At 68.8% G+C, this 113,950-nt stretch carries 105 protein-coding genes, 2 tRNA genes and 1 other RNA gene (1 of these 108 running past the window's edge); 72 read left to right on the top strand and 36 right to left on the bottom strand.

Annotated elements, in window-relative coordinates; translation table 11 throughout:
* Positions 1–213 precede the first annotated feature (213 nt).
* Positions 214–390: a hypothetical protein gene (locus AP234_RS37660; protein WP_162842202.1), complete on the top strand. Its 177-nt coding sequence runs from the start codon at positions 214–216 to the stop codon at positions 388–390.
* Positions 391–433: 43 nt separating this feature from the next.
* Here AP234_RS37660 and AP234_RS15460 read toward each other — a convergent pair whose 3' ends face one another.
* Entirely contained in the window at positions 434–751 is a 318-nt protein-coding gene (locus tag AP234_RS15460) for a hypothetical protein (RefSeq protein ID WP_055480341.1), read from the bottom strand.
* 202 nt (positions 752–953) lie between these two features.
* On the opposite strand from AP234_RS15460, the gene rpsF reads away from it, so the two are divergent.
* The 7 genes from rpsF to AP234_RS15425 all read left to right on the top strand — a co-directional run bounded on the left by rpsF (position 954) and on the right by AP234_RS15425 (position 5,560).
* Positions 954–1,244 (top strand): 30S ribosomal protein S6, encoded by a 291-nt coding sequence (gene rpsF, locus AP234_RS15455; RefSeq protein WP_055480340.1) that lies wholly within the window; start codon positions 954–956, stop codon positions 1,242–1,244.
* Positions 1,245–1,338: 94 nt separating this feature from the next.
* Positions 1,339–1,881, top strand: coding sequence for a single-stranded DNA-binding protein (locus AP234_RS15450; protein WP_055480339.1), 543 nt, complete (start codon positions 1,339–1,341; stop codon positions 1,879–1,881).
* 84 nt (positions 1,882–1,965) lie between these two features.
* Positions 1,966–2,202, top strand: a complete 237-nt coding sequence (gene rpsR / locus AP234_RS15445) for a 30S ribosomal protein S18 (protein WP_055480338.1) — start codon at positions 1,966–1,968, stop codon at positions 2,200–2,202.
* Positions 2,203–2,219: 17 nt separating this feature from the next.
* Positions 2,220–2,666: a 50S ribosomal protein L9 gene (gene rplI / locus AP234_RS15440; RefSeq protein ID WP_055480337.1), complete on the top strand. Its 447-nt coding sequence runs from the start codon at positions 2,220–2,222 to the stop codon at positions 2,664–2,666.
* A 328-nt stretch (positions 2,667–2,994) separates the two neighbouring features.
* A complete protein-coding gene (locus AP234_RS15435; protein WP_083502132.1) occupies positions 2,995–3,942 on the top strand; it encodes an ABC transporter substrate-binding protein in 948 nt (315 codons plus the stop codon).
* Positions 3,939–4,826 carry an amino acid ABC transporter permease gene (locus AP234_RS15430; RefSeq protein WP_235558186.1) on the top strand — a complete coding sequence of 296 codons (888 nt, stop codon included), beginning with the start codon at positions 3,939–3,941 and terminating at the stop codon, positions 4,824–4,826. The genes AP234_RS15435 and AP234_RS15430 overlap by 4 nt, the downstream gene beginning before the upstream one ends.
* The gene (locus tag AP234_RS15425; protein ID WP_055480336.1) at positions 4,823–5,560 is read left to right on the top strand and encodes an amino acid ABC transporter ATP-binding protein; all 738 of its coding nucleotides are present in this window, start codon (positions 4,823–4,825) and stop codon (positions 5,558–5,560) included. Before AP234_RS15430 ends, AP234_RS15425 begins: the two co-directional genes overlap by 4 nt.
* 49 nt (positions 5,561–5,609) lie before the next feature.
* Here AP234_RS15425 and AP234_RS15420 read toward each other — a convergent pair whose 3' ends face one another.
* Entirely contained in the window at positions 5,610–6,959 is a 1,350-nt protein-coding gene (locus AP234_RS15420) for an MATE family efflux transporter (protein ID WP_055480335.1), read from the bottom strand.
* A 305-nt stretch (positions 6,960–7,264) separates the two neighbouring features.
* On the opposite strand from AP234_RS15420, the gene dnaB reads away from it, so the two are divergent.
* Positions 7,265–8,632, top strand: coding sequence for a replicative DNA helicase (gene dnaB / locus AP234_RS15415; RefSeq protein ID WP_235558185.1), 1,368 nt, complete (start codon positions 7,265–7,267; stop codon positions 8,630–8,632).
* 503 nt (positions 8,633–9,135) lie between these two features.
* Positions 9,136–10,287 (top strand): RNA-guided endonuclease InsQ/TnpB family protein, encoded by a 1,152-nt coding sequence (locus AP234_RS15410; protein WP_055480334.1) that lies wholly within the window; start codon positions 9,136–9,138, stop codon positions 10,285–10,287.
* Positions 10,288–10,741: 454 nt separating this feature from the next.
* Here AP234_RS15410 and AP234_RS15405 read toward each other — a convergent pair whose 3' ends face one another.
* Positions 10,742–11,497: an ABC transporter permease gene (locus AP234_RS15405; protein WP_055480333.1), complete on the bottom strand. Its 756-nt coding sequence runs from the start codon at positions 11,495–11,497 to the stop codon at positions 10,742–10,744.
* 13 nt (positions 11,498–11,510) lie between these two features.
* Positions 11,511–12,413, bottom strand: coding sequence for an ABC transporter ATP-binding protein (locus tag AP234_RS15400; protein ID WP_055480443.1), 903 nt, complete (start codon positions 12,411–12,413; stop codon positions 11,511–11,513).
* A 147-nt stretch (positions 12,414–12,560) separates the two neighbouring features.
* Here AP234_RS15400 and AP234_RS15395 point away from each other — a divergent pair, with 147 nt between their 5' ends.
* The 3 genes from AP234_RS15395 to dnaN all read left to right on the top strand — a co-directional run bounded on the left by AP234_RS15395 (position 12,561) and on the right by dnaN (position 15,940).
* The gene (locus AP234_RS15395; protein ID WP_063842932.1) at positions 12,561–14,111 is read left to right on the top strand and encodes a sensor histidine kinase; all 1,551 of its coding nucleotides are present in this window, start codon (positions 12,561–12,563) and stop codon (positions 14,109–14,111) included.
* The gene (locus AP234_RS15390; RefSeq protein WP_055480332.1) at positions 14,102–14,749 is read left to right on the top strand and encodes a response regulator; all 648 of its coding nucleotides are present in this window, start codon (positions 14,102–14,104) and stop codon (positions 14,747–14,749) included. The genes AP234_RS15395 and AP234_RS15390 overlap by 10 nt, the downstream gene beginning before the upstream one ends.
* A 102-nt stretch (positions 14,750–14,851) precedes the next feature.
* Positions 14,852–15,940 (top strand): DNA polymerase III subunit beta, encoded by a 1,089-nt coding sequence (dnaN, locus tag AP234_RS15385; RefSeq protein ID WP_055480331.1) that lies wholly within the window; start codon positions 14,852–14,854, stop codon positions 15,938–15,940.
* Between the two features lie 634 nt (positions 15,941–16,574).
* Here the strand turns inward: dnaN and AP234_RS15380 are convergent.
* The 5 genes from AP234_RS15380 to upp form a co-directional block, all read right to left on the bottom strand.
* On the bottom strand, positions 16,575–17,270 hold the full coding sequence (locus AP234_RS15380) for a FadR/GntR family transcriptional regulator (RefSeq protein ID WP_055480330.1): 696 nt from the start codon (positions 17,268–17,270) through the stop codon (positions 16,575–16,577).
* A 99-nt stretch (positions 17,271–17,369) separates the two neighbouring features.
* Positions 17,370–18,656, bottom strand: a complete 1,287-nt coding sequence (locus tag AP234_RS15375; RefSeq protein ID WP_235558184.1) for a helix-turn-helix domain-containing protein — start codon at positions 18,654–18,656, stop codon at positions 17,370–17,372.
* A gap of 181 nt (positions 18,657–18,837) precedes the next feature.
* Positions 18,838–19,368, bottom strand: a complete 531-nt coding sequence (locus AP234_RS15370; protein WP_055480328.1) for a PH domain-containing protein — start codon at positions 19,366–19,368, stop codon at positions 18,838–18,840.
* Positions 19,365–19,541, bottom strand: a complete 177-nt coding sequence (locus AP234_RS37240; protein WP_160330451.1) for a hypothetical protein — start codon at positions 19,539–19,541, stop codon at positions 19,365–19,367. Before AP234_RS37240 ends, AP234_RS15370 begins: the two co-directional genes overlap by 4 nt.
* A 393-nt stretch (positions 19,542–19,934) precedes the next feature.
* A complete protein-coding gene (gene upp, locus AP234_RS15365; RefSeq protein ID WP_055480327.1) occupies positions 19,935–20,573 on the bottom strand; it encodes a uracil phosphoribosyltransferase in 639 nt (212 codons plus the stop codon).
* Positions 20,574–20,708: 135 nt separating this feature from the next.
* Here upp and AP234_RS15360 point away from each other — a divergent pair, with 135 nt between their 5' ends.
* From AP234_RS15360 to AP234_RS15345, 4 genes are all read left to right on the top strand, one after another.
* A complete protein-coding gene (locus tag AP234_RS15360) occupies positions 20,709–21,206 on the top strand; it encodes a tRNA adenosine deaminase-associated protein (protein WP_055480442.1) in 498 nt (165 codons plus the stop codon).
* Positions 21,207–21,221: 15 nt separating this feature from the next.
* Positions 21,222–21,704 (top strand): tRNA adenosine deaminase-associated protein, encoded by a 483-nt coding sequence (locus tag AP234_RS15355; protein WP_055480326.1) that lies wholly within the window; start codon positions 21,222–21,224, stop codon positions 21,702–21,704.
* Positions 21,705–21,736: 32 nt separating this feature from the next.
* The gene (gene tadA / locus AP234_RS15350) at positions 21,737–22,171 is read left to right on the top strand and encodes a tRNA adenosine(34) deaminase TadA (RefSeq protein ID WP_055480441.1); all 435 of its coding nucleotides are present in this window, start codon (positions 21,737–21,739) and stop codon (positions 22,169–22,171) included.
* Between the two features lie 82 nt (positions 22,172–22,253).
* Positions 22,254–22,341 (top strand) — tRNA-Ser (locus AP234_RS15345).
* A gap of 210 nt (positions 22,342–22,551) precedes the next feature.
* On the opposite strand, the gene AP234_RS15340 is transcribed toward AP234_RS15345, so the two are convergent.
* Positions 22,552–22,848 carry a type II toxin-antitoxin system VapB family antitoxin gene (locus AP234_RS15340; RefSeq protein WP_055480325.1) on the bottom strand — a complete coding sequence of 99 codons (297 nt, stop codon included), beginning with the start codon at positions 22,846–22,848 and terminating at the stop codon, positions 22,552–22,554.
* A gap of 72 nt (positions 22,849–22,920) precedes the next feature.
* The gene (ypfJ, locus tag AP234_RS15335; protein ID WP_055480324.1) at positions 22,921–23,778 is read right to left on the bottom strand and encodes a KPN_02809 family neutral zinc metallopeptidase; all 858 of its coding nucleotides are present in this window, start codon (positions 23,776–23,778) and stop codon (positions 22,921–22,923) included.
* Positions 23,779–23,974: 196 nt separating this feature from the next.
* Here ypfJ and AP234_RS15330 point away from each other — a divergent pair, with 196 nt between their 5' ends.
* Genes AP234_RS15330 through AP234_RS15320 form a run of 3 tightly spaced genes read left to right on the top strand, consistent with a single transcriptional unit; the run spans position 23,975 to position 26,232 of the window.
* Positions 23,975–25,498: a phospholipid carrier-dependent glycosyltransferase gene (locus tag AP234_RS15330; RefSeq protein WP_055480323.1), complete on the top strand. Its 1,524-nt coding sequence runs from the start codon at positions 23,975–23,977 to the stop codon at positions 25,496–25,498.
* Positions 25,499–25,555: 57 nt separating this feature from the next.
* Positions 25,556–25,837, top strand: coding sequence for a hypothetical protein (locus AP234_RS15325; RefSeq protein WP_055480440.1), 282 nt, complete (start codon positions 25,556–25,558; stop codon positions 25,835–25,837).
* Positions 25,819–26,232, top strand: coding sequence for a hypothetical protein (locus AP234_RS15320; protein ID WP_055480322.1), 414 nt, complete (start codon positions 25,819–25,821; stop codon positions 26,230–26,232). The genes AP234_RS15325 and AP234_RS15320 overlap by 19 nt, the downstream gene beginning before the upstream one ends.
* A 104-nt stretch (positions 26,233–26,336) precedes the next feature.
* Here the strand turns inward: AP234_RS15320 and AP234_RS15315 are convergent.
* Positions 26,337–26,422 (bottom strand) — tRNA-Ser (locus AP234_RS15315).
* 94 nt (positions 26,423–26,516) lie between these two features.
* Here AP234_RS15315 and ffs point away from each other — a divergent pair.
* From ffs to AP234_RS15285, 7 genes are all read left to right on the top strand, one after another.
* Positions 26,517–26,614: signal recognition particle sRNA small type (gene ffs, locus AP234_RS34285), an RNA gene on the top strand.
* 42 nt (positions 26,615–26,656) lie between these two features.
* On the top strand, positions 26,657–28,906 hold the full coding sequence (locus AP234_RS15310) for a DNA polymerase III subunit gamma and tau (protein ID WP_055480321.1): 2,250 nt from the start codon (positions 26,657–26,659) through the stop codon (positions 28,904–28,906).
* 204 nt (positions 28,907–29,110) lie between these two features.
* Complete coding sequence (locus AP234_RS15305) at positions 29,111–29,458, top strand: YbaB/EbfC family nucleoid-associated protein (RefSeq protein ID WP_200926527.1); 348 nt, start codon at positions 29,111–29,113, stop codon at positions 29,456–29,458.
* A gap of 3 nt (positions 29,459–29,461) precedes the next feature.
* Positions 29,462–30,061 carry a recombination mediator RecR gene (gene recR, locus AP234_RS15300; RefSeq protein WP_055480319.1) on the top strand — a complete coding sequence of 200 codons (600 nt, stop codon included), beginning with the start codon at positions 29,462–29,464 and terminating at the stop codon, positions 30,059–30,061.
* Positions 30,054–30,584: a DUF5063 domain-containing protein gene (locus AP234_RS15295; protein ID WP_055480318.1), complete on the top strand. Its 531-nt coding sequence runs from the start codon at positions 30,054–30,056 to the stop codon at positions 30,582–30,584. Before recR ends, AP234_RS15295 begins: the two co-directional genes overlap by 8 nt.
* A gap of 140 nt (positions 30,585–30,724) precedes the next feature.
* The gene (locus AP234_RS15290; RefSeq protein WP_055480317.1) at positions 30,725–31,999 is read left to right on the top strand and encodes an aspartate kinase; all 1,275 of its coding nucleotides are present in this window, start codon (positions 30,725–30,727) and stop codon (positions 31,997–31,999) included.
* Positions 31,996–33,063, top strand: a complete 1,068-nt coding sequence (locus AP234_RS15285; protein ID WP_055480316.1) for an aspartate-semialdehyde dehydrogenase — start codon at positions 31,996–31,998, stop codon at positions 33,061–33,063. Before AP234_RS15290 ends, AP234_RS15285 begins: the two co-directional genes overlap by 4 nt.
* 349 nt (positions 33,064–33,412) lie before the next feature.
* Here the strand turns inward: AP234_RS15285 and AP234_RS34990 are convergent, their stop codons facing one another.
* On the bottom strand, positions 33,413–34,315 hold the full coding sequence (locus AP234_RS34990) for a hypothetical protein (RefSeq protein WP_055480315.1): 903 nt from the start codon (positions 34,313–34,315) through the stop codon (positions 33,413–33,415).
* A 375-nt stretch (positions 34,316–34,690) separates the two neighbouring features.
* Here AP234_RS34990 and AP234_RS15275 point away from each other — a divergent pair, with 375 nt between their 5' ends.
* Both AP234_RS15275 and AP234_RS15270 read left to right on the top strand, forming a co-directional pair.
* Complete coding sequence (locus AP234_RS15275) at positions 34,691–36,184, top strand: amidase (RefSeq protein ID WP_055480314.1); 1,494 nt, start codon at positions 34,691–34,693, stop codon at positions 36,182–36,184.
* Between the two features lie 216 nt (positions 36,185–36,400).
* A complete protein-coding gene (locus AP234_RS15270; protein ID WP_055480313.1) occupies positions 36,401–36,751 on the top strand; it encodes a DUF1232 domain-containing protein in 351 nt (116 codons plus the stop codon).
* On the opposite strand, the gene AP234_RS15265 is transcribed toward AP234_RS15270, so the two are convergent.
* Positions 36,748–37,944, bottom strand: a complete 1,197-nt coding sequence (locus tag AP234_RS15265; protein ID WP_055480312.1) for an amidohydrolase family protein — start codon at positions 37,942–37,944, stop codon at positions 36,748–36,750. The genes AP234_RS15270 and AP234_RS15265 overlap by 4 nt on opposite strands.
* A 100-nt stretch (positions 37,945–38,044) precedes the next feature.
* Positions 38,045–38,824 (bottom strand): SURF1 family cytochrome oxidase biogenesis protein, encoded by a 780-nt coding sequence (locus tag AP234_RS15260; RefSeq protein ID WP_055480311.1) that lies wholly within the window; start codon positions 38,822–38,824, stop codon positions 38,045–38,047.
* Positions 38,825–39,039: 215 nt separating this feature from the next.
* Here AP234_RS15260 and AP234_RS15255 point away from each other — a divergent pair, with 215 nt between their 5' ends.
* Together AP234_RS15255 and AP234_RS15250 are read left to right on the top strand one after the other, a co-directional pair.
* Positions 39,040–39,654 carry a TetR/AcrR family transcriptional regulator gene (locus AP234_RS15255; protein ID WP_235558183.1) on the top strand — a complete coding sequence of 205 codons (615 nt, stop codon included), beginning with the start codon at positions 39,040–39,042 and terminating at the stop codon, positions 39,652–39,654.
* Between the two features lie 48 nt (positions 39,655–39,702).
* Complete coding sequence (locus tag AP234_RS15250; protein ID WP_055480310.1) at positions 39,703–41,202, top strand: DUF7059 domain-containing protein; 1,500 nt, start codon at positions 39,703–39,705, stop codon at positions 41,200–41,202.
* Positions 41,203–41,598: 396 nt separating this feature from the next.
* Here the strand turns inward: AP234_RS15250 and AP234_RS15245 are convergent, their stop codons facing one another.
* Positions 41,599–44,679, bottom strand: a complete 3,081-nt coding sequence (locus AP234_RS15245) for a BTAD domain-containing putative transcriptional regulator (RefSeq protein ID WP_055480309.1) — start codon at positions 44,677–44,679, stop codon at positions 41,599–41,601.
* Positions 44,680–44,870: 191 nt separating this feature from the next.
* On the opposite strand from AP234_RS15245, the gene AP234_RS15240 reads away from it, so the two are divergent.
* Complete coding sequence (locus tag AP234_RS15240) at positions 44,871–45,422, top strand: hypothetical protein (protein WP_055480308.1); 552 nt, start codon at positions 44,871–44,873, stop codon at positions 45,420–45,422.
* A gap of 98 nt (positions 45,423–45,520) precedes the next feature.
* On the opposite strand, the gene AP234_RS15235 is transcribed toward AP234_RS15240, so the two are convergent.
* Positions 45,521–46,165, bottom strand: coding sequence for a GNAT family N-acetyltransferase (locus tag AP234_RS15235; RefSeq protein WP_055480438.1), 645 nt, complete (start codon positions 46,163–46,165; stop codon positions 45,521–45,523).
* 172 nt (positions 46,166–46,337) lie between these two features.
* Positions 46,338–47,579 (bottom strand): pyridoxal phosphate-dependent aminotransferase, encoded by a 1,242-nt coding sequence (locus AP234_RS15230; RefSeq protein ID WP_083502130.1) that lies wholly within the window; start codon positions 47,577–47,579, stop codon positions 46,338–46,340.
* Between the two features lie 100 nt (positions 47,580–47,679).
* On the opposite strand from AP234_RS15230, the gene AP234_RS15225 reads away from it, so the two are divergent.
* Entirely contained in the window at positions 47,680–48,660 is a 981-nt protein-coding gene (locus tag AP234_RS15225) for a LysR family transcriptional regulator (protein ID WP_055480307.1), read from the top strand.
* Between the two features lie 36 nt (positions 48,661–48,696).
* Here AP234_RS15225 and AP234_RS15220 read toward each other — a convergent pair whose 3' ends face one another.
* Positions 48,697–50,226 carry a serine/threonine-protein kinase gene (locus tag AP234_RS15220; RefSeq protein ID WP_083502129.1) on the bottom strand — a complete coding sequence of 510 codons (1,530 nt, stop codon included), beginning with the start codon at positions 50,224–50,226 and terminating at the stop codon, positions 48,697–48,699.
* Positions 50,227–50,630: 404 nt separating this feature from the next.
* Between AP234_RS15220 and AP234_RS15215 the strand changes: the two genes are divergently transcribed.
* A complete protein-coding gene (locus tag AP234_RS15215) occupies positions 50,631–51,524 on the top strand; it encodes a hypothetical protein (protein WP_055480305.1) in 894 nt (297 codons plus the stop codon).
* Positions 51,525–51,604: 80 nt separating this feature from the next.
* On the opposite strand, the gene AP234_RS15210 is transcribed toward AP234_RS15215, so the two are convergent.
* The 3 genes from AP234_RS15210 to AP234_RS15200 form a co-directional block, all read right to left on the bottom strand.
* A complete protein-coding gene (locus AP234_RS15210) occupies positions 51,605–52,132 on the bottom strand; it encodes a hypothetical protein (RefSeq protein WP_055480436.1) in 528 nt (175 codons plus the stop codon).
* A 225-nt stretch (positions 52,133–52,357) separates the two neighbouring features.
* Positions 52,358–53,755, bottom strand: a complete 1,398-nt coding sequence (locus tag AP234_RS15205; RefSeq protein WP_055480304.1) for an LCP family protein — start codon at positions 53,753–53,755, stop codon at positions 52,358–52,360.
* A gap of 151 nt (positions 53,756–53,906) precedes the next feature.
* Complete coding sequence (locus AP234_RS15200; RefSeq protein ID WP_055480303.1) at positions 53,907–54,920, bottom strand: LacI family DNA-binding transcriptional regulator; 1,014 nt, start codon at positions 54,918–54,920, stop codon at positions 53,907–53,909.
* Between the two features lie 289 nt (positions 54,921–55,209).
* Between AP234_RS15200 and AP234_RS15195 the strand changes: the two genes are divergently transcribed.
* The 10 genes from AP234_RS15195 (at position 55,210) to AP234_RS36255 (ending at position 67,663) form a co-directional block, all read left to right on the top strand.
* Entirely contained in the window at positions 55,210–56,970 is a 1,761-nt protein-coding gene (locus tag AP234_RS15195) for an ABC transporter substrate-binding protein (protein ID WP_055480302.1), read from the top strand.
* A 337-nt stretch (positions 56,971–57,307) separates the two neighbouring features.
* Positions 57,308–58,300 carry an ABC transporter permease gene (locus AP234_RS15190; protein WP_055480301.1) on the top strand — a complete coding sequence of 331 codons (993 nt, stop codon included), beginning with the start codon at positions 57,308–57,310 and terminating at the stop codon, positions 58,298–58,300.
* Entirely contained in the window at positions 58,297–59,277 is a 981-nt protein-coding gene (locus AP234_RS15185; protein WP_055480300.1) for an ABC transporter permease, read from the top strand. The genes AP234_RS15190 and AP234_RS15185 overlap by 4 nt, the downstream gene beginning before the upstream one ends.
* A gap of 1 nt (position 59,278) precedes the next feature.
* Positions 59,279–60,229: an ABC transporter ATP-binding protein gene (locus tag AP234_RS15180; protein ID WP_055480299.1), complete on the top strand. Its 951-nt coding sequence runs from the start codon at positions 59,279–59,281 to the stop codon at positions 60,227–60,229.
* 3 nt (positions 60,230–60,232) lie between these two features.
* Positions 60,233–61,189, top strand: coding sequence for an ABC transporter ATP-binding protein (locus tag AP234_RS15175; RefSeq protein ID WP_055480298.1), 957 nt, complete (start codon positions 60,233–60,235; stop codon positions 61,187–61,189).
* Positions 61,186–63,615, top strand: coding sequence for a glycoside hydrolase family 2 protein (locus AP234_RS15170; protein WP_055480297.1), 2,430 nt, complete (start codon positions 61,186–61,188; stop codon positions 63,613–63,615). The genes AP234_RS15175 and AP234_RS15170 overlap by 4 nt, the downstream gene beginning before the upstream one ends.
* Positions 63,616–63,716: 101 nt before the next feature.
* On the top strand, positions 63,717–64,844 hold the full coding sequence (gene manA, locus AP234_RS15165; protein ID WP_055480296.1) for a mannose-6-phosphate isomerase, class I: 1,128 nt from the start codon (positions 63,717–63,719) through the stop codon (positions 64,842–64,844).
* 203 nt (positions 64,845–65,047) lie between these two features.
* Positions 65,048–66,076, top strand: coding sequence for a polysaccharide deacetylase family protein (locus AP234_RS15160; RefSeq protein WP_235558182.1), 1,029 nt, complete (start codon positions 65,048–65,050; stop codon positions 66,074–66,076).
* A 68-nt stretch (positions 66,077–66,144) separates the two neighbouring features.
* Positions 66,145–66,948: a CPBP family intramembrane glutamic endopeptidase gene (locus AP234_RS15155; RefSeq protein ID WP_063842930.1), complete on the top strand. Its 804-nt coding sequence runs from the start codon at positions 66,145–66,147 to the stop codon at positions 66,946–66,948.
* Positions 66,949–67,204: 256 nt separating this feature from the next.
* Entirely contained in the window at positions 67,205–67,663 is a 459-nt protein-coding gene (locus tag AP234_RS36255) for a hypothetical protein (RefSeq protein WP_152990425.1), read from the top strand.
* A gap of 13 nt (positions 67,664–67,676) precedes the next feature.
* Here AP234_RS36255 and AP234_RS15150 read toward each other — a convergent pair whose 3' ends face one another.
* Positions 67,677–68,393: a maleylpyruvate isomerase family mycothiol-dependent enzyme gene (locus tag AP234_RS15150; RefSeq protein ID WP_431998622.1), complete on the bottom strand. Its 717-nt coding sequence runs from the start codon at positions 68,391–68,393 to the stop codon at positions 67,677–67,679.
* A 99-nt stretch (positions 68,394–68,492) separates the two neighbouring features.
* On the opposite strand from AP234_RS15150, the gene AP234_RS15145 reads away from it, so the two are divergent.
* Positions 68,493–69,311, top strand: coding sequence for an aldo/keto reductase (locus AP234_RS15145; protein WP_055480294.1), 819 nt, complete (start codon positions 68,493–68,495; stop codon positions 69,309–69,311).
* A 765-nt stretch (positions 69,312–70,076) separates the two neighbouring features.
* A complete protein-coding gene (locus tag AP234_RS34985) occupies positions 70,077–70,877 on the top strand; it encodes a DivIVA domain-containing protein (RefSeq protein WP_160330450.1) in 801 nt (266 codons plus the stop codon).
* Here the strand turns inward: AP234_RS34985 and AP234_RS15130 are convergent.
* The 6 genes from AP234_RS15130 to AP234_RS15105 are packed head-to-tail and all read right to left on the bottom strand — an operon-like array spanning position 70,871 to position 75,985.
* On the bottom strand, positions 70,871–72,061 hold the full coding sequence (locus AP234_RS15130) for an ABC transporter permease (protein ID WP_055480291.1): 1,191 nt from the start codon (positions 72,059–72,061) through the stop codon (positions 70,871–70,873). The two genes, AP234_RS34985 and AP234_RS15130, sit on opposite strands and share 7 nt — an antisense overlap.
* Positions 72,058–72,660 (bottom strand): ABC transporter ATP-binding protein, encoded by a 603-nt coding sequence (locus tag AP234_RS15125; RefSeq protein WP_431998620.1) that lies wholly within the window; start codon positions 72,658–72,660, stop codon positions 72,058–72,060. Before AP234_RS15125 ends, AP234_RS15130 begins: the two co-directional genes overlap by 4 nt.
* Positions 72,661–72,719: 59 nt before the next feature.
* Positions 72,720–73,814 (bottom strand): peptidoglycan-binding protein, encoded by a 1,095-nt coding sequence (locus tag AP234_RS15120; protein WP_055480289.1) that lies wholly within the window; start codon positions 73,812–73,814, stop codon positions 72,720–72,722.
* Positions 73,811–74,335, bottom strand: coding sequence for a hypothetical protein (locus AP234_RS15115; protein WP_152990424.1), 525 nt, complete (start codon positions 74,333–74,335; stop codon positions 73,811–73,813). Before AP234_RS15115 ends, AP234_RS15120 begins: the two co-directional genes overlap by 4 nt.
* Positions 74,332–75,105 carry an ABC transporter permease gene (locus AP234_RS15110; protein ID WP_055480287.1) on the bottom strand — a complete coding sequence of 258 codons (774 nt, stop codon included), beginning with the start codon at positions 75,103–75,105 and terminating at the stop codon, positions 74,332–74,334. Before AP234_RS15110 ends, AP234_RS15115 begins: the two co-directional genes overlap by 4 nt.
* Position 75,106: 1 nt before the next feature.
* Positions 75,107–75,985: an ATP-binding cassette domain-containing protein gene (locus AP234_RS15105; protein WP_062414889.1), complete on the bottom strand. Its 879-nt coding sequence runs from the start codon at positions 75,983–75,985 to the stop codon at positions 75,107–75,109.
* Between the two features lie 1,097 nt (positions 75,986–77,082).
* On the opposite strand from AP234_RS15105, the gene AP234_RS15100 reads away from it, so the two are divergent.
* The 13 genes from AP234_RS15100 (at position 77,083) to AP234_RS15035 (ending at position 90,137) form a co-directional block, all read left to right on the top strand.
* Complete coding sequence (locus tag AP234_RS15100; protein ID WP_055480285.1) at positions 77,083–77,988, top strand: ATP-binding cassette domain-containing protein; 906 nt, start codon at positions 77,083–77,085, stop codon at positions 77,986–77,988.
* 5 nt (positions 77,989–77,993) lie between these two features.
* Positions 77,994–78,761, top strand: a complete 768-nt coding sequence (locus AP234_RS15095) for a hypothetical protein (protein WP_055480284.1) — start codon at positions 77,994–77,996, stop codon at positions 78,759–78,761.
* A gap of 97 nt (positions 78,762–78,858) precedes the next feature.
* The gene (locus tag AP234_RS15090; protein WP_160330449.1) at positions 78,859–79,047 is read left to right on the top strand and encodes a thiocillin family RiPP; all 189 of its coding nucleotides are present in this window, start codon (positions 78,859–78,861) and stop codon (positions 79,045–79,047) included.
* Between the two features lie 233 nt (positions 79,048–79,280).
* Positions 79,281–79,463, top strand: coding sequence for a thiocillin family RiPP (locus AP234_RS15080; protein ID WP_055480281.1), 183 nt, complete (start codon positions 79,281–79,283; stop codon positions 79,461–79,463).
* Positions 79,464–79,656: 193 nt separating this feature from the next.
* Positions 79,657–80,718, top strand: a complete 1,062-nt coding sequence (locus AP234_RS15075) for a PqqD family peptide modification chaperone (protein WP_152990423.1) — start codon at positions 79,657–79,659, stop codon at positions 80,716–80,718.
* Positions 80,719–80,729: 11 nt separating this feature from the next.
* Positions 80,730–83,186 carry a lantibiotic dehydratase gene (locus AP234_RS15070; RefSeq protein WP_055480279.1) on the top strand — a complete coding sequence of 819 codons (2,457 nt, stop codon included), beginning with the start codon at positions 80,730–80,732 and terminating at the stop codon, positions 83,184–83,186.
* Positions 83,183–84,079, top strand: coding sequence for a thiopeptide-type bacteriocin biosynthesis protein (locus tag AP234_RS15065; RefSeq protein ID WP_055480278.1), 897 nt, complete (start codon positions 83,183–83,185; stop codon positions 84,077–84,079). The genes AP234_RS15070 and AP234_RS15065 overlap by 4 nt, the downstream gene beginning before the upstream one ends.
* Positions 84,080–84,087: 8 nt before the next feature.
* The gene (locus AP234_RS15060) at positions 84,088–85,002 is read left to right on the top strand and encodes an ABC transporter ATP-binding protein (RefSeq protein ID WP_160330448.1); all 915 of its coding nucleotides are present in this window, start codon (positions 84,088–84,090) and stop codon (positions 85,000–85,002) included.
* Positions 84,999–85,766, top strand: coding sequence for an ABC transporter permease (locus AP234_RS15055; protein WP_055480276.1), 768 nt, complete (start codon positions 84,999–85,001; stop codon positions 85,764–85,766). Before AP234_RS15060 ends, AP234_RS15055 begins: the two co-directional genes overlap by 4 nt.
* Positions 85,767–85,828: 62 nt before the next feature.
* Positions 85,829–87,088, top strand: a complete 1,260-nt coding sequence (locus AP234_RS15050) for a YcaO-like family protein (protein ID WP_200926526.1) — start codon at positions 85,829–85,831, stop codon at positions 87,086–87,088.
* Positions 87,089–87,103: 15 nt separating this feature from the next.
* The gene (locus tag AP234_RS15045; RefSeq protein ID WP_055480274.1) at positions 87,104–87,757 is read left to right on the top strand and encodes a hypothetical protein; all 654 of its coding nucleotides are present in this window, start codon (positions 87,104–87,106) and stop codon (positions 87,755–87,757) included.
* On the top strand, positions 87,754–89,451 hold the full coding sequence (locus AP234_RS15040) for a nitroreductase family protein (protein WP_152990422.1): 1,698 nt from the start codon (positions 87,754–87,756) through the stop codon (positions 89,449–89,451). The genes AP234_RS15045 and AP234_RS15040 overlap by 4 nt, the downstream gene beginning before the upstream one ends.
* Positions 89,448–90,137 carry a nitroreductase family protein gene (locus AP234_RS15035; protein ID WP_055480272.1) on the top strand — a complete coding sequence of 230 codons (690 nt, stop codon included), beginning with the start codon at positions 89,448–89,450 and terminating at the stop codon, positions 90,135–90,137. Before AP234_RS15040 ends, AP234_RS15035 begins: the two co-directional genes overlap by 4 nt.
* Positions 90,138–90,225: 88 nt before the next feature.
* Here the strand turns inward: AP234_RS15035 and AP234_RS15030 are convergent, their stop codons facing one another.
* A complete protein-coding gene (locus AP234_RS15030) occupies positions 90,226–92,733 on the bottom strand; it encodes a BTAD domain-containing putative transcriptional regulator (RefSeq protein ID WP_160330447.1) in 2,508 nt (835 codons plus the stop codon).
* A 764-nt stretch (positions 92,734–93,497) separates the two neighbouring features.
* Here AP234_RS15030 and AP234_RS15025 point away from each other — a divergent pair.
* The 4 genes from AP234_RS15025 to AP234_RS15010 all read left to right on the top strand — a co-directional run bounded on the left by AP234_RS15025 (position 93,498) and on the right by AP234_RS15010 (position 96,375).
* Positions 93,498–94,439 (top strand): LLM class flavin-dependent oxidoreductase, encoded by a 942-nt coding sequence (locus tag AP234_RS15025; RefSeq protein WP_235558181.1) that lies wholly within the window; start codon positions 93,498–93,500, stop codon positions 94,437–94,439.
* A 195-nt stretch (positions 94,440–94,634) separates the two neighbouring features.
* Complete coding sequence (locus tag AP234_RS15020) at positions 94,635–95,099, top strand: hypothetical protein (RefSeq protein WP_055480269.1); 465 nt, start codon at positions 94,635–94,637, stop codon at positions 95,097–95,099.
* Entirely contained in the window at positions 95,096–95,443 is a 348-nt protein-coding gene (locus AP234_RS15015) for a winged helix-turn-helix domain-containing protein (protein WP_431998613.1), read from the top strand. Before AP234_RS15020 ends, AP234_RS15015 begins: the two co-directional genes overlap by 4 nt.
* An 89-nt stretch (positions 95,444–95,532) precedes the next feature.
* The gene (locus AP234_RS15010) at positions 95,533–96,375 is read left to right on the top strand and encodes an SAM-dependent methyltransferase (RefSeq protein WP_055480267.1); all 843 of its coding nucleotides are present in this window, start codon (positions 95,533–95,535) and stop codon (positions 96,373–96,375) included.
* An 84-nt stretch (positions 96,376–96,459) separates the two neighbouring features.
* On the opposite strand, the gene AP234_RS15005 is transcribed toward AP234_RS15010, so the two are convergent.
* Positions 96,460–97,242 (bottom strand): ABC transporter permease subunit, encoded by a 783-nt coding sequence (locus tag AP234_RS15005; protein WP_055480266.1) that lies wholly within the window; start codon positions 97,240–97,242, stop codon positions 96,460–96,462.
* The gene (locus tag AP234_RS15000) at positions 97,239–98,156 is read right to left on the bottom strand and encodes an ATP-binding cassette domain-containing protein (protein ID WP_055480433.1); all 918 of its coding nucleotides are present in this window, start codon (positions 98,154–98,156) and stop codon (positions 97,239–97,241) included. The genes AP234_RS15005 and AP234_RS15000 overlap by 4 nt, the downstream gene beginning before the upstream one ends.
* Before the next feature lie 145 nt (positions 98,157–98,301).
* Here AP234_RS15000 and AP234_RS14995 point away from each other — a divergent pair, with 145 nt between their 5' ends.
* Positions 98,302–99,480, top strand: a complete 1,179-nt coding sequence (locus AP234_RS14995) for a sensor histidine kinase (RefSeq protein ID WP_200926525.1) — start codon at positions 98,302–98,304, stop codon at positions 99,478–99,480.
* A gap of 1 nt (position 99,481) precedes the next feature.
* On the top strand, positions 99,482–100,153 hold the full coding sequence (locus tag AP234_RS14990; RefSeq protein ID WP_055480431.1) for a response regulator: 672 nt from the start codon (positions 99,482–99,484) through the stop codon (positions 100,151–100,153).
* A 61-nt stretch (positions 100,154–100,214) separates the two neighbouring features.
* On the opposite strand, the gene AP234_RS14985 is transcribed toward AP234_RS14990, so the two are convergent.
* Entirely contained in the window at positions 100,215–100,676 is a 462-nt protein-coding gene (locus AP234_RS14985) for a pyridoxamine 5'-phosphate oxidase family protein (RefSeq protein ID WP_055480265.1), read from the bottom strand.
* Between the two features lie 139 nt (positions 100,677–100,815).
* Between AP234_RS14985 and AP234_RS14980 the strand changes: the two genes are divergently transcribed.
* The gene (locus AP234_RS14980) at positions 100,816–101,616 is read left to right on the top strand and encodes an IclR family transcriptional regulator (protein WP_063842926.1); all 801 of its coding nucleotides are present in this window, start codon (positions 100,816–100,818) and stop codon (positions 101,614–101,616) included.
* A 58-nt stretch (positions 101,617–101,674) separates the two neighbouring features.
* On the opposite strand, the gene AP234_RS14975 is transcribed toward AP234_RS14980, so the two are convergent.
* Together AP234_RS14975 and AP234_RS14970 are read right to left on the bottom strand one after the other, a co-directional pair.
* Positions 101,675–103,366 (bottom strand): amidohydrolase family protein, encoded by a 1,692-nt coding sequence (locus AP234_RS14975; RefSeq protein ID WP_055480264.1) that lies wholly within the window; start codon positions 103,364–103,366, stop codon positions 101,675–101,677.
* A 7-nt stretch (positions 103,367–103,373) separates the two neighbouring features.
* A complete protein-coding gene (locus AP234_RS14970; protein ID WP_055480263.1) occupies positions 103,374–104,621 on the bottom strand; it encodes an Nramp family divalent metal transporter in 1,248 nt (415 codons plus the stop codon).
* 264 nt (positions 104,622–104,885) lie between these two features.
* On the opposite strand from AP234_RS14970, the gene AP234_RS14965 reads away from it, so the two are divergent.
* The 4 genes from AP234_RS14965 to AP234_RS14950 are packed head-to-tail and all read left to right on the top strand — an operon-like array spanning position 104,886 to position 108,989.
* Positions 104,886–105,953 (top strand): pyridoxal phosphate-dependent aminotransferase, encoded by a 1,068-nt coding sequence (locus AP234_RS14965; protein ID WP_055480262.1) that lies wholly within the window; start codon positions 104,886–104,888, stop codon positions 105,951–105,953.
* On the top strand, positions 105,950–107,740 hold the full coding sequence (locus AP234_RS14960; RefSeq protein ID WP_431998609.1) for a gamma-glutamyltransferase family protein: 1,791 nt from the start codon (positions 105,950–105,952) through the stop codon (positions 107,738–107,740). Before AP234_RS14965 ends, AP234_RS14960 begins: the two co-directional genes overlap by 4 nt.
* Positions 107,737–108,225 carry a RidA family protein gene (locus AP234_RS14955; protein WP_063842925.1) on the top strand — a complete coding sequence of 163 codons (489 nt, stop codon included), beginning with the start codon at positions 107,737–107,739 and terminating at the stop codon, positions 108,223–108,225. Before AP234_RS14960 ends, AP234_RS14955 begins: the two co-directional genes overlap by 4 nt.
* On the top strand, positions 108,222–108,989 hold the full coding sequence (locus AP234_RS14950; RefSeq protein ID WP_083502124.1) for a YoaK family protein: 768 nt from the start codon (positions 108,222–108,224) through the stop codon (positions 108,987–108,989). Before AP234_RS14955 ends, AP234_RS14950 begins: the two co-directional genes overlap by 4 nt.
* Before the next feature lie 14 nt (positions 108,990–109,003).
* Here AP234_RS14950 and hutH read toward each other — a convergent pair whose 3' ends face one another.
* Positions 109,004–110,545, bottom strand: a complete 1,542-nt coding sequence (hutH, locus tag AP234_RS14945; RefSeq protein WP_055480259.1) for a histidine ammonia-lyase — start codon at positions 110,543–110,545, stop codon at positions 109,004–109,006.
* 91 nt (positions 110,546–110,636) lie between these two features.
* Here hutH and AP234_RS14940 point away from each other — a divergent pair, with 91 nt between their 5' ends.
* Both AP234_RS14940 and AP234_RS14935 read left to right on the top strand, forming a co-directional pair.
* Positions 110,637–111,467: an IclR family transcriptional regulator gene (locus AP234_RS14940; protein ID WP_055480258.1), complete on the top strand. Its 831-nt coding sequence runs from the start codon at positions 110,637–110,639 to the stop codon at positions 111,465–111,467.
* Positions 111,468–111,642: 175 nt separating this feature from the next.
* Positions 111,643–113,950: the 5' portion of a phosphoketolase family protein gene (locus tag AP234_RS14935; RefSeq protein WP_055480257.1), read on the top strand. 26 nt of this gene lie beyond the right edge of the window; the window shows 2,308 of its 2,334 coding nt (coding positions 1–2,308); the start codon lies at positions 111,643–111,645; the stop codon falls past the right edge of the window.

Genomic DNA, 113,950 nt, shown 5'->3' with positions numbered 1-113,950 from the left:
GTGTCCGACCGGTGGCGCTCGACCGAAGGTATCGAAGGTGTTGGACTCGTGGTTCTCGACTGGAGGCGCGCCGCTGCCCTGACCGGTCCGCCGGATCGGATTCCCTTCGGACGCCGGGCGGTCTCGCGAACGTTTCACTAAGGCACATGAGGGCAGTCGCCTGCTCACCCGCTCCGTGCCGGCGGATACGCCGATGATACTAAGGAGACGAGCGTGAGATATCGGCTGAGCAGCTTTCTGTTACTCATCTACCTCGTGGTCGGCGTCTACGTCGCGTGGGTCCATCACTACCTCACTCCGACCCTGCTCAAGCAGGTCGCACAGGCCCTGCTGGCGATCTTCCTGTGGTTCCTGATCCTTCTCGGCGTGGATCTGCACGTCGGCGGCTGACGGGTCGTCGGCGGCTGACGGGCCCGGCGGTCCCGTTCCCGAGTCAGATGCCCGGAACGAAACCGCCGTGCGCGATCCCCAGTGCCATCCCCACGAACGACATCACGATGCCCGCGATGATGAGGCATCGCTGGGCCGTGGTCACCGAGATGTACTGCGCGTAGAAGCCGCCCCAGAACCCGATCACGCCCGCCCAGGACGCGAAGACGTGGCTGTCCACGATGAATCCGGTGACGAAGGCCGCGATGCCCAGGATGAGCGTGGCGACCGCCAGGAAGTTCGTCAGCGGATGCCGCGCGCCGTCCGTGTTGAGAGTCAAACGCGGGTACGGCCGCCGGGCAGGGCGGGTGACCTGTCTCATTTGAGACACCCCCTCTTACCTTTCGGTACGGCTCACCTACCAGTGTGGGCGCAGGACGGCGTACGGCCAAGGGGCTGGTAGCCTTGACCGACTGCGCGTGGTATGGGCGACGGGAAACACGAGCCGCCCGCCCCGCGCGACGGATCCTCCTGTCACGGCAAGGCGTCGTGACCGCAAGAGTCCAGAGGAGGTTGGATTCAGCATGCGTCGTTACGAGATGATGGTCATCCTCGACCCGTCCCTCGATGAGCGCACCGTGCAGCCCTCGCTCGACCAGTTCCTGGCCGTCGTACGCAACGACGGCGGCACCGTGGAGAAGGTCGACGTGTGGGGACGCCGCCGGCTGGCCTACGACATCGCCAAGAAGTCCGAGGGCATCTACGCAGTCGTCGACCTGACCGCCGAGCCCGCCACCGTGAAGGAGCTGGACCGCCAGCTGAACCTGAACGAGGGCATCCTCCGCACGAAGGTCATGCGGCCCGAGCTCCACTGACCGGCGCCGCCGAGCCCGGCACGTTTGTCGGGCGGTGGCCGTACGCTGGGCCCTTGACGGCTCAGCGCACGGGATAGGAAGGCTATAGCGACCGATGGCAGCAGGCGATACCCAGATCACCATCGTCGGCAACCTTGTCGACGACCCCGAGCTGCGCTTCACCCCGACGGGGCAAGCCGTGGCCCGGTTCCGCATCGCATCCACTCCGCGGTACCTCGACAGGCAGACCAACGAGTGGAAGGACGGCGAGGGGCTGTTCCTCACCTGCAACGTGTGGCGGCAGGCGGCGGAGAACGTCGCCGAGACGCTGCAGCGCGGCATGCGGGTCATCGTGCAGGGACGGCTGCGTCAACGGTCGTACGAGACCAAGGAAGGCGAGAAGCGCACGGTCTACGAGGTCGAGGTCGACGAGGTCGGCCCGTCGCTGCGCAACGCCACGGCGAAGGTCAACAAGACCTCCCGCCAGGGCGGCGGCTTCGGTGGCGGCCCGGCGAACGACCCCTGGGCCACCGCGACCCCCGCTCCGCAGGGCTACGGCCAGGGCGGTGGCGGTGGCGGCGGTGGTGGCTTCGGCGCTCCTCAGGGCGGCGGCGGTGGCGGCTTCGGCGGCGACTTCAGCGACGAACCACCCTTCTGATCCCCGCCCTTCTCGCCTCCAGTACATCCAGATAATCCGAGCGACCATTCCCGCGTGATGCGGGGCTCTGAAAGGAGCACCACGATGGCCAAGCCGGCAGTGCGCAAGCCGAAGAAGAAGGTTTGCCTCTTCTGCCATGACAAGATCTCCCACGTCGACTACAAGGACACGGCGCTGCTTCGGAAGTTCATCTCCGACCGCGGCAAGATCCGTGCCCGCCGGGTGACGGGCAACTGCACCCAGCACCAGCGCGACGTGGCCACCGCCATCAAGAACGCCCGTGAGATGGCCCTGTTGCCGTACACGAGCACGGCGCGCTGAGAAGGGAGACCCAGGAAATGAAGCTGATTCTCACCACTGAGGTCTCCGGCCTCGGGGCTCCCGGCGACGTGGTCGAGGTTAAGGACGGCTACGGCCGCAACTACCTGGTCCCCCGTGGATTCGCCATCCGCTGGACCCGGGGCGCCGAGTCGCAGATCGCCTCGATGAAGAAGGCGCGTGCCGCTCGCGAGATCCGTGACCTGGGCTCGGCCAAGGAGGTCGCCGGCCAGCTCGGCGGGCTCAAGGTCAGGCTCAGGACGCGCGCGGGCGAGGCGGGCCGGCTGTTCGGCTCGGTCACCACGGGTGACATCGCCGATGCGGTCAAGGCCGCCGGCGGCCCGCAGCTCGACCGGCGCCGCATCGTGATCGACAACGCGATCAAGAGCGTTGGCACCCACCGCGTCAGCGTCCGGCTGCACCCGGAGGTCGTCGCCAACCTCGACGTCGAGGTCCTCGCCGGCTGATCTTCTCTCGGACGTGTTCGTGAACACGATCTGATCGCCACCGGGCCCCTCACCGATCTTCGGTGAGGGGCTTTCGGTATTTCCGGTCGACCGAGTGCAAGATCACGGATGGTGTCCTGCCAGGTGAGGAGAGTCCTGTGCGAGTTTCTGCAAGATCACGAATGGTCGCGCTCCAGGTCAGGGCTGCCAGGTGTGAGCTTTCGCAAGATCACCACCATGGAGGTTTGGGGGGGTTTGCCCCTAATGGAGGTGGATATTGCTGAAACGGCTACTATCTTCCCAGCCGAATTTACGGATTCCGTGGAAGACAGTGCTGATGGAGGCTGTAATGCGCCGTTCCCCCGTGCGCCGTTCTCTCGCGCGCCGCACCTCCGCGCGCCGCACCTCCGTGCGCCGCTCCTCGCTGCGCTGCTCCCCCGTGTGCCTGGCGCTCGGCGTCATCACGCTGGCCGCCGTCGCCTGCGCGCCGGCCTCCGAATCCACCGGCGTGCGATCCTCCGGTGACGGCGCGAGCGCGGCGGCGAGCTGCGCCAAGGACGCCCTCACGCTCGTCACTCCCGGCAAGCTGACCATCGGCACCGACAAGCCGGCCTATGAGCCGTGGTTCAAGGACGACGACCCCGCCAACGGCCAGGGCTTCGAGAGCGCGGTGGCGTACGCGATCGCCCAGAAGATGGGCTTCACCAAGGACGAGGTCGTCTGGACCGTCGTCCCCTTCGACTCCTCGTTCGCACCCGGACCCAAGAAGTTCGACTTCGACATCAACCAGATCTCCATCACCCCCGAACGCGAGAAGGCCGTCGACTTCAGCCAGGGCTATTACACGGTCAAGCAGGGTGTGGTCGCCCTGGGCGACTCCCAGTTCGCCGGCGCCTCCGGCCTGGCCGACCTCAAGGGCGCCAAGATCGGAGTCCAGGCGGGCACCACCGCGCTGCGGGCGGTCCAGCAGGTGATCGAGCCAGGCATCGAGCCCAGCGTCTACAACCAGCAGATCGACGCGATCAACGCGCTGAAGAACAAGCAGATCGACGCCATCGTCGTGGACCTGCCCACCGCCTTCTACGTCACCGCCGCCCAGGTGGAGGGTTCGAAGATCGTGGGACAGTTCGCGGCGCAGTCGGACGCCCCCGAGGAGTTCGGCCTGCTCTTCCAGAAGGGCAACGGCCTCGTCGGCTGCGTGGACGAGGCGATCGGCGAGCTCAAGGCGTCCGGCGAGCTGGCCGAAATCGAGAGCCGGTGGCTGACCGCGGCCGCCGGCGCGCCGGAGCTGAGTTGACCGACGGAACCCGGCCAGGGGTGAGTTCCGCCGCGCCGTGGGTGAAGAGCGAGCGGCAGATCCGCCGTGAGGCCGAGCTGCGCCGCAGGTCCAGGCGGTCGATCTCGGTCGCCACGGCCTCCACCCTGCTCGTCGCCGTCACGGTGGTCATGGCCGTCACCGCCTCACCGGGGTGGCCGCGGGTCCGCGAGACGTTCTTCAGCCCCGCCGCATTCGTCGAGGCGTTTCCCGACGTGCTGCGCGGGTTCGGCCTGAACATCAAGATCTTCCTGATCGCCGAGGTGTTCGTCCTGGTGCTGGGGCTGACCGTGGCGCTCGTACGCGGCCTGCGCTCGCCGGTGTTCTTCCCGCTGCGCGCGCTGGCCGTGCTCTACACCGACATCTTCCGCGGCATCCCCACCATCCTGCTGGTCTACCTGGTCGGCTTCGGCGTCCCGGCACTCCAGCTTCAGGGCGCGCCGGACGACCCGGTCACGCTCGGCATCATCGCTCTCGTCCTGTCGTACGGGGCATACGTCGCCGAGGTGTTCCGTTCCGGGATCGACTCGATCCATCCCAGCCAGCGGGCCGCCGCCCGTTCGCTGGCGCTCACCCATGGCCAGACCATGCGCCATGTGGTGCTGCCGCAGGCCGTCCGCCGGGTGGTCCCGCCGCTGCTCAACGACTTCGCCTCACTGCAGAAGGACAGCGCGCTCGTGGCCGTGCTCGGCCCGCTGGAGGCGCTGCGCCAGGCCCAGATCCACGCCGCCTGGAGCTTCAACTACACCCCCTATCTGGCCGCGGCGCTGCTGTTCATCGCGCTGACCGTGCCGATGGCGCGGTTCACCGACCACCTGGCGGCCCGTACGGCACGCCGCCAGATGGGAGGAGGTGGACGGGCATGAGCCTGCTGAAGATCGAGGGCGTCTGGAAGCACTACCACGGGCAGAGCGTGCTGCGCGGCATCGACCTGGACGTCGCCCCGCACGAGGTCGTCTGTCTGATCGGCGCGTCGGGCTCGGGCAAATCGACGCTGCTGCGCTGCGTCAACCTGCTGGAGACCGTCGATGACGGCGCGATCCACCTCGACGGCAGGGAGATCACCGATCCCCGGGTGGACCCCGACGAGGTGCGCAAGCGGATCGGCATGGTCTTCCAGTCCTACAACCTCTTCCCGCACATGACCGTGCTCGACAACATCACGCTGGCGCCGCGCAAGGTGCATGGTACGGCTCCGGCGGAGGCCGAGGAGCGGGCCAGGCAACTGCTCGAGCGGTTCGGGCTGGCCGACCGGGCCGGGGAGTATCCGGACCGCCTGTCCGGCGGCCAGCAGCAGCGGGTGGCCATCATCCGGGCCATCGCCACCCGGCCGCGGCTGCTGCTGCTCGACGAGGTCACCTCCGCGCTCGACCCGGCGCTGGTCACCGAGGTCCTCGGCATCATCCGCGAGCTCAAGGAGACCGGGATGACGATGATCCTGGCCACGCACGAGATGGCGTTCGCCCGCGACATCGCCGACACGGTCTGCTTCCTCGACGGCGGGGTGCTGCTGGAGCGCGGCTCGCCGGAGCAGATCTTCACGGCGCCGGAGCAACCCCGCACCCGGGATTTCCTCCAGCAGGTCCTCGGGCGGCTCTGAAGAGAGCATGTCGGCGACGTCCGCCGCCGACATCGGGGGAAGAGCGGGGTCACGCCCCGGTGACCAGCCAGGCCGTGCCGTACGCACGTGCCCCCAGCGTGATCATCCGGGCGACCATCCACGCGCCGAGCGCGAGCCAGAGCGCGACCATGCTGCCGGCCACCCCCGCCAGCGCGGCGAACGGCAGGTAGGCGAGGGTGGCCCACAGGCCGGCCCAGGCCAGGTAGCGCTGGTCGCCCGCGCCGATGAGCACCCCGTCGAGCACGAATACGACGCCGGCGACCGGCTGGAAGAGCGCCACCGGCCACAGCACGGCCAGCAGGTGCGCGGTGACCCCCGCGTCGGCGTCGAACAGACCCGGGAGGAGCGGTCGGACCAGCAGCACGGCGCCGCAGAACACCACGCCGCAGGCCACGCCCCACCGCACCATGCGCTCGGTCGCGGCCCGGGTGGCGGCCACGTCCCCGGCGCCCAGCGTCCGCCCCGTGATCGCCTGACCCGCGATCGCGATCGCGTCGAGGGCGAACGCGAGGAACGTCCAGATCCGGAGGGCGATGGTGTGCGCCCCGATCTGGTCCTCGCCCATCCTCGTGGCGATCGACGTCGCCACGAGGAGCACCGCCTGCAGGCAGGCCGTACGGATGACCAGGGCGAACCCGGCGGCGCCCGCGGTCTTGACGCCGGCGAGGTCCGGCCGCAGCGCGGCGCCGTGCCGGCGAGCGGCCCGTACGACCATCACCAGATAGATCGCCGCGGCCAGGGTCTGCGCGACCACAGTTCCCCACGCGGCGCCCGCGATGCCCCAGCCGAGCCCGAAGACGAACCAGAGGTTGAGCAGGCCGTTCAGCGTGAACGAGGCCACGGACACGACCAGCGGGGTCCGGGTGTCCTGCATGCCGCGCAGCACGCCGGTGCCCGCCAGCACGAGCAGCATGGCCGGAATGCCGAGGAGGCTGACGCGCAGATAGGTGACGGCCTGCGCGGCGAGCTCCCCTGTAGCACCGAACAGGTGTACGATAAATGGTGCAAGAGGCCAGCACGCCGCACTGACGACCACGCCGATCACGGCCGCCAGCCACAGACCGTCGATGCCCTGGCGCATCGCCTGTCGGATGTCTCCCGCCCCCACCTGCCGGGCGACCGACGCCGTGGTCGCGTACGCGAGGAACACGCACAGGCCCACCAGGGCGGTCAGGGCCGCGCTGGCCACGCCGAGCGCGCCTAGCGCAGGGTCGGGAAGGTGGCCGACGATGACGGAGTCGGTGAGCAGGAACAGCGGTTCCGCCACAAGTGCCCCGAACGCCGGGACGGCCAGCCTGAGGATCTCCCGGTCGTGGGCCCGGCGGCCTCGCCGATCCCGTTCCGCAGCGAGCCCCGCCGGCTCGTTGGTAAGAGGCATGAACCCATTTTGCGGCTTACTGAGCCATGCTCGATCGGTATCGGCCCGTCTTGGCGACTTTCTTTCCTCCACAGGAGGTGGATGGAGAAAGCCCAGGTCGGGCCGGAATTTCGCGGTCGGCCGCGGTCTTGCCCACAGGGCTGTCCTCAAGGTTCCCACACGTAGAGGGCGGAACCTGCACATCTTTTCCACAGCATTGTCCACAGCTGAGGTTGCCGTGGGCCGCGTGGCCCGAGAGACTGGCGGACCGGGCCGGAACCGGTGGGCGGGCGGGGTACGGCACGTGGGCCGGCAGGGGGTGTGAGGTGAGCGTGATCGACTTCCCGGGGGGGCCCGGGGAATCGGACTCGACGTTCGAGCGGACGCCACCGAGCAACATCGAGGCCGAGCAGTCGGTGCTGGGCGGCATGCTGCTGTCCAAGGATGCCATCGCCGACGTGATCGAGGTGCTGCGCGCGGACGACTTCTACCGCCCCGCCCATCAGATCATCTTCGACGCGATCATCGACCTCTACGGCAGGGGCGAGCCCGCCGACTCGGTCACCGTGTTCAACGAGCTGCAGCGGCGCGGCGAGGTCGCCCGGGTGGGCGGTGGCGCCTACCTCCACACGCTGACCGCCACCGTTCCGACGGCCGCCAACGCCGGCTACTACGCGAAGATCGTCCGGGAGCAGGCCATCCTGCGGCGGCTGATCGAGGCCGGCACGCGGATCGTCTCCTACGGGTACGGCGGGCAGGGCGAGGAGGTCGACGATCTCGTCGACCGGGCGCAGGCCGAGATCTACAAGGTGACCGAGCGGCGTACCTCCGAGGACTACCTCCCGCTTTCGGAGATCATGCCGGGGGCCCTCGACGAGATCGAGGCGATCGGCAGCCGCGGCGGCCAGATGGTCGGGGTCCCGACCGGCTTTCAGGACCTCGACGCGCTGACCAACGGTCTCCACCCCGGCCAGATGATCGTCGTGGCCGCCAGGCCCGCCATCGGAAAAAGCACGCTAGGTCTGGATTTCGCCCGGTCTGCCGCGATTAAGAATGGACTGGCGACCGTCATCTTCTCGCTGGAGATGTCGCGTAACGAGATCACCATGCGACTGCTGTCGGCCGAGGCGCGGGTGGCGCTGCACACCATGCGGTCAGGTCTGATGAACGACGACGACTGGACCCGGCTGGCCCGGCGGATGGGCGAGGTGGCCGACGCGCCGCTGTTCATCGACGACTCCCCGAACATGTCGATGATGGAGATCCGGGCGAAGTGCCGCCGTCTCAAGCAGCGCCACGACCTCCGATTCGTGATCGTCGACTATCTGCAGCTCATGAGCTCGCCCAAGAAGACCGAGAGCCGCCAGCAGGAGGTCTCCGAGATCTCCCGTGCGCTCAAGCTGCTGGCCAAGGAGCTGGAGGTCCCGGTCATCGCGATCTCCCAGCTCAACCGTGGTCCCGAGCAGCGCACCGACAAACGCCCGCAGGTGTCGGATTTGCGGGAATCTGGGTCAATTGAGCAAGATGCGGACATGGTCATCCTGCTGCACCGGGAGGACGCGTACGAGCGCGAGTCGCCCCGGGCGGGTGAGGCCGACCTGATCGTGGCCAAGCACCGCAACGGGCCCACCGCGACCGTGACGGTCGCCTTCCAGGGCCACTACAGCCGGTTCGTGGACATGGCCACCCACTGATCCGTCGGCAGCACACGTCCGCCGGACGGCAGGGCACACGGATCGACCCGCTCTCCGGAGCACTCGCGTCGGCGCCGACCGGTGACGTTACCACCCGGCCAGGCCACTCTTGCGGCGGTCCCGGAGAAACCTCAGGTCACGGCGCTGCAAGTTGTGCCGCAACCGCCGCAGCCCTCGGGGCTCCGGCGTCGGTTCGCCCGGCTCGGTCAGCCTGATCCCAGGCGCCGCCGATCGACCGGCCCGGCGCCGGATCTCACCCCTTTCAGCGTGGTCTAGCGAGGAACCCCGGGCGTTCACGCCCGGGAGGAATCGCTTCCCGGCCCGGGTTTTTGAGTCTCCGGACGCTAGTCCGGACGTTTCTGGTTTTCGTGAAGACCTCGCGCCGGTACTTGGGGGTGAACACCAAATGCGCATGTAGCGCGTAGACAACGGTCCGTCCCCTGCGTATATCGGGGTTGGGTTCCCATCGCGGTGACATAGGCCAAATGGTAGTGTGTTCGATTGTGAAACTGGTGGTGCAGGTGAGGCTCCTGCCAACGCCTGAGCAGGCGGCGGCGCTGGAGGCGACCCTGCACGCGGTCAACCAGGCCGCCAACCTCGTCTCCCAGACGGCGTTCGCCGCCGGTGTCACCCGCGAGTACGCACTCCGCAAGATCACCTATGGTGAGCTGAAAGCCGCCGGGCTGGGAGCGCAGACCGCCCAGCGTGTGATCAAAAAGGTGGTCGACGCCTACACCACGCTGCGCGCCAACATCCGCGCCGGAAACCTGGGACCACAAGGATCACCGCGCCGGAAACGCGCGCAATCCAAACCGATCGCCTTCCGCCCCAGCGCGGCGCAGCCGTTCGACGACCGGTGCCTGTCCTGGCAGCTCGACGCGCGCACCGTGAGCATCTGGACGACCGCCGGACGGCTGCGGGGGGTGGCCTTCACCGGATCGGCCGACCGGATCAAAACCCTGACCGCCTACCGTAAGGGCGAGTCCGACCTGGTCACGCGGGACGGCATGTGGTTCCTGATCGCCACTTGCGAGGTTCCCGACCCTCCGGTCGCCACCCCGGACGGATTTGTGGGTGTGGACCTGGGGATCGCCAACATCGCCACCACCAGCGACGGCAAACGCCACTCGGGCAGGGGCCTGAACGCGGTCCGCCACCGCCAGCGCGAGCTGCGAGCCCGCCTGCAGGCCAAGGGCACCAAGTCCGCCAAACGGCTGCTGAAGAAACGCCGCCGTAAGGAAGCGCGGTTCGCCGCGAACACCAACCACGTCATCGCCAAGCAGATCGTGACCGAGGCAGAACGCACCGGACGCGGCATCGCCCTGGAAGACCTGGGCGGGATCCGCGACCGGGTACGGCTCCGCAAGCCCCAGCGGGTCACGCTGCATTCCTGGAGCTTCCACCAGCTCGGGTCGTTCATCGCCTACAAGGCGGCCCGCGCAGGCGTGGCCGTGGTCCATGTGGATCCGGCCTACACCTCCCAGGCGTGCTCGTCATGCGGGCACGTGGACAAAAGGAACCGGCCCGGCCAGGAAACCTTCGCCTGTACGTCGTGCGGCTTCGCTGAGCACGCCGACGTCAACGCAGCCCGCAACATCGCCGCACGCGGTGTCGCGGGCTGGGCAGTGAGTCACGCTGCCGACGACGCGGCCTGAATCGTCGAAGCCATCGACGGCGAGGAGCTGCAAGCTTGGCTCTTCAGGGCCGAGAAGCTGACACCTTGGAGGAGACATGCGCGCACTCGTCGCCGCGGCCCTCGAGCCGGCCTGATCGCGGCTTCCCTCACCCTCTCGACGGCCACCGCCGCGTCCGCCTCGACGTCGGCCGCCGCTTCGGCTTCCTCGACTGCTTCCTCGACCGATTCGGCATCCGCCGCGGCAGGCGCTGCCCAACTGCTCGGGGAAGGCGCATCTGCGGAAGGAGTTGTGGGCACGCAACGGCTCGCACCGGCAGAAGGCCGATTACGTGCACCTCTTCTACAACAGCAGCAGCCGTACGGCCTGCGCGCGCGGCCCTGAACTGGCAGCCGCCCGAGCAGGTGGGCGCGCTCGGCGAGGGGCCAGGTCGTGTCCCCCGTAGAACACGGCCTGGCCCGGTCGGTGGCGCCGGTCATTCCCAGCGGAACAGCCGTGCCGCGGCGAGACCGGCGAGCACCGCCCATCCGGCGAGTACGGCGATGTGCAGCAGTTGCGGCGTCTGCCCGGCGAGTGCGTCCGTGAGACTCTGACCGAAGGCGCCGGACGGGGTGAAGTCGCTGATCCGGCGCAGGATCTCGGGCATCAGTTGCCGCGGCAGCCACATGCCGCCGAGGAACAGCAGCGGGAACAGCACGGCCGCACCCCCGCCCTGAACGACCCGGGAGTTCGGTGCCACGGCGGCGAGGCACAGGCCGATGGCGAACAGCGCCGTCGAGCCGAGCGCGAAGACCCCGGCGAACGTCCAGAACGCGCGCGGAGCCGGCATGTCCAAGGCCAGGTGACCCAGCCCGAGGGTCAGCGCCGTCGCGACGATGGCCACGCCGACGTTGATCAGGAGCTGGGCCGCCAGCAGCGAGCTCGGCCGTACGGGAGTGGTGGACATCCGCCGGAGCACGCCCCGCTCCCGATAGATGACCAGGGCCGTCGGCAGCGTGCTGAGCGCGAGCAGCATGATCGACAGGAGGATCATCAGGGCCGGGAACTGCGCGTCCACGGGTCGCTGTCCGCCGAGCGCGGGGTCCGGTTTACGGAAGTTGGGGATCGAACCGCCCAGGGCCAGCAGCAGCCCCACCGGAAGCACGATGGCGAAGAAGACCGCGGCGGGTTCGCGGAGGAAGAGCCTCGTTTCGACGGCCGCGAGGCGGGCCGTGGTGGTGATGGTCGCCATGTTCGTCTGTCTCCTAAGCGGCGGAATGGTCGGCGAGGTGCTCGGCAGGGTGGCCGGTGAGGGTGAGGAACGCGTCGTCGAGGGTGGTCCGCTCGATGCGGAGGCCGGACATCTGCGCGGCGGGCAGTACGGTCATGACCGCGGTGAGCAGGTCACCGGTGCCGGTGACCACGACCTCGACGGCGTCCCCTGCCGTCGCGGTCGGCGTCACGGCCGACACCTCGGGAAGCTTCGCCAGGCCGTCGATCGGCCCGCGTGTCCGGAACGTGAGACGGTGCTCGCCGCCCGCCCGGGCGATGAGTCCCGCCGGGGTGTCGACCGCGAGAACCCGGCCGGCCGAGATGACCGCGACGCGGTCGCACAGCCGCTCGACCTCCTCCATGAAGTGGGTGACCAGGATCACGGTCACGCCGCGGTCGCGGATGCGCTCGATCAGCTCCCAGGTGTCCCGTCGCGCCTGGGGGTCGAGACCCGTGGTGAGCTCGTCGAGGATCGCGATCTTCGGATCGCCGACCAGCGCGAGCGCGATCGACAGTCGCTGACGCTGCCCGCCGGACAGCTTCGCGAAAGCCGTACGCGGATCGAGGCCGGTCTCCGCGAGCAGCGCGCGCCAGTCGGCGGGCCGGGCGTAGAACGAGGCGTATAGGCTCAGCGCCTCGCCGACGCGGATCTTGTCAGGTAGCGAGCAGTCCTGGAGCTGCACCCCGACCTGCTGCTTCAGGTCGGCCTCCACGCGGATGGTCCCCGACGTCGGGGTGCGCAGGCCGGCCACGCACTCGACCGTCGTCGTCTTGCCGGCTCCGTTGCGGCCGACGACGCCGAAGATCTCACCCTCCTCGACGGAGAACGAGACGTCTTCGACGGCCACCCGAGTTCCATACGTCTTGCGAAGCTTGTCCACAGTGATGATCGGCATGACCAAGACGCTAGGAACCGGACGGCCGAACGGGAATGCGGCTGGGGACCCGGCAGGGGTGTACCTATCCCCACCCTCATCCGGTGCCCAGGGGCACTGCGCTGCGACTTCGCCCTGGGCGACACTGGCCACAGGAGAGGTGGGCAGATGGATCTCAAACGGTTGGGAACGGCAGGCGGCGAGACGCTCAAGGCGCTGGCCAGGGGCACGGCGCTCCTCTGCGTGGCCGTGCTCGGGCAGATGGTGGCCGCGGTGATGCTGCTGGCCGCGACGCTCAGCTTCGGTCTGGGACTGGTGTTCCTGTTCCCGCCCGCCGTACGGCTCACGCGGGCGACGACCCGCCTGGAGCGGCGGCTGGCCCGCGAGTGGTCGGGCGTGAAGATCGAAGAGCCGTACCAGCCGGCCCCGCTCCCGCCGGTGCCCCAGGCGGACGGGTGGTACCGCGATGGACGCAACCTCTACAAGACACCGCGGATTCCGGCGTTCAACCGACGGCTGAAGTGGATGACGACCGATCCGGCCACCTGGCGTGATTTCGCCTATCTGCTGATCGGTTTCTGGTCCGGCGGTCTGCTCGCCGGGGCTCCCGCGCTGTTCGTCCTCTTCGGCCTCGGGGGCGGCATGGTGCGGTTCACGGAGGTGGGCACGGCGTACGTCGAGTGGGGCAACTGGCACAGCGGCCTGCTCTGGGCCGGGCTGGCCCTGATCACCGCGCCCTGGGTGGCGCCATGGGGCGTGCGCATGCACGGGCAGATCGCGAACTCCCTGCTCGCTCCGACCGAGAAGGCGAGGCTGGCCCGGCGGGTCGATCACCTCGCCAGGACGCGGGGCGAGGTGGTGGACTCCCAGGCCGCCGAGCTGCGGCGGATCGAGCGTGATCTGCACGACGGGGCTCAGGCGCGACTGGTCGCCATCGGCATGACGATCGGCGCGGCCGAGCAACTCGTCGACTCCGACCCGAACGCGGCGAAGGCGCTGCTCACCAAGGCCAGGGAGGCCTCCGTGACCGCGCTGCACGAGTTGCGCCAGGTCGTGCGGGGCATCCACCCGCCGGTCCTCGCCGAGCGCGGCCTCGGCGATGCCGTACGAGCCCTCGCCCTCGACAGCCCCCTGCGCACCCACGTGACCGTCGATCTGCCGGGACGGCCGCCGGTCCCCGTCGAGTCGGCCGCCTACTTCGCGATCAGCGAGCTGCTCGCGAACGCCGTACGGCACGGCGACGCCACCGAGGCGTGGATCGACATCAGCCAGCGTGGGGGCAATCTGCGGATCAGCGTCACGGACGACGGGCAGGGCGGGGCAGACCCGGCACGTGGCACGGGCCTGAGCGGGATCGAGCGCAGGATCGCCGCGTTCGACGGCGTGCTCGCGCTGAACAGCCCGCCCGGCGGCCCCACGACGGCGGTCGTCGAGCTGCCGCTGGGCACGGTCCCGGTCCCGGTGCCGACCTGGCGGAGCGTGACCATCGCCGTGGGCTGGACGCTGTGCTGGCTCCCCCTGTTCCCGCAGGGACTGGTGCCGATGGTCTTCAAGATCCTCGATGTGCGCGAGAAGTCATGGTTTCTCGCCCTTCATCTCCCCGAGCCGTTCCAGTGGCCCGTGATCGCTGGAATGATCGTCCTGGGAGGTTCCTTGTTCACGGCCGCCGCGGTGCTCACCGCGCAGCAGAAGCGGGCAGAGGAGGGAGCGTGCGGGTAGTCCTCGCCGAGGATCTCCATCTCCTGCGGGAGGGCCTGGTCCATCTGCTCCGCGCACACGGCTTCGACGTGGTCGCGGCGGTCGAATCCGGTCCCGATCTGCTCGAAGCCCTGATCCGGGATCGTCCCGATGTGGCCGTCGTCGACGTACGGCTCCCGCCGACCTTCACCGACGAGGGGCTGCAGGCGGCGCTGGCGGCACGCGAGCGGATCCCTGGGCTGCCGATCCTCGTGCTGTCCCAGCACGTCGAGCAGCTCTACGCCAGGGAACTGCTGGCAGACGGCTCGGGCGGGATCGGCTACCTGCTCAAGGACCGCGTCTTCAACGGCGAGCAGTTCGTGGACGCGGTACGCCGTGTGGCGGCCGGCGGTACGGCCATGGACCCGGAGGTCATCGCCAAGCTGCTGGCCAGCAACGCACGCAACGAACCGCTGAGCAGGCTCACCCCGCGCGAGCGCGACGTGCTCGAACTCATGGCAGAGGGAAGATCCAACGCGGCGATCGGCCAGCGCCTGTACCTGAGTGAGAGCGCGGTCGGCAAGCACACCGCCGGCATCTTCACCAAGCTCGGCCTGGTCCCCTCCGACGACGACAACCGCCGGGTGCTCGCCGTGCTGGCGTTCCTGAACCGCCGGTAGTTCCGGGGGCGGGGCGACCGCGTTCCCCCGCACCGGTCATTTCTGTCGGCCCGGCGGGCTACCGTTGCAGCGAGACGTGGACCGGGAGAGCAGGAGGTCAGGGTGAAATTCCAGGTGAACAGCAGTGTGCTCGCCGAGGCCGTGACCTGGACCGCCCGTGTGCTGCCGGGCAGGCCCGCCCTGCCGGCGCTGTCGGGCCTGCTCCTTGAGGCGGCCGAGGACCTGTACGTCTCGGCCTTCGACTACGACGTCTCGGCCCGTGCCCAGATCGACGCCGACGTCGCAGAGCCGGGGCGGGTGCTGATCCCGGGCCGGGTGCTGGCCGAGATCACCAGGAGTCTGCCGGACCGCCCCGTCGAGATCGCCAGAAGCGGTGCCGAGGCCGTGCTGCGCTGCGGCAGCCTGGAATACAGCCTGCTCACGCTGCCGGATGAGGACTTTCCGAACCTGCCGGCCATGCCCGCGAAGATCGGTGCGGTGGGTGGAGGCGTCTTCGCGGCCGCGGTCGGCCACGTGGCCGCGGCGGCGAGCCGGGACGAGACGCTGCCGATGCTCACCGGCATCCGCGTCGACGTCGACGGCGTCCAGGTCACGATGGCCGCCACCGATCGCTATCGGATCGCCGCCGAGGACTTCCTGTGGCACCCCGAGCGACAGGACGAACGGCACGGCGTGGTGGTGCCCGCACGTGTCCTGGTCGAGGTGGCGCGCGCACTGCGCGGCGGCGAGGTCTCGATCGGGCTGGGGGAGAACATCGCCGGTTTCTCCAGCCAGGGCCGCACCACCACGGTCAGGCTGCTCGACGACCAGTTCATCGACTACCGGTCGCGGCTCTCCCAGCAGTGGGCGATCCACGCGGACCTGGCCGTCGCCCCGTTCGTCGAGGCCGTCAAGCGGGTGGCGCTGGTCGCCGAGCGCAACACGGCCGTACGGCTCTCGTTCTCCCAAGGCCACGTGCGGATCCAGGCGGGCGGCGCGGAGATCGGCCGGGGAACCGAGATCATCGAGGCCGATCTCACGGGGGACGACATCCAGATCGCCTTCCAGCCGCACTACCTGCTGGACGGGCTGAACGGAGTCGAGACCGAACGCGTGCGCCTGCATATGGACTCGCCGACCCGCCCCGCCCTGATCACGGGCGAGGGCGACTCCGGCTTCCGCTACCTGGTGATGTCCCTCCGCCTCACCTGATGGCTGCGGTCGCCCAGACGGCGCCTCGCGCATTCTCGTCGTCACCCATAGCTCCGCTATGGGCTCCTCCTCGGCCTTGCGATGCATCCGTCTGGCCGATCCTCGCTACGAAGGCGGGCTGCGGTCGCCCAGATAGCGCTTGTGCGGACTTCAGGCGCAGGTGCGAGGGAGCGGAGCGGGAGGGAGCGAGGACCGCATGCGAAGCCCGCACCAGCGGGCTTCGGAGCGGACCGGAGCTTCCTCCCGGCGCAGTGACCGGCCCTTTGCAGTGACCGGCCCCTTACGGTGACAGGACTCCGCGATGACCGGCCCCTCGCAGTACCGACCTCTGCAGTGATGACCAGTCTCTCTGGGATTCCGCGCCTGTGAGGTTCGTGGTCAGGCGCAGGGCGGCAGGGTCGAGGGAGCGGAGCCGGAGGGAGCGAGGACCGCATGCGAAGCCCGCACCAGCGGGCTTCGGAGCGGACCGGAGCTTCCTCCCGGCGCAGTGACCGACCCCTTGCAGTGACCGGCCCCTTGCGGTGACAGGATTCCGCGATGACCGGCCTCCGCAGTGACCGAGCCCTGCAGCGATGACCAGTCTCTCTGGGATGCCGCGCCTGCGAGACGGTCGCTCAGCTGGGGACCGGGTGGTTCAGGCGGAGGCGGTCAGGTTCTGGGTGTCGGTCAGCGCGATCAGGATGTGCTCCATGCACGCGTGGCCGGCCCGCTCGGCGGCAGCGGCGTCCCCGGCGGCGATGGCTCGCACGATGGAGTCGTGGGGGATGTAGTTCTGTTCCAGCGAACCGCCCGCCGCCGCGATGCTCGCGCGAAGCGCGGCCGAGAAGTCGGTGTAAAGATCGATCAACACGTTGTTGTGCGTCGCTTCCACGACTGCCACGTGGAAGGCCAGGTCCGCCTCGACGAACTTCTCGGGGTCGCCGTTCGCCCAGGCCTTCTCCCGCTCACCCAGGGCGGCCTCGATGGCGGTCACGTCCTCGTCGGTGCGCCGGGTGGCGGCAAGGCGCGCCGCCTCGACTTCGAGCGCGCGCCGAACCTCGAGGATCTCCAACTGCTCGGCGGCTCGCAGTCGCCGAGCCATCGCGCCTGACAGCTCGCTCGTCGCCCGGACGTAGGTTCCGTCCCCCTGGCGGCACTCCAGCAGTCCCGCGTGGGTCAGCGCACGCACCGCCTCGCGTACGGTGTTGCGGCCTACCCCGAGCTGCTCGGCGAGAACCGTCTCAGTGGGGATCTTGGCATGCATCCGCCACGAACCAGAGGTGATCTGCTCCTTGAGCTGGTCGATCACCTGGTCCACGAGAGACGCCCGCTGCGCCGTCCGCAGACTCACACTCAGCCTCCTTCGGGTGCCGGTCATCCCATGATGGAATGACCGGTCCACCCTAATTATTCCAGAGCCTCCAGACCAACGCCGGGGCTCCCAGGAGGCTTATCCGATCAGCATCGCCGAAGAGGTGGTGGAGCCCGGTATGTGGACGCGAATTCCCACGGCTTCCAGGGCCCTACGATATGCCCCGGCCTGCTGATCGACGTCACCGGCCTGTCCCCACAGGTCACCGAGCCTGCGCCACGCCTGCGCGGTCTCCCTGCTGGGGGCGGTCGTGTCGCCGTCGAGCAGCTCCTTGGCGCGTCGCAATGCGGGCGCCGCGTCGTGGGAGCGTGACAACGCGACTTCGGCGAGCACGAGATGCGCGGCGGCGGCAGTCGTCCCACGGATGGAGACCGACAGATCCAGTGCCTGTTCGGCGAGATCCACTGCGGATTCCGTGTCGCCACTGCGAAGGCGCACATGACTCAGCACGACGAGGCTGCGGGCATGCTCGGCCCGCTCGCCGGGAAACGCGGAGAGAACACCGGCCGCTGAGGCGGCGAGGCTGTTGGCTCGGTCCAAATCAGCGTTTTCGGCATCGGCGGTGATCCGCGCCCAGTGCATGGCGATCCGCGCGCGGCGCACCGCGATCCGGGCGGTCCGGCCCGCCGACAGGGCGTCCTCTGCGAGGCGGACGGCCAGCGCGGAGTCCTCTCCCTCGGCGGCGGCCACACTGGCCTGCCAGAGGGCGAGCACCTCGGAGGACTGATCGGCGGCCGCCTCGGGCACCCCTGTCGCCGCGAGCACGCGCTCGACGTACGGCAGGCCGCTCTCGGTCTCGACCAGGGCGAGGGCCAGCTCCACGGCGAGATCGCCCTCGGTGATGCCGAGCCGGTCTGCCTGGTCGAGGGCATGGCCGCCGAGATCCCGGGCACGCAGCCGGTCTCCGGCCCGCTGGTAGCACCGGCACAGCGAGACCACCAGGGGAAGGTCGGCGAGGCGCTCGGGGTGCGCGGCCGCCTCGCGGCGGAGCCGTTCGTAGGCCTCGACCGCCCGCCCGGTGTGTCCCTGCGCCTCAAGTGCGCGGGCCACGCCGACGCGCGCATGCGCGGCGAGCACGGCGTTGTCCTCTCCCGCCGCCTTCACGATGTCGTCGAATCGATCGGCGGCGGCGGCGGGATCGCCATGATAAAGCTCGAGCTCGGCATGTCGGAGGCCGAGCTCGGTGTCTATGCGCTGCCGTGGCTCTATGCCGTGGAGCAGGAACTCAGTGGTGCAACCGAGCCGCTCGGCGAGGAGTCGCGCAACGACTGGAGTGGGCGTCCGCTTTCCGGACTCGATGAGGGAGACGTAGCTGTCCGACAGGTCGGGCCCGGCCAACTGGGCCTGGGACATTCGCCTGCTCAACCGCAATCCGCGGACGCGGTCACCGATGGTTCCCTGACTCGGCATCTGATCTCTCAGGGCGGGGGATGGTCAATGATGGGGCCATAATGGCATGAAGCCGCCGAATCGTGTAACCCTCAACCAAGAATCGCCCGGTGAAGGTTCGATCACGGCCGATGTGAGTGGATGGACGGGACGGGGATCAGTCGTCGTCCGAGTCCTTGCCGGGGAAGATCATTTGACAGACCTCTAGGTACAAGGTCTCGGGATAGGGGATGTAGGGAACGGTGCGCAGCGCCTGATCCTGGCCGGCCGACTCCATGACGAACTCGCCATAGCCGAGCATGCGGCCGAGGAGCGAGCGCTGGAAACTCATGTCGGTGACCTTGCTCAGGGGCATCATCGCGACCTTGCGCGTGATGAGACCGGTGGTGAGGAGCATGCGGGAGGAGGTCACGACGAAGTAGTCGACCGACCACTCGGCGACCTTCCACACGAACCGGATGAGGAGCAGCAGCCAGGCCCACCAGATCAGGACGAGGGCCTGGCCCGCACCGCTGTCGCTCAGCCACTTGCTGAGCAGACCCGCGAGGATCAGCCCACCGAAGATCTCTGCGACCGGTCTGAGCAGGACGGCAGGATGACGCCTGACCATGATGACCTGGTGCTCGTGGGGGAGGAGGTAACGGTTGACCGACGACGGGGCGGAGTCCCCGTGGGTCACAAGTCTCATGTCAGGGTGGCGAAGAACTGAGCCATCGAGTTGGCCGCGTTGACCATGCCGTTGAGCGCTCCGTGGACTGTCCGGGCCGCATCAGTCGGCCTTGTCAACAGGTAGAAAGCCACCAGGACGATGGCCCCCCACTTGAGGACCTTCTTGGCTTGCACCGCCGTCACCACTCCCATGACCTATACATTACCCAGCCGCCCGGTTCGGTAAAGCGGTTGAGGCCGCCGAACATCGAGCCGTGAACAACCGCTGCCGTCGTCCCCGTTCGCCGCGCCCCCCGCCGGCCACGACACACCGCCAGGCGTTCGGCACGTGGAAACGAAGAGACGTCTTCATAACTCTACGTACCCATATAAGCGCGTAGTGTAACCGAGTCGTGGAGGGCGTGACCGGGGGATTCACGACCAGAGAGTCGTCGCCGATTCGACAGGGGAATATGGCGCCGGGGGTAGATCAGACCAAGCCGGTCAGATGACCTCGATCAAACCTCGCCGGTCGAACCGTACCGATCAAGAAGGCACTCCGATCGGACCCGATCCGATCGGAGCGACCTGATCGGATCGTACGGATCAGACCACGCCGTAGAGGCGGTCTCCGGCGTCGCCGAGCCCGGGCACGATGTAGCCCTGCTCGTTGAGCCGCTCGTCGAGGGCGGCGGTCACCACACGGATCGGTTTGCCGGTGCCGCGGAAGGTGTCGTCCATGTGCGCGATCCCCTCGGGCGCGGCCAGGAGGCAGATGGCGGTGACGTCCTGTGCCCCGCGGTCGAACAGGAACCGGACCGCCGCGGCCAGGGTGCCGCCCGTGGCCAGCATCGGGTCGAGCACGTAGCACTGGCGTCCGGACAGATCCTCCGGCAGCCGGGTGGCGTAGGTCTGGGCCTTCAACGTGGACTCGTCGCGGATCATGCCCAGGAAGCCGACCTCGGCCGTGGGCAGGATGCGGGTCATGCCGTCGAGCATGCCGAGCCCGGCGCGCAGGATCGGCACGACGAGCGGCGCCGGACGGGCCAGCCGCACACCGTGAGTGGTCACGAGGGGGGTTTCCACGGTGACGTCGGTCACGCGGACGTCGCGGGTGGCCTCGTAGGCGAGGAGCGTGACCAGTTCGTCGGCGAGCCGGCGGAACGTCGGCGAGTCGGTCCGCACGTCACGGAGGGTGGTCAGCTTGTGGGCCACGAGCGGATGATCGACGACGAGGGTCTCCATGGCAGGAAAAGTTACCGTGTCCTGGGCCGATCCTCGACGTCGCCTGACTCTTTTGATCACAATTTGGAGTGACCGACGGGCGGTGGAACGTCGAGTCTGCGACGATTGCGTGTTGTGAGGATCGTGCCGGTGGAGATGACGATGACAGACGACGAAGACGCGCTTGACTTCGCCATCGTGGTCTACCGCGAGGATGACCACTGGGAGGCCGAGATGCTTCCGGTGGCTCTCACTTCCGACCTGCACGGACTCGTCCACGCCCTCCGCCAGACGCCGAGCATGGGCACCACGATTGGCATGGTCGCGGTGGGGGATGACTTCTTTGTGGTGTTACGGGTTTTCGGTGAACGGGTGAGCGTCTTCCTCTCGGACATCACGGCGGCGTGGGATTGGTCACTCGCGCGCCAGGTTCTCGAGTACCTCGACGTGCCCGTGCCCGAGGAGGAGGATCTCGACGGCGTGTATCCGGCGGGAGATCTGTCCATCTTCGCCGACCTCGGGCTCGACGAGATGGAGCTGGGCGCGCTGTCCGGCGACCTCGATCTGCTGCCGGACGAGGTGCTGTCCAGCATCGCCGCACGGCTCGGATTCTCCCACCCGTTCGAACGCGCCGTCGACGCCGCCGTCGGCTGACCTCGGGAGACGGCAATGCCCTCGAGATCCAACCTCTTCTCCGCGGCCTTCGCCAGGACGGACGATCGCTGGACCGGCGCCGAGGTCGACCTCGGCGAGGCCGAGATCGCCGACGACCTGGGCGATGCGGCACAGGAGACACTCGGGCTCAGCGGTGACGAGCTGGTCCTGCTGTGCGTCGAGGTCGAGGACGAGTGGTTCGCGATCGTCCGCTATGAGGACGCGCTGGACCCCCGTGTGTTCATCTCCGATGCCCATGCCGCGATGGGCGACCCCCTCGGTGAACTCCTCGGCGAGCTCGCCGGGGTCGTGGTGGACGCGGAAGCGCCCGACCTCGGCATCCGCCCGGTGGGCGACCTCGAGCTGCTCACCGACTTCTCGCTGAGCGCCGAGGAGCTGCTGGAGCTCAGCATGGAGGAGGGCGTGCTCCCCGCGGACATCCTGTCCCTCATCGCCGAACGCCTCGGGTTCGCCGACGAGCTCGACCGGCTGCGGTGAACGGGGGGCCGGCGGAACGCTACGAGCCGGCGATGCGGCTCGCGCTGGCCGAGGCCGTACGAGCCGGGCGGCGTGGCGAGGTGCCGGTGGGCGCCGTGGTGCTGGGGCCGGACGGCGAGATCCTGTGTGTCGCCGGCAACGACCGCGAGACGAGCGGCGATCCCACCGCACACGCCGAGATGCTCGCCCTGCGCGAGGCGGCGCGGGCGACCGGGGAGTGGCGGCTCACCGGCTGCACGCTCGTGGTGACGCTCGAACCCTGCACGATGTGCGCGGGCGCGGCCGTACTCGCCCGGGTCGATCGAGTGGTGTACGGCGCGGCCGACGAGAAGGGCGGCGCGGCGGGCTCGCTGTGGGACGTCATCAGGGATCGTCGGCTCAACCACCGGCCCGAGGTCGTCATGGGCGTGCTGGCCGACGAGTGCGCCGCCGTGCTCGGGGAGTTCTTCGCCGCTCGGCGAGGCTGAGCCGCCTTTACGGGCGGGCGCCGGAGGATGCGTTGGAAAACGGATGCGCGGGCATCGCCCTTCGTCCGGTAAGCTGCTGCGCGGTGGAGTCGCCTAGTGGCCGAGGGCGCACGCCTCGAAAGCGTGTGTAGGGCAACCTACCGTGGGTTCAAATCCCACCTCCACCGCCATGTGATGTCTCAAGACATCGGAAACCCTCGAACCCTGACGGTTCGGGGGTTTCACTCGTTTCGAGGCCCGATCGCCCGACTCCGATCGGTCCGGCTCAGATCGGTCCGGCTCAGATCGGTCCGGCTCAGATCGGTCCGACTCCGATCGGTCCGACTCCGATCGCTCCGGGGCCGTTCGACCGGTACGGGGCCGTTGGCCGTGGGCCGGAGTCAGCTCTCCAGTTCGAGGATCCGCGCGTGCAGCACGGATCGCTGGTGGAGGGCGGCCCGCAGGGCGCGATGGAGTCCGTCCTCGAGGTAGAGATCGCCCCGCCACTGCACGACGTGGGGGAAGAGGTCCCCGTAGAACGTCGAGTCCTTGGCCAGCAGCGAGTTGAGGTCCAGCACCGCCTTGGTGGTGACCAGCATGTCGAGCCGGACCTGGCGGGGCGGGATCTGCGCCCACTCACGGTGCGACAGGCCGTGGTCCGGATAGGGACGGCCTTCACCGATCATTTTAAAGATCACGGTATGTAGTTTAGGAGAGGACGACGTCCACCGGGGTAGGGAGCCCGTCGTCCGGCAGTGCTTCCGCCCGGGTCAGATGCTCCCGGAGAAGGTGTCGCAGCGGGACGGGTCGCCGGATTGGTAGCCCCGTTTGAACCACTTCATCCGCTGTGCCGACGTGCCGTGCGTGAACGCCTCCGGGTCGACCCGGCCGCGTGCCCGCTTCTGGATGCGGTCGTCGCCGACGGCGGCCGCGGCGTCGAGCGCCTGCCGGATGTCGGAGTCGGTGAACCTCTGGGCGTAGAAGCCGGTGTTCACGGCGTTGTCGGCCCAGACGCCCGCGTAGCAGTCCGCCTGAAGCTCCAGCCGTACGGAGCCGCTCTCGGCACCGGACCCCTGGCCGGCCCGGTCCATCGTGCCGAGGAGGTTCTGCACGTGATGTCCGTACTCGTGCCCGATCACGTACGCCTGGGCGAACGGGCCGCCCTCGGCGCCGAATTGCGACTGCAACTGGTCGAAGAAGGACAGGTCGAGATAGACGTGCCTGTCGGCCGGGCAGTAGAAGGGGCCGACCGAGGAGTCCGCGTAACCGCAGCCGGTGTTGACGCCGCCGGAGAACAGCGTGGTCTTGGCGGTCCGGTAGTCGGAGATCTCGCCTTCCCAGTACTTCTGGATGCTGTTGACCACCCCGACGACCCGGCATTTCTCGGACTGGTCGGCGTCCGCGCCGGTTCTGCACTGCTGGCTCAGATCGGTGCCCGGTTGCAGCCCGGCCGGCTGTCCCTCCTCGCCGCCGAGGATCTCGGCCGGATTGACGCCGAAGATCAGCGCGAGGATGAGCGCGATGATGCCGGCGGCCCCGCCGCCGAGGGCCAGGCCGCCGCGCCTGGATCCGCCCCCGACGTCCTCGACCTGCGAGGCGTCGAGCCGTGCCCGGTCGTCGAAATCCACTTCGAACGCTCCCGCTGCTGGGGCAATGTCTTGCGTGATCGGATGTCGTCGCCATTCTGCCCTGCCCAGAATCGGCGAGATCAGTCGGCGTCATGTCCCTCATGCGTAGTATGCGGGAGTGTCGCTTCTCCCCTCTCCAGCGACGCGGGAGCCGTACACCGCTTCGCATTCCGTCCGTGACAGGCTGCTCCCGCCGATGCCGGACAATCCCCTGTGGGGATGGGTCGGCTCCCTGGTCGTGGCGCTGTTCGGTGGGGTTCTGCGCTTCTACCACCTCGGCACGCCGCACGCGGTGGTGTTCGACGAGACCTACTACGCCAAGCACGCCTTCTCACTGATCAGGCATGGCGTCGAGCGGCAGTTCGTCGATGACGCCGACCAGCTGATGCTGCGCGGCAGCGAGCAGCTCTTCAAGGTCTGCGACAACGTCCAGGACTGTGCGACCTACGCGATGCACCCGCCGCTCGGCAACTGGATGATCGGCGTGGGGGAATGGCTGTTCGGTCTGACCCCGTTCGGCTGGCGGTTCATGCCCGCGCTCGTCGGCACCGTCTCGGTGCTCGTCCTCGCCCGTACGGCCCGCCGGATGACCCGGTCGACGCTGCTCGGCTGTCTCGCGGGATTCCTGCTCGCCCTCGACGGGCTGCACTTCGTGCTCTCCCGTACGGCACTGCTGGACATCTTCCTGATGTTCTGGGTGCTCGCCGGGTTCGCCTGCCTGGTGGTGGACCGGGACAGGACCCGGGCGCGGCTGGCGGACTGGCACGCGACGGCCTCCGCGACCTCCACATCCCCGGGACGGGGGCCGGGACCATGGCTCGGTCTCCGGCCGTGGCGCCTCGCCGCCGGTCTCTGCCTGGGCGCGGCGCTGGCGACGAAGTGGACCGGCCTGTTCTTCATCGTGGCCTTCGGGATCATGACGCTCGCCTGGGACGCCGGCGCCCGCCGCGCGGTGGGCATACGCCGCCCCTACGTCGAGACGGCGGGACGTGATCTGCCGCTCGGGGCCGCCTGGATGGGAGTCGCGCCGATTCTCGTCTACGTCGCGTCGTTCGCCGGTTGGCTGTCCACGGCCGCCGGCTGGGGCCGCGACTGGGACGGCGCGACGTCGCCCGGGCGGTCCTTTCTCATCGAGTCGCTGCGCTCGCTGGTGTCCTACCAGTTGCAGGTGCTCGGCTCCCACACCGGCCTGACCACCCCCCACGACTACCAGTCCGACCCCTGGACGTGGCCGCTGCTGCTGCGCCCGGTGGCGTTCTTCTACCAGGAGACCGCGGGCGGGTGCGGCGCGGACACCTGCCGCGCGTCGATCGTGGGCGCCGGCACGCCCCTCATCTGGTACGCGGCGCTGCCCGCGCTCGTCGCCATGATGATCTGGTATTTCGGGACGCGCGACTGGCGGGCCGGCGCACTGCTCCTCGCGTACGGCGCCGGGTGGCTGCCGTGGTTCTACTACGCGATCGCCGACCAGCGCACGATGTACCTGTTCTACACGCTTCCCATGCTGCCCTTCATGATCTTGGCCATCGTCCTGTCCTGCGGGCTGATCATGGGTACGGCCGGGGCCTCCCAGGAGCGGCGTACGGTCGGTGTCACCCTGGTGGGCGCGTTCGCACTGCTGGCGCTGGTGAACTTCTGGTGGATTTCGCCCATTCTCACCGCCGAGCCCCTGCCTGTCGATCAATGGTTCAGCCGGATGTTCTTCCAGAGCTGGATCTGACCCGCCGAACGCCTTCTTCGATTCCCACTTGTTTGATAATCTCGCCTCGTGACGGCGATGCTCAACGAGTACGACATCGGCGAGGGCCCGGCGACCAGGGTGAGCCTCTCGCTGCCGGAGGGCACGGCCGAGGCGATCCGCCGTCGGGTGGGCAAGCGCGAGTTCTCGGCCTTCATCACCTCCGCCGTGGAACGGGAGCTGCGCGGACTGATCCTGGACGAATACCTGGCCGACTACGAGCGGCGGCACGGGTCGATCCCGGCGGAGGCCCAGGGCAGGGCACGTCAGATCTTCGACGAGGTGTTCGCCGAGGAGGGCGGATGGCCCGCAGGAAGCTGAGCCACGAGGGCACGCTCGTCCTCGACTGCGAGGGCCTCGCCAAGTTCGTCGACGACGACGTCTCCGTGGTGGCGATGATCGCTGAGGCGCGCAGGAGGGGCATGGAGGTGGTGACCAGTGCGCTGACCATCATCGAGGCCGCGCACCGCCGTACGGACGGCGCCAGGCTGAAGTGGCTCCTGTCCGGCCTGCGGATCGAACGGGTGGGCGAGGAGGAGGCGAAGGCCGCGTCCGCCATGCTGGTCGACGCGGGGCTGCATGGTCACAGGCATGCGATCGACGCGGTCGTCGCCGAGATGGCGGTACGGCAACGCCGTCCGGTCGCGATGCTCACCTCGGACGTCGACGACATGACCAAGCTCTGCGGTGACCATGTCCATCTGGTGTCCGTCTGAGCTGCCGGCGCCCGGTCGGGTGAGACCAAAACCGAGCCCCAGACGCGCGTAGGGCCCGGATGGATCTGTCCGGGCCCTACGCGTTCTTGCTGCTCAACCAAGCGCGGAGGATGCGAGATTCGAACTCGCGAGGGGTTGCCCCCAACACGCTTTCCAAGCGTGCGCCCTAGGCCAACTAGGCGAATCCTCCGTCGCACAGCTTAGCGGACTTTCCGGGGTGCGATGACCGGCACGGGAGCACGGGTTTCCCGGTCTGCGCATCCCCGCGAAGTGGTTAGACTGTCCGTGGACCCCTCGCGCGGCGTCATCCTGTGAACCTCCCCAGGGCCGGAAGGCAGCAAGGATAAGCGGGCTCTGGCGGGTGTGCGAGGGGTTCTTCAGTTAGCGGAACCGCCCGCCGGGTCTACCCCCCCGAGGAGACGGCATGAGTCTTGCGCTGTACCGCAAGTACAGACCCGGGACGTTCGCCGAGGTCAAGGGGCAGGAACACGTCACGGAACCACTGCGCCAGGCGCTGCGCAGCGGACGGGTCAACCACGCCTACCTGTTCAGCGGTCCGCGCGGTTGCGGTAAGACCTCCAGTGCCCGCATCCTCGCCCGCTCGCTCAACTGCGAGAAGGGACCGACGCCCGATCCCTGTGGCGAGTGCGAGTCGTGTGTCGCCCTCGCCCCCACCGGGCCGGGTCACCTCGATGTGATCGAGATCGACGCCGCCTCGCACGGTGGCGTCGACGACGCGCGCGATCTGCGTGAGCGGGCCTTCTTCGCTCCGGTCTCGGCCCGCTTCAAGATCTACATCATCGACGAGGCCCACATGGTCACCCGTGAGGGCTTCAACGCGCTGCTGAAGCTCGTCGAGGAACCGCCGCCGCACCTCAAGTTCGTCTTCGCGACCACGGAACCGGAGAAGGTCATCGGGACGATCAAGTCCCGGACCCACCACTATCCCTTCCGGCTCATGCCGCCGGCCACGCTCCGGCAACTGATGGAGGAGATCCTCGAGTCCGAGTCCGTGCCGTACGAACCGGCCGCGCTGCCGCTCGTGGTCCGCGCGGGCGCGGGGTCGGCCCGCGACTCGCTGTCGATCCTCGACCAGCTCCTCGCCGGCGCCGACGAGGCGGGCATCACCTACCAGCGGGCGGTCTCGCTGCTCGGCTACACGGACGGGGACCTGCTCGACGAGGTGGTCGGCGCGTTCGCCCGGCGCGACGGTGCGCAGGTGTTCAACGCGGTCAACCGGGTGATCGAGGGCGGGCACGACCCCCGCCGCTTCGCCACCGACCTGCTGGAGCGATTCCGCGATCTGGTGATCCTGGCGAACGTGCCCGAGGCGGCGTCCAGCGGGCTGCTCGACCGCCCGGCCGACGAGCTGGAGCGCCTGCAGGCGCAGGCCGCCTCCATGGGACCGGCCGAGCTGACCCGGGCGGCCGAGGTGTTCAACGCCGGGTTGACCGAGATGCGCGGGGCCACCTCTCCCCGCCTGCTGCTCGAGTTGATGTGCGCCCGTGTGCTGCTGCCCGCCGCAGATCAGGGCGAGATGGCGCTGCTTGCCCGGCTCGAACGGCTGGAGCGCGGCGCGCCCGCCGCCCCTATCGCCGGTCCCCCCGCCTCTGTTCCTCCTGCCGCTGCTCCCCCGCCCGCCGCCGCTCCGCAGCAGCCGGCCCCGGCGCCCGATCCGGCGCCGGTCGCGGCACCGCCGCCACCCGCCGCCCAGCCGCCTGCGGCTCGTACGGCTCCCGCCCCCGCGGCGGATGACTGGCCCACGCCCGCACGACCGGGTGGTGCTCCGGCCGCCGATGCCCGTACGGCTCCGCCCGCCGGGAACGCGCAGCCGGAGCAGCACGGCGGACAGCACGGACCGGTGCAGCAGGTGTGGCCCCAGGTTCTCGAAGCGATCAAGAACCGGCAGCGGGTGGCGTGGATGATCATCAACGCCCAGGGCCGGCTGCTCGGCGTCGAGGGCAACCTCGTGACCGTCGGATTCGAAAAGCCCGGCGACGTCCAGGGATTCCTCAAGGGCAAACGGGACGAGGTGGTCGCGGCGGCCCTGGGCGACGTGCTCGGCGGAAACTGGCGGGTCGACGTGGTGGTCGGGGGTGCCGGACCCGCGGGCCACGCCTCGCGCGGACCGGCCTCCCGCTCCGCCGCGTCCCAGGGGCCGCAGGGGCAGCGGCCACAGGGGTCCGGCGGCCCCACCCGTCCGTCGGCGGCTCCGGCCCCGAGTGCCGCCGGTGCGGCCCGGTCCTCTGCCGCGTCGACCGGTGCACAGGGCCATGGCCAGGAGGCACAGGGCAGTGGCAGCCAGGGGAGGGCACCCGAAGGCGCGGGCAGGGGTCAGGACGCGCGCGCGACCGATGTCTCCCGGACCGGCGGCGACACCCGCACCACCGACGAGAGCTGGCCGGACGAGCCGTCGGACGACTTCCATGGACCGGAGACGCCGGCAGGGGCGGCTTCGGCGGCGAGGTCGGCGGTCAGGGCCGCGGCCCAGAGCCGGTCGCGCCAGGCCTGGCCGGACGCCGTCCCCCGCCGGGGCCGGACCGGCGCAGGCTCCGATGTCGACGACGTCGACCCGCTCAACGACGCCGACGCGGACGTGAGCGATCTGACCGGTCTGGCCCTCGTCCAACGGGAGCTCGGCGGTCAGATCATCGAGGAGATCGACCACTCCTGAACCGGCGGCCGGCGGAACGGCGTGAGCGGGCATCGCGAGTCCCTCAGGGCACGACTCCCCCTGGCGTCCATGATCGCAGGCAGGTGCCGTGCCGTACGCGATCCGAACGGCGGGGACACGTGCGTGCGCCGGTGTCGGAACGGCGGCGGACACCGTAGGCTCATCGCGACGAACATGTCGCTGGACGCTGAGGAGCACACGATCGTGAATCCAGGAGATGTCAACCTTCAGCAGCTGCTGGAGCAGGCTCAGCTGATGCAGCAGCAGCTCGTCACCGCGCAGCAGGAGCTCAGCGATGCCGAGATCGAGGGAAGCGCCGGGGGCGGGCTCGTCGTCGCGACCGTGAACGGTAGCGGCGAGCTGCTCGAACTCGAGATCAGTCCGTCGGCGATCGACGCCGACGACCCGCAGGAGACCGCGGAGACCATCGCCGATCTCGTCCTGGCCGCGGTCCGGGACGCCGTGCGCGCCGCGGCCGAGATGCAGCAGGAGAAGCTCGGTCCGCTCGCGCAGGGACTCGGAGGCGGTCTCGGTCAACTGCCGGGGTTCTAGGTCATGTACGAGGGGGTCGTCCAGAACCTGATCGACGAGTTGGGGCTGCTGCCCGGCGTCGGTCCCAAGAGCGCGCAGCGCATCGCGTTCCATGTGCTCGCCGCCGATCCGGCGGACGTGAAGCGGCTGGCGCACGCGCTGCTCGAGGTCAAGGAGAAGGTGCGCTTCTGCCGGGTCTGCGGCAACGTCGCGGCGGACGAGGAGTGCCGGATCTGCCGGGATCCTCGGCGCGACCCGCAGGTGATCTGCGTGGTCGAGGAGTCGAAGGACGTCGTGGCGATCGAGAAGACCCGCGAGTTCCGTGGCCGCTACCACGTGCTCGGCGGAGCGATCAGCCCGATCGACGGCATCGGCCCGGACGACCTCAAGATTCGCGAGTTGATGGCACGGCTGGCCGACGGCCAGGTGACAGAGCTGATCCTCGCGACCGATCCGAATCTCGAGGGTGAGGCGACGGCCACCTATCTGGCCAGGCTCGTCAAGCCCATGGGGTTGAAAGTGACACGACTGGCCAGCGGCCTGCCGGTGGGCGGTGACCTCGAGTACGCCGACGAGGTCACCTTGGGCCGCGCTTTCGAAGGACGGAGGCTGCTGGATGTCTGACGAGTGGAACGATCTGGCCGCACGCGTCGCCGGGCATGCGCAGAACTACATCGACGGCCTGACCCGCCTCGCGGGCGGCGAGGGCGGCGACGCGATCCTGCCGCTGCTGCTGATGGAGGTGGCCCAGGTCAGTCTCGCGGGCACCCAGCTCGGGGCCGTACAGGACGTGATCCTGCAGGGCAACTTCGAGCCGCCGTTGGGGGAGGACCCCGACATAGATCCCCTGCGTACGGCTCTCGCCGTACGACTGGGCCCGGTGGACGACTACGCCGAGGTGTTCGATCCGTACAAGGACACGGCGGTCACGCCGTACCGGCTGTCGGACGATCTCACGGCGGTGGCGGTCGACCTCATCCACGGACTGCGGCATTACCGAGCCGGCCGTCCGCTGGAGGCGCTGTGGTGGTGGCAGTACTCATATTTCAACACCTGGGGGAACCACGCGGGAGCCGCGTTGCGCGCCCTGCACGCGCTCGTGGCGCACACCCGTCTCGACGTGGTCGAGGAGAGCACGGTCGTCTGAGCACGGCTGATCCGCTCGTGGTCCCCGTCCGGCCCGTACGGCGCGGCCGTTCCGGCGTCCACATGCTGGTCTGCCCCGGCCCGCCATAAGGCGCCCCAAGTACACTGTGAGCTCCACGTCCTGATTCGTTGGAGATTCCAGTGGCCCTCGTTGTCCAGAAATACGGTGGTTCGTCGGTGGCGGACGCGGCCTGCATCAAGCGGGTCGCCCAGCGGATCGTCACGACGAAAAAAGCCGGCAACGAGGTCGTGGTGGTCGTGTCCGCGATGGGCGACACCACCGACGAACTGCTGGACCTGGCTCAGCAGGTGTCGCCGCTGCCCCCGGGGCGCGAGCTGGACATGCTGCTGACCGCCGGCGAACGCATCTCGATGGCGCTGCTCGCGATGGCCATCGCCAACCTGGGTCACGAGGCGCGCAGCTTCACCGGTTCCCAGGCCGGGGTCATCACCGACTCCACCCATGGCAAGGCACGCATCATCGATGTGACGCCCGGCCGCATTCGCGAGGCGCTGGACGCCGGACAGATCGCGATCGTGGCGGGATTCCAGGGCGTCTCCCAGAACACCAGGGACATAACGACGCTGGGTCGGGGAGGATCCGACACCACGGCCGTCGCGCTCGCCGCCGCGCTCAAGGCGGACGTCTGCGAGATCTACACCGATGTGGACGGCATATTCACCGCCGATCCCCGCATCGTGCCGACGGCACAGCAGATTCCTCGTATCTCCTACGACGAGGCGATGGAGATGGCCGCGTGCGGGGCCAAGATCCTCCATTTGCGCTGCGTGGAGTACGCCCGTAGGTTCCGTCTGCCGATCCACGTCAGAAGCTCGTTCAGCACCAGGCAAGGCACGTGGGTCGTGTCCGATCCCAATACCGAAGGAACCCAGATGGAGCAGCCCATCATCTCCGGAGTCGCCCACGACCGGAGCGAGGCCAAGATCACTGTGGTCGGGGTGCCCGACAAGGTCGGCGAGGCTGCCGCCATCTTCAGAACTCTGGCCGACGCTGAGATCAACATCGACATGATCGTCCAGAACGTGTCGGCAGCGGCGACCAGCCGTACGGACATCTCGTTCACGCTCCCGGGCGGCGACAGCCAGGCGGCGCTCACCGCGCTGAAGAAGATCCAGAGCCAGGTGGCCTTCGAGTCGCTGCTGTACGACGACCAGATCGGCAAGGTCTCCCTGATCGGGGCGGGGATGCGGTCGCACCCCGGGGTCACGGCGAAGTTCTTCGGCGCGCTGGCCGACGCCGGCGTGAACATCGAAATGATCTCCACCTCGGAGATCCGCATCTCGGTGATCGTGGACCTGGACGACGTGGACACCGCGGTCGCCGCCGCGCACCGTGCTTTCGACCTCGACGCCGACCAGGTCGAGGCGGTCGTGTACGGAGGTACCGGACGATGAGCCGCAAGCCCACCCTCGCCCTCGTCGGCGCGACCGGTGCCGTCGGCACCGTGATGCGAGAGATCATCAGCGGCCGCGAGGACGTCTACGGCGAGATCCGCCTGGTCGCCTCCGCCCGATCGGCCGGAAAGGTCCTGCAGGTCCGCGGCGAGGACGTGGTCGTCCAGGCGTTGACCGCCGAGGTGTTCGACGGCGTCGACATCGCCATCTTCGACGTCCCCGACGAGGTTTCCGCCGAATGGGTGCCGATCGCCGCCGGGCGCGGCGCGATCGTGATCGACAAGTCGGGCACGTTCCGGATGAACCCCGAGGTGCCGCTGGTGGTGCCGGAGGTCAACCCCGGCGACGCACGCGACCGGCCGCTCGGCATCATCGCGACGCCGAACTGCACCACGCTGTCGATGATGGCCGCCATGGGCGCCCTGCACGAGGAGTACGGCCTGCGCGAGCTGGTCGTGGCCTCCTACCAGGCGGTCTCGGGCGCCGGCGTGGCCGGTCCGGCACGGCTGTACGACGAGGTCGAGGCGCTGGCGGGTGACCGGAGTGTCGGCCAGGCGGCCGGAGACGTGCGCAAGGTCCTCCAGAACAAGCTCGGCGACGTCGAGTCGCCGTTCCCCGCGCCGATCGCGTTCAACGTGGTGCCGTGGGCCGGCTCGCTCAAGGACGACGGCTGGGCGTCGGAGGAGCTCAAGCTCCGCAACGAGTCGCGCAAGATCCTCGGCATTCCGGACCTCAAGGTCTCGGCGACCTGCGTCCGGGTCCCGGTCGTGACCACCCACTCGCTGGCCGTACACGCGACCTTCGAGCGGGAGATCACGGTGGCGGACGCGCACCGCGTCCTGGAGGCGGCGCCGACGGTGATCCTCATGGACGACCCGGCCGCCGGCGTCTACCCGATGCCGATCGACGTCGTGGGCACCGATCCCACCTACGTGGGGCGGGTCCGCCAGGCGCTGGACTTCCCGAACACGCTCGACCTCTTCGTCTGCGGCGACAACCTGCGCAAGGGCGCGGCCCTCAACGCCGCCGAGATCGCCGAGCTGATCGCCGCCGAGTTCGCCTGACCCCACCGGCCACCCACACCCCATCCACACCCCATCCCGTGATCTTGCGAATTCTCGCGGGATGGGGTCCTGACCAGGCCGGTTCCCTTTTTGATCTTGCAGATAATCGCAGAGAGTGGCCCTGAACTGCGGTTATATCGTTCGTGATCTTGCACTTCGCCGTCGATGTCGAGTGCAAGATCACGGATGGTGTTCTCCCAGGTAGGGCATGCCCTTTGCGAGAAACTGCAAGATCACGACGTGTGTTCGCCCAGCCTGTACGGCCACCGTGCGAGTATTCGCAAGATCACGGGAGGTGGTTGGGGGGGTGATGGGGGTGGTGTGGGATGTGGGGGTTTGGGTGGGGGGGTTAGAGGAAGAGGATGTCCCAGTGGGTGCGCTCATCGGCGTAGACGGCCGAGGCTGAGGACATCGCCGAGTCGGAGGGCGGACGGTAGAGCGTCGAGCCGTCGCCCCGGCTTTTCAGCCGACGGAATTTCCCCCTGATGTAGGTATCGATGCACTTGTTGTGGGCGATGTCGACCTTGTAGCCGTTGCTGTGGCTGTAGCGTCCGTTGGCGTGACCGGTCTCGGTGCCGCCCGTGATCGTGATCTCGCAGCCGCTGGCGCGCCTGAGGTCGATCAGCCGCATGAGCGTGCCGTACCTGATGGAGTCCAGCGACGTGCACGATGATTTGCGCCGGTCGGTGCAGCGTCCGGTGGACGTCCATTTCAGCCCGGCCTCGGCCAAATGTTGTGCGGCATCCTGCTGGTTCAGTCGCATGGCGGCGGCCGAGGCGTCCCAGGTCACGACCTTGGCGGTGAATGTGCCGGCGAGGGGGATTCCCCCCGTTGGGAGCTCCAGCGTCACCTGCGCCACCGCATCCGGTTCCGGAGCGTCCGCTTCGGACTCCGCCACTCCGGTCTCCTCGACTTCGCCGTCTTCGGGCATCGGATCGTCTGATATCGGTTCGTCCGGTGCGGGCCGGCTCGGTGTCGGCTTGCCCGCCACCGGGATCTGGGCCACCGCCAGGATTTCGACCGCCGCCAGGATCTCGTGCGCCACGGCGCTCTCCCGTGCCATCGGGATCTCGTGCGCCGCCCGGAGTTCCTGTGCCGCGGGGAGTTCCTGTGCGGCCGGGATCTCGTGTGCCGTAGGGATCTCGCGCGTCACCGTGATCTGCCGTGCCATAGGCAGCGGAGAGGCGACGCCTGACAGGTGGTCCGATATGTCTTTCTGCATGGGCAGGGCGACCAGAACGACGACGGTCATCCAGGTCCGCCCCCACCATGATGGGTGCAAATGCATGTGTTCCCCGGTCGATCATTCCTTGTCCTTCTTGAGGGGGAGCAGCTCGGGGATCGTGACAGGGTGATCAATCCCACCATCGGCGATCGGTCATCCCTGTCGAACGGCGGAATTTGCCGCCGCATATCGATCATCTGGAGGGTCCGTGACCGTCCGGTATCCTGCGGCGGACGGATCGCCGTGGTTCACGCCGTATGGCGAGTTCAGTCGGGTCTGATCCGATTCCTGGGCTTTGAATTCGCCAGGGTCCGGTCAACGAGCCCGGTTTCCGATTCGCCGGGACGATTTGTTAGATCTTGCGGCCCGCCCTCATGAAGGTCACCCCTCGGAAAGGACGGCATGGTGGACGTGGACGAGTTGCTCTCGCTGGATGCGGTCGGCCAGGCGGAGGCCGTACGGAACGGGGTGGTATCCCCCCGCGAGCCGGCCTTGGCGGCGATCGCCCGCATCGAGGCCCTCGACGGCGAGCTCAACGCGGTGATCCACCGGCGGTTCGAGCGGGCCCTCGCCGAGATCGACGACATCCCCGAGGACGCGCCCTTCCGCGGCGTGCCGATCCTGCTCAAGGACATCGGCTGGGAGTCGGCCGGAGATCCGTACGGTGCGGGATCGAAGATCCTTGACGGCGTGGTGGCCGACCACGACTTCCACGGCACCTCGGTGCTGCGCCGCGCCGGGTTCGTGATCCTGGGCCGGACCAACGTCCCCGAGCTGGCGACGACGATCACGACCGAGCCGTTGGCGTACGGACCGACCAGAAACCCGTACGACCCGGACTATTCCGCCGGTGGTTCCAGCGGCGGCTCGGCCGCGGCCGTGGCGGCCGGGATGGTCCCGGTGGCGACGGCGAGCGATGGCGGCGGGTCGATCCGCATCCCGGCGAGCATGTGCGGACTGGTCGGGTTGAAGCCGACCCGGGGCCGGGGCAGCCTCGGACCCTCGCTGGCCGAGTCGTGGGGCGGGCTCTCGACCACGGGTGTGCTCACCAGGACCGTACGGGACACCGCGGCGCTGCTCGACCTGCTCTCGGAGCCGATGCCGGGCGACCCCTACGCCGCGCCGGCGTGGCGGCGGCCCCTGGCCGAGGAGGCCGGCGCCGACCCCGGGCGGATGCGGATCGGTTTCGTCACCGTCCATCCGCGCGGCGAAGTGCCGGAGGACGCCGAGGTGACCGCGGCTGTGACGAGGACGGCTGCCCTGCTGGAATCGCTTGGGCACGAGGTCGTGCCGGCCCACCCCGAGGCCCTGGCCGATCCGGATTTCCCCATGTACCACAGCGCGATCATCAGTGCGAACGTGGCCGCCGAGCTGGAGACCATCGCGGCGCTGCGGGGCAGGCCGGTTGAGCCGGCGGAGCTGGAGCCGCACAACCGGCTGGTGGCCGAGGCCGGTCGGCGCATGTCCGCCACCGACTACCTGGCCGCGCTGGGCATGCTCAACGGGTATCGCCGGCGGATGGCGCACTGGTGGACGCCGCATTCCACCGCCCCGCATTCCACCGCACCGCATTCCACCACACCGCATTCCACCACACCGGATTACGCGGCCCCGGATTCAACGGCCTCGGGATTCGACCTGCTGCTCACGCCGACGCTCGCCGTCGCCCCCTTCCCGCTCGGCTGGATCTCCGACGACGACGTCTATCTGGCGCTGGAGCGGGCCGGGCTCGCCGCGGCCTTCACCGCGCCGTTCAACTCCACCGGTCAGCCCGCGATCTCGCTTCCCGCAGGCCGTACGGCCGCAGGCCTGCCGGTCGGCGTCCAGTTCGTGGCCGCCGCGGGGCGGGAGGACCTGCTGATCCGGATCGGCGCCCAGCTGGAGACCGCCACCTAGCGGGTCGGCGGGATAGCAGGGAGCGAGGACCGCATCGGGCCCCGCTCGGCGGGGCCTGGCGGCGGACCGGAGCTTCCTCCCGGCGCAGCGACCGGAACGAACCGATCAGTGTCTTCCTCGGCGGTGTCCGTTACACGACCTGGGCAGGAACCGACGGGAACCCGCCGTACGTTAACGGGAGGGCAAAAAGGGCACGTTACCGGTGGAGGTGTGCTCATGGCGAAGGCGGCCAAAGGGGGACGGGCGGCGGCGACGTGGCGTGCGTACCGTGAGGTGTCCCAGCCCGGTTCGCCCGGTGTCGGCAACCGGATCAAGGCGATGCCCCGGATGCTGCGCGCCGCGCTGCGCGGTGACTACCACGGCCTCACCAGGGGCAAGGTGGCGATGTTCGGCGCGGCCCTGGCGTACATCGTCTCGCCGATCGACGCCATCCCCGAGTTCCTGCTCGGGATCGGCGTGGTGGACGATTTCGGGGTGTTCCTCTGGCTGGTGACGGCGCTCCTCGGCGAGAGCGGCCGATATGTGGAGTGGGAGCGGCAGGACCCGCCCCCACCCCATGCGAACTAGAGCTGCTCCATCCGCAGCCAGGCACGCGACGGCAGCGGATGCCCGAACAGACGGGCGGCGTTGCCGTACGCGACCCGCGCGATGTCGGCGGGCGGCAGGCTGCCGAGGTTGCGTGCCACCGTGCGCTGGGTGTCCGGCCAGGTGGACTCAGCGCGCGGATATCCGCTCTCCAGCAGCACGTGCTCCATGCCGACGGCCATCCGTACGGCACTGAGCGCGCTGTCGTCCAGGGTGCCGAAGTAGAAGTTCCGCCGCAGCACCTCGCTCGGCTTGAGGCCGCCGTCCCAGTGGGACTCGTCGGCCACCAGGTGGTCGAGGGCGTAGTCGGCGCGGTCGGCGAGCATCGGCAGCCAGCCCACACCACCCTCGACGATCAGGATGCGCAGCGCGGGGAAGCGCAGCGCGACTCCCGACCACAGCCAGTCGGCGCACGCGAACATCGCGCTCGCCGGGATCAGCGTCGTTATCGCCTCGATCGGAGTGTCCGGCGACGGCACCGGAGCCCACGAGGACGCGCCCGTATGCAGGCAGACGACCGTGCCGGTCTCCTCGCAGGCGGCGAAGAACGGATCCCAGTGGCGGCTGTGGATGGACGGCAGCCGCAGTCTCGTCGGAAACTCGGGGAAGACCACGGCCTTGAATCCGCGTGAGGCGTTGGCCCTGATCTCCTTGGCCGCGACGTCGGGGTCGCGCAGCCAGGGGATCTGTAGCGCGATCATGCGCTCGGGATAGGTGCCCGCCCACACGTCGACGTGCCAGTCGTTCCAGGCCCGGACCAGGGCGAGGCCGAGGTCCTGGTCACGGGTCCTGGCGAACAGCACGCCCGCCTGGTTGGCCAGCATGCCGGGGAAACACAGGGCCGCCCAGATTCCGGCACGGTCCATGTCGGCGATCCTGGCTTCGATGTCGTGGCAGCCCGGCCGCATCTCCTCGAAGCGCACCGGGTCGAGCGTCCACTGCTCCTTTGGCAGGCCCGCGCCCACGTCCAGTCCGGCACACGGGTAGGTGGCCCCGCCATATCGCCACACCTGATGGCCCGCCTCGGTCTCCACGACCTTGGGCGCGTGGTCCTTGTACTTCTCGGGCAGGCGGTCGTCGAATAGATCGGCCGGCTCGATCAGGTGATCGTCGACCGATATGATCACGTAGTCCCGCCGCCTCGGCTCTGGGTCGGGATGCAGCGGCGTCGTCACACTGGTAACCGTACGGCCAAGGGGTCACACCGAACAAGCTGCGAGGTCTCCGGTTGGTATCCGTTCGCTCACCACGCGATGCCAACGGCCGGTAAAACCCCTAAACTGAGGCTTTTGCCGCGCTTTCCGACCCCGTGGCCCGCAGGTCACGGGCTTCTCTGCGGATGAGCAGCGCCCAGCCGCCGACCGCCACCCCGATGAAGATCCACCACTGTACGGCGTAGGCCAGGTTGAGGCCGCCGCCACCGCCGACGTCGGGCGCGGGCACCGGGTCGGGCGCCTCCCCGGCCGCCGGCTCCTGTCCGGTCAGCTCCACGAACCCTCCGAAGAGCCCGTACGGCAGACCCTTGCCGATCTCCGCGGTGTCGATCAGCAGCACCTGGCCGGGGGGCAGGCCGTCGCGGAGCCTGATGCCGGTGCTCTCCGTCGACTCGGCGGGCCGCAGGCGGCCGGTGACCGTCACCTCACCGCCGGGTGGCGCGGGGACCGGCGGGTGCGCGTCGGCGGTCGCGCCGGGCGGCACCCAGCCGCGGTTCACCAGCACCGCGCCCCGGTCCGTGACGAGCGGGGTCACCACGTAGAAGCCCACCCTGCTGTTCTGCGTGCGGCGCCGTACGACGACCTCGTGCGCGGGGTCGTAGCGTCCGGTGACGGTGACCGAGCGGTACCGCACCGCCTGGGGGACGGTTGCGCCGACTGCGTCGAGGCGTTCGATCGGCACCGCCGGCTCTTTCAGGTTGGCGGTGATCCGGGTGCTCTGCGCTGACCGCTCCTCGAACCTCCCGTACTGCCATTTCCCAAGGAAGAAGAAGGCCGGAATCAGCGCGAGCACGAGCAGGTGGAGCCCGACCCAGCGCGGGGTGACGAGGAAGCGGTACACGTGAACCAGCGTAGGCAGCCCACCGGGTGGTCGTGCTCCCGCCCGCCGTCTCCCGGTATGGCGGGTGGTCGGCCCGGGCCGGGCGGTGCCGTACGCCCAGGAAAGGGACCTCGGGGACGAGATGAGATCATGTATTCGTGAGCACGCGCTGTTATCATTCTTAAAATCCCGGTCATATTTGCAGAATAAGGTTCTGTTGCGTCACCATTGAAGTTGTGGAGACCGTGAAGAGCGCGAAGAACGGCCGGGACGGCCGGGCCCGGATCATCGAAGGGGCGCTGCGCCGGTTCAGCCAGAACGGTGTCTCGGCCACGACGCTCGCCAGCCTCAGGCAGGAGAGCGGCGTCAGTGTCGGGAGCTTCTACCACCACTTCACCAGCAAAGAGCACGTCTTCGGGGTGCTCTATACCGAGACGCTGGGGATGTATCAGGACGCCTTCGTGCGGGAGCTCGTGCGGCATGACGACGCGCGTGCCGGAATCGGGGCCATCGTCGGGCTGCACATGGCCTGGTGCGGTGAATATCCCGAGCGGGCCCGGCTGCTGATAAGCGAGCGCCCGCCGCGCCGCAACGAGCCCGGCGGTCCGGAGGTCGCGGAGTCGCGGCGCAACTTCTTCCGTCAGGTGGCGGACTGGTGGCGTCCGCACGTCAAGAACGACGTGCTCCGCCCCGTCCCGCCGACCATGTGCTACGTGCTCTGGCTCGGCCCCGCGCAGGAGATGTGCCGTCTGTGGTTCGCCGGCGCGCATCAGCCCTCGGACGAGGAGATCCGCGAACTCGGCGAGGCCGCCTGGCACAGCCTCCGCATGCCGCAGGCCACACCCGCCTGACCCCCGGAACACAGGGTGGGACCCGCCACCCGCGATAGATTCTTCTCCGTGGATGTCCCTTCCGAGCTGGCACTCCGGCTTCGTGACAGGTTTCTCGAGATCGGGTACACGATCGACGGCGTACGGGACCGGCTGGGCGACATGGCCGCGACCGCGCTGGCGCGCGAGGAGATCGTGCCGGCCCTGCGGGCGACCCGCGAGGGCGATCCGCTCGCCGTGTTCATCCGGCTGTGGTGGCTGGGCGTCCCGGTCAGCGCGGCGGCGCCGGACCTGCCACTGCATGATCTCATCGACGCCGGGTTGCTGGCCCGGGTCGGCGACACCGTGCAGGCCACCGTCAATCTTCGGCCCTGGCCCGTCTCTTCCGGATCGGCGGGCCCGTACGGCTCGGACGTCGCCGCCTGGGTGGTCTCCGATCGCAAGGTCCGTCCCGGAGATCCGGCGCTGCGGGCCGACCACGTCGTCGGGGCGGGTGGCGCCTCGGCCAATCTCGCCCGGCTCGCGTGGACCGAGCCGGTGGGGCGCGCCCTCGATCTGGGCACCGGCTGCGGCGTGCAGGTGCTCCACCTGGCCGACCGGGCCGATCGGATCGTCGCGACCGACGTCAACCCGAGGGCACTGCGCCTGGCCCGGCTGAGCTGGGAGCTGTCGGGCGTGCCGAGCCGGCGGGTCGACGCACGGGAGGGGTCGATGTACGACCCGGTGGCCGGTGAGCGGTTCGACCTCGTGGTGTCCAACCCGCCGTTCGTGATCTCACCCGCCTCCCGGTACGCGTACCGGGAGTCCGGCTTCCGGGGCGACGAGTTCTGCCGGGACCTGATCCGCCGGGCGCCCGGCCACCTGAGCCAGGGCGGCCACGCCCGGTTCCTGGCCAACTGGCTGCACGTCCGGGGTGAGGACTGGCAGGACAGGGTGGGCGGCTGGCTGGCGGAGACCGGTTGCGACGGCTGGGCCGTACAACGCGATGTCCAGGATCCGGCGGAGTACGTCGAACTGTGGCTGCGCGACTCGGCCGAGCAGGGCACGTCCGCCTATCGGGAGCGCTACGACGAGTGGCTGACGTGGCTGGAGTCGATGGGCGTCACCGGCGTGGGATTCGGCTGGATCGCGCTGCACGACTCGGGCTCGCGGAATCCGGTGGTCCGGGTGGAGGAACTGCGGCAGCGGATCGAGTCTCCCGTGGGGGCGCACGTCCCGGATGTGCTGCGCGCGATGAAGGACGCGTATGCGATGACGGACGAGGAACTGCTGGACACGCCGCTGGCCGTCGCCGACGGGGTGGTCGAGGAGCGGGTCGGGCCGCCCGGCGCCGACGATCCCTCGCGTATCGTGCTGCGGCAGACCCGGGGGCTGTGCCGTACCTCGACCGTGGGCACGGTGGAGGCGGCGCTCGCCGGGGTATGCGATGGCGAGATCCCGGCGCGTCCGCTGCTGGCCGCGATCGCCGAGCTCACCGGACAGGACGCGTCCGACCTGCTGGGCCGGGCGCCCGACGAGCTCCGCACGCTGGTCGCCGAGGGATTCTTCCGGGTTGCAACCACGCATTGATCGAACGTTGAACGGCCCTTGAACGGCCCGTCCGATGCTGTTGTCGGGCCCGGGTCCGAGACTGGGGGTTTCAGGATCCGGGCCACCCGGGGAGTGCCTGACAGGGCATGACTTGTCAGACACGACCTGGTCCGGCCGGTCACAGGACGAGGCGGTCGGCCGCCATCCGGTGCTCGGAGAACCGGGCCCCCTACAGCCGGGTGGTGGCCGGTGGCCGGCCGGACGCCCACACTCCCGCCGCCGTTACAGGGGCCGGCGGCGCGGTGGCCATGGGCACGGGTGCCAGGCCAGGCGGCCTGGTGGGCAGGGTGCGGTGACGGGTCCGGTGCGGGGACCGGGTGACGGACCTGGTGACGGACCGGTGGCGCGGGGCTGCCGGAGAGACCGGGCGGCGGCTCAGGTCTCGATCTGGTCGAATTCCCGGAGGAGTGCCCGGATGTCGTCGGCCTCGGGCGAGCCGAGTCTGGTGAAGATGTCGAGGGCCCTGGTCAGGGACTCCCTGCCGCGGTGGGTCTCCCCCATGCCGTGCAGGGCCTTGCCGAGCGCGGCCAGCGACTGGGCCTCGCCGTACGGATGGGTGATCTCGCGGCTCACGGTCAGTGCCTGCTCGGCGTGCCGGGCGGCCTCGGTGAACCGCCCGGCGGCGATGAAGGTCGCGGCGAGCCGGTAGCAGACCCGTTGCTCCCACACCCGCTGTTTGCCGGCCCGGAAGAAGTCGAGGCACTCGGCGTGGTGCACGACGGCCTCGTTGAGGCGGCCGACGGTGGACAGCACGATGCCCAGGTGGTAGCGCGCCCTGGCGAGCCCCGCACCGCTGCCGATCTCCGTGAACATGGCCAGCCCGCGCTCGGACACGGCGATCGCCGCGTCGACGTTCCCGAGGCCGAGGTGGTCGCGGGCCGAGTAGCTCAGCGCCAGGGCCTGCCCCGCCGGGTTGCCGGTCTCCCGGTAGACCTCGGTGGCCCGGTCGAACCACTCCAGGGCCTCGGTGTGGCGGCGCCGCCGCCCGGCGACGACGGCGAGCGCGTTGCACGTCTCGCCGAGCACGATGCGGTCACCCGTCTCCAGCGCGAGCGCCCGCGCGGCGAGGAAGTGCCGTTCCGCCTCGGCCAGCCGGTTGGCGCCGAAGAGCACCCGGCCGAGCACGTAGCGGCAGCGCAGTTCCGCGCGCCGGTCGCCGATGCGGGCGGCGGCGGCGAGTACGGCCCCGGCACGCTGTTCGAACTCCCGCTGGTTGGTCCCCGACTCCACCAGCGGTTCCATCGCGAGCAGCAGGTTCGCCGCGGGGAGAAGATCCTCGTGCCGGCCTTCAGCCGGCGAGGCGGCGGCCTGGGCGGTGGCGGCGAACATGTTCTCGGCCTCGACCGACAGCCAGGCGACCGACTCGTCTGTCGAGGTGAAGGAGTGCCGGTGGCCGGTCACGATGTCCGTCACGCAGCCGTCCGCCAGGTTGTCGGCGATCGCGCTGCCCTCGTACGCGAGGCGATGGGCCGACCTGGCCGAGGCGAGATAGAACCCGAGCAGCCGTCGCATGGCGAGCACGCGCTCGGCCGGCTCGTCGGTGTCCTCGCAGCGGCGGCGGGCGAAGAGCTTCAGCAGGTCGTGGAAGCGGTATCGGCCCGGCGCCGGCGCCTCCAGCAGGCTGGCGTCGACGAGCGACTCCATCAGGTCCTCGGCCTCCGCCAGGCCGAGATCGAGGACGGCCGAGGCGGCCGGAACCGAGATGTCCGACCCCGTCGACAGCGACAGCAGGCGGAACGCCCGTGCCTGGCGCGCCTCCAACTGGCCGTAGCCGAGGGAGAAGGTCGCGGAGACCGCGAGATTGCCGATCTTCATCTCGTCGAGCCTGCGGCGCTCGTCGGCCAGGCGGGGGACGAGCGAGGCGACCGTCCAGGAGGGGCGGGCGGCGAGCCGGGCGGCCACGATGCGGACCGCCAGCGGCAGGAATCCGCACGCGGCGACGACGTCCATGGCCGCGGCGTGCTCGGCGGCGACCCGCTCGGGCCCGGCGACCGCCGCGAACAGCGACAGCGCCTCTTCCGGCTCCATGACGTCGAGATCGATGAGCCGGGCGGCGGGCAGATCGGCCAGCTTCCCCCGGCTGGTGATGATCGCCGCGCAGCCGGCCGAGCCGGGGAGCAGCTGCTCGACCTGCTCGGCGTCGCGGGCGTTGTCGAGCAGCACGAGCATGCGCCGGTCGGCGAGCATCGACCGGAAGAGCGCGGACCGCTCGGCCAGGCCTTCGGGGATGACGTCGGCCGGGATGCCGAGGGCGCGCAGGAAGGCGCCGAGCGCGGTGTCCGGCTGCATCGGCTCGCTGCCGTACCCGCGCAGGTCGGCGTAGAGCTGGCCGTCGGGGAACAGGTCCTCGGCGAGGTGGGCCACGTGAACGGCGAGCGTGGTCTTGCCGACGCCGCCTATGCCCGACATCGCCGCGATCGGCATGCCCTCGCTCTGCCCACCACCGCGGACGTCCTCCTCCGCGATGTCCGGGCCGTCACCGCCGCCGAGCAGCGTGAGCAGCCGCCGCACCGCCCCGACGCGGCCGGTGAAGTCGGCTACGGCGGCCGGGAGCTGGGCGGGCTTCGGCATCTCGACGACCGGTACGGCGCCGTCCCCGTCGGTCCCTCCGACGGCCTCGGGCCGTACCGGCTCGCGGTCCCGCGTGAGCACGGACGTCGCGGGCGGGAGGGCGAGCGCGGGATCGGCGGCGAGGATGCGGTGGTGCAGATCGGTCAGCTCGGGGCCGGGCTCGATGCCGAGCTCGTCGATGAGCACCCGCCGGGTCTCGGCGAAGACCGACAGGGCCTCGGCCTGCCGTCCGCACCGGTAGTACGCCAGCATGAGCTGGGCGCGCAGCCGTTCCCGCAGTGGGTGCTCGGCGGTGAGCGAGATCAGTTCGTGAATGACCTCGGCATGCCTGCCGAGCTCCAGGTCGAGCGTCATCAGCGCCTCGACGGTGCCGATCCGGCGTTCCGCGAGCCGGTCGCGCTGGTTTTCCGCGTACGGTCCGACCGCGCCGCCGAGCGGCTCGCCCGACCACAGGCCGAGGGCGCCGCGCAGGAGACCCGACGCCTCCTCGAGCCCGCCGTTCCTGCGGGCAGCATCGGCCGCGGCGCAGGTCCGCTCGAAGACGCCGAGGTCGAGCCGGCCGGAATCGAGCCGCAGCGCGTAGCCGCTGCCGACCGACCTGAGCACCTCGGGCGGTGTCCTCGGGGACCGGCCGGGTTCCAGCACCGTCCGCAGGCGGGAAACGTACGTGCGCAGCGCGCCGAGCGCCCGGGGCGGCGCCTCCTCCCCCCAGACCGCGTCGATCACCTCGCCCGGGGTGACCGCCCGTCCCTCCCGAAGCAGCAGCATGGCGATGATGGAACGTTGCAGCGGCGTCCCGAGGTCGATCTCGACGCCGTCACGCCAGGCCAGGACGGGTCCCAGCACGGCGAAGCGCAGGCCTTGCTCGGCGGCGTCACCAGGCATTTGCCCTTATCTCCCGTTAGAACTTTTTCCGAATGAAATGATAGATCCCGGATCGCTTTGTCCAATAGGTGATGCCGTCGAGGCGAGCCGGCGTCAGGCGCGTTGAAAGCGGGTTGCAAACGGGCGGGTCTATCACTGGGGTGCAACCTCCGGAAGCACCGGGGATCGTCCTCAAACAGGGGAGAACAGAAATGCGACGCTCTGTCCGCAACCTCCTCGCGCTGACCGCCGTGACCGCCGCCGTCGCCGTCGGCGTACCGGCCGCAGCGAGCGCCGCCGGCGCATCGACCACCGCCGGCACCACCGCCACCGCCTCGACCACCTCGTTCTCGCCGTCCGACTCGGACTACCGCGACTGGTGGGGCACCTACCGGTCCCGCAACCGCCTCGCCGCTGCGCGTGGCTCCATCGACGTCCGGTACCACGACGAGGAGTCGAACCGCGTACGCGTCACCGGCAAGCTGTGGGACCTCGACCACCGCACCTACCGCCGCGGCGGCAAGTGCGCCTTCGTCCAGTTCCGGACCCGGGGCTGGGACGGCCACCGCTGGTCCGCCGACTTCAAGTCGTACAAGCAGTGCGGGGCGGGTCACGCCAAGTCGTTCGGCTTCTGGCGCCACGACGTGGCGAAGGTCCAGGTGAGGGTCTGTCAGATCGGGCTGCACAGCCGCTTCCCGAGCAGCTGCGCCAGCTGGCGTGAGCTGTACAACGCCTACGACGAGGAGTACGGCTACCAGGCCTGATCGGCCGGCCGCCGCTCCTGCCGCAAACCGGCGCGGCCCTCGGGCCGCGCCGATTCCTTTCTCGTGTGCATGCGGTCGGAATATGTCCGGCGGCGTGACTACGCCGCCTCTACGAGGCCCAACCGGGCGCGAAGACGCTCGCGCACGGCGGGCCACTCATGGCGCAAAATCGAGTAGTACGCCGTATCTCGGACCGTGTCGTCGGCGCCTCGGCTGTCCGCTCGTCGCACACCGTCCAGGTGCGCGCCGAGGGCCTCGATGGCGGCCCGGGATCGCGTGTTGCGTACGTCTGCCTTAAGGGTGATCCGGTGAACCTGCCAGGTCTCGAAGGCGAGGGAGAGCAGCAGGAACTTGCTCTCCCGGTTGACCCCGGTGCCCTGAGCCGACTTGGCCAGCCAGGTGTAACCGATGTCCGCCACGGACGGGACCTCGCCCACCACGCCTTTCGTCCCCGGCGGCCAGGGCATGGGGCCCTGCCAGTACTCCAGGTGCATCAGACGGGTGGCACCGACCACGCGGTCGGTGTGCAGCCACCGGATGGCGAAGGGCAAGGTGCGGCCCTCCGCCTGCTCAGCCATGGCGGCCTCCACATAGGAGGCCATCTCTTCCCGGCATCCGGGAACGCGGGTGAAGGCGTAACTGGAACGGTCTTCACTCGCCGCGGCGACAAGATCGTCAAGCGCCGCGAGGCTGAGCGGTTCCAGGCGCACGAGGCGCCCGGACAGGGTGACAAAAGCGGGCATGAGCAAATGATGAGGCCTGCGAAACCTCCCTGTGCGCACTGACGGGCGACATCTTGCGGCAGCCCGGGCCAACGTCCGGTTACGTGCGTGAAACCGCAGGTCACAGGTGCCGTGACGAGGTGCGGATCGGCTGGAGTTCAGGTGAATATTCCGCCGGAGATCCGTGGATCGGTCAGACGCGGCGCAGGGCCTCTTCCAGGCGTCCCAGGGAGGCCGCGATCCAGGGCAGTCCGAGCGGATCCTCCGCGTTGAGCGCGGCCGTGCGCTGCTCGTCGGACTCGCCGTACAACTGGCTTGTGGCGACGCGCACCCGTGGCGTTTCCGGGGCGTCCCCGAAGGCCGTTCCCGGCAGTACGGCGACGCCGTGCCGTTCGAGCAGCACGCTCGCGAACTCCGCCGACCCGGTGAAGACCGTCATTTCCGGATAGAGGTAGAAGCCCCCCTGAGGGTCGTCCACCCGCGCCCCCGCCTTCGCGAAGCGCTCGGCGACCGCGCGGGCCACGATGCCGTGCAACCTCCGGCTGTCGGCGATGTGCCGGACGAGCTCCGCCGGCTCGCCGAAGGCGTACGCCGCGGCGTGCTGCACCGGCGCCGCGGGGCTCGACCAGATCTCGCTCGCCACCCCCAGCAGCCGTTCGCGCAGGTCGGGTCCGTCCAGGCGGCCGCTCTCCCGCCGGTCCTGCTCGGGCAGTCGCGCGACGCCGATCCGCCAGCCGCCCAGGGCGAGGCTCTTGCTCAGCCCGGTCGTGATGACGGTGCGTTCTGGAGCGACGTCCGCCGGGCTGAGGAAGTCCGCCTCCGGATCGTGCACGAGGTCGCGGTAGATCTCGTCCGAGATGATGGTCAGATCCAGTTCGCGGGCCAGCTCGGCGAGCCGCCGGACCGTCTCCGGCCGTGCCAGCCGGCCCGTCGGGTTGTCCGGCAGCGTGACCAGCAGTGACGTGACCGTCCTGCCCTGTGCCCTGGCCGCCGCGACCGCAGGCGCCACCCGTTCAGGATCCGGCACGCCCCCCTCGCCGGGCGGCGGCGCGATCATGATCGGGCGGACGCCGACCAGCTCGGCCTGGGCCGCATAGCTGACCCAGCTCGGTCTGGGCAGCACGATGTCGCCGCCGAGGGCGAGCAGGAGGCCGTACAGCAGGGCCTTGCTGCCCGGACCGCAGACGACGAGGCGGGGATCGGCGGAGATGCCGCGCCGCGCCCAGTAGCCCGCCGCCGCCTCGCGCAGCGCGGCCGAGCCCGCGACCGGTCCGTACGCGTTGTCGCCGCTCGCCCGCGCGAGCGCGTCTCGTAACGCGGGGTGGACCGGCAGGCCCGCCTCCCCGAAGGCGAGGTTGACGATGTGCTGGCCGCGCTGCCGTCTTCGGGCGATCTCCTCATTGGCGGCCAAGGTGGCCGATATCGGGACGTTCATCTGCCTTCCCTTCGAATCCGTGGATGGATCGTTCCCAGGGTGATTGGGTGAAGGCATAAGAACAAGCGAGGCTTTCCGGGGCCAGGAGTAAGGAAAACTGATGCTCGATATCCGGAGAATTGCCCTGATCTGCGAGTTCGCCAGGCGGGGCAGCATCGCCGCCACGGCCGAGGCGCTCGGCTACAGCGCGTCGGCCGTCTCCCAGCAGCTCGCCGTGCTCGAACGCGAGTCGGGAGCCGTACTGCTGGACCGGACCTCCCGCAGCGCCGAGCTGACCGACGCGGGCTGGCGCCTGGTCGAGCACGGCAGACGGATCCTGTCGATGGTGGAGGCGGCCGAGTCCGACCTGTCCGCGCACGCCGGCACGCCGTCGGGGCGGGTGGTGGTGACCGCCTTCCCGACGGGGGCCGTGGCGTTCGCGCCGGCGCTCGCCCGGCTGCTGCGCCGCCACGGGGAACTCGCGCTGCGGCTGCGCCAGACCCGGCCGGGGCACGGCATCAGAGAGGTCGAGTCCGGCGAGATCGACATCGCCCTGATCGACGATTGGCAGGGCCTGCTGAGCGACCTGGGCGACCACAGCGACCTGGCGAGCATCCCGTTGCTGACCGATCCGATGGTGCTCGTCGTGCCGCGACGCCATCGGATGGCCGATCCCGCGGTGCCCGTCGACCTGATGGCGCTGAGAGACGAGCCGTGGATGGTCACACCGGAGAGCGAACCCTCCCGCGACGCCGTCGAGCGGCTGCTGGCCGACATCGGCGGGCCGCCACCCGTGGCCTGGGAGTTCGAGGGGCTGGGGACGATCCTCGGACTGGTGGGCAAGGGCATCGGCATCGCCGCTGTGCCCGCGCTCGCACTGGCCACCGGCACGCGGGGGATCGCCGTCAGAAGGCTTCCCGGTGAGCCGGTCGAGCGGCGCGTCTACGCGGTCGCCAGGAAGTCGGCCGTCCGGCGGCCGTCGGTCGCGGCGATGCTGCGCGCGCTCCGCACCGCCGCCCGCTATCTCGCCGCCGATCTCGGCCATGTGCACACGCCCGGCCACCTGGCCATGTCGGGCCCCGCCACGCAGGACGGACGATGACCATGGCCGGGGTGCCGGCGGTCCCCGATGGCGGGCTCAGCCCGCGGGCGGCTGGAACAGGGCGAAGGCCCTGGTCAGGGTGGGGCGCAGCCGCTCCCAGTCGCCGGACCTGGTCGTCCACGTCAGCACGCTGGTCGTGGTCCCGGTGGAGAGCACCCGCCTGACCTGGCGGTAGGTCCCGCGCCCGGCCAGGTGGTTCTCCTCCGAGGCGCCGCGCTGCGTCCAGGTGAACTCCCAGTCGGCGGCGACGCCGTGCTTGCTGGAGATCGTCTTGAGCCGCAGCTTGCGGTAGTCCTTCGCCTTGAAGATGGCTTCCGCCTCGCGAAGCGTCCCCAGCGGGTCGGTGCCGCTCTGGGCGGTGACCTCGACGCTGAACTGCGCCCGGCCCTTCGGATCGACCCACCGGGTCGAGAACTCGGACTGTTCGGCGGTCCAGCCTCGCGGCACGGCGGCCCGCCAGCCCGCCGGTGAGCTGTGCCACCTGAGCCTGAGCCGGGAGGCCCCGGCGGACGCGGACGGGGACGGGGCGGCGGACGCCGTCACCGGAAGATCCGGTGCGGGGCCCGAGGCGTTCGCGGCCGGCGGGATCCGCGCATCGGTGGGCTCCGGGCGCAGGATCGCCCAGCCGCCGGCCGCCCCGGCGACCATGGCCGCCGCCGCGATCCCCGCCATCAGGCGGGTGCGGCTCAGGCGCGTACGGCTTTCGCCGGTCGACGGCGGGGGAGCCGCCGGTTCGACCTCGGCGAGCAGCCGGTCCGCGGTCTGCGGATCGAGCCGTTTGCGGGGATCTCGCGCCAGCAGCCCGCTCACCACCGTGCGGAGCACGTCTTCCGGTGACCTGCCGGGTTCCCCGCCATGCTCACGAGGCGGCTCGGGGGAGTTGGCGCCGGGCGGTCTCCCGGTGATCGCGAAGTGCAGGGTGGCGCCCAGCGCCCACATGTCGGAGGCGGTGGTGAGGGCGCCGCCGTCCGCACGCTCCGGCGAGAGGAAGGCCCGCACCCCCCGGAGTTCTGCGGCCCGCTCCGTCTGGGGGTGCCCCGTCCGGGGATGTAACGCGGAGAACGCCGGATCCGCGGCGAGCGCCCCGACGCCGAAGTCGGCCAGCAGCACCCGTCCGTCGTGCCCGAAGAGCACGTTCGGCGGGCGCACGTCGCCGTGCCGTACGCCTTCGGCGTGGGCGTAGGCCAGCGCGGCCAGCAGCTTGCGCGCGACGGAGACGGCACGCTCGGGCGGGAGTGGTCCTTCGCTCGCGACGATGCCGTCCAGCGAGCGCGAACGCACCAGCTCCATGACGATGTAGGGGGTGCCGTCGTCCTCGGTCACGTCGTAGACGGCGGCGATGCCGGGGTGGCGCAGCCGTTCCGCCTGGCGCGCCGCGCGGGCGACGCGCTGGGCGAACCGGATCCGCCGGGTCTCGCCGAGATCCGGCGGCAGCAGCACCTGGCGGACCGCGACCGGGCGCTCCAGCAGGGTGTCCCGGCCCTCCCAGACGATGCCCGTGCCGCCTTGCCCGAGGGCGCGCACCAGCCGATATCGCCTGACGAGGAGCTGCCCTGCAGTACCCATCTCGCCTGCCTCTTGCACCCGGGCGAATACCACTGAAAGCGGAGTCTTGCACACCTCACCGTTCGATGTGACCCGCCCCGCGTGGAGGTCTTTTGAGATCGTCGAAGGAAGTACGGTGGTTCAGGTGACTCCAGTGATTCCTGTGGAAGTTCCGGACAAGCGGAGTCGGATGGTGCTATGAACATCACCTAGGGAGTGTTGAAAAAGTGCTGCCCGTCGCGAGCGCGGGCCCAGATGGACGCATCGCAAGGCGGAGGAGGAGCCCGTAGCCGGAGCTACGGGCGACGACGACAACGCAGCGAGGCGCCATCTGGACCGTGCGTAGCAGGGCATGACTTTGAAACACGACCCAGTGGGCTTCCCGTCGCGGTGCGGAGCGGGAGCCAAGCAAGAGGAAGGACCTCATGGTCGACCGGATTCCCGAGGACTCCCCCGAGACCGGGCCTATCGTGCGTCCGTACATCCAGGCCGATCCCCGGTACGCCACGGCGGCCGACGGATTCTGGTCCCAGCGGCGGCCGGACGAGAGCACGCCGCGTTCCGGGCCGCCGGCGGCGGGCGATGCCCCGGGCGGCGACCTGCTCTCCACCGACTGGACCCCGGAGCGAGGCCACGCCGGGCATGGCGCGTACGACCAGGACGACGAGCCCGCCGGTCACGACGATCGTGAGACCGGTACGGACATCCCGGATCGGCAGCCGTACGTCTACGAGGACGAGGCCGCGGACTCGACGGGGTTCCTCGGCTCGGGCTGGCGCAGGGACGAACCGGAGGAGTTCGAGGAGCGCAGGCGCGGTGGCGTGCTGCTCCGGGTGGGCGGCGTCGGCGTCGCGGTGGCGGCCGCGATCTGGGCGCTGAGCGCCTGGGTGGGCGGGCCCGTCGAGAACTGCACCGGCGAGTGTGCGGCGAAGGCGGAGGTGGCGTCGTCGCCGGCCGTCTCGGCCGAGTCGATCGGCGATTCCGCGGCGGAGCCTGTCCCGACCACGGGCGCGACCCCGGCGCGATCGCCCTCCCCGGCCGTCCGCCAACGCACGGCCCCGACGAGCGCGCCCGCCGTCACTCCCACGCAGCAGGTCGTCCCCACCCAGAAGGCCACGCCCGCCCGCAGATCGTCCGCACCACGGCCGACCCCGACGACGGCATCGCGCCGCCCGGCCGTCGTCGACCCCCAGCGGAACGAGAAACCGGTGACGCCGTCCGACCAGCCCACGGCGACGAGCGAGCCGACGCCTGCCCCGGCCCCCACCCGGACTCCGGAGGAGAGGGGGCGCGGCGGCCTGCTCGACTGGCTGCTCTGACCGCCGGCACACATCCGGCCATCACGCCAGAGGAACTCGCCGGACGCCTCGCCTGACCGCTCCTCCCAGAGCCGGGTGAGTCACCCGCGGGTCCTGCGATGGTAGGAGAAGGCGACGGCGAACAGCAGCGGCCTCCAGGCGAGCAGCGGGAGGTAGCAGACCGCCAGTACGGCATGCCCGATCGGGGAGAAGATCTCACCGAGCCCCGAGCCGATCCCGAGAACCGCCCGAGGGATGCTCCAGGCCCAGATCAGGGTGATGAACGTGGCGGCCGTATAGGCGGGGACGACCGCGGCCGGCGGCCGCACTCTTCGGCCGCCGAGGAAGGGGATCCACCTCGGCACCACCTCACCCCAGGGCCGGACCAGCCCGAGGGTCAGCAGCGCGGCCAGCTCGCTGACCACGCTCAGCCCGAGGATGTAGAACGGCTCCCAGGGCGGGAGCTGGACTCCGCCAGGGGGCACGTGGGCGGCGTACCCGATCGGGACGCCGGCCACGAGCGCGACGCGCCACAGCCCCGACGGCAGGACCAGCAACGGAACGGCGTGCGCCGCCCGGACGGCCCATCGGGGCGGCGGCGCGACGGCTACCGGAAGTACTTGCTCCATCGTCACGGTCATCAGGCTGCTCGAAAGCACCCCGCCTCGCCTCCCCCCGAGGAACCAGGGATCTCCCTCGCGCGGGGGAGATCCGTGGCCGCATGCTTCAGGACCGCGCGGATGGAGGGCCGCCGCACAGGCTCTTGGCGTGCCGTACGCAGCCGCGTGATCATGTGAAAATTTCAGCGCAGTGAGCCGAAAACCCGGTCCATGCCTGTAGGCGGTGATGCACGGTCAGGAGGCGGTGCAACTGTCCTGGGTGGCGTCGAAGCCTTCGACGTCCTCCAGGGTCCTGGGGAGCTTCATGCCCGGCCAGTCGGCGCCGAGAACGAGGATGATCTTCTGGGTCTGGGCGGCCGGCGCCGGGAACGCCCGGGGCCTCTTCAGCTCGCGCAGCAGCCGGGACGCCCGGGCCTCGCCGTTCGGGCCGTACCTGACGAACGTCCGGGCGTACGGCTTGGCCGCCGTCTCCACCTTGACGATGTGGTAGCCACGCTGCTCCAGCTCGGCGGCGACCTCGGTGGCGAGGCCCTGCCGGCCCGCGCCGTTCCGCACGATGACGTGGATCTGCGACTTGGGGATCTTCTGCTGGCCGCTCTCGACGTTCTTGCCGATCCGGTCGGCCGCGACCATCTTGAACAGCCGCTCGGCCTGGGGCTGCACCCACTCCACCCGGCCGGGGTGGGTGATCGAGTAGCGCCAGGGGGTGGTGACGAACCGGATCTGCCCGGCGGTGAGGCCACGGGCGCTGGTCAGCAGCTCCTTCATCACGCCCACGGTGAGGTCGGGATCGGTGGTGATCGACCTGGTCGCCGCGTCGAGGAAGCCGAACAGCTTCACCGGGTGGGTCAGCGTCTCACCGCTCATCGCCTGCTTGACCATGGAGGCCAGGAACATCTGCTGGCGCTGGATGCGGCCGATGTCGGAGCCGTCCCCGAGGCTGTAGCGGGCCCGGACGTACCCGAGCGCCTGCTCGCCCCCGAGGACCTGCCGCCCCGCCGGGAGATCGAGCAGCGCCTTCGTGTCGTGGATCGGCTGGGGGATGCAGACGGGGACGCCGCCCAGCGCGTCGACCATGGCCTTGAACCCGGTGAAGTCGACCTTCACGAAGTGGTCGATGTGGATGCCGGTCAGGCTCTCGACGGTCCGCCAGGTGCAGCCGATGCCGCCGTAGTTGAACGACTCGTTGATCATTCCGACGTGGGCCTGCTGACCGGGGAGGTTCCGCTTCGCCGGGCACGCCGGGAGTTCGACGAGCGAGTCACGGGGGAAGCTGATCAGGGTCGCGCCGTCCCGCTTCGGGGAGATGTGGGCGAGGATGATGGTGTCCGTCCGCTCGCCGGGGGCCCGGCCGTACCTGGCGTTGGCGCCGCCCCGCTGGTCCGAGCCGACGATCAGGATGTTCATCGCCTTGCTGATCTTCACCGGGCGTGCCGAGCCCAGATCCTGCCTGGTCACGTCCTCGTGCTTCACGTTGGCGGTGAGCTTCACGTACCCGCCGCCGAGCCCCGTCAGGACGCCGAGCACCGCCGACAGGACCACCCAGAGCCAGACGCGCCACCTCGACGTGGCCCGGCGCGGCGTCGGCTCCGCCTCCACCGGTCGTGCCGGACGGACATCGACGTGACCCACGTGTTGCTCCTGATGGCAGGACCTGGGCGTACACCCTGGTCGAAGGTCAGCAGCGGCAAAAACCGGGCCAAGTTTAGCGATCACGTCCGGTGGCGGGGCCTGAAACGCCGGCAAGCGCCGTCCAAGCCCCGGCCAAGGAGTGTTGGCGAAGTCAGCCGGGCGGCGCGGTGCTGCCCCGGGGGGTGAGGCGGGGCGCCTCGTCCTCCAGCGGGCCGGAGTCAACGCCGTCGATCAGTGCGAGCAGCCGCTGCGCCGCGTGCGCGCCGTACGCGGGGATGTCGCGGGTGAGCCCGGTCAGCGGCGGCCGCACGACCTGGCAGAGCGGTGAGTCGTCCCAGGCGACGATGGACAGGTCGGACGGCACGTTCAGCCGCATCTCCTGGGCGACGGCCAGCCCGGCCACGGCCATGATGTCGTTGTCGTACACGATCGCGGTCGGCCGTTCCGGCGAGCTGAGCAGCCTGCGGGTGGCCCGGGCGCCCTCCTCCCCGGTGTAGTCCGTGTGGAGGATCGTGTGGCCGGTCAGGCCCAACCGCGTGCACGCGTCGGTGAACGCGCGGTCTCTGATCGTGGTGTGGACGAGCCGCGGCAGTCCGGCGACCCGGCAGATGCGGCGGTGGCCGAGCGCGACCAGGTAGTCGACCGTCTCCTTTACGGACGCGCCGTCGTCGGCCCAGACGGGCACGAGCGATCCGGCGGCCGAAGGGTGCCCGATGACGACGGCGGGCATGCCGAGCGACTCCGTCTCCGGCACCCGCGGGTCCTCGACGTGGAGGTCGACCAGGAAGGCCCCGTCCACCCGGCCCTCTCCCCACCATCGGTGGTAAACGGTCATCTCGGCACTGTGATCGGCGACCACCTGCAGCAGCAGCGCGTACGAGCGGGCGGACAGCTCGGCCTCGATGCCGCTGATGAGCTCCATGAAGAACGGCTCCATGCCCAGCGTGCGGGCCGGCCGGCACAGGGCGAGGCCGACCGCGTGCGCCCGGGCGCCGTTGAGCGCGCGTGCCGCGATGTTGGGCCGCCAGCCGATCTCGTTCGCGATGGCGAGGATCCGTGCTCGCGTGGCCTCGGACACCCCCGGTTGGCCGTTCAGCGCGTACGAGACCGCGCCCTTGGACACCCCCGCCCGTCGCGCGATGTCCGCGATCGTCGGTCTTCTCACGTCTCCCCTTGACTGAACCGGTCCAGTGGCGGCCACATTACCCCTTTATGGTCGCGCCGCCTACGCCCTATTGACACCGCAATGCCCACCAATCTACGGTCTCGGTTACTTATCCGGTTCAGCACCTACTGGTTAGCACCTACGGTTCAGTACGTACTGCTCCGCGGCCGATAGGCGACCGTCCGCGGAGTGGACAGGGCGGGATATCGCAGGACTCCCGCCCCTCATCATCGGGGCCTGGCAGGAGAGCGACCTCGCGCGGGCGCCGCGTGGGGGAAGGAGAGTCACGATGCGAAACCGAGCGCGGTTACTTGCGCCGCTGCTGGCGGTGGGCCTCATAACGGCATGTTCTGGTGGCGGTGGGAGCGCTTCCACGCAGGCGGCCAGCCCCGGGAGCGCCGCCGCCACCGGTGGCGGCGGCCAGGGCGGCGGCTCGTTCCCGAGGAACGAGACCCTCTACACGAGCGGCACCCAGTGGGGACCGCCGGCCAACTGGAACCCGCTGCGCGAGTGGGACTACGCCACCGGCACCAAGGGTCTGGTCTACGAGACCCTCTTCCTCTATGACCCGAACGCCGACGAGTTCAGCCCCTGGCTGGCCGAGAGCGGTGACTGGACGAGCGACAAGGAGTACACGCTCAAGCTGCGGCAGGGCGTCACCTGGTCGGACGGCAAGCCGTTCACCGCCGACGACGTCGTCTTCACGTTCGAGCTCGGCAAGATGGAGACCGTGCCGTACCACCCGCTGTGGACGTGGCTGAAGAGCGCGGAGGCGGTCGACGAGCACACGGTCAAGTTCACCTTCTCCGTGGCCAACTACCAGGAGTGGGCGAACCACCTCTACAGCCGCGCGATCGTGCCCAAGCACCTGTGGGAGGGCCGGTCCGAGGACGAGGTGATGAACGGCGCCAACGAGAAGCCGGTCGGCACCGGGCCGTACGACTACCAGACCCACGATCAGGACCGCATGGTCTGGGTCAAGCGGGACGGCTGGTGGGCGACCAAGGCGCTGAACAAGGACGTCAAGCCCAAGTACATCGTCGACATCGTCAACTCCAGCAACGAGGTGGCGATGGGCCTGCTGCTCCAGAAGAACCTCGACCTGAGCACGAACTTCCTCCCCGGCATCGCCAACCTCATCAAGGGGAACTTCGGGATCGAGACCTACTACAGCGAGCCGCCGTACATGCTGTCGGCCAACACGGCCTGGATGTGGCTGAACACCAAGAAGAAGCCGATGGACGACGCGACCTTCCGCAAGGCGGTCGCCTACTCGATCGACACCAAGAAGATCGTCGAGGGCGTGTACGGCAACCTGGTCAAGGCCTCGAACCCGACCGGCCTGCTGCCGCAGTGGGAGAAGTACGTCGACCAGAACGTGGTGGGGCAGCTCGGCTTCTCCTACGACCCGGACAAGGCCAAGAGCCTGCTGGCCGAGGCGGGTTACAAGGACCGCAACGGTGACGGGCTCGTCGAGTCGCCGAGCGGGGCGAAGATCTCGCTGAAGCTGATCGTCCCGGCCGGCTGGACCGACTGGATGGAGGCGGCCCGGGTCATCGCCGCCGGCGCCAAGGCGGTGGGGATCGACGTCCAGGCCGACTTCCCCGACTACAACGCGCTCGTCGATGCCCGCAACGCCGGGAAGTTCGACCTGGTCATCAACAACGACAAGCAGCTCTCCAACTCCCCGTGGTCGTACTACGACTACATCTTCCGCCTGCCGGTGCAGAAGCTGCAGACCACGACGAACTACGGCCGGTACGAGAACAAGGAGGCCTGGGAGCTCACCCAGCAGCTCGACCAGGTCAAGTCGGACGACGTCGAGGGCATGAAGGGGATCACCTCGCAGCTCCAGAAGATCCTGCTCGAGGACATGCCGGTCATTCCGCTCTGGTACAACGGGCTGTGGTCCCAGACGACCAACTCGGTGTGGAAGAACTGGCCGTCGAACGAGGCGGGCAAGCCGAAGCACGCCCCGACCGTGTGGCGTAACTGGCTGGAAATGGGCGGCGTGCTCATGCTGACCGAGCTCCAGCCCGCCGCGGGCTGACCCCCTATCCCGTGATCTTGCGAATACTCGTACATCGAGCCGTGACCAGGCGTTTCATGTTCTGCGATCTTGTAGTTTCTCGCAGGAATATGCTCTGATCAGCGACAATGCTGTTCGTGATCTTGCACTTACGACTGCAAGATCACGAACAGCGAAGGCGCAGGTCGGGCGGACCTTCTGCAAGAATCTGTAAGATCACAAATGGGATTCAAGCAGGTCAGAGGGATGGTTTGCGAGAAACTGCAAGATCACGGGGTGGGGGTGGTGGCTCCCTGTCCGATCTCACGCGTCCCCCCTTCACCTCCTGAGGGGGGCGCCACCCCACCGGGAGGTCGTGTTGCGCCGGTATTTCGGCAGAAAACTCCTTATATATGGCCTGACGTTCTTCGTGGCCGTGACCATCAACTGGCTGATCCCGAGGTTCATGCCGGGTGACCCCGTGCAGAGCCTGATCGCCCGAGCCAACATCGCTCAGCCCGAGGTCGTCGAGGCCATGCGGGTGCGGTACGAGGGCCTGTTCGGGTTCGACATGCCGATCTGGCAGCAGTACTTCAACTTCTGGGGAGCGCTGCTCGACGGGGATCTCGGCGTCAGCATCTGGCTGTTCCCCACGCCGGTGGCCGACGTCATCACCCGTGCCGTGCCGTACACACTGGGGCTGCTGATCCCGGCCATCCTGCTGAGCTGGGTCGCGGGCAACCGGTTCGGCGCGTTCGCCGCCCGCCGCAAGTGGCTCGACAACACCGCGCTGCCGATCGGCTACGTGCTGACCGCGACGCCGTACATGTGGCTGGCGATCCTGCTGGCCTGGGCCCTCGGCATCATCGCGGGGATCTTCCCGGTCGCCGGGGCCTACAGCTACGCGATGCAGCCGGGATGGTCCTGGGAGTTCATCGGGAGCCTGCTGCAGCACTGGTTCCTCCCGTTCGCCTCGCTGTTCCTGGTCGCGTTCGGCGGCTGGGCCATCGGCATGCGCAACATGATCATCTATGAGCTGGAGGCGGACTACGTCAACTACCTGCGGGCGCTCGGCGCCCCCGGGCGGCTGATCCGGCGGTACGCGTTCCGCAACGCGATCCTGCCGCAGATCACCGGACTCGCCCTCCAACTCGGCGTCCTGGTGGCCGGCGCCCTGGTCACCGAGATCGTCTTCTCCTATCCGGGGCTCGGCAACCTGATCCTGCAGGCCATCCAGAACCAGGACTTCTTCCTGCTGCAGGGCACCTTCCTCTTCATCGTCATGGGCGTGCTGATCGCCAACTTCGTCATCGACATCGTCTACGTCCTGGTGGATCCGCGCACCAGGGCGGGGATGGGAGGAGCGTCGTGACCGCCGACGCGCCCAAGGCGCCCGAGGCCCCGGAACCCCCCGAGGCCACCGCGACCCCCGAGACGACCCCCGAACCCGCCGCGACCCCCGGGACCCCCGGGGCTCCTGACGCGGCCGCCGTCGCCGCGTCCACGCCGGTCCGGGAGGCGCTGCACTTCGCGCTGCGCAACGGGAAGCTGATCGCCGGCCTCATCGTCGTCGTGGTCCTCCTGATCGCCGCGGTGTTCGGCCCGATGGCCTTCGACCACGGACCCAACGAGTACGTCGGGCCGCCCGCCGCCTCCCCCTCCGGCGACTACTGGATGGGCACGACGATGTTCGGGCAGGACGTCTTCGCCCAGTTCCTGTACGGCCTGCGCGCGACGTTCCTGGTCGGCGTGCTCGGCGGCGGCCTGGCCGCGATCATCGGGATGGTCGTCGGTTTCGTCGCCGGATATCGGGGCGGCTGGGTCGACGAGATCCTCAACATGCTCACCAACATCGTCCTCGTGCTGCCCGCGCTCGTCGTCCTGATGATCGCCAATGCGTACCTGGGCGTGCGCAGCGTCGGCCTGCAGGCGCTGTTCATCGGGCTGACGTCCTGGCCGTGGGCGGCGCGGGCGATCAGGGCGCAGACGTTCTCGCTGCGCGCACGCGACTTCGTGGATCTGGCCAGGCTCAGCGGCATGCGCACCCCGAAGATCATATTTCGGGAGATCGCGCCGAACATGAGCTCCTACCTGTTCATGACGTTCATCCTGCTCTTCGGCGGGGCGATCCTGGTCGGCGCATCGCTCGACTTCATCGGGCTCGGACCGACCGAGGGCGTGTCCCTCGGCCTGATGCTCAACAACGCCGCCCGGTGGAGCGCGCTCCAGCTCGGCCTGTGGTGGTGGTTCATCCCGCCGGGCGCCGGCATCACCGCCATCGTCGGCGCGCTCTATGTCATGAACGTCGGGCTGGACGAGGTGTTCAATCCGAAGCTGAGGGAGATGTGACGTGTCCCTGACGGTCACCGACCTCCGGGTCTACTACCGCACGCTGCGCGGCGACGTGAAGGCGCTCGACGGTGTCACGTTCACCGTCGCGGACGGGGAGATCATGGGCCTGGCCGGGGAGTCCGGCTCGGGCAAGTCCACGCTCGGCAAGAGCCTGATCCGCCTCGACGGCCGCATGCGGCACGTCGGCGGCACCGTCGAACTCGACGGCGACGAGCTGCCCATCGGGGACGACGCGCGGATGGACGCCTTCCGCTTCCACCGGGTGTCGGTCATCCCGCAGTACTCGATGAGCGCGCTCAACCCCACCAGGAAGATCGGCAAGATGGTGGCCGAGCTGATGGCCTCCCGTGGCGTACGGCTTGAGCCGGCCGAGCTGGAGCGCCGCCTCGACCTGGTCGGGCTGTCGCGCGAGGTGCTCGACAGATATCCGATGGAGCTGTCGGGCGGCATGAAGCAGCGCGTGGTCATGGTCATCTCCACGCTGCTGAACCCCTCGCTGCTCATCGCCGACGAGGTCACCTCGGCACTCGACGTGTCCAGCCAGAAGGCCGTGGCGGGCACGCTGCTCCAGCTGCGCGACGCCGGGCTGGTCACCAGCATGATCGTCGTCACGCACGACATCTCGCTCGTCTACCAGATCGCCGACACGATCATGGTGATGTACGCGGGACGCCTGGCCGAGAAGGCCCCGGCGGGCGTCCTGGTGACCGAGCCACGGCACCCCTACACCAAGATGCTGATCTCCGCGCTGCCCGAGGTCGGCGTGCGATACGAGGAGGACAGCAGGTTGTCCGGCATCCCGGGCAGCCCGCCGCCCCTGCTCGATCCACCGGGCGGCTGCCGGTTCCGCGACCGCTGCCCGATCGCCTTCGACCGGTGCGCCGAGCAGCCCCCGTTCGTGGAGATCGGCCCCGGCCACTCCGTCGCGTGCTGGAAGGCGGGTGAGTGAGCGATGCTGAAACTCGACAACGTCTCCAAGGTCTACCGGGTCGGCGCCTTCGGTGGCCGCACGATGACGGCCGTCTCCGACGTGAGCTTCGAGGTGAACGCGGGGGAGGTCGTGTCGCTCATCGGGGAGAGCGGCAGCGGGAAGAGCACGATCGGCCGCATGATCCTGCGGCTGACCCCGGTGAGCCGTGGCGCGATCACGCTGAACGACACGGACATCTCGGCCGTTTCCTCTACGAAGGATTACTACCGGCACGTCCAGGGCGTCTTCCAGGACCCGTTCAGCTGCTTCAACCCGATCTTCAAGGCCGACCGCGTGTTCGCCATGATCAAGGAGGCGTACTTTCCCCAGGTGAGCGCGGCGGACTGGCGCGGCCGGGTGGAGAGCGCGCTGAAGAGCGTCCGGCTCGACCCCGGGCAGGTCCTCGGCCGCTATCCCCACCAGCTCAGCGGCGGCCAGCTCCAGCGCATGCTGATCGCGCGGGCCGTGCTGCTCGACATCCGGCTGCTGGTCGCCGACGAGATCATCAGCATGCTCGACGCCTCCACCAGGATCGACGTGCTGAACCTGCTGGCCGACCTCAGGGCGCGCGGGCTGGGCATCCTGTTCGTCACCCACGATCTCTCGCTCGGCAACTACGTGAGCGACCGGACCGTGGTGCTGCGCAACGGCAAGATCGTGGAGATGGGCCGCACCGAACTGGTCTTCGGCGATCCCCGCCACCCCTACACCCGCTCGCTGCTGGCCTCGGTCCCGCGGCTGGACGTCAAATGGATTGACGAACCGGAGACCGAGGACGGGGACGCGGCCGGGCCGTGCCCGTACCACGACTCTCCCGAGGAGAGCCGGACCCGGCCGGGCCTCGCCGAGGTCGAAGAGGACCACTTCGTCGCCTGCTCCGGCTGCGCCGACCACCCCCCGCAGGCGGAGCCTCGAACACTCGCTAAGGAGAACGCTTGAGCGCGTACCATCCCCTGCACGACGGATGGACCGTCACCGCCGTGTCGTCGACGAGGCAGCACCGGCCGGTGGTGGCCGGGCTCGCAGCGGCCGTACCCGGCTGCGTCCACACCGATCTCCTCGACGCCGGGCTCATCGACGACCCCTACCTCGACGACAACGAGAACCGGCTGACCTGGATCGGCCGTACGGCATGGGCGTACGAAACGGTCTTCACCTGGTCCGGCACCGAGGACGAGCGCGCCGACCTGGTGTGCGAGGGCCTCGACACGGTCGCGACGATCACGCTCAACGGGGTGGAGATCGGCCGGACGGCCAACATGCACAGGTCGTACCGCTTCCCGGTGCGCCACCTGCTCCGCGAGGGCGACAACACGCTCAAGGTGCTGTTCGACCCGCCGTACGGCTACGCCGAGGAGCAGCGGGAGGCGCTCGGCGACCGGCCCGGGGCGTACGCCGAGCCGTACCAGTTCATCAGGAAGATGGCGTGCAACTTCGGCTGGGACTGGGGACCGACCCTGGTCACGGCGGGCATCTGGCGGCCGATCGGCGTCCAGACGTGGCGCGCCGCCCGGCTGGCCGAGGTGCGCCCCCTGGTCACGCTCGACGGGCCGGACGGCAGGGTCGACGTGCATGTCACGGTGGAGCGGGCGACGGAGGCCCCGCTCACGCTGACGGCGTCGGTCGCCGGCGTCACCGAGGAGGTGCGGCTGGCCGCCGGGCAGCGCACGGCGGTCGTCACGCTGAACGTGCCACGCCCCGGCCTGTGGTGGCCGCGCGGCCACGGCGACCAGCCGTTGTACGACCTGACCGTGCGCCTCGGGGAGGGCGCCGACGGGAATGGGGCGGACGGGGAGTGGACCGGCAGGATCGGGTTCCGCTCGATCGAGCTGGACCGGACCGACGACGCGTTCACGCTGGTCGTCAACGGCAGGCCGGTGTTCGTCAAGGGGTTCAACTGGATCCCGGACGACTGCTTCCCGTCGCGGCTCACCCGCGAGCGGCTGGCCGAGCGGTTCGCCCAGGCCGCAGAAGCGGGCGCCAACTGCCTGCGCGTGTGGGGCGGCGGCAGGTACGAGAGCGAGGACTTCTACGCGCTCGCCGACGAGATGGGCATGCTGGTCTGGCAGGACTTCCCGTTCGCCTGCGCCGCCTACCCCGAGGAGGGGCCGTTCGCCGCCGAGGTGGCGGCGGAGGCGCGCGAGCACGTGGCGCGGCTGTCCGCCCACCCCAGTCTCGCGATCTGGTGCGGCAACAACGAGAACATCGAGGGCCACGCCGACTGGGGCTGGCAGGATGATCTGGACGGCCGGAGCTGGGGCGCCGGCTTCTACTACGACCTGCTGCCCCGGATCGTGGCCGAGCTCGACCCGACCCGGCCCTACTGGCCGGGCAGCCCCTACTCGGGCTCCCCCGATCTGCCGCCGAACGACCCGGCCAGGGGCACCGTGCACATCTGGACGGTGTGGAACACCCACGACTACACGCACTACGCGAGCTACACGCCGAGGTTCGTCGCCGAGTTCGGCTTCCAGGGACCGCCGACGTACGCGACGCTGCGCGCCGCCGTGGGCGACGACCCCCTCGCGCCCGACTCGCCCGGCGTCCGCCACCACCAGAAGGCGATCGACGGCGACCTGAAGCTGCTGCGCGGCCTCGGCGAGCACCTGCCCGAGCCGACCGGCTTCGACGACTGGCACTACTACACCCAGCTCAACCAGGCCAGGGCGATGGCCTTCGGGATCGAGCGCTTCCGTGCGCTCGCGCCGTACTGCATGGGCACGATCGTGTGGCAGCTCAACGACTGCTGGCCGGTCACCTCCTGGGCCGCCGTCGACGGCGGCGGACGGCGCAAGCCGCTGTGGTACGCGCTGCGCCGGGCGTACGCCGACCGGCTGCTGACCTTCCAGGGCGACTCGGTGGTCGCGGTCAACGACACAGAGGAGCCGTGGTCGGGAGACCTGGCCGTCGAGCGGCGGACCCTGGCCGGCGAGCCGATCGCCAAGGAGCGCTTCACGGTGTCCGCCGGGCCGCGCGGCACGGCGACGGTCGAGCTGCCCGCCGCTCTGCGCGAGTGGGACGATCGGGCGGGCGAGGTGCTGGTCGCCACCCTCGGCGGGATCCGGACCCTCCGGTTCTCCGCCGAGGATCCGGCGATGGACTACCCGGCGGCCGAGTTCGACACGGTGGTCGAGGAGAGCGCCGGTGGTCTCCGGGTGACCGTCACGGCACGGACGGTCGTACGCGAACTGGCGATCTTCCCCGACCGGCTCGATCCACGCGCGACCGTGGACGACCAGCTCGTCACGCTGCTGCCGGGGGAGACCGCGGTCTTCCACGTCACCGGCTTCGGCCCGCGCGGCCTGAACAAGGATGCTCTCGTCCGGCGGCCGGTGCTGCGCTGCGTGAACGAGGCAAAGCGGTGACATCCGGGATGGATGGGATGCCGGGTGCGGGACACTTCCTTGTTACGCTCGGACTTCCGGCATTCCCTTCCCCTGGTCAGGGTATTTAGGCGAGGACGCTCGTGGATCTGCTCAGCAACCCGATTAAGGACTACCCCTGGGGGTCCCGTACGGCCATCGCCGGTCTGACCGGCCGCGTCGCCGACGGGCCGGAGGCCGAGATGTGGCTCGGCGCCCATCCGGCGAGCCCGTCGCTGCTGGTCCGCGACGGGGCGCCTGATCGCACGCTGGCGGACGCCGTCGCGGCCGACCCGGTGGGGATGCTCGGGCGGCCGGTCGCCGAGCGCTTCGGGGCGCGCCTGCCCTACCTGATGAAGCTGATCGCGGTGGATCGGCCGCTGTCGCTGCAGGTCCACCCCGACGCGGCGCAGGCGGCCGAGGGCCACGCGCGGGGCGACGCGAACTACACCGACCCGTGGCACAAGCCGGAGCTGGTCTGCGCGCTCACGCCGTTCACCGGGCTGGCCGGGCTCCGGTCGGCCGACCAGGCGGCGAAGCTGATCGACCGGCTGCATGTGCGGGCGCTCCAGCCGGTCGTGGACCGGCTGTCCAGCGGCGATCGCCTCGGCGCGCTGCGCGCCCTGCTGGAGACACCGGAGCCGAGGCGCAAGCTGATCGAGTCGATCGTGTGGGCCGCCTCCGCCGTGCACCACCCCGAGTACGCCCTGGTCGTACGGCTCGCGCGGCGCTATCCGGAGGACCCGGCCGTGCTCGCCCCGCTGCTGATGCACCGCCACGAGCTGGCTCCCGGCGAGGCGCTGTTCCTCGGCGCCGGGGTGCTGCACTGCTACCTCGACGGGTTCGCCGTGGAGATGATGGCGTGCTCTGACAACGTGCTGCGGGCCGGCCTCACCGGCAAACCGATCGACGTGCCCGGACTGTTGCGCATCACCGACCCCGAAGCGCAGCCGGTGCCGGTGCCGCCCGTCGTTCAGGGGGGCGATGGCGTCTACGCGCCGCCGTGCCCCGAATTCCGGCTGCGGCGGATCGCCGTCTCCGGCGAGGGCGGGGTGCTGGCGGGCGAGCTGCCGAGGACCGTGCTGTGCGTCGAGGGCAGGGTCCGGCTCGGCGCTGAGCCGGGGTCGCAGATCAAGCTGGGGCCGGGAGAGTCCGTCTTCGTCGCCGCCTCCGACGGGCCGGTCGAGCTGTCCGGCGAGGGCGTCGTCTTCTGCGCGGAGCCTCAGCCGTAGACCCGCCCCGTCCCCTCCATCACGGAGCGACCCTCTCGCCGGCCCCGGCGGTCCCCCTTCAGGTAAGGGTCTCGGAGATATGCGCAGCGTGTTGTTTGTACTACTGTCTGTGAATTCGCCGGCCCCCGCGGGTAGGAGTGATCTATCGAACCGCGGCCCGTCGAGGGGGAGCAATGGGACGCTTCAGGGTTGCCGGCATCGGCATGGCGTCTTTGAGCGTCATAGCGCTGTCCGCCTGCACGTCTGGAGGGAGCAAGCCGTCTGAGCACGAAGACGCGCAGGCCAAGGCGGCCAAAGTGGCCGCCGAGGCGAAGACGCGCAAGGCCGAGGAGCAGGCGGCTGCACGGGTGAAGGCCAACGAGCTGGGCCAGATCCCGGTGCTCATGTATCACCGGGTGATGAAGAATCCGGCCCCCGGCGACGACCTCACGCCCGAGCAGTTCCGCGCCGAGCTGGAACGGCTGGCGCGGGAGGACTACGTGCCGGTCACGGCCGCCGAGTACGTGACCGGAAAGATCGACATCCCGGCCGGTAAACACCCCGTCGTGCTGACCTTCGACGACACGTCGCCCGCGCAGCTCGTGCTCGATGGGATGGGCAACCCCGCGCCGGACTGCGCGATCGGGATCCTGCTCGACGTCGCGAAGAAGCACCCGGGCTTCCGTCCGGTCGCCACGATGTACGCGATCCGCGACCTGTTCGGCAAGACGCGTCAGGAGGAGCAGATCCAGGTCCTGCAGTGGCTGAAGAACCGCGGGTTCGACATCGGCAACCACACGCACGACCACGTGAACCTGCAAGGCAAGTCGCAGGAGGAGGTGGCCAAGCAGATTGTCGCCGGCCACACGATGATCACCTCTCTCATCAAGACCCCGCCGGTCACGTTGGCCCTGCCGTACGGCAACCAGCCGAAGAAGAAGGAATGGGGACTGCACGGGACCTACAAGGGGGTCACCTACAACTACAAGGGTGAGTTCTTGGCCGGATACACCCCGGCGCCGTCGCCGTTCACCAAGGACTTCGACCCGGCGGGCATTCCGCGGATCCGGTCGAAGGAGAAGACGAAGACCGGAGACTGCGCCAAGTTCTGCTCGGCGGCCTGGCTCGACTGGCTCAAGGCGAACCCCAACGACCGCTACACCTCGGACGGCAATCCCAAGACCGTGGCGTTCCCGAAGTTCAAGGCGCCCTTCGTGTCCCCTGCGTTCTCGTCCCGCACGCTGCCGTACTGACGTGGTTCGATCGGTGACCGGTCGCGGGCGGATCGTCCGGATTCGCCGCGCCCGTTAACCTGCGGAACATGAACGAGGATGGTGCCGGCGCCAGGCCGGACAGCACGGGGGCCGACCTGCGCGGGCTCACCCCGCGGCTCATCGGGCCGGAGATCATCGCGGTGTTCGCGATCTCGCTGGGCGCCAGCGCGCTGCTGTCGCTGATCCGCCTGATCGGCGCGTTGACCGCGCCCGAGGAGCTCGGCGGTCAGGAGGCGGTGCTCGTCCGTTCCCTGGCGCCGGGCCGTCCCTGGCTGGACCTGGCCCTGCACCTCGCCGGGATCGCGATCAACGTGGCGCCGGTCGGGCTCGTCGCCTATCTGCTGGTCCGCTCGGGGGAGTCGATGCGGACGATCGGCGTCGACTTCCGCGAGCCCGGCCGCGACCTGCTGCGCGGAGCCGCGCTCGCCGCGGCGATCGGCGGCTCCGGGCTGGTGTTCTACCTGCTGGTGTTCCAGGCCGGCTTCAACCTCAACGTGGTGCCGGAGAGTCTGCCCGAGGTGTGGTGGCGGGTGCCGGTGCTGGTGGCGGAGGCCGCCCAGAACGGGGTGCTCGAGGAGGTCCTCGTCGCCGGCTATCTGCTGCACCGGCTCGGGCAGCTCGGCTGGTCGCCGTGGCGGTCCGTGGCCGTTTCGGCAGTGCTGCGCGGTTCGTACCACCTCTATCAGGGTTTCGGGGGATTCGTCGGCAACGTGGTGATGGGTGTGGTCTTTGGGCGGCTCTACCAGCGCTGGGGCCGGGCCATGCCGCTGGTCGCCGCCCACACGATCATCGACATCGTCGCCTTCGTCGGGTACGGCATCCTGCGCGGCCGAGTCTCCTGGCTGCCCTGACCACACTCTCCCACACCTTCTCGCCGTGATCTTGCAGTAGGGGTATTTCCTGATCAGTGCGGGTCTCTGCGAGAAACTGCAAGATCGCGGTGGGGCGTGGGCGCGCCTCGTTGCCATGTGGCCGGTCACCGTGCATGGTTGACCTTGTCGCCGCCAATCGCCTGGACGACTTGATGGGCGACACATCCGAATCCCCCCGGCAATGCCGCCAACCCGACCTGATCGGCCATCGACGCCGCCTTAATGGGGATTTCGCATGATCAGCTTACTGAAGCGCCTTTCCCGCCACGCCAAGCCCGCGCCCGCGACCGTACGGCCCGCCTCACGGGCGCATCGGGAACGCAGGCCGGTCACCCCGCGGATGCGGCGGGGCCCATCCGTCGCCCGGCCGTACGTCGTGACCGGGCAGCGCGGGCTCCCGGCCCGGCCGTGCCCGTCCGGTCGCCGCGCTCCCTTCCGGCTGCGGCGGCGGGCCGGCCTGACCGTACGGATCATCCGCTGGTTCCACCCCGGCCTGATCCGTTTCCACTCGGGGGCTTTCGTCGTAGCGGGAGGGACCCGGTGCGTCCTGGCCCGGCCACGCCTGACGCCGGTGGTGCGGGTCGGCCTGGAGGGGGATCTCATCCGGCGCGGACGGGTTCCGGCCGCACCCCTCGACGGGCCTCCCCCGACCTGCGCCGACTTATTAGCCGACTTATTATCCGGGGAGCGGTGATCGGTGGCACCGGTCAGGCGAGACAGCGGAGGACGCCGCGGATCCGGGAGTCGAGCGGATGGGCGGTGGCCAGCCGGCCGACCGTGGCCTCGACGAACTCCGCTTCGGTCAGCTCGGCCGACAGGCCGTCCACATGTGCCGTGATCCGGTCGCCGGCCCGCTCGATCCGGGCCTTCGAGCCCTGCTCCTCGAGCGCGAACAGCCCGACCTCGACCCGCCATGCCAGCCTCGCCGCCGCCTCCTCGTCCGCCACGGGTGCGCCCACGTCGTCGCCGTGCGTGGCGTATTCGGAGTCGTAATGGAAGGTCTGCAGGCCCACTGGATAGGGCCCGACCGACGTCTGCAGCGTCCCGCCCCGGCCCCGGTCGCGCATCCGCCTGCGGGTCTCGGCGTTCTTGCTCCGCCACTCGTCCAGCACCTGCTCGACCGGCAGATTGTGGCGCTTGTGCACGCACCACTCGTTGAACGCGTCGAAGCCCGACTGCACCCCTTCGCGTTCGAGCATCTCGAAGAACCCGTCCATGTCGTCGTCGAGACAGGCGTGGTTGTAGATCTCCTCCCCGGCCAGGTGGGCGAGCACGTCGCGCACGGTCCATCCCTCGCACCTGGTCGGCCGGTTCCACCCCTCCTCGTCCAGTCCGGCGAAGAAGCGGTCGAGCCGCCTCGCCTCGGTGTCGAAGATGTCGAACGGTTCGAGCCGCGTCAGCGCCACGGGTTCAGTCGTCATCATGTCGAGTGCGGTACCCGATACACCCGGTTTCACTACCGCCGCCCGGTCTGACCTGGGCCTGATGCCGATGATCGAGATGCACTCGGGCAGCATGGGGGCATGAATACCATCACGCTGAACAACGGTGTAAACATGCCCCAGCTCGGATTCGGGGTGTGGCAGGTGCCCGACGACGAGGCCGAGCGGGCCGTCGGCGTCGCCATCCAGGCCGGCTATCGCAGCATCGACACGGCCAGGATCTATGACAACGAGGAGGGCGTCGGCCGGGCCGTACGCGAGTCCGGCGTCCGCCGGGACGACCTCTTCGTCACCACCAAACTGTGGAACGACGATCATGACTACGACAAGGCGCTGCGTGCCTTCGACGCCGGCGCCGAGCGTCTGGGCCTCGATGTGATCGACCTCTATCTGATCCACTGGCCGGTGCCGTCGCAGGACAGGTATGTGGAGGCGTGGAAGGCGCTGGAGAAGCTCTACGCGGACGGCCGGGTCCGTGCCATCGGCGTGTCCAACTTCACCGTGGAGGCGCTGGAGCGGCTGCTCGCCGAGGCGCAGGTGGTCCCCGCCGTGAACCAGATCGAGCTGCATCCGCAGCTCGGGCAGGCCGAGCTGCGGGCCGTGAACGCCAAGCACGGCATCGTCACCGAGGCCTGGAGCCCGCTCGGCCAGGGCAAGGGCCTGCTCGATCTCCCGCTGCTCGCGGAGATCGGCGGCAGGTACGGCAAGAGCCCGGCTCAGGTGGTGCTCCGCTGGCACGTCCAGCTCGGCAACGTGGTCATCCCCAAGTCGGTGACGCCCGCGAGGATCCGCGAGAACATCGAGGTCTTCGACTTCGCCCTCAACCAGGACGAGATGGACGCGATCACCGCGCTGGACTCGGGCCGCCGCCTCGGCCCGGACCCGGCGACGTTCGGCTGATCGTCGGGGCCGGACGACGGCACCGTGGACGGGCGGGCGGTCACGGGAGATTCCCGGCGGCGGCCTTTGCGGTGATCCGGTCGGCATCACATCGTGAGAACCGCTTCGGCCGGCCGAGCCTTCTTCGCTCATACCTACCGGAGCGATACGAAGGCATGCCGCCGTTGGTCGAACTGCCCGAAGTGGTCGTACCATAGCGGGGAATCAAATCGTGCAGTCGGCATCAAATCGGATTTATGAGTAGTCGAAGTGAGAAATTTCGACGAGGTCATAGCCGGGTCGACTCGGGGCCGGGGCCTCTGCAATCAGGCCCCGGCCGGTCGTCATCTCATATCCGATTTAGCCGGATTAATAGACATGTGGAGCAAACCTGACTAGACTGCCTCGGTAATCACGCTCCAATGGGCTGTGGCGCCGGGGGATCGCGTTGGGCTTTCAGCGACTCAGGGACGACTTTGAGTTGGTTGCCAAGTACGGAGACAGTGTTCCGTTGTACATGTTTTCCGACATGTTGCTTCGTGCACCACATCTCCGGGAGTCGCTTCCGATCCCTATGAAGAACAAGCGTGATCGGTTGATGACCGCACTCGCTTTCGTGGTGGAGAACTCAGAGAACCTTTCTCAGATCACTCGGTACCTTCAGTGGCTCGCGCGTGGCCATCGAAAGTTCGGCATCGAACGCGAGCACTACGCGCTATGGAGCACGAGCGGTATTCATCTGGAGAGGTTCGCGAGCGCGGTCACTCCGGCACAGAGGTTCGCCACATGAATGACGCGGTTCAGGAATTTCACGCCGCCTACTCCGGCAGATCGGGCGACGGCGGGTATGACGGATGGCACGAACCCGCTGAGGGAAAGGCCGCCTCGTGGGAAGAGCCACAATGGGACGAGCCACGGTCGGCGGTGCCGTCGAGTGCACACACATCCGAACGACTCACGCCTGCACGGTTGCGGGCCGTCGTCTTCAGGCGAGCGCCCCTGGGCAAGCGGGGTCTGGATGAACATCAGGTCAACAACCTCCTCGATCGAGTCGAAGAGGAAATGATCCTGCTCATCCAAGAGAAGGAGGCGCTGGCCGCGGAGGCCGCGCGCCTTCGGGAACGCACTTCGACCCCTGCGCCGGCCACGTCCCCGCCTTCGTCGCAGGAGGGCGAGACGGCGGTGTCGCCGCCCGGCCGGGGGAGCGAGTTGAAAAAGGTGGATCCCGAGGATCAAGCCGACTCCCAGACCGTGGTGAGCCGGGTGCACGAGGCGCACATGTACGCGGCCGGGCTGCTGGCACAGGCGCAGCAGACCGCCGACCAGTACATCCAGGACGCCCAGCAGTACAGTCGAGAACTGATCGAGGATGCGCGCCGGAAGCGGCTCGAGCTACTGGCGAAGGTGAGCTCGGCCGCGCCCGGCGAGGATCCGGGGGATCGGGAGGCAACCCGACTGCGTGTGATGAGTCAGCAGTACCGTGGCAAGCTCCGTGATCACTTCGAGCGACTACTGGCGGATCTCGATGAATGGGACTCGGCCGACGGTATCGCTGCCCTGCCGAAAGCGACCGAGCCGCCTCACTGAGTGCTGAGCGCCACCGTCGGGGGAACGCGTGCCGCTCTGAGCGCGGGATAGATGCCGGCCAGCGTGCCGATCAGCACGGTCGTGGCCAGTGCCCCGGCGGGCGCCCACGGCGGCAGTACGGCGGGGAGTGAGTTGGCCCGCGCGTAGACGAAGGTGGCCAGGGCGCCGAGCAGCACCCCGGCGCCACCGCCGAGGGTCGACAGGAGCAGGGCCTCGACCAGGAACTGGGTCCTGACCTGACCTCGGGTGGCACCGAATGATCTCCGCAGGCCGATCTCCCCGCGGCGCTCGAGCACGGCGACCACCATCGTGTTGGCGACACCTACGCCTCCGACGAACAGGGCGATCGCCCCCAGGCCGAGCATGAGTCCGGTGAACGCCCCCGCCACCGCGGCCTTGGCCTTGAGCGTGTCGGACGGCCTGGTGACCCGGGCCTCACTCGGGTTCGCCGGATTGACGGTACGGGCCAGCAGCGCGTGAACGCTTTCGACGTGTTCGTCCGAGGATCGTTCGTAGACCGTGGTCGGGTGGCCGTCGTGGTTCAGGTAGCCCTCCGCGGCAGGGAAGCCGATCAGGGCCGATCTCTCGATCTCCCCGGCCAGCGGCATCCGGTCCAAGATGCCGATGACGGTGAACCATCTGTCGCCGATCCAGACCTGGACGCCAGGGCTGGTCAGGCCGAGCCGTTCCGCCGCCACCGCCCCTAGCACCACCGCCGGCCGTCTCTCCGTGGCCGCGTTGAGCCAGACGCCGGTGCGCACCTCGCCTTCGAGTGTGTCGAGCAGATCGAGGTCGGTGGCCTGGACGGCGATGCCCAGGGAGATGCTGCTGGAAATGAGATCGTTGCGGCGGACGGTGGTCCCCGTGTCTCCGGTCTGACCGGCCTGCACAACGCCCTCGATGCGTTTCACCATGGCCGCGGCCGACTTGGGCAGTCGAGCCTTCTTCCCGAAGAGGCTGTCGCCCGGCTCGACCCGCAGCAGGTTGGTGCCCAGCATGTCGAGCTGACGCAGGATCTGCTCCTGACTGGACGCGGCGGCACCGACGACCGTGACCATGGTGGCGATCCCGATCGCGATTCCGATGGCGGCCAGGATCGCCCGCATGGGCCTGGCCGTCAGCCCGGAGGCACCGAGTCGGGCAAGATCCATCGGCCGCAGCCTGGCCGGCCGCAGTGTCGTCATGCACTCTCCGCCCTGACCTGACCGTCGCGTACCCGTATTCGTCGCGGGCAGGCCGCCGCCACTTCTGGGTCGTGAGTGATGATCGCGACGGTGACGCCCGTCGAATTCAAGCGGTGGAACAATGACATGACCTCGGCACTCGCCGCCGAGTCGAGGTTGCCGGTCGGCTCGTCGGCAAGCAGCAGGGGCGGCTTGGACGCGATCGCCCTGGCGACCGCGACACGTTGCATCTGCCCACCGGATAACTGGTGCGGCCGGTGGTCAAGACGATTGCCCAGGCCGACCTGGTCGAGCGCCGCCGCGGCCCTGTCACGGCGTTGCCTCCTGCTCAGACCGGAATACAGCAGGCCGTCGGCGACATTGTCAAGCGCGGACAGGCCGGAGGCCAGATGGAACCGCTGGAAGACGAAGCCGATGTAGCGTGCGCGTAGTGCGGACAACTCACCGTCGGACAGTTCGCTTATCTCGTAACCGGCCACCCGTACCGTTCCGGAGCTCGGCCGGTCGAGCGTGCCTGCTATCTGAAGAAGCGTGGACTTACCCGAGCCGGACGGGCCGACGATGGAGACCAATTCACCGGCTCGAACGGTCAGGTCCACGTTTCGGAGCGCGAGCACCTTGCCGTAGCTCTTGCTCACCCCGCGAAGCTCCAACATGTTCATCGACCCGACACCGAAACCTGCATGCCCTCGGCGAGTTCCGCGCCGCTCACCTCGACCCGGCCATTGCCGAACGCTCCGGTCTCGACCGGGACCCGCCGGATCCGCCCTCGCTCGATGATCTCCACCCCGTAGCCGCCCTCAGGTAGTGCGAGCAATGCCTCCACGGGCACGGTGAGCACGTTCTTGGCTCGCCGATACTCCAGCTCGACGGTCACCGGCGCCTCGTCCAGGCTGCCGAGCGCTCTGCCCGCCACCTTGATCTCCACCTCTACCGTGGCGCCGCTCTCCTGGTTGTCCGGACGCTTCTTGACTTCGGCGACTTTCGCCACCTTCGAGATCTTGCCGACGGCGCTCTTACCATCGGCCGATTCGACGGTGACCTTCCTGCCGACCTTGACCATGTCCCGTTTGTCGGCGTCCAGCGAGATACGGACGATCCTGTCCGTCGTGGTGACCTCGATGGTCGGCCGCTGCGGCGCTGCCTGGTCTCCGACCTCCACGTTCCTTCCGTTCACGCGTACGGCGTCCGGGAGGAAGACGATGTCGGCGGGGCTCACCTCTCCGTTCCTCTTCATCCCGTTGGCCCTCTGCCATTTCCTTACGGCTTCCGCCGTCGCTGCGGTGAATTCGGCGTCCACGGTGACGTCACGACCGAAGCCGAGAGCGCGGAGATTCCGTTCGAACTGCTCGACGTCCGGGCCCTTCACTCCTTTTCTGAGCGTTCGGTATGCGGGAAGCCTGCCGTACATGAGGATGCGTGGTCTGCGGTCTATCCGATAGAGCGCCTTGCCTCGCTTGATGACCTTTCCCACTGCGGGGAGGCTGGTGATCGTGCCCCCGGAAACCGCCTTGATCGTGCGGTTTCCGGCATAGGTGAGTCTTCCTTCGACGCTCTCCCTGTCGACGAGATCACCTCGCGTGATCTCCTTGGTGGCGACGGAGACCGGACGGGTGGTCGGCGTTCCGCTCGCCGGCGCCTGTGGACCGACGCTGAAGATCGCGCCCGAGATGTGCACGCCGCCGGCGGTGACCAGGCCGCCGGCCGCCACGGTACCGAACGCGACGAGAACGCCTCTGAGCCAGTCGTTCACTGCCTGCCGCCCCAACCCGGAATGGTTTCCGCACATTCCTTCGCGGCCTGTTGGAGCATCGGGTCGTTGTAGTCGAGGCCGGTGTTCTGCTGGGGAGGATCCGGCATGTCGATGCCGTGCTCCCGCATGCACCTGGCGAACTGAACCATCTGATCGCGGACCTTGGGATCGTCATAGGGGTTGGGTATCCGCGCCGAATACTCCTCGCAGGCCTTGAACGCCTTCTGCAGCGTGGCCTGATCTCCCGTGTACCTCCAGCCCTTCTCCTCGGGGGAGCCGGGGTCGGGAACGTCGACGCCGTTCTGACGCAGGCATCGGGTCAGTTCGACCATCGCGTCCTTCGCGTCGGTCGTGGCCGCCGCCGACGCCTTCGGCGCGGTCGATGTGGTCGGTGCGGTCGACGTCGCGACCCCGGCGGGCGTTCCCGCGATGGCGATCGCGATGGGATGCCGCTCGTCCCGCTGGGCGCATCCGGCCGCTAACAGCGATCCCAGGAGGATGACCATCAGAGCTCTGCTCATGATCGGCCGGCCCAATCGAAAGTCCGCCTGGTCGCGATGTTCGCGATGAGTGCCGTCACGACCAGTCCGGCCACAGCAGGCCAGGTATCCGAGAGCCGGCCCAGGTAAGCGTGGAAAACGAAGTCGTTGAGCTGCGCCAGCGGGTTGTAGACGGTGATTTCGTAGAACCACGGCGCCACTTCCTTCCATCCCTCTCGCGGGACCCCTATGCCGCTGCCGAGGAACAGCAGAAGGAAACAGCACCAAGCCATCACCCGAGCTTCGACGGGCGACATCCGTCGGCCACCGAGCAGCAGTCCGGTGCTGAACGCGCAGTAGGTCACGATCAGAGCCGCCCCCGTGAGAGCCAGCGGATGCCAGGAGCGAGGCGGGCCGTAGATCGCGAATGTGGCCGCGGTGAACAACGTCATCGAGGCGACGACCAGGGCGGTCGCCGCGACCGCCTGGGCCGCGATGTACGAGCCGGAGCGCATGGGGGTACGGCGCAGCGCCCTGAGCATGCCGCAGGCACGTTCATCAGCGACATGGGTGGTGCACACCATGATCCCGACGGCCACCGCGACCGTTCCCGCCATCTCGGCGAGCAGCCTGTCGATGACCCTGACGCCCGGCATGGCCCCGAACTCCAAAGCGGGGAAGGAGAAGCCGATCATCAGCGACAGCAGGAGTAGGACGGCGAACGGCATCCCCACGACGACGAAGAGCACGACCGGCGTCCGCATGAGCAGCATCAGCTCGACCCGAATCAGCGACCGAACCATCCCCGTCATCTCAGCGCTCCAGGGCGGCGTGCTCGTGGACGGCCGACAGTGTCAGATAGGCGTCCTTGAGCGTCGGTGGGCGGATGGACCAGGCCCTGTGGCCGGTCCTGGGCGCCAGTTCCTCGGCCGCCTCTTCCAGCGCCTGGCGCGAGCCGTACAAGTAGGTGCTGGTGGCACAGGGCAGGACGCGCACGTCGCGCGGCCTGCCGACCCGGACGTACGGCGGCATCCGAAGCACGAACACGGAGCCGAGCGTCTGGATCAGCTGTGACGGTGTGCCCTCCGCGAGAATGCGACCAGCCCGCAGCAACACCACCCGGTCGGCGAGCCTCTCGGCCTGCACCGGGTCAGCGAGCGTGAGACACACGCCTCCATAGCCGGACCGCAGTTCGTTGATCGCTTGTTCGATACGCCGGCCGCTGCCTTCCCTGAGACCGGTCGTCGGCTCGTCGATCAGGACGAGCTCGGGGTTGCCGACCATGGCCAACGCGATCATCGCTCTCCGCCGCTGCCCCTCGGTCAGGGCCTCGAAACGCCTGGACAGCAGTGGCTCGATGTCGAGCAGGTCGAGGAGCCGCGAGGGCAGGCCTCGCGTGTTGTGCAGACGAGAGAACAGGACCAGGGCCTCGGCGACCTTCATCCGGCCTGGAAGGCCTTCGTCGCTCAGAATCACTGCCAAGCCGACGGGCAGGCGCCGGCCTGGACCTACGGCTGTGCCCAGGATCTCGATATGTCCTGTGTCGGGTTCCTGGAGGCCGGCCAGACACTCGATCAAGGTGGACTTGCCGCTGCCCGGAGGGCCGACGACGCAGACCACCTCCCCGCGCTGGACGGAGAACGACACCGCGTTCAACGCCTGGGCCTTGCTCAGGTCTGTGACACGTAGCAACGGCGTCACGGCTTCCCTCGCCTGCTGAAGCGGTCGGCGACCGTAGGGTCTCCCCGCTCATGGGCGAGCGTCGAGCCGGGCGCCCGCCGATCCGATGGGAGACCCGGAGAGACGGCCGATCCAACGGCTTTCCGCTCGGGAAGAGCATCGTGCCGCGCATTCGGCTCGGGCTCGCGAGAATTCTCGGTCGCTTGCGCTTTCCATTCGGTTTCCGCGGGTGACTCGTGCGCCTCGAACCGTCCCCTACGGCTGGGCGGGGGCGGCGGTTCCGGTTCGTCCGCTCGCGGTCGCCACGGCACAAGCGGTAATGGTGAAGGCGACCGGTCGGTGGGCATCTGGACGAACATATTGGGGGGCGGGAAACGTACGTTCCGAGCCTGTTCCGGATCCAGTGCGGCTTCCCTGTCCGCTTCGACCACGACGTCGTCGGCCAGAACGTCGTCAACGTTCCCCGGAGACTGCTGCCTGTCTGGACCGCTGTGCATGCCCCACCCGTCCGCGCGCTATGCGTACCAGCTACTGCCGCAACGTTTCAGGACCAACACCATACATGTGCTTCATGCGATTTAAACCCCACAGAACAGGTCGACCTAATCTCGAATTTATGTGCGCGCCATGTCCTATTTATGCAAGTTTCATCCGATCTGTCGCTAGCCGAACGTGGTCGACGACCCCATTTCATCACATAAAGTCACATCATATGTCTTCTGGGTTACCGGCTGGGTGTGCGTGGCGGGGCGGCCGGAGGTGCCGGCTGGATTGCTTCAAGCGTGTGGGAACGTTCGAATGGCGGCGTCTAGGAATGTCTAGAAAGTATCTAGAAAATATCTAGAAGGAAGCGGGCGACCGGCGGCGATGATGTCAATTCGATTGCGTACGCTACGTGGTCTTGTGTGTGCGAACTGCTGAGTAAAATTCTCATTGCGATACATCGTTGACAAAGTTTGATATCGATGTTTGCATGAGCCGCCGAGTCGGTGTCATGGGGTGGCGGCGAGATGCTGAGCCGACGGGGGCCTTGGATCGCCATATTCGGACACACATCCACAAAGTGGACCGCATTTAGAAGGCGGTGAGTTTACCTGAGCATGAAACCGATGCTGCAGGCGGAGAACCTGACCAAGAGGTATGGCCCGGTTCTCGCCGTGAGCAATGCGAGCTTCGCGGTCAGAGCAGGAGCGATCACCGGTTTTCTCGGCCCGAACGGTGCGGGCAAATCCACCACGATGAGGCTCTTCCTGGGGCTGGATCGGCCCACCTCGGGCCGCTCGCTGGTCGATGGCAAACCCATTGATCAGTGGTCGGTCCCGGCGCGAAAGATAGGAGCCGCACTCGACCCCCAGTGTGCTCACCCCTCCCGGCGTGCGATCGACTGCCTTCGGATAGCGGCGAAGCTGGCCGATGTGCCCGCCGGCCAGGCCGAGACCCTCCTGGATCGGGTGGGGCTGGCGGATGTGGCGGGGTTGCGGGTCGGCCGGTTCTCACTGGGCATGCGTCAACGCCTCGCGCTGGCGATCGCACTGGTGGGCAACCCTGAGATCCTGATCCTCGACGAGCCCATGAACGGTCTGGATCCGGAGGGCATCGCGTGGGTGAAGGGTCTGCTCCGCACCTTTCGGGATCAGGGGCGGACGATATTCGTCTCCAGTCATCTGCTGAGCGAACTGGAAGACCTCGTCGACGACCTCGTGGTGATAGCGCAGAGCAAGATCGTCGGTAGCGGGTCGGCCGCGGCCTTCATCGAGCGCTTCCAGACCAGCACGATCAGCCTGATGTGCGACAAGCCGCAGGAGTTCGACGCCGCGGTCAGCCGTGCGGGCGCCCAGGTGATCGAGAGGAACGGGCAGTACCTGCGGATCATCGGCCTCACCACGATCGAGGTGGGTCAACTCGCGCGCGATGCCGGGGTGGCCGTGTTCGGGCTGAACGAAGAACGCAGCTTGAACCAGGCGTTCATGCAGGCGACGGCGGAGAAGGCGGAGATCAGAGGAGAGGTGGGATAGCGGTCATGAGCTTCGGGAAAATCTTCTCGGCTGAGCTGATGAAGTTCCGTACGATCACCGCCTATCTGATCTCGGCGGCGGCGGCGATCCTCCTGACCGCGCTGGGCGCGCTGTCGATCGGATCATCGCTCGACGCCGACGGCAACCTGCCGCTGATAGCCCGCGGCGACTCCGCCGCCTCCATGGGCTCTGGCGTATACGCCGTCACCATCCCATCGGACGTCCTGCTGTACGTGATGATGGTGATCGGCGTACTGCTCGCCACGGCCGACCTCCGCAGTGGCTCGTTCCGGGTGACCTCGACGATGGTTCCCTGGCGAAACCGGCTACTGATGGCCAAGTTCGCGGCGGCGGCCACCGTCACGTTCGCAGTCACAGCGGTCGGGTTGATCGTAGGTTCGGTGGGCGGTCTGATCGGTTCGGGTGGAAACCTCTCACCGCTGGCCGGCGACGGACCCGTCGTGCTGCTCGGTGTTCTGCTGGGGGCGCCGCTGGCGGCCGTGCTGGGTGTGGCGACCGGGCTGCTGATGAAAAGCACCGGGGCCGCCGTCGCCGCGCTGCTGATCTGGGCGCTCGGCATCGAGCAGGTCCTTCTGTTCCTGATCCCCTCCTCGGTCTCCGCCTACCTGCCGTTCAAGACCGTGGGAGCCAACGCGGCCATCATCGGGGTCCTGGGGCCGCTTCCCGGGCTGGGGGTCTTCGCGGTCATGGTCGGAGTCGTGGTGGGGGCGGCCTGCGTGACGCATTCCCGCCGGGATCTGTCCTTCACCTGAGCTTCCCAGGCCGGGGAACCGGCGAGGAAGCCGGGGGGAAGCGGGTGCTCGCCACACTGTCGATCGATCATCAGCACACGATCGAGGAGACATGCACATGCACCGACAACAGGACCTCTACATGGAGGAGTGGGCAGCCATCTCCACGGAGTTGTTCGCCGAGGAGATGCCGACCGTTCAGAACGCGGGGAACTCCACGGTGGCGACCGTCTCGAGCGCCAGCAGCGCCTCCTGCCCGTTCGGCTGCGTCTACTCCTGGGGGACCGCGTCCTCCTCCTCGTGGTAACCGCTGCGTCAGGGAAGGCACAGAGTTCAGTGTCCACAGACGATCTCTTCCTCGAGGAACTCCCGGCGATCGAGCACCTCTGGAGCGAGGCACTCCCGGAGAACCAGTCGGCCTCGTGCTGCTGGGCCTCCGCCGGGACCTTCGGGTCCGCCGGCACGTTCACCGGCACCGCAAGTACCGCCAGTTCGGGAAGCACCGGCTCCTGCATCTGCCCATAGGGAGGGCTCAAGATCATGACAGGCGAAACCCCGTACCTGGAAGCCAATCTGTATCTGGAGGAACTGCAGGCGGAGGCCCTGAGCGAGGGGATCTCGGCCGCGACGGTCGCGACCGCGTTCACCGCCGGCAGTGTCGCCTGCGCCTCGTCGACCGGCAGCAGCTTCAGCACCAGCAGCAGTTTCTCCACGGCCGGCTGAGCGAGAACGAAGGTCTCACGGATCGGCCTGCCCGGACCGGGCAGGCCGATCACCATCGCGAGTCCGCCGGGTGCCAATGGGAAAACCGAGTGCAACGGGAAAGTGGTGCACATTGGGAGAAGGCAGCGCCGACAGCGCCCTCCTCGACCGGATCTTGAACGAGAAGCTCCGTGTTCGCCAGGATCTGGAACTGATGACGGGATCCGACGGGACGACGCTCTTGTACGACCCCCGCAGCGGGTCCTATATGCGCCTCGGCAAGCAGATGGTCAAGCTGCTGCCGGCTTTCGACGGGAGACGCTCGGGCACCGAGATCGTGCTGGAGCTGAGCGATCGGTGGGAGGTGCCGCGGGACACGCTGCGGCTCCGTCTCGGTGCGACCCTGAAGGACCTCGCCGAGGCCGGAGTCTTCGAAGGGTATGAACCCCCGCCGGAGTCCAACCGGGCTCATCTGGCCGCCAGGGCCGGTCGCCTCGCGATGGGCAGGTTCCCGCTGCTGTCCGAATCGGCGGTGAAGCGGCTGGTACATCCGGCCCTGGCCATCCTGCGACCGCTCCCCCCCGGCCTGCCCAGCTTCGTGGCCGGCTCCTGCGCGCTGCTCGGTCTGGCGCTCTGCGTGTTCACGATCGGCCGGCTGGGCGTGCCGATGATGTTCGGGCTGCCCGCCGTGTTAGCCGTGGCGGCGGTGCTGGTGCAGACGGTCTTCCACGAGCTGTCGCATGCCCTCGTGTGCCACCGGTACGGGGTCACGGTCAGATCCCTCGGCGTCGCGCTGTGGTACTGGTTCATCCCGGTCGCCTATGTCGATCGCACCGACGCCTATCGGCTGGTCCGGCGGCGCCCCAGATTCATGATCTCGGTAGCGGGTCCCGGCGCCGACATGATCGTGGCAGGCGTGGCCGCCGTCCTGGTCTGGCGCGCCGATGGCCTGCTCGCGAACACCGCGTACGTGTTCGTGTTCCTCGAACTCGTCCTGCTGGTGGTCAACCTCAACCCCCTGCTGCCGACCGACGGCCAGCAGGTGCTGGAGGGGCTGACCGGAGAGATCAATCTCAGGAACAGGGCGATGCGCTACCTGGGGCACATCGTGCTCCGCGCCTCGCTGCCGAGCTACCTGATCGGACTGAGCCTCAGGCGGCGGGTCATCTACATCGCCTACGGCACGCTGTCCGTGCTGTATCTGGTCGCGGTCGCGGTGTACCTGCTCGGCTCCTTCCTCGGCTTCACGCGAATCCCGTACGGCCCGGTCGGCTAGGTGTCTGCGCGATGTCATCACAGATTCTTCCCCTTGTTCTGGTCCGGCGGGCGGCACTTCCACCCGGCATCGCCGATCACGTCGATCTCCACGTCATCGATGCGGCCATGACGAAGCTGGCCGTCCTGCGTGAGGAGACCGTGGCGTCCGCCGAAGGGATCAGCGACGAGATCTACACGCTGGTGCCGCGAATCGCCGATCGCGATCGCCGCAGGGCGGCCGTCCGCCTCCGACGCGACGTGCACAACAACCGCCTGTCCACACGCACCGTCCGAGATGCCGAGTCGCTCCGGCCGGTCCTGTCCGCGGATGCCGCCGCCCGGCTCGACCAGTGGCTTGCCATCAGCCGCCGCATCGCTGACGAACGCGAGACGGTGGAGGGGCTCATCGATGAAGTGATCAGGGCGCGCGGCCAGGCCATGTTCTCCGCGCTCAAGACCGCCGAGCTGTGGTCGGGTCTCGCCCTGGCGAGCCCCGATTACGCACGGGAACTGGCCAAGCGAGCGGAACCGGGTGCTCCGGGCAGCAGGTTCGCCAGAACCTTGTTCTCCTACGTGACACGCATCGCGATGAAGACGAGCCCGTTCAGCACGTTCACCTCTCTGGGGCTGGCCGGCATCGAAGGCTCGCCCGCCTCGTCGGGCGCGGACACGGCGGTGGAACGGTCTGTCTCGGGCCCGCTCAGCGTCGCGGTGGACCTCCTGCACTGCTGTGCCATGGACCGGCGGTTCGAGCATGTCGTCTCGTTGTTGCCGAATCCCAGCCTCCACCGCACCGGTGACGGTGGCACGCGTGCACTGATCTCGTCTCGACTGTGCCAGAACGGATTCTTCTTCACGGAAGACGAAATCGTCGACTGCGGTGGCCGTGGCGAGGCCCTGCTGAGGCACGGAGGCCGCGTGGGGAAGGCGGTGGACTGGCGCGCATGGCTCGGCGTCCCCGCGACGGTCGTCCGCCGGCTCGTCGCCACCGGCCTGCTGCTCCCCGTGGCTCCCTGGACCGCCCCGGAGGACGCCTTCCGCGCGCTCGCCGGATTGGCCCGCCGAGCGCATGACGCTGCCGAGATGGCGGAGACGTTCGAGGAGCTCGACCGGGTCGTCTCACAGGCACGGACTTCCGACTGGCGAGCTCGGGTCGCGGCCAACGAGACCGGACGGGCACGGGCGAGAAAGGCGTTCCGCCACCTGAGTGTGCTGCCGCCGCATTGGATCGAGAACGCCCCGTTCTTCCATGAGTGCGTGAGCCATGACGGTCCGGCGATCACGCTGCCGCGCCCGGTGATGGAAGATCTTGAAATCCTGCGACGGCAGTTGGCCCGCACGACACAGCGAAGCCGTCTGTACTCCGGGCTGGTCGCCGATTTCGTCTCCCGGTACGGCAGGGGCGGCACCTGTCCCGATCTGCTGAGCTATCTGACAACCTTCGTGAAGGACGACAGATTCGGGCGAGTTCTGGAAGAGATACGCGTCCACGACGTCCGCCCTCCGGCGCGACCACAGGATCTTCGTGGACACGGCACGCTCGGGCCGCCGACGGTGAGCGTGTCCTTCCAGGTCGCAGCGCCCAGCGTCGAGGCGGTGCGACAGGGCGCGCATCACACGGTGGTGAATCGCATCAACATCGGATCGGGTGGCATGCTGGCACGCTGGTCGAACCTGCCGTCCTTGCGCGACCACATCCACGATGCTCTCGGTGGTTGGTTCTCGCGTCTTCATCCGGAGTGCCTGGTGCTTCAGGTCAGCGCCGCCGAGGACTGGGCGCCGGTGCAGCGGGTGTATCCCGAGATCCTGCCGGTGCTCGGCTGGCCCTCCCGGGTGCCGGGAGGTCCTCCCCCGGAGCGGACCGTGGAATTGACCGGCATGGCGTTGCGGCACGACCCGGAGTCGGACACGCTGCAGGCCTTCGTCAGAGACACCGGTCAGGGCGTCGCGTTCGCCTATCTCGGCGTGATCCCCCAGCATCTGATCAATGGGCCGCGACGGATCCTGCTGGCCCTCAGCGATCCATGGGTTCCCCCGCTCTGGGCCGGCTTCGGAAGCGAGGGGTTCCGCAGGCAGCGACCCGTACCGGAACCGACATCCGAGCCGAGACATGCCGTTGGCAGGCTCGTCATGAAACGTGCGGTCTGGCGACTGCCGGCCGATGCCCTGCCCCTTCGCGCGCCCGATGAATCATGGCTCGATCTGCTTGAGCGCGTGACGGAATGGCGAGGCGCACTCTCGCTGCCGGAGCGTGGTTACGCACGGGTGTTCACCACCTCCGATCCGGTCGGGTCGAAACCTCAGTGGATCGATTTCATGGACCCGTGGTCGTTGAGCGCCCTGGCCGGCGAGTCGTCCGGCGCGACCACCTTGGAGATCACCGAGGCGCTGCCCGACACCGGTGAGCACTGCTGGCTCGGTGGCGACGGTCTGCCGAGGACGACGGAGTTCGCCGCCTTCCTTAGCCTGGGAGACATCGACGCATGATGGAGTGGCCGCAGGCCGACTGGCTGTACTACCGCATCTACCTGGACTCCTATCAGCGCACCCAGGTGATCCTCGAGGAGGTCGTCCGGCCGCTGTCGGAAGATTTCACCGCGCAATCGGGCGAAGGCAACTGGTTCTTCCTCCGATATCTGGATCCCAGCGGCCTGCACGTGAGACTGCGTTTATTGGGCACCGAGGACAGGATCAGCGCGCTGGAAAGTCGAATCGACGCCGCCCTCGACGAGCTTTTCGACACCGGCGCGCTGTCCACTCCGGTCACGGGCGAGGCGCGGATACGCGTTCAGTGGGGGGCACAGGACCGGCGAGGGTACGTCAAAACCATTTACGAGCCGGAGTACGTGAAATGGGGCGGCGAATCAGGATTGGAATTCGCCCACCGTTGTTTCGAGGCTTCCAGCCGCTTCGCGATCGAATCCGTGGACGAAGGGTCATGGACCGGCCGGCCACTGGTCGCGCTCATGACGATGGCGGCGTCGCTGGCCCTCCTCCCGCATACCGCCAGGTCCGGCTTCGCCTACCAGTACGTGTGGTACTGGTGCGGAGGCGGGAGAACCGACCCGAAACCCGTTCTGGACGCGATCCGCGGCTCAGCCGACCGCACGGCGGCCCGGATCGTCGAGGGGACCAGGAATCTCATCGACGAGCCCCGGCGGATCGAGCATCTCGGCCGATATCTGCGGGTGCTGAGTGAATCGATCGGCGACCGGGCCACGGCGGCCTCCGGAAGGACCTCGGCGCACCTCCTGTTCCACCACCTTCATCTCACCAACAATCGCCTCGGCATCAACCCGCGGGAGGAAGCCCTGCTCATGGAGATATTGCAACGACATCCCGACCTCGTCTCCGCGATAGCGGACCGGACGGCGGTGTGATGGACGCGGTGATCGAGGTGAGTGCGCTCCGAAAAGCCTACGGGTCGGTCCGGGCCGTGGACGGGGTGGACCTCACCCTACGGCGCGGCGAGATCGTGGGCGTGGTCGGCCCCAACGGCGCGGGAAAGACCACCATGCTGGAGTGCGTCGCAGGCATCCGCCGACCGGACTCCGGCGTCATCCGCGTGCTGGGCCTGGATCCGCTGCACGACCGCAAGCAGTTCACCCGGCGCGTCTCCCTGCAGCCTCAGGCCGGTGCCCTGTTCGGCAACCTGACCGTCCGGGAGAGCGTGCGGCTGTGGTGCTCCTTCTATCCCAAGCCGAGAGACGTCGATGATCTCATCGCTGCGGTGGGGCTCACGGAGAAGGCCGACGCGCGCGTGAAGAGGCTCTCCGGCGGCCAGTATCAGCGTCTGCGGCTCGTACTGGCGCTGGCGGGATCCTGCGAGATCCTCCTGCTCGACGAACCCACCGGGGCGCTGGATCCCAACGCCAGGGAGGACGCGTGGAGTGCCATCCGCGCCCGTGGCGACGAGCAGACCGTGGTGGTGACCACACACTCCATGGAGGAGGCGGAGCAACTCTGCGACCGAGTGGTCATCATCGACCGCGGCCGGGTCGTCGCGGACGGTACGCCGTCCGCGTTGATGGATCAGCATGGCGGGCAGACCGTATCCTTCCGGCTGCCGCAGCCGCCGGACGAGGCGGTGCTGCGGCGGTTCCCCGGGGTCAAGGCCGTCCTCCTGCGCAATCACGGCGGCGGCGCTCTCGCGCGGCTGGTGACCGACGACCCCGCCCGCACCAGTGAGAAGGTACGCGCCCGGTACGGCGCGACGGCCAAGGACGTGCATGTCGCCCCCAACTCGCTCCACACCGTCTTCGTGACGCTCACCGGCACCGAGTTGAAGGAGGTGGAGCGATGACGACCCGGCTCTCGCCGTACCGGGAGCTGGCCTGGACGGCCTGGCGTGAGGTGATCCGCGAGCCGCTCGTGGTGGGGTTGTCCATTGTCTTCCCGCTCTGCTTTGTGGCGATGTTCGCGTTCCTGCCGGACGTGAGTCTGGCGCCAGGCGAGCCGGAGGTGAGCGCGCTGACCTTCGGGCTGCCCGCGGTGTGGCTGATGGGGATCATGTCCCTGGCGCTCACGGGAACCAGCGCGCCGCTGACCACGCTCCGCGAGAAGGGTGTGCTGCGGGCGCTCGGGCTGACGCCGGTGGACAAGTTGACCTTCCTGGCGGCCCTGCTACCGGCCCGGTTGGTGGTGTGCCTGCTGGAAGGTGTGCTGATCCTGATTCTGTCCGCGCTGGCGGGCGTGATGAGCATCGCCGACCCGCTCCTGTTGCTGTGGGCGTTCCTGCTGACCTTCGCCGTCAACATGGCGCTCGGCTGCTTCCTCGGTGGCCTCATGAAGTCCTCCCAGCTCGTGGGAGGTCTGAGCGGCGTCCTCGTGCCGGCCGTGCTGATACTGAGCGGGGTCATCCTGCCGTTGGGGATCTTCCCTCCGGTCCTGAAGACGATCGCCGAGTTCCTGCCCTTCACCTACATGGGCGACCTGCTGCGGCATGCGATCGCGGGAGTGCCCGCGGAGTTCTCCGTCACAGTGAGCAGCGCGGTGCTGTTGGGCAGCTGCGCGGTGCTCGTCGTACTCACCCTCGCCACCTTCCGTTGGGACGAAAGAGACGCATGATGCGAGTCAGACCACCCGTAGCCGATCGGCTCGAAGCGATGGTGTCACCCCTCGGTGGACTTGTGGGTAGCACAACTCGGCTCCGCAATCCTGCCGGCGATCCCCAGTTTCCCGTCTACACGGCCGCCCTGGGCGACCTGACGCAGGTGCTACCGCAGGTGGCACACTCCACTCAGGGCAAGTCGACCACCGGCACCATCGACGGAGCAGGCGGGTCGATCGACGAAACGGAGGCCCGCTGGCTCAGCATCGCCGAGGCGCTGGAGCGTTACTCCTGCTGCGTGTACAGCGAGAACCAGTTCATCTGGGCGACCGGGCAGGAACTCGGCGCAGACGCCCTCGATCTGGATCGGGTTCCCCGCATCTCTCACACGGAGGCGGCCAACCCGCGCTGCCTGATCGTGCCGCCCGACAAGACGGCTCCCATGCGCTGGGTGCGCGGCATCTCCCTGATGACGGCCAGGCTCACCTGGATCCCGGTCTCCTACGTTTACCTCCACATTCCCTTCACCAGCCGGGGTGAGCGGCTGACCGGGCCGATTTCCACGGGGTGCGCGGCACATACCGACGTCCACACCGCGTTGACCAAGGCACTGTGCGAGGTGATCGAAAGAGACGCGATCGCGCTGACCTGGCTGCAGCGACTTCCGCTGCCCCATCTGCACCTGGACCAGGTGCCTGAGGAACTGGCGCCGTTCCTGGCGCGGGCGGATTCCCAGCGGGTGTCCACGCATCTGTTCGACGCCACCACCGACGTCGGAGTACCGACGATCTATTCGGTGGAGGTCACCCCGCACCACCCGACTCTTCGCACTGTGGTCATGTGCGCCACCGACCCCGACCCGACCGCGGCGGTGGCCAAGGTGTTCAGGGAGGCGGCGGCCGGTCGTATCGGCCTGCGGAACCGTCCGATGGAGCGCACCGATCCCAAGACTTTTTACAGCGTCTACGACGGCGCGCTGTACATGGGCGCTCCGGAGCGCGCCCACGCCTTCGACTTCCTCCTGGAGTCGCCCAACCACACCAAGCTCTCCGAACTGCCCGGTCCGGGGCCGGCCGAGGGAGAGGAAGCTCTGGTCTGGATTCTGGAACGCCTGCGGGCATGTGGAATGGAAGCATTCGCCGTCGACCTGACCAGTGATGAGGCACGCGATGCAGGGGTGTGGGTCGTGCGCGTCATCGTGCCGGAGTTGATGCCGCTGTCCTTCATCGGGGCGGCACAGTACAGAGGCACTCCCCGGCTCTACACCGCTCCCCAGGCCATGGGATACCCGGTGCACGAGGAAGCCGACCTCAATCCCTGGCCACAGCCGTTCGCCTAAGCCGCGAGGACGACAATGTCTGATCCCGATCTCGTCATAGCCGTGGGCGCCTTCGGCGCCGCCGTCGCCCAGCTCTTCGCCGAGCAGGGCAGCCAGGTAGTCCAGGCCGCCCCCACAGGGGCCGACCTGGCATTCCTTCCGACCGCCCGGACCATACTGCTGGTGGGTTCCGCGCCGGTTCCGCAGGTCGAGCTTCCGCTCTCCCAGGCGGCCCACAGGTGGCGGAGCCGATTCCTGCCCGTCATCCTCGACCTCCCTCGCCTGCGGGTGGGACCGGTGTCGCGGACGGAGGTCCGAGGCTGCTCTTCCTGTTACCGTGCCCGGACGCGCCAGCATTCGCGGGAGGTGCCGGCTCTCGACGCGTTCGAGCGTCACATCCAACAAAGTGACGACGTCTTGAACCGGGGCTTCCTGGGACATTGGCCGAGCATCGCCGCGGGGATGGTCCGCCTCGCTCTGGCGAATCTCGACGCGCACCCGGAAGCCGAGAGCAGGAAGGTACGGCACCTCGACCTGCTGTCCCACGTTCCGATGGAGACGCAGGTCGTGCCCGTACACCGGTGCCGGGTGTGCTCGGGACCGCTCGAGGTCGCACCGCATCTCCTTTCTGTGGCGCGCTTGCAGGGCGTCGCCGAGAATCTGGCCGAACAGTGGATGGGATCACGATGAAGGAACCCCAAGCGGTCATGGCGGCCGGGCGCGCTGACAACTCCTCGATGGAGCCGCACCGGGTCTACGCGGACATGATGCTGCACGCGGTGAACGAGGATCCGCAGTTCTCCATGCCGCGCAGGCCGCGACTGCATGCCGGGGTGGTCGCGGTGCCGTTCGAGCGCGGTCTCCTTCTGGAAGGGACGGCGGAACGGAGGGTCTTCGGGGGCGCGGCGGCCCGTTCGCTCCTGCCCCGGCTACTGCCTCTGCTGGACGGTACGCGTACCCTGGCCGATCTCATCGGCGTCATCGGAGCCGACCGTGCGGACGACGTCTCCGCCGCCCTGGCCCTCCTGTACACCTCCGGCCACGTTCAGGAAGCCGACACCGATCTCGGGCTGCCGGCAGGCGTGTCCACGGGCGCGGCGGAGACCGTGGGCAGGCTGTTGGACACCACTCGGGTGTGGCCCAACGTCGAGTCCGCCTTCCACGCGCTGCACAATGCGCCCGCCCTGATCGTGGATACCGGGCGGCCCGCCGCGCGGCTCGCCTCGCTCCTGGCCGCATCGGGGGACGAGGTCAGGAGCGTCCCAATCGATCACACACCGGACACCGGTCAGTTCATCATCGTCGCGTCGAGCGGTGAGGAGGACACCGACCTGCTCGACGCGCTCGATCGACGAAGCGCCGAGGCCGGCGCGACATGGCTTCGGCTCCACCACAGGAACGGCATTCTCGAAATGGGTCCGCTCTTCGACCGGCGGCACACCCCGTGCTTCGCCTGTTTCCTCGCCGCTCGCGGTACCGGAGATCGCGAGGACGTCGCGGCGGACGGCGACATATTCGACGATCTGGCCTGGGCCATGGCGGCCGGAGAGGTCTTCAACCAACGCGCCCGCATCGGCACGTCGCTGGCCTCGACCGCGCTCGCCACCATCGACCTGCGACGCTGGACCGCGCGCCAGGAATCGTTCGCACGCCGTCCCGAGTGCGAGCGCTGTGGACGATCGAAATTGGGTGGTACGGCGACGCCCGCCTTCATCTACGACCAGGGCGTCGCCTTTCCGCCACGCGACAAGATCAGCCCCAAGGGGCATCAGGTGCACTATCGCATGGACAACCTGATGATCCAGCACGATCACCGCAGTTATGACAGCAGCCCGAAGATATCCCTGCCCGTCGTCGAGCCCGCCGCCGTGGCGGGCCGAGCGGGACGACTCGATGTGCAGACGCTCGGCGCGTTGCTGCGCGGCGCCTTCGGGCTCAAACCCGAGCCCCACAACCCCCAGGTCCGCCGTTACGCACCGACCGGTGGAAACCTCGGCTCCCCGCAGGCATTCCTGATCGTCAATGACGTGGCCGGCCTAGCCGCCGGCCGGTATTACTACAACCCCTTCGAGCATTGCCTTTCGGTGCTCGGCGAGGAACCGGATCCGGTGGAGCGCGACGCCGCGGTCGTCGTCTCGATCCATTCGGCCCTGAGCCGAGTCGCGCACAAGTACCAGCAGCTCGCCTTCCGCATCTGCTGCCTCGACGCGGGTGTGGCCTGCGCCCAGTTGGAGGCGATCGCCGCTGACGCGGGAATCCGCGCTTCGATCCTCGATGCGTGGGACGACGACGAGCTGCTCTCGGCTTTCGATCTGAGCCGTGAGGGCAATCCGGTGACCGCCGTCGTCACGCTCCACCAATCCGACACGGAGGCGGCACGATGAACCTCGTCATGCGTCACCTGATCGCTTCACGGCTCATCACGGATCTGGACGGCCGGAGCGGCCGGCCGCTGCCGGAGTGGGACGACGAGCTTCTGCTCGGAGCGGATACCGGCACGGCGACGGTCGCCCTGTCCGACCCCACGCCGCCGGTTCACTCACTCGCTGATGTGCTCCGGCAGCGCAGAGCCCAGCGGTTCTACTCGTCCACTCCCATCCAGACGGGTGATCTCCACGCGGTGTGCGCGGCAGCCGCGAAGGACAGGAGCATCGGCGTACTCGTCGCCGTGCGGAACGTCGAGGGCGTCACACCGGGACTGCACCTCTACCGCGACGACACCGGTTCGCTGACCTGCCTTAAAGAGGTGCCCGTCGACAGCAGAGAGCGGGAGGGCTGGTTTCTGCAGCTCGAGTTCACGGCATCTCCCGCTGTGATCGTGATTTCCGGCAGTATCGGTGCGGCCTCGCTTTCCGGGGGATCTCACGGCTACCGGCGGCTCCTCGTCAATGGCGGCGCGGCCGCGTATCGATCATGGCTCACCGCGTGCAGGCGAGGCCTTGTCGGTTCCATGTTCGCGGGGCTGCTGCAGCCGGCTCTGCGTGAGGCGATCGGCGTCGACGGTTGGGACACGGCCGGTCTGATCGGCTTCTCACTGGGATATCCCCCGGATCTCCCCGAGAGCGACTGAGCCGAAGCGGCCGAACGGCAGGTCGCCCCGGCCCGCGCTGACCCGGACCTCCCTGCCCACCGAGATCCACCGGACCGCCTGCGGCGGGTCAGGTCAGTACGGAGTGCAGGGACGTCGGGTTTCCGCCGAGGAAGGCCTGCGCCATTCTGGCCCGCACCGCGACCCTTGACACCCCGGCCGCCATCGCGATCTTCTCCGCCTCCGCCAGGCGGCGCGTGGCGGCTTCGGGATCGCCCAGCAGGATCTGCGTGGTGCCCAGAGCCAGCAGAATCTTGGACTGCATCACCCGGTCCTCGATGTACCGGGCGATCTCCAGAGCCCGGAGGAGCTCCGGATGGGCGTCCTGCGGCCTGCCGGTCTTGGCCACATGGACGGCCATGTGCTGTCTGATCTGGGCCTCGCTGCGGAGGCTGCCGCCTTCCCGGCACAGCGCCAGGGCCCGGTCGAGCGCCGCATGCGAGGCATCCGGCTCATCCATGTGATGGAGCACGATCGCCAACCCGCCCAGGGCATCGGCCTCGGCCACCCGGTCGTCGCCGGCCCTCAGCAGATCGATGGCGTTCTCATAGATCCGGCGAGCCTCGATCGCATCCAGGCAGACCCGGGCCAGATGGCCGAGCAGACACAGAGCCAGCCCATGCCCGTGATCGTCGTGAAGCCGCGCGAACAGCTCACGTGCCCGGGTGAGCAGTTCGCCTGCCCTGACATAATCGCCGAGGAGCAGTGACCGCTGTCCGAGGGAGTGGTACAACGTGGCCTGGCCGCGCACGTTGTCCGCCGTGCACACGCTGGTCAGCGCGATTTCGTGGGATTGCGACCACTCCTCGAAATAGCCGCCTGATTGAAAGAGTTCAAGTGGTGCGATGGCCAGCTCCCAGCAGCTCTCATGCAGACCGGCCGCGGCCGCCCGCCGCACCAGGAGCATGATCATGCCGAGATTCTTCGCGAGCCAGGCGGAACCTGTCAGTGACATATCGGTCTGACCGGGTGGGATGTAACGCAAAGCGCTACCCTGTGGAAGGGAATGGCCCCTGCCAAGCAGGCCAACGCGGGCGGAGTCCGTCCGCACCAGCCAGGCGCCCAGTGCCCTTTCCAGCGCAGCGGACAGTTCATCCGGATGGTCCTCGGCTGCGGCGCGTTCCGCACCGAAGGACAACAGCCACGGATGACAGCCGAACTCCTGCCCGTCGTCTGTGCTCAGCAGATGCGCCTCGACCATCTCCTCCATGAGGTTCTCCGTCGCATCCGGAGAGAGGTCTTCGAGCGCGGCGACGGTCTCGACCGAGACCATGGGCAGTCCCAGGAAGCCCATCTTGCGAATCACCGCACGCTGCCGGGCGGGCAGAACCCCGTAGTCGTGCTGCAACGTCGGACGCATGGCCAGTTCGTCGAGGATCAGCGTCGGGTCGGTCAGCCGTTCGACCAAGCGGCTGACCGGCCAATGACGCCGGGCCTCCAGTTTGGCGGCGGCCGCGTGCAGCGCGGTCGGCAGCCCGCCGCACAGTTCGACGACGCGATCGATCGCCTCGGGCTCCGCCGCCATCCGAGGCTCCCCCAGCCTCGCTGCCAGCAATGCTCTGGCGTCTTCCGGCGCCAGAGCGGAAATCGTCATGTTCATGACGCCAGGCAGTTGTACGCGCACTGCTCGGCTGTTCGCGATGATCGTGCAACCGGAGCCATCGGGCAACAGATGCCGGATCAGCTCGGGATCCCGCACGTCGTCCAGCACCATCAGCATCCGTCGGGAGGAGATCATGCGGCGCAGCAGTTTCGCACACGCGTCAGCCCCCTCGGGAAGCTCCGGATCGGGCACGCCGAGCGCGGTCAGGAATCCCGGCAATGCCGCGTGCGGATCGCTGCAATCGGCGAACAACTGCCCATCCGGGTAGTCGCCGGCCAGGTGATGCGCGGCCGCGATGCACAGGCTCGTCTTGCCCGCTCCGCCGGGGCCTGCGACGACCACCGCGCGGGGTCGCGACCGTTCGCATTGCTCCAGCAGGGTGACGATCCGTGCGAGCTCGGTATCACGACCGAGAAGGGTGCCGGGAAGAGGAGGAAGCTGCTTGGGCGTGGCCGCCGGAGGCGGCGAGAGTTCGAGGGAGGCGTCCTGACGCAGCACCTGGAGCCTGATCTCCTGAAGCTCGGGGCCGGGGTCGACGCCCAGTTCCTCCCGCAAGCGCTCTTCCAGATCGGTGAAAACCTGAAGAGCCTCGCTGCCCCGCTGCGAGCGGTACAGAGCGACCATGAGCTGGCCATAGAACCGCTCCCTGAGCGGATACCGGCTCACGAGACGCCGCAGCCGGGCGGTCACCTCTCGGTGCCGACCGAGCGCGAGGTCCGCGTCGATGCGGACCTCGAGCGCAGCCACCCTGCGCTCATTCCAGACGGCCGCCTCCGTGAGGAACACATCGCTGTCCAGGCCGAGAAGGGCCGGCCCTCGCCACAGTCCGAGGGCCGTTTCAAGCGTCTGAGCTACGGCCGAGTAGTCCCCTTCATCCGCGAGTAGGCAAGCTTGTTGGTACAAGGAGACGAATGTGAAGGCGTCGATCTCGTCTTCCGCGGCCTCCAGTCGGTAGACGTTGCCCTGCACGTCCACGGTGATCCCGCTCTTCCTGATCTCGCCGACCCCGCGGTGCACCTGGTTCCTGGCGCTCCTGGGCGGGGTGTCGCCGTATATCGCATCGATGAGGACGTCGACGGATGCCGAATGATCAGCACTCAGCAACAGATAGGCCAGCACAGCACGCGATCGCCGAGTGGTGAGCCTCACCTCCTGGCCGTCGCGCCAAACCACCGGATGTCCCAGGATTCCAAAGCGCATCAATTGAACGAGCCCTCTCAGTCCTCCCCTCTCGCATTATCTCCTATTCAAACCATCTTTGCCTCGTTAGCGTCCCTGTGAGTGGCGCATGGGTGATTAACGCATGTTTAGGGCGGTTCGTCCTTTCTGGGTTGTGGCTGTATGGCTGGGGTGGGCCACTTGGCACCCGAGAATCAAGAACGGGGTGAGGCGAGGGGCGGCTCAGTGGATGACGGACATCGACGTCGATCGGATCCGTGGGCGGACTACCGAGAAGTCTCATAGCGACGGAAAGGCGGTCTATACGGGTTGACCCCATCTATGGATATCGCTAACCTCGTCAATGGTCACGGGGTACGAGATTTACGAGTACTCCTGTGCAGCTCGTCTCGAACGTCGAGACGAATGTCTTGTCGACATGCAATCGCAGCCGTAGCAGGTGAGACTCGAGGGACTCTCGTTCGTTTCTTCGACGTAGTTCTTCGCTGTGCAGTTCTTGCGGATGGCCAAGTAATCGACGAAGTCCGGGCGGGGAAACGACTGTGGCAGAGTACTCGGTGATGGTCCCGTTCGTCGCGCAACGGCCGGAGCAGGTCCTGCAGTACGCCGCGATGGTGCAATGGACGAACGCTGAGCGCCTGTGGCAGGGCCAGTCCATGCTCGTGGAATCGCACCAGCAGGGGGCCTTCGCCGCCGGGATGGGCTTCCGGGTGCCGATCGGCATCGGCGTGTCCCTGATGCCGTTGAGCCATCCGTACCAGGCGGCGGTCCAGGCGCGCTCTCTGGCGATGAGTACCGGGCACCCCGTGATCGCCGGCTTCGGCCCCGGCCCCACCGTTTTCCAACGGAGCATGCTCGGCCGCCCCTACCGCAGCCAGCTCACGGCGGTGCGGGAGTATGTCCAGATCGTGCGCGGCCTGCTCGACGGCGACACGGTCGACGTCAGTGGTGAGTACTTCTGCTTCCAGGGCGGGCTGTACGACTTCCCCGCCCCTCGGGTGGATGTCGGCCTCGGCGTTCTGCGTCCTGGGATGGCGCGGCTGGCCGGTGAGGTCGCGGACGTGGCGATCACCTGGCTTACTCCCGCCTCCTACCTGCGGGACGTCATCGTGCCGGCCCTGCGGGAAGGCGCGGCAGCGGCGGGGCGACCGGTGCCGAAGGTGACCGCGATGGTCCCGCTGGCACTGCGGCGTGCCGACCGGGAAGCGGGGGAGATCGCTCTCGCCGGCAATGCGATGCACTTGAAATTCCCCCACTACACGGACATGCTGCGCCGCGCCGGGATACTCATCGAAGGTGTCGATCCGGCAGCGGACGCTCGGGCCCTCGTCGAAGGTGGGGCATTTCTCAGCGGTGATCTCGACGGGCTGGTGAAGCGGTTACGAGCCTATGCGGACGCCGACGTCGACGAGATCGTTCTCAACGTGACCGGCGTACTGAACCTGTTCGGTCCGCAGGCGGCGCTGAACGAGGTGAAGACCATCCTGAAGGCTGTGGCATAGCGTTCTCCTGACGAGCTCACGGGCCCGAAACCGAACGGCCACACCTCCGTTCACCCGCACACACCGCACGCTTCCCACGACCTTGGTCCTATCGGCAGATCGCCTGGAAAGTACTTGACGACTCGGAAAGCGGAAAGTACTTTCTGCATTGTAAATATTGGAGGGGCGGGCCGTCGGGAAGCCGGAGGAGACGGTATGAAGCCAGAGGAAGCGGCAGAGAACCTAGCGAACATCCGCCGGACTCAGGCGAAGGCGGTAACGCAACGATGGTTTCCGGCATGGTACTTGGGAGGGATCGGGCTGTTCCTGACCGGGCTCCAATTCATCACCGAGCCCGGCATTCCGAACCTGGTCAGAGTCGGTGTCGGGATTTCGATATTCCTCGGACTGGGCGCCCTGATCGCCGTGCTGGCGAGGACCCGGCGGATGACCGCCGGCAGCGGGCTGGCGTGGCCCGCTTTTCTGCCCGTGTTCCTGCCGTGGTTCTCGGTGGGGATCGGTCTCATGCTGGGGTTGATGTTCCTCTTCAACACCATGGGGATGACTTACTGGCGGACCTTCGGCAGCCTCGCGTTCGCCGTCTACCTCGCCCTGGGAAGCCCATTGATCTCCCGATGGTCCTCCCGGCGGATGGCTCGCAAGCTCGAAGAGGAACGTTGATCGATCTCGACCCGGTCATCCACGCGCCGGTCCGGCTGCGGATCGTCTCGCTGCTGGCCGCTGTGGAGGAGGCCGAGTTCGGATTCGTACGGGATGCCGTCGGCGTGAGCGATTCGGTCCTGTCGAAGCATGGCAGTGCGCTGGAGGCGGCCGGATATGTCCAGCTGCGCAAGGGCTACGTGGGCAAGCGGCCGAGGACCTGGTATCGCCTGACGGACCTGGGTCGCACCGCGTTCCGGACGTATGTGAGCCACCTGCAGGAGATCGTGTCCACCAGCGGCCTCACGGTGCTGCAGCCGGAAGCCACCCCACCCGTCGGCAATCCCGCTTCCGGCGTTCCCTGAGTGATTGATCGACCATCTCCCTGGAGCGATGATCGAATTCGAGATAGGCTCGTTTTCACTCGTGTAGACCGAGCGGGAGAAGGTTCGCCGTGACCGACCAGGATTTCCCCCCATCTTCGGAGCAGCCGGCGAGGGCACGGGAAATCGACACGAGCGTGCCGCAGAGCGCCAGGGTCTGGAACTACTTCCTCGGCGGCAAGGACAACTATCCGGTCGACCGGATGGTCGCCGAGCAGGCCATGCGCGTCTTCCCGCAGATCACCGAGATCGCCCGCAACGACCGGGGCTTCCTGAAGCGCGCCGTCCGGCATCTGGCCGGTGAGCTCGGCATCCGGCAGTTCCTGGACATCGGCACCGGCCTGCCCACCATGGACAACACCCACGAGGTGGCCCAGCGGGTCGCACCGGAGTCGCGGGTGGTCTACGTCGACAACGACCCCCTGGTCCTGGTGCACGCCCAGGCCCTGCTGACCAGCACACCCCCGGGGGTGACCGACTACATCGAGGCCGACCTCCGGCAGCCGGATGTGATCGTGGCGGCGGCGGCCGAGACACTGGACTTCGACCGCCCGGTCGCCATCATGCTGCTGGGCATCCTGCACTACATCCCCGATTACGACGAGGTGTGCACGATCCTGGCCAGGCTGCTGGACGCCGTGCCGTCGGGCAGCTATCTGGCCGTCACCCACTCGACGTACGACATCGGCGACGAGGCGGTCAGGAAGGCGAACGCCGACGCGCTGGCGGTCTGGAACGAGAACGCGCGGGTGCCGCTCACGCCCCGCAGCAGGCAGCAGGTCAGCGGATTCTTCGACGGGCTGGAACTCGTGGAGCCCGGCCTGGTCTCGATGTCCCGGTGGCGGCCGGAGGACACCCCCTTCGGCGAGCCCTCCGAGGTCGCCGGCTTCGCCGCCCTCGCACGCAAACCGTGAACCCGCCTCACCGCGAACCGTGAACCCGCAGCACGCCGCCGAACCCGCAGCCGAACCCGAACCCGAACCCGCAGCCGGCGCCGTTCAGGCGTCGCGGCGGGTGACGCGCAGCGCGGCCAGGCCGTACGGCACGGCGACGTAGGCGGCCATGACGGCCAGCGCGACCGGTGGCGACAGCAGGGAGCCGTAGACCGAGTCGGGGTTGCCGGTGCCGGCGAGCTGACCCGTGAGGGCGCTCGGCACCAGCGAGCCGATCCGCTCGTGCCACGGCGCCGGCAGATGGTTCACGACGATCGGGATCAGGTACCACACCGCCACGAGGATGGCGATCGACCCGGCGGCCGATCGGGTGAGCGTCCCCAGGAACAGCCCGATCAGCGCGAACATCGTGATCGACAGCGCCATCGCGAGGAACAGGGGGAGCCGGTCGGCGAACGGCTCAGCCGACTGCCCGGGGATCGGCCGGTCACCGATGATCAGGCGGCTCACGGCGAACGTGGCCACCACCGCGGCGAGCCCGCTGATGTACGAGACGGCCGCGACGACACCGGCCTTCGCGGTCAGCACCACACCCCGCGCCGGCATCGCGGCGAACGTCGTCCTGATCATGCCGGTGCCGTACTCACCGGTGATCGTCAGCACGCCGAGCACGGCCATGGCCAGCGAGGCGACCCACTCCGTGAGCGGCGCCAGATCGGACACGGCCGAGCGTGAGCGCTGCTCCGGGGACATGGCGTCCCAGGCGGTGGCCGCGTACACCGCAAGCAGGGCCATCAGGCCCACGAAGACGGCCAGGACCACGAGCACGATCAGGGTCGACCGCAGAGTGCGGATCTTCAGCCATTCCGCGGCGAGTGCGTCGATCATCGGGCGGTCCTCTCGGGCGATGATGCGTGGGCGGCGCTTCCGGCGGTGAGCCGCATGTAGGTGTCCTCCAGGGAGGTGGTGAGCGAGGTGACCTCGTGGACCGGGATCCCCCGCCCGGCGGCCAGGTCGCCGATCTCCCCCGCGTCGAGCCCGCTGACGGTCAGCCCCCCGCCCGGCTCGGTGACGACGGTCGCGCCCCTGGCCTTCAGCAGGTCGGCCAGCTCACCCGCCCTGGGGCTGCGGACCAGCACGCCCCGCTGGAACCGTCCGACCAGTTCCCCCACCGAGGTGTCCGCGATCAGCCGCCCGCGGCCGATGATCACCAGGTGGTCGGCCGTACGCTCCATCTCACTCATCAGATGGCTCGACAGCAGCACGGTGCGTCCCTCGGCGGCGAGGCCGCGCATCAGCTCCCTGATCCAGCGGACCCCGTCCGGGTCGAGCCCGTTGACCGGCTCGTCGAACAGCAGCACGCCGGGGTCGCCGAGCAGCGCAGCGGCGATCCCGAGCCGCTGCTTCATGCCGAGGGAGAACGTGCGGATCCGCTTGCGCGCGACCCCGGCCAGCCCGACCAGCTCGAGCAGGGACACCACCCGGTCCGATCCGATCCCGTTGCTTCGGGCCAGCCAGCGCAGGTGGTCGAGGGCGGTGCGCCCGCCGTGTACGGCTCCGGCGTCGAGCAGCGCGCCCACCTCACGCATCGGGCGCCGCATCTCCGCGTAACGGCGGCCGTTCACGAGGGCCCGTCCCGACGTGGGCCGGTCCAGGCCGAGGACCACCCGCATCGTGGTGGACTTGCCGGCGCCGTTCGGACCGAGGAACCCGGTCACCTGCCCTGGTTTCACGTGGAACGTCAGTCGGTCGACCGCGACGGCCGAGCCGTACCGCTTGGTCAGTTCGCTCACTTCGATCACGCACCACACGGTCCCGTCCGCGGGCCCCCGCGCGCATCGGACCCGGGTCCGGTTTCCGCGTGCCGGGCCAGGGCCGGGCTCAGACCGGGGGATGACCTACCGTGGGCGGAGGCGGCCCGGGGCCGGCCGGGCTACCGTGATGGACGTGGACGACCCGGACGTGCGGCCGCTGCTGCCCCGGCGGCTGCGCCGCGGTGAGCTGATCACGCTCGACGCGGCGGCCGGAGGCGGATACGCGTTCGTGCTCTTCCTCGGCTCGTTCGGGTACGCGCCGGCGATTCCGCTGTGGGCCCGGTGCCTGACCACGGCCGCGATCGGGCTGCCGGTGGCGGTCAGACGGTTGTGGCCGACGCCGGTCTTCTGCGTCACCCTCGCGGGGTCCGTGGCCGGTCTGCTCCTCGGCGTGGTGCGTGAGCCGTTCGCGGCCGCGGCCTACGCGCTCTACCTGGTCGCCGTCACCACCCCGCGCCGGCGGTGGGAGCCCACCTTCGCCATCGCCGCCGGCACGATGCTCCTGGCGCTGCTCGCGGTCATGGCCGGTCCGGCTCCGGAGATGGAGATCGACGCGCTCTGGGGGTGGGGTGCGCTCGGCTGCGTCGTGATGGGCGGAGCCTGGACGATCGGCCGGGCCGTGCGGGAGCGGCGCGGCTATGCCGCCCGTGCCGCCGAGCAACTCGCCGGGCAGGCCGTCGCCGAGGAGCGGCTGCGCATCGCCCGCGAGCTGCACGACGTCGTCTCCCACACGTTGAGCGTGATCGGGGTGAAGGCGGCGATCGCCAACCACGTGGCCGACGAACGCCCCGACGAGGTGCGTGACGCGCTGCGCGTCATCGAGGTGACGAGCCGGGAGGCGCTCGCCGAGATGCGGCACATGCTCGGCGTGCTGCGCTCGGGGGAGACGCCCGCCGATCTCGGGCCGCTGCCCGGGCTCGCCGCGCTGCCCGAGCTGGCCGACCGGGCGGCAATGGCCGGGGTCGGGGTGGACCTGGACGTACGGGTGCCGCGGCGGCTGCCCGAGGGCGTCGAGCTGTCGGTCTACCGGATCGTCCAGGAGGCGGTGACGAACGTGGTGAAGCATGCCGCCCCGGCCCGCTGCCGGGTCGTGATCGAGGAGACCGCCGGTGAGGTGCGGATCGAGGTGACCGACGACGGCCCGGGGGAGCGGGTCCTCCCCTCGGGGGCCGGCCACGGCATCATCGGCATGCGTGAGCGCGCCCTCGTGTACGGCGGGGCGTTCGAGGCCGGGCCGCGCCCCGGCGGCGGGTTCGTGGTGCGGGCCCGGCTGCCGCTCGACGCCTCCGCCCGGGGGTGGGGCCATGGGTGAGGTGATCCGGGTGCTGGTCGCCGACGACCAGGCCCTGCTGCGGGGGAGCTTCCGCGTGCTCGTCGACACGGCCCCCGACCTCAGCACGGTCGGGGAGGCGGGGACCGGGGCGGAGGCGGTGGAGCTGGCCCGCCGTGAGCTTCCCGACGTCGTGCTCATGGACGTGCGGATGCCCGGAATGGACGGCATCGAGGCGACCCGGCGCATCTGCGGCTCGCCCGAGACCGCGGGTGTGCGCGTACTGATCCTCACCACGTTCGACCTGGACGAGTACGTCTACGCGGGCCTGCGTGCCGGGGCCAGCGGGTTCCTGCTGAAGAGCACCCCACCGGGCGACCTGTTGTCGGCCATCCGCGTCGTCGCGGCCGGCGACGGCCTGCTGGCCCCTACCGTCACCCGGCGGCTGATCAGCGAGTTCGTCCGGGTGCCCCCGCCGGCGGCCCCGGCCGCCGGGGCGGCGCGGCTGAACGAGCTGACCGCACGCGAACGCGAGGTGCTGACGTTGATCGCACGTGGGCTGTCCAACGCCGAGATCTCCACCGGGCTCCACGTGAGCGTGGCGACCGTGAAGACGCACATCGGCCACCTGCTCGCCAAGCTCGGCGCGCGGGACCGGGCCCAGCTCGTGATCGCCGCGTACGAGAGCGGCCTCGTCTCGCCGGCTTCCCGGTGAACGCCGGGCCGTACGGCTGAGCAGGACGTCTCCCCCGGTCACCTCACCCAGGCGATCCACGTCACTCAGGCGTGCCGTCCCGCCGAGATGTCGCGGCGGCGGTTTCCGCGGGCTCGGGCGGCCGGATCCGGCGGCCGGAGATCTGCTCCGGTGCCATCACGATGAAATGGTCGCGATCCCCCGGCGCCCACGGTGACAGCGGCAGCCGCGACAGGCGGGCGGTCTCCTCCGGCTCGGACACGGCGCGTGCGTGTCCGACCGCGGTCACCGACCATCCCCAGCGCATCTCGGCGTCGAAGTCGTCGACCTCGAAGGCCACCACGGCGTTGCGCGCGGCCGCTGCGAGCTTCGAGCCGGCCATGGTACGGATGACGACGTTCCCCTCGAACAGGCAGAAGTTGACCGGCTGGACGGCGGGGAGGGCGCGATCCGTGAAGACGATTCTCCCGATGGGAGACGAGCTCAAAAGGTCGAGACACTCCTCGCGCGAGAGGATCTCCAAGCCGGCCGAATCAAGTTTCATGCCGTCCAGGATGCGCGCTCAGAGGTGGTCATCGTTAGGGGCGAAGGTCCTGTCATCGCCGCTGATCAACGCCTCTCCGCCGCATCGGCCGGGACCGCTGCCCGGAGGGGGGCGTTACCGCGGAAGCGATAATGGCGTGATGAGTGCCCGCTCAGAGATTTACGCCGGAGAAAAACCCACCGAGCGCACGTTGAAGATTCTCGTCTACCTGTCCCGGTGTGCGCAGCCGGTGGCCGCCAGCACTATTGCACGGGATTGCGGAATATCAAGATCGACGGTTTACCGGATCTTGCGCGTGATGGAACGTATGCACTTCGTGGTCCACCTTCCCGAGGAGGGACTGTGGGGCATAGGCATCAGGGCATTCGAGATCGGATCCGGCTACCTGCGGGCGGGAGTGCTCGAACGATCGGCGCGGCCACTGCTGGTGCGGCTCACTCAGCGCACCCGGATGACCTCGCATCTGGCCGTGCTGCACGGCGCCGACGTTCTCTACCTGTTGAAGCAGACGACGGCTGAGCCGGCTCGGCCGTTCATCACGGCCGTCGGCATCCGGCTGCCGGCGCATCTGACGGCCGTGGGGCGCGCGATCTTGGCCGCGCTTCCGGCTTCGCAGGCCCGGGCCATTCTGTCGGGGTCCTCCGGGCTCGTCATTCGCACCAACACGGGTCCGCGCCACATGTCGGAACTTCGCGCGATCCTTCAGGAGGATCGCAAACGCGGATACAGCATCGAGAGCAACAGCACGACAGAGGGCGTCTCATGCATCGCCGCCGCGGTCTTCGACCACGAGGGCCGGCCGATCGCGTCCGTCGGCGTGAGTTACCACCGAGATGTGGCGCCGGCCGGGGTCGAGCGGATCGCCCGGCATGTTCAGGAGACCGGTGATGAGCTCACCAGCCGGATCCGTGGAAAGCCCCCAGGGGCTCCTCAGGGGTGACCGTCGGTCGTTCGTCGTGTCGTGCGGGGCGGCGCCGCCCCGGGACGGCTCTCACGATTCACCAGGAGGACGAGCCCTGCCCCGCGAGCCCGTCGGGATCGTGCACCACGCGCCCAGCCACGACGGTCATCACCGCTGAGATGGAGGGAATGTGCGCCTCACCGATGGCCAGCACATCGTCGGAGAGCACCGCCAGGTCGGCCTGCATGCCCGGCTCGAGCCTGCCGCGTCGACGCTCGTCGAACGTCAGAAGGGCACCGCCGATCGTCGCCGCCCGCAGCGCCTGGTAACGGTCGATGCGCTCGTGCTGTGAGTCGAGGCGGCCGCTGCGGGACTCGCGTGAGACCGCATGCCAGATCGGCCCGAAAAGCGAGGTGGGGACGTTGTCGGTGCCCAGGCTTACCGGCACGCCGGCGCTGAGCAGGCTGCGCAGCGGCACTGGTACGCCACCGGTCTCCGCGGCCCGCTTCTCGCCCTCCCGGCCCTCTTTGTAGATGTAACGGTTGGTGTGGGTGGTCACGATCAGACCGAGTCTTCTGATCAGGTCGATATCGGCCGGCGTGAGGACGTTGATGTGCCCCAGGACCCAGCGCAGCCCGGCGATCGGGATTGCCCGATCGACCAGTTCGAACACGCTCAGCATGTCCGGTGTCATGGCCGCCACCTGGACTCCGGCCCGTGCGCACTCGACGAGCTCGGGCAGGAGTTCCGCTGGATCCAGCGACGAGCCGGGGTCGAACCCGGCCCAGCCGGTGTAGGGGCGAGCTTTCCGGCGAACATGGACCCCCGGAGACGAGTGCGTTGAACCGAGGCTGACACCGACAAAGCGGAGCATTTCATCGCCCTCGCCATCCCCTGCGACCGCCGACACACGCGCGGCGCGCAGGTGAGCTCGTTCGATGTCGGTCGCATCCGCCCACGGCAGGCTGAGCGGAAGCCGTGCCCTGACCGTCAGTTCCGACAAGCTCGCGACCCGGCGATATACGGCCCCGACCTCGTCGGCGACGCCGTGTCCTTCGTAGATCCCGGTGGTGCCGGAGGCGTTGTACGTCCGCATCGACCGCAGGAGCGCGGATCGCCGAGCCTCTTCGCCGAATCGGCCTGCCGACTGCGGTAGCAGGAACTCGACGGAAGGCTCGAACGTGTGCTCGTTCACGCGGCCGTTGAGCTCGCCGGAGACCGGGTCTCGCTCGAACTCCGCCCATGATTCACAGGCCCGGATGCCGTCAGGACCAAGTGCCTCCAGCGCGAGGCCGTTCATGACCGACCTCAGCGGGAGGGAGTGCCGCCAGTAGCCCCAGATCGGCCGGATGAACACCGGGTTTCGCGGTGCCACCCGGTCCAGCTGAAACCGGGTGGGAAACGGCTGTTCGCCCTCATAGTACGGTGGCTCGCCCAACGGCATGGTGACGATCCACTGCCCCGGTTCGGCCCCGGCCGCCAGTGACGAGATCCGGTCGAGAACCGCTTCGACCGTACGCAGACCCTCCATGGAGGCGAACACATCGCGCAGACCCTCACGGTCGAGGTGGGCGTGGCCGTCGACGAGGCCGGGTATGACCGTGGCCCCGCGGGCGTCCACGACTCTGGTCGCCGAGGTCGCGTGGGCCAGGACCTCTCGGTCCTCACCCACCACCGCGATCCTGCCTCCACGGGTGCCGAGTGCGCGCACCACCGGGCGGTCGCTCGTCATCGTGAGGATCTTCGCGTTGGTGATCGCGAGGTCGAGGTGGTGGGTGGCCAAGGTCATGCTCCTCTCAGCCGCTGACCAGTTCGAGCGCCACGCGGTAGGCGCCCCAGAACACGACGGCGACGCCGACGAGAGCCACGAGCGTCTGCCACCAGCGGTTGGCCAGGTCGCCCATCGAGGACTTTCGACTCGCGAGGTACACAAGGGAGACCGCGAGCAGGGGGAACAGGATCAGCGTGCTCGCGTTCGCCGCGAGGATGAGCTGGATCGGCGCGCCTCCGAAGACGAAGACGAGCAGCAGCGATCCCGCGATCGCCACGGTCGCCATCACACGGACCCGTCGGTGGTCGAGGCTGTCGCCGAAGCCGAGCGCATCGGACAGGACGTGACCACCGGGGACACCGGTCATGACGGATGAGAATCCCGCGCTGAACAGCCCGAGCGCGAACACCGCGACGGCGGCGACCCCGAGAGCCGGGCGCAGGATGTCGACCATGTCGTTGCCCGACTCGATCGTGGCGCCGGGAATGACCGTGGCGGCCGAGGCGATGATCGCGATCGTGAGGATGCCGGGCAGCAGCACACCGGGGACGGTGTCGTACTTCGTGGTCTGCCGGTACTCGAGGCGGCTCGTTCCCTTGTCACGCAGCGTGTACGCCATGTAGAAGGCGGCGTACAAGGACAGGTTCGTCCCCAGCAGCGCGAAAGCGGCGATGAGCCCACCCGGCACCTGCGAGGGCACCAGGCCGGCTGCCATGGCGCCGAGGTCCGGGCCCGAGATGACCGCCGTCGAGATGAAGGCCACGGCCATGACCGCCATGGCCACGACCATCACGCGTTCCAGCCGCTTGTAGGCGCCACCGCTCCACAGCAGCGCGATGGCCGCGGCCGCACAGATCGCGGAGAGGGGCTTGATGTCCATGCCGGTGATGACCTGGAGCCCGAGCGAGGCACCGATCATGCTCCCGGCCCCGAACGTGACGGCGAGGATGAAGAAGCAGATTCCCGCGATGACGCCGACAGGGCGAGCGATGTGGTTCTTGATGGCTTGAATGATGGACGTCGGGTAGCACATCGCGATGCGCACGGCCATGTCGGTGAAGACGAGCATGAGGATGCTCGAGAGGACCAGAAGCCAGAGGACGGTGTAACCCGACTCGGCCCCGAGAGTCGCCGACGCCACGGCATTACCCGGCCCGAACGTCAGGGCTCCCACGATGAAGGCGGGCCCGATGTATCGCAGCTTGTTCAAGGGGAGCGACCGACGCCGGCGGGGCGTCGCGTCGGCGGACTTGTGCGGGGGGGATACGGTCATCGGTTCTCCTAGCGGCAAGCGGTGGGGTGACACGCACCGCGAAGACGTGACACGCACCGCGAAGAGGTTCCAAGAAGGCTGTCACCTCTCCGAATGGGCATCAATGCCGCGCCGACCATCACTGTGCCACATATGAGACAGCAAGGGTGTCGGGGCGGTGGCCAGATCGACTGGTTTCCATGACCATGGGATGACACATCCATGACGCGTACGACACGCCGTCCAGTCCTGCGGTGAACCCGGGATGGAACCAGGAGAAGCCCTATGCAGCAGCGTCCGCTCCTCAGGCCATGGCTGGAAGGAGCCGTGGGATATCGGCCCGGGCTGAAGGCCGCTACCCAGGATGGAAGACTGGCGTCGAACGAGTGCCCGGCGCCTCCCGCCTGGCTCTCTGCGCGGTCGGTCGATACCGCGGACCTGGATCTGCATCGCTACCCTGACCCTGAAGCGACGGCGTTGCGCACGGCCTTGGGCGAGCTGCACGGGGTCGACCCCGATGAGGTCGTCGTCGGGAACGGCTCCGACGAACTGATCATGCTTCTCATCCAGGCTTATGCCGCATACACCGGAAGCATCGTCACGGCCACGCCCGGCTACTCGCTCTACGAGCTCTGCGCCGGCCGGCTGGGAGCTCGCGTCGAACGGGTCCCGCTGATCGACTGGCGCCACGATCTCGGGGCGATGGCGACGGCCGACGTCGACGTGGCTTTCATCTGCAACCCCCACAATCCCACGGGAACCGTCGTGCGCCCGGAAGATCTCTTGTCGTTCATAGGTGAGAGCGCGGCACGGATGATCGTGATCGATGAGGCGTACGTCGACTTCGCGGCCGAGGCCGGCCTGGACACGGTGGCAGAAGCGGTGCGCGAGCCCCGAGTGGTCGTCCTACGGACGTTCTCCAAGGCACACGCACTCGCGGGTGTCCGCGTCGGCTACCTCGTCGCGCACCGCGACATCGCACAGACCATCGCGCGGCTCCGCCTGCCGTTCTCGGTCAACACTCTCGCTCAGATCACCGCGGCGAACGCCGTCGCTCATCACACCGAGACCGCGAACGCCGTCGGCGAGATCGTTCATAGTCGACTCCGCGTCGAGGAGATGCTTCGGCGTCATGGACTGGAGTTCGTCCCCTCACAGGCGAACTTCATCCTGGTCCTGACACCCCAGAGCGACCTCGTCGTCGATCACCTGGCATCCCATGGCATAGCGGTACGCCCCGGGCGTGACCTCGGTGTTCCGGACGCCATCCGCCTGACGATCCCCTCCGCGGCCGGCTTGGCCCGCCTCGACTCGGCCCTGGCCGAGCTGTACGGCACGGTGGTGCCCCGATGAACGAGATGCCACTCGCGCGCCCCGAGCTCCAGGGCGGTTTCGGTATGGTCTCCTCCACCCACTGGCTCGCCTCCCAGTGTGGGATGAGCGTGCTCGAACGCGGCGGCAACGCCTTCGACGCGGCGGCCGCCTCGGCGTTCGTGCTACAGGTCGTCGAACCACATCTCAACGGCATCGGCGGCGACGTACCGATCCTGGGCTGGGACTCCACTTCACGATCGAGCTTCGTGCTGTGCGGACAGGGTCCCGCACCCCAAGCGGCCAAGATCGAGGTCTTCCGCGAGCTCGGGCTCGACGCGATCCCAGGCTCGGGTTTTCTCGCCGCCTGCGTGCCCGGAGCGTTCGGTGCCTGGATCCGGCTGGTGCGCGACTACGGCACCATCAGCCTCCGTGAGGTCCTCGATTATGCCGTCTACTACGCCCGTTCCGGCTTTGTCTGCCTGCCGAAGATCTCCGAGACCATCGGTTCTGTGACCCAGCTCTTCCTGGAGCACTGGACCTCGTGCCGTGACCTCTGGCTGGACGGAGGGGCCGCCCCCCGGCCGGGTACGACCTTGCGCAACCCCGCGCTCGCCGACACGCTCGACCGCATCATCGAGCAGGCCGAGGCAAGCAGCACGAGCCGCGAGGGCCAACTGGACGCTGCTCTGGACGTCTTCTACCGGGGTTTCGTCGCCGAAGCGATCACGGATTATGTCTCCTCGACGCCGGTTCTTGATTCCTCAGGCGGCCGGCACACGGGCCTGCTGTCCGGTGACGACCTGGCGAACTGGTCGCCGACCTATGAGGACCCCGTCTCGCTGGACTACCACGGCAACACGGTCCTGAAGCCCGGCGCCTGGAGCCAGGGCCCCGTCTTCCTGCAGCAACTCGCATTGTTGAAGGGGTGGGACCTCACCGCCTGCGAGCCGGCCTCCGCAGAGTTCGTCCACATTGTGACCGAGTGCGCGAAGCTGGCCTTCGCCGATCGCGAGGCGCACTACGGCGACCCGGCGTTCTCGCCGATCGACATCGAGAGCTTCCTGACCGAGAGCTACAACGCCGAGCGGCGTGCGCTGGTGACCGACAGAGCGGACACCGGTCCGCTGCGACCGGGCTCGCCCGACGGTCGTCCGCTCATCCTGCCCGCGGACTCCTTCACGTCGGCGGGGGCGTCGAGCGCCGGGTTGGGAGAGCCGACCTTCGGTTCTGTCGACGAGGGGCGAGGCGACACCTGCCACGTCGATGTCGTGGACCGCTGGGGGAACATGGTCGCGGCCACACCGAGCGGGGGCTGGCTGCAGAGCTCACCGGCGATCCCCGGGCTCGGGTTCGCCCTCGGGACCCGTGCGCAGATGTTCTGGTTGTCGCATGAGCATCCGAACGGACTGGCCCCGGGCAAGCGTCCGAGGACCACCCTCTCCCCGACGATGATGCTGCGGGGTGACGACCCCTACCTCGCCTTCGGCACCCCGGGAGGCGACACCCAGGACCAGTGCTCCCTCGTGTTCCTGCTGCGCCACCTGCACCACGGTATGAACCTGCAGCAGGCGATCGAGTCTCCGGCGTTCTTCACCAGTCACTTCCCCTCGTCGTTCTTTCCTCGAGAGCGCACACCGGGCGGCCTGACCTTGGAGGGGCGCTTCGACGAGCGGGTGATCGATGATCTACGCGACCGCGGCCACCAGGTCCACGTCGGTGACCCCTGGTCGATCGGACGGCTCAGCGCCGTATCGCGCACGCCCGATGGGACACTGCGCGCGGCGGCGAATCCCCGCGGCGCCCAAGGGTATGCGGTCGGACGATGAGCAGCGTTGAGGAGAGGCTTCGCGCGGCCCGCATCGAGCTTGCCGACGGCCCGACCCGGCTTGGCCGGTACGTGCCAGGAGTTCGTGACGGCCGCACCGTGTATGTGTCCGGCCAGACCGGCACGCGTGACGGCGAGCCGGTCTGGGCCGGAGTCGTCGGTGGATCGGTGACGGTCGAGGAGGCCGAGCAGAGCGCCCGGCTGGCCGCGATCAACGCCCTGACCGCGCTCCGGGCGGTCGTCCCCGACCTCGATCATGTGCGCAGGGTCGCCCGGACAACGGTCTACATCTGCGCCGTGGAGGGATTCACCGAGCACCCGCGGATCGCCGACGCCGCCACGGCCGTTTTCGAGAGCGCCTTCGGTGAGGCCGGTCGCGGTGCGCGCTCGGCCATCGGCGTGCACACCCTTCCGCAGGGCGCACCCGTCGAACTCGACCTGATCGTGCTTCTCGAGGACGACCTCGGCCAGGACCAGGTGAAATGAGCGCTAGATCAACACGTTCCGAACATCCCCACCTCGAGCTCAGAGTCGTACTGCTCTGCATCGCCAGTGGAAGCCTGGATGCGGTGACGGTTCTGGCCCTGGGCGAGGCGTTCGCCAGTGTCATGACCGGAAACATCGTGTTCCTCGGGGTGGCCGCCGGCACAGCGGACGGTTCGCTGGCGGTTTCCTCCGTCGCCGCACTGTCCGGATATGTGCTGGGAGGGCTCGTCGGGTCCTGGTGGACCCATCGGAGCCCGTCCCGCGACACCGACCCGGTGTGGTCCCCTCGCGTCACCCGCACGTTGGCACTCGAACTCATCCTGCTCGTCGGGATAGCGACAGCGTGGCTGCTCTCTGCGGGATCCCCCGGCAGGGGCTTCGGCATCGCTCTGCTCGCGATCGCCGCATCGGCCATGGGGATGCAGGGCTCGGCCGTCCGCGCGATCAAGGTGTCCGTCTCCACCACCTATCTCACCGGTGCGCTGACCGGAGTGGTCGAAGCGATCGCGACCCGGTCGCCGTTCTCCACGACACACCGCAACGGTGCGTACGGACTCGCCGCTCTTCTGACCGGGGCGGCCGCCGGCGGCCTGGCCGTTCACTACCTGCGTCCCATCGCCCTGGTATTGCCGGCCGTGGCGGTGGCCGCCGTCGTGATCCTGTCGGTGCTGGACCATCGTCGCCACCGGGCCGCGTCCGGTGAGCACAGGAGCCAGGCGTCGGCCGGCGCGGCGGGGAAGAGTCACAGCGTCTTCCCCGCCTGAGATCGAAAGAGTTCTCAGTGCAGCGGTCCGGTGACCGACTCGGCCGCGGCGAGCGCCTGGCCGGAGGCGACGTAGCCCACGGCCGCTTCGATTTCGGGAGCGAGATGGCGGTCGGTGCCGGGTCCGGGCACATGCCGCCGAAGTCCGGCGCGCACCGCCGCCGTGGCCGGAGCGGGGGCGAGGGGCGCGCGCAGATCGAGGGCGCGGGCCGCGGTGAGCAGCTCCACCGCGATCACGCGGGTGAGCCCGTCGACGGCACGACGCAGCTTGCGCGCCGCGGACCAGCCCATCGACACATGGTCCTCCTGCATGGCGCTGGAGGGGATCGAGTCGACCGATGCCGGTACCGCCAGGCGCTTGAGTTCGGAGACGATGGCGGCCTGGGTGTACTGGGCGATCATGTATCCGGAATCCACTCCGGGATCATCGGCCAGGAAGGCGTTCAATCCGTGGTTGCGCGCCACGTCGAGGAACCGGTCGGTACGACGCTCGGCGATGGAGGCGACGTCGGCGACCGAGATCGCGAGGAAGTCCAGCACGCAGGCCACCGGAGCACCATGGAAATTGCCGTTGCTCTCCACCCGGCCGTCCAGGGTCACCACCGGGTTGTCGACGGCGGCGGCCAGTTCCCGGGAGGCCACCAGTTCGGCGTGCGCGAGGGTGTCCCGGGCCGCGCCGTGCACCTGCGGCGAGCACCGCAGTGAATACGCGTCCTGCACCCGGGTGCACTCCTCCGGGTCGCGGTGACTGGCCACGATCGCCGAACCGGCCAGCAGGGCCCGCATGTTTGCCGCGCTGGCTGCCTGGCCCGGATGCGGGCGCAGCGCCTGCAGATCGGCGGCGAACACCGCGTCGGTGCCCAACTGCGCCTCCACGCTCATGGCCGCGCTGATATCGGCGACGCGCAGGAGCCTGTGCAGGTCGTGACAGGCCAGCACCAGCATGCCGAGCATGCCGTCCGTGCCGTTGATGAGGGCCAGGCCCTCCTTCTCCCGCAACGTGACCGGCTCCAGGCCCGCGGCGGCGAGGGCCTGTTCGGCCGGGCGCGGCACGCCGTCGGCATCGCGTACCTCGCCCTCCCCGATGAGCGCGAGCGCGCAGTGCGCGAGCGGGGCCAGATCGCCGGAGCAGCCGAGTGAGCCGTACTCTCGCACCACCGGAGTGATGCCGGCGTTGATCAGGTCGGCGTAGGCACGAGCGGTCTCCAGCCGAATCCCGGTTCTTCCGGTCGCCAGCGTCGACAGCCGCAGCAGCATCAACGACCGCACGACCTCGCGTTCCACTTCGGGGCCGGAGCCCGCGGCGTGTGACCGTACCAGGCTGCGCTGCAGCCGAGTGCGCAGTTCCGCCGGAATCTGCCGGGTGGCCAAGGCCCCGAAGCCGGTCGAGACGCCATAGTGCGGCTTGACGTCGCCGGCCAGGCTTTCGATCACCTTACGGCTGGCGGTGATCTCATCGCACGCCTCGGGCGACAGGACCACCCGTGCGCCGTGGCGAGCGACCGACACGACATCGTCGGCGGACAACGGGCCGACTCCTACGACAACTTCAGACATGGGTCCATGAAACGGCAAGTCAGAAGCCTGAAGCCAGGGCTGAGACCCACCACCTGTCTGGGATCCCAGACACGCGGGTTACGCTCGGGGCGTGTCCGTCGTGCCCGCCGCGGCCCAGGTGCTGGCCATCCTGCGCTACCTCGCGGGGCAGGCCGGCCCGGTGTCGGCCGCCGCCATCAGCCGTGACGTGCGCCTGCCCCGTTCGACGACGTACCACCTGCTGGACACGCTGGCCCGCGAAGGATTCGTCGTGCATCTGCCCGAGGAACGGCGCTACGGCCTGGGCGTGAGCGCCTTCGAGCTCGGTTCCGGATACAGCCGGCAGGCCCCGCTCCAGCGGCTGGCCCGGGTGCCGCTGGCCGGGCTCGTCGATCGCACCGGGCACAACGCGCACCTCGCCGTGTTGCACGGCCGTGAGGTCATTTACGTCATCGAGGAACGTGCGCCCGGGCGCGCGCCGCTGGTCATCGAGGTCGGGGTACGGCTACCGGCACACCTGACCGCCAGCGGCCGGGCCATGCTGGCGTGTCTCTCGCAGGCCCAGGTGCGGGCGGTGTTTCCCGATCCCTCGGCCTTCGTCATGCGGACCGAGGTCGGACCACGCTCACTGTCCGCGCTCCGCCACCTGCTGGTGGACGTACGGCGCCGCGGGTATGCGACGGAGGACGGGGAGGTCACGCTGGGTTTCTCCTCCGTCGCCGCCGCGGTGCTGGACCACAGGGCCTATCCGATCGCGGGAATAGCGGTCACTTTCCCCGCCCGCGACGTCGACCCGGCGCTACGGGAGGAGATCGCGGGCCAGGTCGGGCGGACCGCTCACGAGCTGAGCCGCCGCATAGGAGGCATGGCCGACACCTCTCGCCCCTCGGCTGCACGGGCCCGCCCGACCGGCCCGCATGACGTCGTGGGCAAGCGAGCCTGAGCGGGAGGAACGCCGGCTCGTCCCGCGCCGACCGTGCCGACCGCGCCACCCCCGCCGACCGCGTCCACCTGCGCGAACGCCACATCAAGGTGGTCATGCCGGCCTTCCCTTCGGCTGGCTGGGTAGGGACTTAGGGCCCTGGATCACCGAGCCCGTGACGGGAGACGCTAATCACATGGACGCACTTGAGCTCGTCGACGCCTACTGGCGTGCCGCCAACTACCTGTCGGTCGGGCAGATTTACCTGCTCGACAACCCGCTGCTGACCGAGCCGCTGCGACCGGAGCACATCAAGCCGCGTCTGCTCGGCCACTGGGGCACCACTCCCGGACTGAACTTCTGTTTCGCGCATCTGAACCGGGTGATCCGGGAGCGAGACCAGGACATGATCTACATCGCGGGTCCGGGGCACGGCGGCCCGGCCGCGGTGGCGCATGCGTGGCTTGAGGGTTCGTACACGGAGAAATATCCGGAGATCACCCGGGATGCCGAGGGCATGCGACGGCTGTTCCGCCAGTTCTCCTTCCCCGGCGGCATCCCGAGCCATGTTGCGCCCGAGACACCCGGCTCGATCCATGAGGGCGGTGAGCTCGGCTACGCCCTCGCCCATGCGTACGGCGCGGCGTTCGACAACCCGAACCTCGTCGTGGCCTGTGTGATCGGAGACGGCGAGGCCGAGACCGGGCCGCTGGCCGCGAGCTGGCATTCCAACAAGTTCCTCGACCGGTCGAGCGACGGGGTCGTGCTGCCGATCCTGCACCTCAACGGCTACAAGATCGCGAACCCCACCGTGCTGGCCAGGATCCCCGAGGACGAGCTGGTCAAGCTCATGGAGGGGTACGGCTACCGCCCCCACATCGTGTCGGGGGACGACCCGGCCGTCATGCACGCCCTCATGGCCGAGACCCTCGACACGGTCTTCGACCAGATCACCGAGTTCAAGGACGGCTCGGCCGATCGTCTGCCGATGATCATTCTGCGTACGCCCAAGGGGTGGACCGGCCCGGCCGTCGTGGACGGCCTGCCCGTCGAGGGGACCTGGCGTTCCCACCAGGTCCCGCTGGCGGCGGTACGCGACAACGACGAGCACCGCGCGATGCTGGAGGAGTGGATGCGCTCCTACCGGCCGGAGGAGCTGTTCGACCCCGAGGGCCGGCCGGTGGCGACGATCGGCGAGACCGTTCCCGAGGGACCGCGCCGGATGAGCGCGAACCCGCACGCCAACGGTGGTGAGCTGCTGCGCCCGCTGCTGCTGCCCGACTTCCGTGACTACGCGGTCGAGATCAAGGCGCCCGCTGTGGCGCACAGCGAGCCGACCCGGGTGCTCGGCGGCTTCCTGCGCGACGTGATCGCGGCCAATCCCGTCAACTTCCGTCTGATGGGTCCGGACGAGACCGCCTCCAACCGGCTGTCGGCGGTGTTCGAGGTGACCGATCGGGCCTGGCACGCCGAGACGCTGCCCACCGACGAGAACCTGTCGCCCGACGGACGGGTGATGGAGGTGCTGAGCGAGCACCTGTGCCAGGGCTGGCTGGAGGCCTACCTGCTGACCGGACGGCACGGCCTGTTCAACTCCTACGAGGCGTTCATCCACATCGTGGACGCGATGTTCAACCAGCACGCCAAGTGGCTGGACGCGTCGAAGAAGATCCCGTGGCGGCGCCCGGTCGCCTCGCTCAACTACCTGCTCTCCTCCCACGTGTGGCGGCAGGACCACAACGGCTTCACCCACCAGGATCCGGGCTTCCTGGACGTGGTGGTCAACAAGAAGGCCGAGGTCGTGCGGGTCTACCTGCCGCCGGATGCCAACACGCTGCTGTCGGTGGCCGACCACTGCCTGCGCTCCCGCGACTACGTCAACGTGATCGTGGCGGGCAAGCAGCCGGTGCTGGACCTGTTCACGATGGAAGAGGCCGTCGCCCACTGCACCCGGGGCCTCGGCATCATCGACTGGGCCTCCAACGACGAGGGCGCCGAGCCCGATGTCGTGCTGGCCTGCGCCGGCGACGTGCCGACCCTGGAGACGCTGGCCGCCACCGCCCTGCTGCGCGAGCACCTGCCCGAGCTGAAGGTGCGGGTCGTCAACATCGTCGACCTGATGCGGCTGCAGCCGCCGTCCGAACACCCGCACGGCATGAGCGACGCCCAGTTCGACGCGCTGTTCACGACGGACAAGCCGATCATCTTCAACTTCCACGGCTATCCCTGGCTGATCCACCGGCTCACCTACCGGCGCACCGGCCACCCGAACCTCCACGTGCGCGGCTACAAGGAGGAGGGCACCACGACCACGCCGTTCGACATGGCGATGCTCAACGACATCGACCGCTACCACCTGGTGATGGACGTGATCGACCGGGTGCCCGGACTGGGCGAGCGGGTGGCGCACCTGCGCCAGCGCATGGTCGACGCCCGGCTGCGGGCCCGTGCCCACACCCGTGAGTACGGCGAGGACCTGCCGGAGATCCGCGACTGGACCTGGT

This window comes from Sphaerimonospora mesophila (assembly GCF_001417795.1).
Taxonomy (GTDB): Bacteria; Actinomycetota; Actinomycetes; order Streptosporangiales; family Streptosporangiaceae; genus Sphaerimonospora; species Sphaerimonospora mesophila.
The sequence above is the reverse complement of the archived record's forward strand: the minus strand, read 5'-3'. Positions and strand labels throughout refer to the sequence as shown.

Excerpts from the sequence above, each read along its gene's own strand:
- AP234_RS15460 (WP_055480341.1), bottom strand. The coding sequence starts at position 751 with ATGAGACAGGTCACCCGCCCTGCCCGGCGGCCGTACCCGCGTTTGACT.
- rpsF (WP_055480340.1), top strand. The coding sequence starts at position 954 with ATGCGTCGTTACGAGATGATGGTCATCCTCGACCCGTCCCTCGATGAG.
- AP234_RS15450 (WP_055480339.1), top strand. The coding sequence starts at position 1,339 with ATGGCAGCAGGCGATACCCAGATCACCATCGTCGGCAACCTTGTCGAC.
- rpsR (WP_055480338.1), top strand. The coding sequence starts at position 1,966 with ATGGCCAAGCCGGCAGTGCGCAAGCCGAAGAAGAAGGTTTGCCTCTTC.
- rplI (WP_055480337.1), top strand. The coding sequence starts at position 2,220 with ATGAAGCTGATTCTCACCACTGAGGTCTCCGGCCTCGGGGCTCCCGGC.
- AP234_RS15435 (WP_083502132.1), top strand. The coding sequence starts at position 2,995 with ATGCGCCGTTCCCCCGTGCGCCGTTCTCTCGCGCGCCGCACCTCCGCG.
- AP234_RS15425 (WP_055480336.1), top strand. The coding sequence starts at position 4,823 with ATGAGCCTGCTGAAGATCGAGGGCGTCTGGAAGCACTACCACGGGCAG.
- AP234_RS15420 (WP_055480335.1), bottom strand. The coding sequence starts at position 6,959 with ATGCCTCTTACCAACGAGCCGGCGGGGCTCGCTGCGGAACGGGATCGG.
- AP234_RS15405 (WP_055480333.1), bottom strand. The coding sequence starts at position 11,497 with ATGGCGACCATCACCACCACGGCCCGCCTCGCGGCCGTCGAAACGAGG.
- AP234_RS15400 (WP_055480443.1), bottom strand. The coding sequence starts at position 12,413 with ATGCCGATCATCACTGTGGACAAGCTTCGCAAGACGTATGGAACTCGG.
- AP234_RS15395 (WP_063842932.1), top strand. The coding sequence starts at position 12,561 with ATGGATCTCAAACGGTTGGGAACGGCAGGCGGCGAGACGCTCAAGGCG.
- AP234_RS15370 (WP_055480328.1), bottom strand. The coding sequence starts at position 19,368 with ATGAGACTTGTGACCCACGGGGACTCCGCCCCGTCGTCGGTCAACCGT.
- AP234_RS37240 (WP_160330451.1), bottom strand. The coding sequence starts at position 19,541 with ATGGGAGTGGTGACGGCGGTGCAAGCCAAGAAGGTCCTCAAGTGGGGG.
- upp (WP_055480327.1), bottom strand. The coding sequence starts at position 20,573 with ATGGAGACCCTCGTCGTCGATCATCCGCTCGTGGCCCACAAGCTGACC.
- AP234_RS15360 (WP_055480442.1), top strand. The coding sequence starts at position 20,709 with ATGACGATGACAGACGACGAAGACGCGCTTGACTTCGCCATCGTGGTC.
- AP234_RS15355 (WP_055480326.1), top strand. The coding sequence starts at position 21,222 with ATGCCCTCGAGATCCAACCTCTTCTCCGCGGCCTTCGCCAGGACGGAC.
- tadA (WP_055480441.1), top strand. The coding sequence starts at position 21,737 with ATGCGGCTCGCGCTGGCCGAGGCCGTACGAGCCGGGCGGCGTGGCGAG.
- AP234_RS15330 (WP_055480323.1), top strand. The coding sequence starts at position 23,975 with ATGCCGGACAATCCCCTGTGGGGATGGGTCGGCTCCCTGGTCGTGGCG.
- AP234_RS15325 (WP_055480440.1), top strand. The coding sequence starts at position 25,556 with ATGCTCAACGAGTACGACATCGGCGAGGGCCCGGCGACCAGGGTGAGC.
- AP234_RS15320 (WP_055480322.1), top strand. The coding sequence starts at position 25,819 with ATGGCCCGCAGGAAGCTGAGCCACGAGGGCACGCTCGTCCTCGACTGC.
- AP234_RS15310 (WP_055480321.1), top strand. The coding sequence starts at position 26,657 with ATGAGTCTTGCGCTGTACCGCAAGTACAGACCCGGGACGTTCGCCGAG.
- recR (WP_055480319.1), top strand. The coding sequence starts at position 29,462 with ATGTACGAGGGGGTCGTCCAGAACCTGATCGACGAGTTGGGGCTGCTG.
- AP234_RS15295 (WP_055480318.1), top strand. The coding sequence starts at position 30,054 with ATGTCTGACGAGTGGAACGATCTGGCCGCACGCGTCGCCGGGCATGCG.
- AP234_RS15285 (WP_055480316.1), top strand. The coding sequence starts at position 31,996 with ATGAGCCGCAAGCCCACCCTCGCCCTCGTCGGCGCGACCGGTGCCGTC.
- AP234_RS34990 (WP_055480315.1), bottom strand. The coding sequence starts at position 34,315 with ATGACCGTCGTCGTTCTGGTCGCCCTGCCCATGCAGAAAGACATATCG.
- AP234_RS15275 (WP_055480314.1), top strand. The coding sequence starts at position 34,691 with ATGGTGGACGTGGACGAGTTGCTCTCGCTGGATGCGGTCGGCCAGGCG.
- AP234_RS15270 (WP_055480313.1), top strand. The coding sequence starts at position 36,401 with ATGGCGAAGGCGGCCAAAGGGGGACGGGCGGCGGCGACGTGGCGTGCG.
- AP234_RS15245 (WP_055480309.1), bottom strand. The coding sequence starts at position 44,679 with ATGCCTGGTGACGCCGCCGAGCAAGGCCTGCGCTTCGCCGTGCTGGGA.
- AP234_RS15240 (WP_055480308.1), top strand. The coding sequence starts at position 44,871 with ATGCGACGCTCTGTCCGCAACCTCCTCGCGCTGACCGCCGTGACCGCC.
- AP234_RS15235 (WP_055480438.1), bottom strand. The coding sequence starts at position 46,165 with ATGCCCGCTTTTGTCACCCTGTCCGGGCGCCTCGTGCGCCTGGAACCG.
- AP234_RS15230 (WP_083502130.1), bottom strand. The coding sequence starts at position 47,579 with ATGAACGTCCCGATATCGGCCACCTTGGCCGCCAATGAGGAGATCGCC.
- AP234_RS15225 (WP_055480307.1), top strand. The coding sequence starts at position 47,680 with ATGCTCGATATCCGGAGAATTGCCCTGATCTGCGAGTTCGCCAGGCGG.
- AP234_RS15220 (WP_083502129.1), bottom strand. The coding sequence starts at position 50,226 with ATGGGTACTGCAGGGCAGCTCCTCGTCAGGCGATATCGGCTGGTGCGC.
- AP234_RS15215 (WP_055480305.1), top strand. The coding sequence starts at position 50,631 with ATGGTCGACCGGATTCCCGAGGACTCCCCCGAGACCGGGCCTATCGTG.
- AP234_RS15210 (WP_055480436.1), bottom strand. The coding sequence starts at position 52,132 with ATGGAGCAAGTACTTCCGGTAGCCGTCGCGCCGCCGCCCCGATGGGCC.
- AP234_RS15195 (WP_055480302.1), top strand. The coding sequence starts at position 55,210 with ATGCGAAACCGAGCGCGGTTACTTGCGCCGCTGCTGGCGGTGGGCCTC.
- AP234_RS15175 (WP_055480298.1), top strand. The coding sequence starts at position 60,233 with ATGCTGAAACTCGACAACGTCTCCAAGGTCTACCGGGTCGGCGCCTTC.
- AP234_RS15160 (WP_235558182.1), top strand. The coding sequence starts at position 65,048 with ATGGCGTCTTTGAGCGTCATAGCGCTGTCCGCCTGCACGTCTGGAGGG.
- AP234_RS15155 (WP_063842930.1), top strand. The coding sequence starts at position 66,145 with ATGAACGAGGATGGTGCCGGCGCCAGGCCGGACAGCACGGGGGCCGAC.
- AP234_RS36255 (WP_152990425.1), top strand. The coding sequence starts at position 67,205 with ATGATCAGCTTACTGAAGCGCCTTTCCCGCCACGCCAAGCCCGCGCCC.
- AP234_RS15150 (WP_431998622.1), bottom strand. The coding sequence starts at position 68,393 with ATGATGACGACTGAACCCGTGGCGCTGACGCGGCTCGAACCGTTCGAC.
- AP234_RS15145 (WP_055480294.1), top strand. The coding sequence starts at position 68,493 with ATGAATACCATCACGCTGAACAACGGTGTAAACATGCCCCAGCTCGGA.
- AP234_RS34985 (WP_160330450.1), top strand. The coding sequence starts at position 70,077 with ATGAATGACGCGGTTCAGGAATTTCACGCCGCCTACTCCGGCAGATCG.
- AP234_RS15130 (WP_055480291.1), bottom strand. The coding sequence starts at position 72,061 with ATGACGACACTGCGGCCGGCCAGGCTGCGGCCGATGGATCTTGCCCGA.
- AP234_RS15115 (WP_152990424.1), bottom strand. The coding sequence starts at position 74,335 with ATGAGCAGAGCTCTGATGGTCATCCTCCTGGGATCGCTGTTAGCGGCC.
- AP234_RS15110 (WP_055480287.1), bottom strand. The coding sequence starts at position 75,105 with ATGACGGGGATGGTTCGGTCGCTGATTCGGGTCGAGCTGATGCTGCTC.
- AP234_RS15100 (WP_055480285.1), top strand. The coding sequence starts at position 77,083 with ATGCTGCAGGCGGAGAACCTGACCAAGAGGTATGGCCCGGTTCTCGCC.
- AP234_RS15095 (WP_055480284.1), top strand. The coding sequence starts at position 77,994 with ATGAGCTTCGGGAAAATCTTCTCGGCTGAGCTGATGAAGTTCCGTACG.
- AP234_RS15090 (WP_160330449.1), top strand. The coding sequence starts at position 78,859 with ATGCACCGACAACAGGACCTCTACATGGAGGAGTGGGCAGCCATCTCC.
- AP234_RS15080 (WP_055480281.1), top strand. The coding sequence starts at position 79,281 with ATGACAGGCGAAACCCCGTACCTGGAAGCCAATCTGTATCTGGAGGAA.
- AP234_RS15075 (WP_152990423.1), top strand. The coding sequence starts at position 79,657 with ATGACGGGATCCGACGGGACGACGCTCTTGTACGACCCCCGCAGCGGG.
- AP234_RS15070 (WP_055480279.1), top strand. The coding sequence starts at position 80,730 with ATGTCATCACAGATTCTTCCCCTTGTTCTGGTCCGGCGGGCGGCACTT.
- AP234_RS15065 (WP_055480278.1), top strand. The coding sequence starts at position 83,183 with ATGATGGAGTGGCCGCAGGCCGACTGGCTGTACTACCGCATCTACCTG.
- AP234_RS15055 (WP_055480276.1), top strand. The coding sequence starts at position 84,999 with ATGACGACCCGGCTCTCGCCGTACCGGGAGCTGGCCTGGACGGCCTGG.
- AP234_RS15045 (WP_055480274.1), top strand. The coding sequence starts at position 87,104 with ATGTCTGATCCCGATCTCGTCATAGCCGTGGGCGCCTTCGGCGCCGCC.
- AP234_RS15040 (WP_152990422.1), top strand. The coding sequence starts at position 87,754 with ATGAAGGAACCCCAAGCGGTCATGGCGGCCGGGCGCGCTGACAACTCC.
- AP234_RS15035 (WP_055480272.1), top strand. The coding sequence starts at position 89,448 with ATGAACCTCGTCATGCGTCACCTGATCGCTTCACGGCTCATCACGGAT.
- AP234_RS15025 (WP_235558181.1), top strand. The coding sequence starts at position 93,498 with ATGGTCCCGTTCGTCGCGCAACGGCCGGAGCAGGTCCTGCAGTACGCC.
- AP234_RS15020 (WP_055480269.1), top strand. The coding sequence starts at position 94,635 with ATGAAGCCAGAGGAAGCGGCAGAGAACCTAGCGAACATCCGCCGGACT.
- AP234_RS15005 (WP_055480266.1), bottom strand. The coding sequence starts at position 97,242 with ATGATCGACGCACTCGCCGCGGAATGGCTGAAGATCCGCACTCTGCGG.
- AP234_RS14985 (WP_055480265.1), bottom strand. The coding sequence starts at position 100,676 with ATGAAACTTGATTCGGCCGGCTTGGAGATCCTCTCGCGCGAGGAGTGT.
- AP234_RS14980 (WP_063842926.1), top strand. The coding sequence starts at position 100,816 with ATGAGTGCCCGCTCAGAGATTTACGCCGGAGAAAAACCCACCGAGCGC.
- AP234_RS14975 (WP_055480264.1), bottom strand. The coding sequence starts at position 103,366 with ATGACCTTGGCCACCCACCACCTCGACCTCGCGATCACCAACGCGAAG.
- AP234_RS14970 (WP_055480263.1), bottom strand. The coding sequence starts at position 104,621 with ATGACCGTATCCCCCCCGCACAAGTCCGCCGACGCGACGCCCCGCCGG.
- AP234_RS14965 (WP_055480262.1), top strand. The coding sequence starts at position 104,886 with ATGCAGCAGCGTCCGCTCCTCAGGCCATGGCTGGAAGGAGCCGTGGGA.
- AP234_RS14960 (WP_431998609.1), top strand. The coding sequence starts at position 105,950 with ATGAACGAGATGCCACTCGCGCGCCCCGAGCTCCAGGGCGGTTTCGGT.
- AP234_RS14955 (WP_063842925.1), top strand. The coding sequence starts at position 107,737 with ATGAGCAGCGTTGAGGAGAGGCTTCGCGCGGCCCGCATCGAGCTTGCC.
- AP234_RS14950 (WP_083502124.1), top strand. The coding sequence starts at position 108,222 with ATGAGCGCTAGATCAACACGTTCCGAACATCCCCACCTCGAGCTCAGA.
- hutH (WP_055480259.1), bottom strand. The coding sequence starts at position 110,545 with ATGTCTGAAGTTGTCGTAGGAGTCGGCCCGTTGTCCGCCGACGATGTC.